Source organism: Methylobacterium sp. ARG-1, from assembly GCF_001262595.1.
GTDB classification, from domain to species: Bacteria; Pseudomonadota; Alphaproteobacteria; order Rhizobiales; family Beijerinckiaceae; genus Methylobacterium; species Methylobacterium brachiatum.
In genome coordinates, this window is the sequence record NZ_LHCD01000003.1 from 1 (window position 1) to 112,287 (window position 112,287).

The following is a 112,287-nucleotide window of genomic DNA, read 5'->3' on the forward strand; positions in this document are numbered from 1 at the left end:
CCGCCAGGATGCTCGATTGCGGCGGGTTGATCACCGCCGTGAAGTGCTTGATCCCGAACATGCCGAGATTCGACACCGAGGTCACGCCGCCCTGGTACTCCTCGGGCTTCAGCTTCTTGGCCCGGGCGCGGGCCGCGAAGTCCTTCATCTCCTTGGAGATGGTGGAGAGCGTCTTCTCGTCGGCCCGGCGGATCACCGGGGTGAACAGTCCACCGTCGATCGCCACCGCGACGCCGACCTCGGCCTGCTTGAAGCGCAGCACCCGGTCCTCGGCCCAGACTGCGTTGGCGGCGGGCACGCGGGTGAGCGCCAGACCCATCGCCTTGATGACGAAGTCGTTCACCGAGAGCTTGAAGGCCGGCTTGCCGTCCTTGTCCTTGCCCGCGGAGGCGTTGAGCGTCTCGCGCAGCTTCATCAGCGCGTCGAGCTCGCAATCCACCGTGAGGTAGAAGTGCGGGGCCACCTGCATCGCCTCGGTGAGGCGCTTGGCGATGGTCTTGCGCATGCCGTCGAGCGGCACCTCCTCGTAGGAATCCTTGGCGTAGAAGCCCCGAACCTGATCGAGGGTGAGGCCGGCCGGCCCGCCGCCGGCGGGCGCGGCCTTCGGCGCGGGGGCGGCCGCCTTGGGGGCCTCGGCGGCGGCCTGCGGCGCCGGTGCCTTGGTGCCGCCGGAGGCCTTGGCGGCCTGGACGTCCCGGGCGATGATCCGGCCGTGCGGGCCGCTGCCCTCTACGGCGGCGAGGTCGACGCCCTCCTGCTTGGCGATCCGGCGCGCGAGCGGCGAGGCGAACACCCGGCCGCCCGCACCGGCCTGCTGCTGCGGCGCGGTGCCGCCGGGCTGGGCGCCCTCCGGCGCCTCGTTCACCCGCTCGTAGGACATGTGGCCGCCGCCGGGCGTGGTGTTCTGGTCGGCCGGGGCCGGCGCCGTGGCAGCCGACGTCGCCTCGCCCTTGGCTTCCGGCGCAGCCTTGCCGCCACCGCCCGCGGCCTGGACGCTCGCCGGATCCTCGCCCTCCGCGGCGATCACCGCGATCAGGTCGTTGACCGGCACGTCCGCGGTCCCCTCGGGCACGACGATCTTGGCGAGCACGCCCTCGTCGATGGCCTCGACCTCCATGGTCGCCTTGTCAGTCTCGATCTCGGCGAGCACGTCGCCGGATTTCACGGCGTCGCCCTCCTTCTTCAGCCACTTGGCGAGGTTGCCCTTCTCCATGGTCGGCGAGAGGGCGGGCATGAGCACGTTGATCGGCATGGCATCAGGTCTCGGGCAAGGCCGGGGCGGCCGGATCGGCGAAGGGAAACAGGTCGTCGAGGGGGAACGGGACGGCGTCGAAGGGCGCCAGCGCTACGGTCTCGCCGCGCTGGACGGTGGCCAAGACCACCCAGCGCCCATCCGCGAGGGCGAAGCCTTCCAGAAAACCTTCGCCCGGATCGAGCAGCCAGAGATGGCCAATTCCCGCCTCGGCGTAGATGCGGCGCTTCGGACCTCGATCGAGCCGGGCTGTCGAGGGTGAGAGGATCTCGCAAACCCAGTCCGGCGCGGTCTCAAGAAAAGCGTCCTCAGGCATGGATGGCATTCGAGGACGGCGCCAACCGGCGAGGTCCGGCACGACCACATGAGTCCCGAGATGAAGCTCCGGTTCGACCATGAAGAGCCAGCCACCGGGACCGCCGCGTCCCTGGCGGAAGGGTGGACCCAGCACGGTGCTGAGATCCGATACCGCCAGTGCATGCTGTGGGCGTGGCCGCGGATGCGTCTCCAGCGTCCCATCGATGATCTCGGCCACGAGATGCTCCGGCACCGCCATGAGATCCGCGTAGGTCGCCGAACGGTGAGCAGCCACAGCCATGGTCTGCACCATCGCTAGTTGAGGCCGCCGGGGTCGAGCCCCTCGGCCTCCCAGCCGGCGCGGATGCGCTCGAACGCCTCCTCCTCCGACATGTCGGTCTCCAGCGCGTAGGCGCGGGCGGCCTGCCGGCCGAGGTCGATCAGCAGCCGGCCCCAGGTCGCGGGGTCGTCGAAGGAGCGACGCAGGGCGACGCTCACGGCACCGTCCACTACGGCCGCGCGCAGCACCTCGATGCCGCCCTGCTCGCGGGCGTCCGGTGGGATAGCGAGTTCGACGAAGTCCTGTTTAGGATCCTGGCTCATGGCGCGCCGGCTAGTTTCCGAACCCGGACGGGGCGGAGGGACGGGGCTGCGGGGCCGCCCGCGAATCCCGTCACTTGTAGCAGACGCTCTTGGCCGCCTCGACGACCTCGGCCACGTTCGGCAGGGCAAGCTTCTCGAGGTTCGCCGCGTAGGGCATCGGCACATCCTTGCCGGTGATGCGCAGGACCGGGGCGTCGAGATAGTCGAAGGCGTCGACCATCAGGCGGGCCACGATCTCGGCGCCGATGCCGGATTGCGGGAACCCCTCCTCCACGGTGATGCAGCGGCCGGTCTTCTTGACCGAGCGCACCACCGTCTCCGAATCCATCGGCCGGATCGTGCGCAGGTCGATCACCTCGGCCTCGATGCCCTCCTCGGCCAGGATCTGCGCGGCCTTGAGCGCGTAGGTCATGCCGATCGCGAAGGACACGATGGTCACGTCCTTGCCGGTGCGGTGGACCCGCGCCTTGCCGATCGGCAGCACGAAGTCGTCGAGCTGCGGCACCGGAAAGGACTGGCCGTAGAGGATCTCGTTCTCGAGGAAGATGATCGGGTTCGGGTCGCGGATCGCGGCCTTGAGCAGGCCCTTGGCGTCCGAGGCCGTGTAGGGGGCGATCACCTTCAGGCCCGGCACGTTCGAGTACCAGGCGGCGTAATCGTGGCTGTGCTGGGCGCCGACCCGGGCGGCGGCGCCGTTGGGGCCGCGGAACACGATCGGGCAGCCGAGCTGGCCGCCGGACATGTAGAGGGTCTTGGCCGCCGAGTTGATGATGTGGTCGATCGCCTGCATGGCGAAGTTGAAGGTCATGAACTCGACGATCGGCTTCAGGCCGGACAGCGCCGCACCGACGCCGATGCCGGCGAAGCCGTGCTCGGTGATCGGGGTGTCGACCACGCGCTTGGCGCCGAATTCCTGCAGCAGCCCCTGGGTGATCTTGTAGGCGCCCTGATACTCGGCGACCTCCTCGCCCATGACGAAGACGTCGCCGTCCCGGCGCATCTCCTCGGCCATGGCGTCGCGCAGGGCCTCGCGCACCGTGGTGGTCACCATCGGGGTGTTGGCCGGGAATTCCTCCATCACCGGCTCGTCGGCCTTGTTGGTGATGATCGCCGGCGCCGCGGGCGCCTCCGGGGCGTCGGAGCCGGTCTTCGCGGCCGGAGCCGGCTTCTCGGCCATGCCCTCGGCCTGCATGTCCGGGGTCGGGGCCGGGTGGCCGCCGGCGCCGTTGGGCTTCGGCTTGCCGCCGCTGGCCGCCGCCTCGGACACGTTCTCGCCCTCGCCGGCGATGATCGCGATCGGGGTGTTGACCGCGACGCCCTCGGTGCCCTCCTCGATCAGGATCTTGGCGAGCACGCCTTCGTCGATGGCCTCGACCTCCATGGTCGCCTTGTCGGTCTCGATTTCGGCCAGAACGTCGCCGGATTTGACCGGATCGCCCTCTTTCTTCAGCCACTTGGCGAGCTTGCCCTCCTCCATGGTCGGGGAGAGGGCGGGCATCAGGATGTCGGTCGCCATGCTCAGCTCTGCGGTCGTCTTTTCGGTAGGGGCGGCCAGGGGTTCGGGGACGCGCTAGGCGTGCGCATCCAGCAGGATGTCGGTCCAGAGCTCGGCGGGATCCGGCTCAGGATCGTTGGTGGCGAACTCGGCCGCCGCGTTCACGGTCTCGCGGACCTTGGCGTCGGTCGCCTTGATCTCCGCCTCCGGCACCCCGTGCAGCTCGAGCAGGCGCTTGCGCACCATCTCGATCGGGTCGTGCTCGTCGCGCATCTTCGAGACCTCGTCCTTGGTCCGGTACTTGGCTGGATCGGACATGGAGTGGCCGCGATAGCGGTAGGTCTGCATCTCGAGGATGTAGGGGCCCTGGCCGGAGCGGGCGTGCTCGACCGCCCGGGTCGCCGCCTCGCGCACGGTGCGGACATCCATGCCGTCGACCTGCTCGCCCGGGATGCCGAAGGAGAGGCCGCGCTTGGAGAAGTCGGTCTGCGCCGAGGCCCGGGCCACCGATGTGCCCATGGCGTAGCGGTTGTTCTCGATCACGTAGACGACCGGCAGCTTCCAGAGCGCGGCCATGTTGAAGCTCTCGTAGACCTGGCCCTGATTGGCCGCGCCGTCGCCCATATAGGTCAGGCTGACCTTGCCGTTCTCCCGGTAATGATCGGCGAAGGCGAGGCCGGTGCCCAGCGAGACTTGGGCGCCGACGATGCCATGACCGCCGAAGAACTGTTTCTCGCGGCTGAACATGTGCATGGAGCCGCCCTTGCCGCGGCTGTAGCCGCCCCGGCGGCCGGTCAGCTCGGCCATGACGCCCTTCGGGTCCATGCCGCAGGCCAGCATATGGCCGTGGTCGCGGTAGCCGGTGATGACCTGATCGCCCTCGATCGAGGCCATCTGCATGCCGATCACCACAGCTTCCTGGCCGATATAGAGGTGGCAGAAGCCGCCGATCAGACCCATGCCGTAGAGCTGGCCGGCCTTCTCCTCGAAACGCCGGATCAGCAGCATCTCGTGATAGGCGTGGAGGTCTTCCTCCCGGGTGAATTGCGGCATGTTCGGCGCGGGCTTGTGCGCCTCGACGGCCTGGGAGCTTCCAGCCTCCGGGCTCGCGACCTGCGGTTGCGAGGACGAAGCGTCCTTCGCAGGCTCCTTGGCGGCGTCCATCGGCGCTCTCCCCGTGATTCCACGCGACTGGAACGGGGTGTAGGACAGCACCGTTTGGAAAGCGAGGGTGGACGCTCTGACAGGTCGCCGCTCTTGTCAGAGGGGATCTCAAGCATCGTCCCGAAAGGGTGGCTGCCGGCTTTCGGGATGCGACGATGGTGATCTCAGGTCGCGGCCACGCCGCTCCCCCCGGTGACCTCAGGGCGTGATGATGACCACGTCGTTGGCATGCACGCGGCCGAGCACGATCCGGGCGCGCTCCTCGAGGAGGTCGCGGTCGATCTGGTCGCTCTTCAGCAGCGCGACCCGGTGCTCCCAGGTGGCGCGCTCCGCCCGAACGGCGGCGAGTTCCTGGGTGAGGCCGTAGGCGCGGATCTTGAGCACCTTCTTGGCTTCGAGGCCGCGATTGCCGCTCTCGGCCTGCCACACGAAGAAGCCGACCACGAGCGCCGACAGGGTCCAGAGACCCAGGGGCAAGAGGACCATTCTGACGCGGCGGCGGACGACCATGGCGGGAGCCTCGCGCGGAAAGGTTAACGGAGCTTTTCGGAGCTGGCGGATCGCGCCCGCCGGTCATGATTGTGGGCAGGCCGGACAGACGGAGCGAAACCGCGCAGATGGATATGACCGACCTGACACGCTGGATCGCCGAGCACGCCACCGCGACCGATGACCACGACACGATGCTTGCCCGGGTCTGCGAAGCCCTGTGCGACGCCGGCGTCCCGCTCTGGCGGGTCAGCGTCATGACGCCGGCCATCGATCCGCTCGTGCGCGGGGTCAGCCTGAACTGGCATCTCGGCCAGGGGCTCAGCTTCGTGCCCAACCCGCACGGCGCCGAGCAGGAGGCGGATTGGCTGCGCAGCCCGATCTTCGCGATGCTGGAGCGGGAGGAGGTTTTCGGGCGCTGGCGCCTCGACCGCCCCGGCCCGGAGACCGACTACCCGGTCCTGCACGACCTGCGCGCCGAGGGCGGGACCGAATATGCGGTGCATATCGTCGGCTTCGCGCCCGGCACCGCGTTGCGCGGCGTCGCGATCTCGTTCTGCACCCGGGCCCGGTCCGGCTTCTCCCGGACCGACCTCGCTGCGGTCGCCGCGGTCCTGCCGGTCCTCGGGCTCGCGGTGGCCAAGCTCGGGCTCGGGCACACCCTGCGCGAGGTCTCGGCGACCTATCTCGGGCGTTCCACCGCCGAGCGGATCCTCGACGGCCAGATCCGGCGCGGCCAGGGACGGGCCATCCCGGCCGCGATCCTGTTGACCGACCTGCGCGGCTTCACGGCCCTGTCCGACCAGGCCGACCCCTACGACATGGTCACCTGGCTCAATGAGCATTTCGACGCGCTGGGCGATCCCGTGGCGCGACACGGCGGCGAGATCCTGAAATTTTTGGGCGACGGCTTCCTGGCGATCTTCCCGGTGGCCGATGCCGGCACCCTGCCCTGCCCGGTCTGCAGCAGTGCCCTCGAGGCAGCCGCGGACGGGCTGGCGGCCAACGCTGCGCTCAATCGCCGGCGCCGCGAGGCGGGGCTGCCGGAGCTGCCCGCCGATTGCGTCGTGCATTTCGGCACGGTGGTCTACGGCAATGTCGGCACCGAGCGCCGCCTCGACTTCACGGTGATCGGGCGGGCGGTGAACGAGGCCAGCCGGATCGAGAGCCAGTGCGAGGCCCTCGGCCACACGCTGCTGGTCTCGGATTCCTTTGCCCAGCGATGCAGCCGGACGCTGGACCCGGTGGGCGTCATCGAACTGCGCGGCCTGGCGCGACCGCAGAAGGTCTGGACGCTGCCGACGGGGTAAGAGCTGGGGCAGGAGCGCCGGGATACCCACCCCGTCACTCCGGGGCGCCGGAGGCGAGCCCGGCATTCAGAAACGCACGTGGATCAAAGCTTTACGCAGTCGGCGGTTCCGGATTCCGGGCTCCGCTGCGCGGCCCCGGCATGACACGGCGATCTATTTGATCGCCGCACCGATCCAAGGATCGGTCTGAGGCGTCACGCGGACTCCGCTGACCGATCGTCTTCCTTGCGAGAGCAAACGGGGCTCAGCCCCGAGCCAGGTGCTTGATCGCCGAGGGGCCGGCGTAGAGCGCCTGCGGGCCGAGACCCTCCTCGATGCGGATCAGCTGGTTGTACTTGGCCAGTCTGTCGGAGCGGGCGAGGGAGCCGGTCTTGATCTGCCCGCAATTGGTGGCGACCGCGAGGTCTGCGATGGTCGAGTCCTCGGTCTCGCCGGAGCGGTGCGACATCACCGCGGTGTAGCCGGCGCGCTGGGCCATATCGACTGCCGCCAGGGTCTCGGTGAGCGAGCCGATCTGGTTGACCTTGATCAGGATCGAGTTGGCGGTGCGCTCGGCGATGCCGCGGGACAGCCGCTCGACGTTGGTGACGAACAGGTCGTCGCCCACGAGCTGGCACTGCGCACCAATCTTGTCGGTCAGGAGCTTCCAGCCGGCCCAATCGTCTTCGGACATGCCGTCCTCAATCGACAGGATCGGGTAGTTGGCCACCAGCTGCGCCAGGTAATCAACCTGGGCCTCGATCGACCGGTTCGTGCCCTCGCCCTCGTAGGCGTAGGCGCCGTCCTTGAAGAACTCGGTGGCGGCACAGTCGAGCGCCAGCGCGATGTCCTGGCCCGGCTTGAAGCCCGCGGCGCTGATCGCGTCCATCACGAAGTCGAGAGCGGCCTCGGCCGAGGGCAAATTCGGGGCGAAGCCGCCCTCGTCACCGACATTGGTGTTGTGGCCGGCCTTCTTCAGCTTGCCCTTGAGGGTGTGGAACACCTCCGAACCCATGCGCACGGCGTCGGCGAGCGAGTCCGCGCCCACCGGCATGATCATGAATTCCTGGAAGTCGATCGGGTTGTCGGCGTGCGCCCCGCCGTTGATGATGTTCATCATCGGCACCGGCAGGACCCGGCCCTGCACGCCGCCGACATAGCGGTAGAGCGGCAGGCCGGAGGCCTCGGCCGCCGCCTTGGCGACCGCCAGCGACACGCCCAGGATCGCGTTCGCTCCGAGGCGCGCCTTGTTGGGCGTGCCGTCGAGCTCGATCATCGCCTCGTCGACGGCGACCTGATCCTCGGCCTCCATGCCGCCGATCGCGTCGAGGATCTCGGTCTGCGCGGCCTCGACCGCCTTCAGCACGCCCTTGCCGAGGAAACGGCTCTGGTCGCCGTCGCGCAGCTCGACCGCCTCATGGGCACCCGTGGACGCTCCCGACGGGACCGCGGCGCGGCCGAATGAGCCGTCTTCCAGCAGGACATCGACCTCGACCGTGGGGTTGCCGCGGCTGTCGAGGATCTCGCGGGCGCTGATATTGGTGATCGCGGTCATGGAACGTCCTCTCGCGGGGCCGCTTGTCGGCGGCAGCCCCGATCCGGGGTGCGGCGCATCGCGGCGGCTTATCCGTCAAGCCGCGTTCGGCGGCAAGCACCGGCGTAGGTCGCGCCTGTGCACGTGTCGTGACAGTCCGAGCCTCAACCCTACCGTGCTCGCGTCCCGGAGGCCGGATGGCGGATCGGCGTCGCGGCCAGGGACCGGTTCAGCTTGCGCAACTGTGCGTCGTCGCGGGCGCAGAGGTCGTGGCGGGTCATGGCGTCGAGCATGCGCTGGGTCGCGTCGTCCCCGCTTGCCCGGGCCGGTACGGTCGCGACCGTGGCCAGGCCGATGAACACGACGGCGATGAGACGCATGATGTCGGGCCTCAGTCGGACGGTGCCGACGATCGCCCGATCCTGGCTGCGAACGATGAAGATTTGGTCGCGCCGGGGACGGGTGCGCTGCGCGGCGCGCGCCTTTATAGTGAGCGCATGACCGCATCTGAGACCCTGCAGCTCGGCCAGCCCACGGCGCTGCCCGATTCGCCTCACGAGGCGCGCCTCGACCGCGTGCCGAACCCCCATGCCGATACCGACTACGTGGCGCGCTTCACCGCGCCCGAGTTCACCTCGATCTGCCCGGTCACGGGCCAGCCGGATTTCGCGATTCTGGTGATCGACTACGTGCCCGGCGACTGGCTGGTGGAGTCGAAGTCGCTGAAGCTCTACCTCGGCGCTTTCCGCAATCACGGGGCGTTCCACGAGGATTGCACGGTGGCGATCGGCAAGCGGCTGCGCGACCTGCTGGAGCCGCGCTACCTGCGCATCGGTGGCTACTGGTACCCGCGCGGCGGCATCCCGATCGATGTGTTCTGGCAGACCGGCGAGCCGCCCAAGACCATCTGGCTGCCGGAGACCGGCGTCGCCCCCTATCGCGGGCGCTGAAGCGCACACAAAAAGGGCGACCGGCTCGCGCTGGTCGCCCTCTGATCCGGTGGGATCGCCGCCCTTAGTAGGGCGAGCCGTAGTAGCCATAGGCCGGAGCGCCGTAGCCGTAAGCCGGAGCGCCGTAGGCCGGGGCGTAGCCGTAACCGCCGCCGTAGCCACCGTTGTAGTAGTTGTTGGCCGCGCCGGCGGCGACTGCACCGGCGGCGAGGCCGGCGATGCCGAGACCGATGGCCGCACCGGTGCCGATGCCGCGACGGCCACCGCGATAGCCGTAGCCGTGACCATAGCCATGGCCGTAGCCGCCGTGGAAGCCGTACGGACGGGCTTCGGCGCCGGTCGTGGCAGCGACGCTGCCGAGAGCCAGAGCGGCGGCGGTGGCGATGATACCAATCTTGCGCATAATGTTCCTTCTCGATCCGCGATCGAACATGCCCATTAACGTGGCCGCTCGGCGGTCGGTTCCAAGTTTTCAGAACCGATTTCAGGGGGAGGTCGGCTGCCTGAACAGCGGTTCATCTGCACGGCCCGCGGTGGAGTCGGTTTCCAAGGGTCGGGTTTGTAGAATTGTCCGTCGCTGGTCTTGTGAATAGTTTCCGCACCGTTGCGGCATCCGCCCCCAGGGGCGCTGCGCATCGGGCGGGCTGGCGGGGCCGGACGGTCTTCCAGCGGGAATGACGCCGCGCGGCGCATCCCGTTCCAACCGGGACTGTGCTTAGGTGCCTGTGCGCCCCTGACCGGCGCCGGTCCGGAGAGCCCCGCCATGGATGCCCTGACGCTGATCCGCGAGACCTTCGCGCCGCTCCCGGGCAGGCGCCTCCTCGATATCGGCTGCGGGCCCGGAACCCTGGCGAAGCGGCTCGTCGCGGACGGCGCGGCGGTAACCGGCATCGATCCGGGCGTCGCGGCTCTGGAGACGGCCCGGTCCGCCGTGCCTGATGCGCTGTTCGAGGCCGCCTCGGCCGAAGCGCTGCCCTTTCCCGCGGCGCGCTTCGACGGGGCCGTGATGTTCAACGCCCTGCACCACATCCCGGACCCGGCCGCAGCGCTTGCCGAGGCGGCGCGGGTGCTGGCGCCGGGTGGCCTGCTGGTCGTGGTGGAGCCCCTGGCGGAGGGCAGCTTCTTCGACGCCCTGCGGCCGATCGAGGATGAGACCGCAGTCCGGGCCGCCGCGCAGGACGCCATCGCGGCGGCGCTCGCGGACGGCGCCTTCCTGTGCCGGCAGGACGTTACGGTGATGCGTCGCGAAAGCTTCGCCTCCCTCGACGCCTTCCTGGCGCGGGTCAGCGCAGTCGATCCGGCCCGCGCGGCGACAATCGAGGCGCGGCGCCCGGTGGTGGAGGCGGCGTTTCACGAGGCGGCCGAGCGCGAGGCCGACGGGCGCTACGCCCTGGTCCAGCCCCTGCGCATCCACGTCCTCCAGCCGGCCTGACGCCGGATCAGGCGTGGCGCTTCTTGGCGAGCCGGTCGAAGGCGATCAGCTCTTCGAGCAGCGCCGGCATGTCCCGCAGGGCCACCATGTTGGGGCCGTCCGAGGGGGCCCGGTCCGGATCGGGATGGGTCTCGATGAACACCCCGGCGACGCCGACCGCCACCGCGGCCCGGGCCAGCACGGCGACGAATTCCCGCTGGCCGCCGGAGCTGGCGCCCTGCCCGCCCGGCTGCTGCACGGAATGGGTGGCGTCGAACACCACCGGTGCGCCATGGGTCACCTGCGCCATGATCGGCAGACTGCGCAGGTCCGACACCAGGGTGTTGTAGCCGAAGGAGGCGCCGCGCTCGGTGACGATGACGTTCGGGTTGCCGGCCTCCGTCACCTTGGCGGCGACGTGCTTCATGTCCCACGGCGCCAGAAACTGACCCTTCTTGATGTTGACCGCCCGGCCGGTGGCGGCCGCGGCCAGGAGCAGGTCGGTCTGGCGGCACAGGAAGGCCGGGATCTGGAGCACGTCCACCGCATCGGCCGCCGGCGCGCATTGTTCGGCGGCGTGCACATCGGTGAGGACCGGCAGGCCCAAGCTCTCGCGGATCTCGGCGAAGACTGGCAAGGCGCCTTCGAGACCGATGCCCCGGGCCGCGCTGCCGGAGGTGCGGTTGGCCTTGTCGAACGAGGTCTTGAACACGAGGCCGATCCCGAGGCCCGCGGCCATCTCCTTGAGCGCGGCGGCGATCTCCAGGGCGTGGTTTCGCCCTTCGAGCTGGCACGGACCTGCGATTAGCGTCAGCGGCAGGTGGTTAGCGAAGCGCGCTGCGCCGACCTGAACGACGGGACCGGGTGTTTCGAGTGTCGACATGGGCTGCGCTCTACCCCGCGCGGCGGATTCGCGAAACCCCGGCCCGGGGCGCGACCCGGCAGACGGTGAGGTCCTCCCGGAGCCCGTCCATCCGCGGTCCGGTCTCGCACAGCATCAGCGCCCGACCGGTGCCGCCGCGCTGCGGCGCGTCGGCCAACAGGCTGTCCTGGTGGAGATTGAGCGCCAGCACCTCGGCGCCGGGGACGTCCGCCCCGGTGAGGGCTCGGGCGGCGAGCCCCACCAGGGTGAAGTAGGCACGCGGCGGCTCCCGGTCGCGAGAGGCGATCGTGATCCGGGCCGGCGTCCGGCAATCGAGGCTCATCCGCTCGGCATCCTGCGCGCGGAACACCGCGAACGGGCCTTCCCGCCCGGCGAGCGAGGCGCCCGTGATCCGGATCACCTTGGCCGCGAGGGCGTCGCAGGCATCCGCGGACCGGGCCGGCGCCGCGGCAAGGACCAGGGCACCGGCGAGGGCGGCCAGGATGGGGAGGCGCATCGGTGTGGGCTCCTGCGCGCCGGCCCAGAAGCCGGCGGGACGCTCCGAGAAATAGCGCGGGCGCGTGCCACCGCGAAGATCCGCTGGGCCGACGATTGGACAGGACGGCGTCGATGCCCGATTTGGGCGAGCGAACGCGCGCTCCTGCCGTCGCAGATCCAGGCAGCCCATGCTCCGATCCGTCCTCGCCTCCGCCCTGTTGGCCCTGATACTCCCCGGCGCCGCTCCGGCCGCGCCCGCCTACGGGCCCGAGCTCGAAGGGTTCGATTATCCGTTCCCGGTGGAGCGCTTCGCCTTCACGTCGCAACACCAGCCCGTGCAGATGGCCTATCTCGACGTCAGGCCCACGACGCCGAACGGGCGCACCGTCGTGCTGCTCCACGGCAAGAATTTCTGCGCGGCGACCTGGGAGAGCCAGATCTGGGCGCTTACCGGGGCCGGCTACCGGGTGATCGCCCCGGACCAGATCGGGTTCTGCAAGTCGAGCAAGCCGGCTGCCTACCAGTTCACGTTCCGCCAGCTCGCCGAGAACACCCGCGCCCTGCTGGACAAGCTGGGGATCGCGCGGCCGATTCTGGTCGGGCACTCCACCGGCGGCATGCTGGCCGCGCATTACGCCCTGCTCTACCCGAAGGATGTGGCCCAGCTGGTGCTGGTCAACCCGATCGGGCTGGAGGATTGGAGCGCCAAGGGCGTCCCCCCGACCTCGGTGGAGCAATGGTATCAGCGCGAGCTGAAGGTCTCGGCGGAGTCGATCCGCGCCTACGAGACCGTGACCTATTACGCCGGCCAGTGGGAGCCGCGCTACGAGCCCTGGGTGACAATGCTGGCCGGGCTCAACGCCGGCCCGGGCAAGGAGGCGGTCGCCTGGGACTCGGCGCTCCTCTACGACATGATCCTCACCCAGCCGGTGATCTACCGGCTGCCGCAGATCGCGGTGCCGACCCTGCTGATGATCGGCCAGAAGGACAACACGGCGATCGGCAAGGACCTCGCCCCGCCGGAGATGCGGCCCTCGCTCGGGAACTACCCGGAGCTGGGCAAGGCGGCCGCGAAGGCGATTCCCGGCGCCAAGCTCGTAGAGTTCCCGGCGCTCGGCCACGCGCCTCAGATGTCCGACCCCGAGGGATTCAACAAAGCGCTGATCGCGGGGATTTTGGCGCCGTGAATGGCGTCATCACGGCGGAAGATCGTGTTCTCTTCCGCGACGAAGAGGCTGCGTCGGGCTAGGGGTACCCGGTTTGTCGTCCCGGGGCCGCGCAGCGGAGCCCGGGATCCAGAAACGCAGATGCTGCAGAGTTTTGCGCCGTTGGCGGCTTGGGATTCCGGGCTCGCCTGCGGCGCCCCGGAATGACACGGTGCTCCATTCGGCAGCCGTTCTTGGAAAGACGGCCCACCGCGTGATCGCCCATCCCCGAGACGGGGAAGGGCGAGCAGGTCCTAGAAATACGACTTCAGCACGCCGCGGCGGCGGACGTCGAGGGTGGCGCAGTGGAACGAGCCGCCGAACGGGCCGTAGCTCAGGAACGGCGCTGGGATCGGGTCGAAGCCCCAATCCTTGAGGGCCTTGATCAGGGTCGGCTGGCTCTGGTCGACGACGATCTTCTTCTCGGTGATCGCCAGGACGTTGATCGAGGTCCAGGGCGAGCACATCGAGATCTTGCTCATGAAGCCCTCGACCGGGTCGGGGCGCGGGGCAATCAGCACGTCCCACTTCTTGAGCACGGCCGGCAGCTTCTCGACGTCGATGTAGTCCGGGTTCACCAGCACCTTGCCGGGGGCCAGCGGCATGAACGACGAGTCGATATGCATCGGCTGCGGGCAGCGGCTCTCGATCTCGTGGATGCGGAAGCCCGGGCCGAGGTGGCGGCGCAGCCACTCGATGCCCATCAGGTTGGTGACGTTCGAGCGGGTCACGAACAGGTCGCGGCCGCAGCGGACGAAGTCGGCGGCGTCGAAGACCGGCTCGAACTCGTTGACCGTGAACTGCATCGGCTCGCCGGCCTTCAGGTTCGGCACCCGGTAATCGTAGTTGTAGAGGTCGTCGGTGAGCTGCGGCCGTGGGGCCGAGGTCCAACGGGCGCCGGCGCGGAAATATTCCTTGAACAGCGACCGGTAGGCGTCGCCCTCGAAGTAGCGCGAGCGCCAGCACATCGGGCTCTCGATGATCTCGTCGCCGATGACCAGATACGGGTCGCGCGGGCAGGCGACGCAGAAGCCCCGGGAGGTCCAGCGCGGCGCCTTGAACTTGCGGGAGAAATCCACCGCGTCGGGGCGGCGGATCTTCACGCCCTCGCCGGCCAGGATCTTGATGAAGTTGTCGAGCTCCTGCTGCGCCAGCTTCTTCATGAACTTCGGATATTTCCAGCCGCTGGCGAAGCGGTAGAACGGCTGGGCCGCCCGCGGCAGGTTGAAGATCACCGTGAGATGGTGAGTCGGGATGGTGGCGCCGTCGAGGGATCCGACGATCACCTCCTCCAGCGGGTCCCACTCGTTCCAGGCCATGACCGGGGAGTGAGGCGCCGGCACACCTGGCGCCATTCCGCCCTGGGGACCGCCGGCATGCGTGTCGTCGCTCACGGCCTCGACGGCCGTGATCGGTGATTCGCGCTCCATGACGTGTGCCCCTTCTGCGACGTGCCGCGGTCTTCTGCGTAGGCGCCTTCGCCCCGCCACCGCTTTGGCTCTCGGTGTGTCAAACGGGTGATAGACACCGGTAATCCGTGCTGCAACGTGGCAGAAACGTTCTTGGTCGCCCGGACCTATTTCTGCCGCGACCGTGACCGATTTCCCGCATCAAGCCATTTGCGAGCTTGAAAGACCATTATGAAGCGCCTGACGACCTTGGCCTCGATCGCCGGTCTTTGCACAGTCGTCGGCCTGTTCATGTCTTCCGGCTTGGAGGACGTGTCGGCCGCCGTCATGAGCGCCGGCTGGGGCGCCGCCCTCGTGGTGGTCGCCCGCCTTGCGGCCGTCGCCTGGGCGGGGCTTGGCTGGCACGTGGTGTTCCCGGCGGGCGCGGCCCGGCTGGTCGACTGCGTCTCGCTGCGGTTCGTGCGTGAGGGAATCAACACGCTGCTGCCGGTGGCGACCGTGGGCGGCGACTTCGTCGGCGCACGGCTGATGTCCAAGCGCGGCGTTCCGGGCGCGATGGCCGGCGCCAGCATGTTCGTGGACCTGATGACGCAGGCGCTGACGCAGCTCCTGTTCACCGTCATCGGCCTCGGCCTGCTGGTCCTGATCGCCGGTGACGGCCCGATCGCCCGGACGGTGGCGGGCGGCCTGGCCGTAGCCGTGCCGGCGCTGGGCGCCTTCTATCTCATCCAGCGGCGGGCCGGGCACCGGATCATCCAGGGCCTGATGAGCCGCTTCGCCTCCGGCCGCGAGTGGCGCGCCTTCGGCGCCATCGATCAGCTCTACGACAGCCTGCGCCGGATGTACGGCAACCACGGACGCTTCGTCGCCGCGCTGGCGATCCACCTCGTGGGCTGGGTCATCGGCACCCTCGAAGTCTATGTCTGCCTGCATTTCATGGGCTACCCGGTCGATTTCGCCCAGGCCCTGGTGATCGAGAGCCTGGCTCAGGCGGTCCGCGGCGCCGCCTTCGCGGTGCCGGGCGCGCTCGGCGCCCAGGAGGGCGGCCTGATCGCCCTGTGCGGCCTGTTCAACATTCCCGCCGAGGCCGCCCTGGCCCTGTCGCTGGTCAAGCGCTTCGCCGATCTCGGGGTCGGCGTGCCGGGTCTTCTGCTCTGGCACCGGATCGAGGCCAAGCTCGCGGCCGATACCGTGGTAGAGACCGATCGCGAGCCGAACGTCGCCATCGGCCGCACGGCCAAGCTGGTGCCGCAGCCGGCGACGCTCGGCCCGTTCTACAGCTACGCCCCGCCCCGCATGGGTTCGCGGATCGGCGATGGCGAGGAGTTGAAGAAGTGCGCCTGACCCGTCGGCTCGCGGCCGCTGCCTTGCTGGCCGCCCCCCTCCTCGCTCCCGTCTCCGCCTGGGCCGCGGACGATCCCGCGGTGCAGACCGTGCGCGATCTCTACGCCGCCTTCACCGAAGCCCTGAAGGACGGCCCGAGCCCCCTGCCCGCTCGGGTCGCGGCCGTGGGGCCGGCGCTGGAGAAGGCGTTCGACTTCCCGGCCATGACCCGCGTCGCGGTCGGCTCGAAATGGTCGAGCTTTACCCCGGAGCAGCAGGCGGCGGTCACCGACGCGTTCAAGCGCAGCCTGACCGTCACCTACGCCAATCGCCTCGCCCGGGCGGCCGGCGGCAAGTTCGAGGTGACCCCGAAGGTCGAGGAGCGCGGCAGCCAGCGCGTCGTGCCCACCCGGGTCACCGCAGCCGATGGCGACGATTCCGCGGTCGATTTCGTGGTCAATGCCGACAACCGCATTCAGGACGTGCTGCTCAATGGCGACGTCAGCGAGATCGCCGCGCAGCGCAACGCGTTGTCCGCCCCGTTGAAGTTGGGCGGCGCCGACGCGGTGGTGAAGTTCCTCCGTCAGCGCGCCGACGGCATGCTCGCCGCAAAACCGACACCGTGACTACCGACGCCGTGCGTGCCGCCCTGATCGGGCCGCACGCGGCCATCGCCGCCTGAGGCGGCCGGACGACCGCACGGACCCGACCGGATGGATTTCACCGCCCTGGCGCTCACCGCATTGTCGTGGCTCTCGCTGCTCTGCCTCCTGCTGGCGGTGGCGGGCTGCCTCTATGCGCTGGCAGCCGCCTACCTGGCCGGCCGCTTCGCCGCCCGGCCCATGCCGGCGCTGGCAATGGACGCGCCCCGCCCGTCCGTGACGGTGCTCAAGCCGCTCTGCGGCCTGGAGCCCAACCTGTACGAGAATCTCGAGACCGTGCTGCGCCAGGATTATGCTGGCCCGGTCCAGGTGGTGTTCGGCGTCCAGAAGGCGACGGACCCGGCCATCGGCGTGGTCGAGCGGCTCAAGCAGGCCTATCCGGCCGCGCGCATCGACCTGGTGATCGACGGCCGGCAGCACGGCTCGAACCGTAAGGTCTCGAACCTGATCAACATGGCCGAGCGGATCGCCCACGACGTGATCGTTCTGGCCGACAGCGACATGGTGGTCCGGCCGGACTACCTCGAGCGGCTGGTCGCCGAGCTGTCGCAGGACGGCGTCTCCGGCGTCACCTGTTTGTATCACGGCGTTCCGGCCTTCCGGGGCCTCTACGACCAGCTCTCGGCGCTGGCGATCGACGTCCAGTTCCTGCCCAACGTGGTCATGGGCCTGAGCCTCGGGCTCGCCAAGCCGTGCTTCGGCTCGACCATCGCGTTCACCCGGGCGAACCTGGAGGCGGTGGGGGGCTTTCGCCGCTTCCGCAACGACCTGGCCGACGATTACGCGATCGGCGCGGCCCTGCGCGGCCTTGACGGCCGGGTGGTGATCCCGAGCTTCACCATAGGCCATACCAGCGTCGACACCGACCTCTCCGGCCTGTGGCGGCACGAGCTGCGCTGGAACCGCACGATCCGCAACGTCGACCCGGCCGGCTATGCCGGCTCAATCGTGACCCACGCCTTCCCGCTGGCCCTGGTGGGCGCGCTCCTGCCCGGCGCCGGCACCGGTGCGCTGGTGGTGGCGGGCTTGGCGCTCGCCGGCCGGATCGTCCTGTGCCGGCAGCTCGAGCGGGCCTTCGGCCTCGCCCCGCACCCCTACGGACTGTTGCCGATCCGCGACATCCTCTCCTTCCTGAACTTCTCCTGGGCCTTCGTGTCAGGGGCGGTGACATGGAAAGGTCATGATTATCACGTGGTTGCGGACGGTACTCTGATCCCGGACGCCGAACTCGGTCACGACGCCGGCGCGCCCACCCGCTGATCCCGGCTTTCGCTTCCTCACCCCTCCCCCGGCAACGCCCTGAGGCCTTGAACCCCATGCGCACGCTCTTCCTCCAGGCCCCCACCTTCGACGGTTTCGACGGCGGTGCCGGCTCCCGCTATCAGGCCAAGCGCGAGATCAAGTCGTTCTGGTACCCGACCTGGCTGGCCCAGCCGGCCGCCCTGGTGCCGAACTCGAAGCTGATCGACGCCCCCCCGCACAACATCAAGCTTCCCGAGATCGTGGCTCAGGCCAACGACTTCGACCTCGTCGTGCTCCACACCTCCGTGCCGTCGTTCAAGTCCGACGTGAAGACGATCGAGGCGCTCAAGGCCGCGAACCCGAAGCTGATCGCCGGCCTGATCGGCGCGAAGGTCGCGGTCGACGCCGCCGGTGCGATGGCTCAGGCCCCCGTGGTCGATTTCTGCGCCCGCAACGAGTTCGACTTCACCGTCAAGGAAGTCGCCGACGGCGTCCCGATGGCCCAGATCAAGGGCCTGTCCTATCGCGATGCGAACGGCGTCGTGGTCCATAACGAGGACCGCGAGATCATGACGGACATGGACCAGCTGCCCTTCGTCACCAGCGTCTACAAGCGCGACCTGGAGATGGAGAAGTATTTCATCGGCTACCTGAAGCACCCCTACATCTCGTTCTACTCCGGCCGGGGCTGCAAGAGCCGCTGCACCTTCTGCCTCTGGCCGCAGACGGTCGGCGGCCACACCTACCGCACTCGCTCGGTCGCCCACGTGATCGAGGAGATCAAGTACTGCCTGAAGGAGTTCCCGCAGACCAAGGAGTTCTTCTTCGACGACGACACCTTCACCGACAACCTGCCGCGCGCGGAGGAGATCGCTCGCGAGCTCGGCAAGCTCGGCGTCACCTGGTCGTGCAACGCCAAGGCGAACGTGCCGCGTGAGACCCTGAAGGTGCTCAAGGAGAACGGCCTGCGCCTGCTGCTGGTCGGCTACGAGTCCGGCAACCAGACCATCCTGCACAACATCAAGAAGGGCATGCGGGTCGAAGTCGCTGAGAAGTTCACCAAGGATTGCCACGAGCTGGGCATCGCCATCCACGGCACCTTCATCCTCGGCCTGCCGGGCGAGACCAAGGAGACGATCCAGGAGACGATCGCCTTCGCCAAGCGGATCAACCCGCACACGATCCAGGTTTCGCTGGCGGCCCCCTACCCGGGCACCTTCCTGTACAAGCAGGCGGTGGAGAACGGCTGGCTCGACATCGAGAACGCCGAGCTCGTCGACGAGAACGGCGTACAGGTCGCGCCGCTGCACTACCCGCACCTGTCGCACACCGAGATCTTCACCTCAGTGGAGGAGTTCTACAAGAAGTTCTACTTCCGGGCTCCGAAGATTGCCTCGATCGTCGGCGAGATGGTGCGGTCCCCCGATATGATGAAGCGCCGCCTGCGCGAGGGTGTCGAGTTCTACCGCTTCCTTAAGGAGCGTCAGGGCACCGCCAAGGCGGCGTGAAGTCAGGGGTCCGGGGCCCACGGCCCGGCGGGGCGTGCGGGGCAGAGCCCCGCCCCTTCTCCCAGGGCTCCGCCCTGGACCCGCGAGAGGGCACGCCCTCTCGACACCCGTTACGAGGTTTGCGTGAAGCGTCTGGTCGTCACCGCGGACGATTTCGGGCTCAGCCCCGAGGTCAACGAGGCCGTCGAGCAGGCTCACCGTGAGGGGATCCTTACCGCGGCGAGCCTGATGGTCTCGGCGCCTGCCGCCGCCGACGCGGTGGCCCGGGCGAGGCGGATGCCGTCCCTGCGGGTCGGGCTGCACCTCGTGCTCGTCGAAGCCTGGCCGACCCTGCCGGCCGCGCAGCTGCCCGACCTGACCGATGCCGACGGCCTGATGCGCGCCGATATGGCCCGGGTCGGCCTCGACCTCGCCCGCAAGCCCGCCGCCCGGCGCCAGCTTGCCGCCGAGATCACGGCGCAGTTCGAGGCCTACCGGGCGACCGGCCTGCCCCTTGACCACGTCAACGCCCACAAGCACTTCCACGTCCACCCGCTGATCGCCGGCGCGGTCCTGCGCATCGGCCGCGACTACGGCATCCGGGCGATCCGCGTCCCCCGGGAGCCCCGCCAGCTGCTCCGCCGGGCCGAGGCCAGTGCCCGACCCCGGCCGGCCCTCGACATCGCCCCCTGGGCGGCCCTGCTCGCCGTGCGCGCCCGTCAGGCCGGCCTGCTGATTCCCGACCGGACCCTCGGGCTCGCCTGGTCCGGCGCCATGACCCCGCTGCGCTTGGCGGCGCTCCTGGCGCAGCTTCCGGACGGCCTCACCGAGCTCTACACGCACCCGGCCACGGCCGGCGGCTTCCCCGGCGAGGCGCCCGGCTACCTCTACGCCGCCGAGCGCGACGCGTTGATTGCCCCCGCCTCCCGGGCGGCGGCGGATGCGTCGGGCGCGGTCAGAGGCGGGTTTTCGGATTTTTCGGGCTAGGGGCGTCCGAGGTTTTCGCCGCGAAGCGAGTCGCGAGAGGATGATCGCACAAGGCGTTGTCAACCGTAACGAGGCGTCGGCCTTCCACCAGGCACTGCGTCAGCAACATCCTGTCGAACGGGTCACGCGTCGGCGGCATCGGTTCGACGGCTGCGACGGCGTGCGAAGCCGTGATCGGCAGCATCCCAATCCCGACCGCCTCGAAGAACTCTGCCAACATCCCGAGCGGCATGCCGGGATCCAGTTTACCGAGACGCGCCTTGATTGCGATCTCCCAAAGGCTCGCGGCGCTGGCCGCAAGATCCATATCAGGCTGAGCAAGCGCCCGTGCGATCGACGGGCTCACTGCATCGAGCCGCTTCAGCGCGATGGCAAGAAGGATGTGGCTATCGAGGCAGCAGTCTCACGAGCCGGACGACGGCTGGATGAGGAAATCCTCGGCCAAGGGATCGTCGAAATCGTCCGCGATGAAGCCTGGATTGCGTGCAATGCCGTGGGCGCGCAAGAACGCCTCGCCAGCCTCGATGTCGAGCCCACGCCCCCGGCGATGGGGCACGAGGTCGAGCACCGGCTTACCGTTCCGCGTCACGACGATGGTCACGCCGCCTTCGACGCGCGCGGCGAGTTCCACCAGGGCCGTTGCAGCCTTCTCCAACGCGATCGTCGTCATGCAGCGAGGTTAGAGCGCGTCGCATTCGCTGGGAAGATGCTTGTTTAAACGTGGCGTCAGCGAACGCGCGCACGCGGTCCGGTGCTGCCAGCTTGGCCCTCTCCGCTTGACCGATCATAATGTCTGACTAAAGTCAGCTATTATGACGTTCGACTCCATCCTCCGCTTTCGCCGCTTCGCCCGCGCCGTCACCGCGGAGGTTGGCGCCCTCGACGATTCGTTCCTTGGCCGGGGCCGGCCCCTTGGGGCAGCCCGGGTGGTGAACGCGATCGGCGCCGGCCGCACGGACGTGGCCGAGATCCGCGCCTATCTGAGTCTCGATTCCGGCCTGATGAGCCGCCTGCTGCGCAGCCTCGAGGACGAGGGCCTGGTCACCACCGAGCCGCATCCCGACGACGCGCGCCGCCGGGTCGCGCGCCTGACGGAGGCGGGGCAGCGCGAGTTCTCAGCCTACGAAGGCCTGTCCGACGCGCGCGCCTCAGCCCTGCTGGAGCGCGCGCCGCGTGCCGAGGAACTCCTGCGCGCGATGGATCTGGTTGCCCTGACGCTCGGCCGCGACCGGATCACCATCGCGGAAGCTGACCCGCGCAGCGAGGCCGCCCGGTCCTGTCTGGAGGCGTATTATGCCGAATTGGCGCGCCGGCTGGAGACCGGGTTCGACGTCAAGCTGTCGTGCGATCCCGAGGCCGCGGCGATGGTCCGGCCGCGCGGGGCGTTCCTGCTCGCGATGGCGGACGGCCTGCCGGTGGGATGCGTCGGCCTGAAGGGCAGCGGCGGCCCGATCGCGGAGGTCAAGCGGCTCTGGATCGACCCCGCAGCCCGGGGCTTCGGCCTCGCCCGCCGGCTGATGCAGGCCGTCGAGACGGCAGCCCGCGAGCTCTCGGTCGCGGTGCTGTGCCTCGACACCAACAGCGCGCTGCCGGAAGCCCTGGCGCTCTACCGCAAGACCGGCTGGGTCGCGATCGATCGCTTCAACGACGACCCATACCCCGACCACTTCTTCGAGAAGACGCTCTGAGCGCTCCGGAGCCGGCCTACTTGGCCGGCACCGGATCCGACGGGGTGGTGCTCTTGCGCAGCGCGGCCGCGGCGGCCTTCTCCCCCTCCGGGCGGTCGTCGTCCGCCTGCGCGGGCGGCTCGCCCAGGGTCGCCGGCACCACGAAGAACGCCGCGATCAGGGTGAAGAACAGCGACAGCGCCAGCAACTTGCCCATGCTGGCCGTGCCCGGATGGCTCGATAGGACCAGAGAGCCGAAAGCGCTGCCGGTGGTCAGTGCCGAGAAGAAGATCGCTCGGGTCAGACTGGAAGCCAGCATGTCGGTCACGCCCGCCCGCCACGCGATCACGTAGTAGATGTGGAACGCGACGCCGACCGCCAGCATCAGCGGCAGGGCGATGATGTTGGCGAAGTTCAGCGGCATGTCGATCAGGCGCAGGGCCATCAGGGTCCACAGGGTCGCGATGACCAGCGGGCCCAGGGTCATCGCCACGTCCCAAGGCTTGCGCAGGGCCACCGACAGGATGACGAAGATCAGCACGAACGCCGTGATGGCCGCCTGCACAAAGGCGCCCAGGATCGTGTAGGTCGACCGCGTCGTGGCCACGGGGGCGCCGGTGGCGTGCGGGGCGACCTTCAGCACCTCGTCCGAGAAGGTGCGCAGCACCTCATCGTCGTTCGAATCACCCTTGGGATGGACCTCGATCCGCGCGCGTCCGTCCGCCGCGACCCAATCGGCCTTCAGCTGCGGCGGCAGGTTGTCCAGCGTGATCTTCTCCGGATGGAGCAGGTCACGCAAGCGCTGGAGCAGCGGCACGAGATCCTTGGTCAGGGCGACAGAGGCCGCCTCGCGCATCTGCACCGGGCCGCCGGCGAGCTTGTCGAGGGTGCCGGCGAGCTGCTTGGCATTCTGGGCGCCCGCGGCCTCCTTTCCGTCGCCCGCGACACCGTTCAGAGCCGCGGCGGCGTCCTTGAGCGCCTTGACGTTCTCGGCATCGGTCGGCGGCGGCGGCTTGCGACCGGGATTGAGCACCGGATCCAAGAGCTGCGCCGTGTCGGCGATCGCCGCGAGCTTCTTGTCCTGGTCCCGCGGCACGAAGGTGTCGATGCTGTTGACTGACGAGGTCACCGGCAGCGCCGCAAGGGTCTTCGACAGGGCCGGGACCGCGTCGACGTTGGGGGCCAGCACGTCGATCAGGTTCGGGCTGGTCTCGGGGTTCTTGATCAGGTCGAGATAAGTCGCGATCGATTCCGTCTTCGCGCTGCGCAGATGCATCGGGTTGGAATCGAAGGGCAGGTGCCAGAGCAGCGGCGCCCCGGCCAGGGTCACCACGCCGACCGCGATCAGGATCGGCTTGCGCTTGCGGATGATCCACGGGTCGACGCCGACCAGCCACGCGGTCTGCACCGCCTCCTTCTCGCCCTTGGGCTCGAACACCGCGATCAGCGCCGGCAGCAACGTCAGGGAGAACAGGTAGGCCACGACCATGCCGACGCCGGCGATCAGACCCAGCTCCGAGACGCCCCGGAAGGCGGTGGGCAGGAAGGCGAAGAAGCCGGCGACCAGCGATACGGCGGCCAGCGTCAGCGACCAGCCGACCCCGCGGGCGGCGGCCCGGATCGCGCTCTGGAGCGTCGGCTGCTCGTAGCGGTCCGCCCGGTAGCGCACCGAGAACTGGATGCCGAAATCGATTCCGAGCCCGACGAACAGGGCCGCGAAGGCCACCGAGATCGGGTTCAATTCCTTGACCATGATCAGGCCGAGGGCGGCGGTGACGATGAGGCCCGCAAAGGTGGTGATCAGCACCGCGCCGACGAGCTTGCCGGAGCGCAGCGCGAGCCACAGAAACAGGACGATCGCGCCGACGATGATGCTGTTATTGAGGGCCGCATCCTCCGAGAGCGTGGCGAATTCCTCGTCCGCCACCGCGACCGTGCCGGTCAGCCGCATGCGCAGGCCGTGCTCGGCGTCGATCTTGAGATCATGCGCGACGTTGCGGATCAGCTTGGTCGCCTGGTAGCCGGGCTCGAGGGCGTTGAAGTCCAGCACCGGCTGGATGATCACGAACTTCATCTTGTCCGTGACGCTGCTCTGGCCGTTGGCCAGCAGCTCCTGCCACGACATCCGCGCGGGCTTGCCCGCCAGCACCTTCTGCAGGGTGGCGTCGATCTGGCCCATGGGCTTGTCGAGGTCTTCGAGCTTAGCGTCGCCGGACTTCACGCCGCGCGCGCCGAGCGACAGCACCCGCATGACCCCGCGCAAGGACGGGTCGGCGGCCAGCGGCCCGAGCAGCCCCTGCTGCTGGGTCAGCTCCTCCAGCGTCTTGTCGAGCTGGGCCTGGGGCATCAGCAGCAGGCCGTTCCTGTCGAAGAACGGGCCGCCATCGGGCCGGTACACGGTCTCGATCAGATTCTTATGGGCGGTCAGCGCCTTGGCCAGGTTGGCGGCCGCCTCCTCGGTCTCCTCGGGCGTCTCGCCGTTGATGACCGCCACGATGGTGTTGCCGCGCTGCGGGAACGCCTTCTCGAAATTGATCTCGTCCTGGCGCCAGGGCTCCTTCGGGTCGATCAGCCGCTCGACATCGGTGTTGATGCGGAACAGATGCGCCGCGACTCCCAGGCTCGCGACCGTGATGAACGCCATCAGGGCGATCACGATCCACCGATACCGCACCGAGAACGCGACGAGACCTTCGATCACGAGCACCCTGCCTGTTCGCCCCGGACGCGCCCCATGCGCGACCGGCTATTCCCAACCGTCCCGGCCGGATCGGCGCGACCGGCCCTGCCGGATTCGAACGCCCACATGAAGGTCGCCGCGCGATCCGCGCGAGCGCCCTTCGCATTCGGGGGACGCCGCACCGCCCAATCTGGTCGCGCGACGCGCGGGTGCAAGCCGAGCCTGTCCCGGACGGGACGCTGCGCTGCCGCTCGCCGCGGGCCACCCCTTGCAACGCGGCCACAGGGCTCAGTAAAGAGGGCGTCCCCAGATTGCAACGCGATCGCCGCGGCGCGGTCCTTGCCTCGGCCGATGTGCGGTAGCGCACTGCAATCCTGATATGGGGACAAGAATCTTGGGATTACGGTCGCATTGCCGACGCAATGCACGTGCTGTCCTCAACCGTCAGGCGACCCGACCCGCCGATACCGCCGCGTGAAGCGCGTGTGGCTCGGTTGCGTCAGGAGCAGAATAAGTCGTTATGGCCTCGCCGAAACGGGGTCGTTTCAGATTAGTTCCAAGCTACATCGCTGGAATTCGAGTTTTTTTCGCGGTAAGCACCCCGACGCCTCCGGGGCCGACGCAGTAAGGAGCCGCAATCTTGGGTATCCCCCTCCGGTACGTCGCGAAGATCGGCGGCTACATCCTCAAGCAGCACCTCACGGGCCGCAAGCGCTACCCGCTGGTGATGATGATGGAACCCCTGTTCCGCTGCAATCTCGCCTGCGCCGGCTGCGGTAAGATCGATTACCCGGACGAGATTCTGAACAAGCGGCTTCCTGTCGCCGACGCACTCGAATCCGTGCGCGAGTGCGGCGCCCCCGTGGTGGTGATCGCCGGCGGCGAGCCGCTGCTGCACAAGGATCTGCCGCAGATCGTCCAGGGCATCATCGATCAGAAGAAGTTCGCGATCGTCTGCACGAACGCGCTTCTGCTCGAGAAAAAGATCAAGGATTACAAGCCGAGCCCGTACTTCACCTGGTCGATCCATCTGGATGGCGACAAGGAGATGCACGACCAGTCGGTGTGCCAGCGCGGCGTCTACGACAAGGCGGTCTCGGCCATCGCCAAGGCGAAGGAGATGGGCTTCCGGGTCACCATCAACTGCACCTTCTTCAACAATTCCTCGCCCGAGAAGATCGCCGACTTCTTCGACAGCGTGACCCGGATGGGCATCGACGGCATCACCGTCTCCCCCGGCTACGCCTACGAGCGCGCGCCCGACCAGAAGCACTTCCTGAACCGCAAGGCGACGAAGGAGCTGTTCCGCGGCGTGTTCCGGCACGGCAAGGAGAAGGGCCGCGAGAAGTGGACCTTCCAGCAGTCGGGCCTGTTCCTCGACTTCCTTGCCGGCAACCAGACCTACCATTGCACCCCCTGGGGCAACCCGACCCGCACCGTGTTCGGCTGGCAGAAGCCCTGCTACCTGCTCGGCGAGGGCTACGCGGCGACCTTCAAGGAGCTGATGGAAGAGACCGACTGGGACGCCTACGGCACCGGCAACTACGAGAAGTGCGCCGACTGCATGGTCCATTCGGGCTACGAGGCCTCCTCGGTGGTCGATTCGGTCCGCAAGCCGTGGAAGCCGCTGGTCCACGCGATCCGCGGCATCAAGACCGACGGCGCCATGGCGCCGGAGGTCAGCCTGGAGAACCAGCGCCCCGCCGAGTTCGTATTCTCGCGCAACGTCGCTCAGAAGCTCTCTGAGATCAAAGCGGCTGGCGTCGACACCAAGCAGGAAGCCCGCAAGCGCACGGCCGCCTGATTCCCACGCACAATCGCGTTCAAAAGGCCGCCGCGGGGTTCCGCGGCGGCCTTTGTCGTTCGTGCCGCGCGCAAGCGGAATGACCGGTCAAAGCAGACATACAGGTGTCATCCGAGTTTCCTCCCTGCGGCCAAGCTTGGGGCCGAGATGATGACAGGAGGAAGCACGTGGCGGCGCGCCAGCGGCGTGTGGGTCGGCGGCAACGCCCTGTTCCCGATCAGTTGCGCAACGGCGATCCCACCCTCGACCGGACGATCCTTTAGGGTAGCGGCGGTCTCGACCCGCCCGTCGACGGCCCCTGGCGGGCCGGCGCCGCATTGGGCGGCGGCGGCACGCTCAGCCGTCCGGGCGGGTTCCGGCAGGAGCACAGCGCCTTCACGGTCTCGGGCCATGCCGGGTATCACGAGCCCGACTTCTACGTGCAGGGCATCGTCGGCGGCGCCACCGATATCGCCCTCGACCGGATCACCCTCCCGGCCGCCTGCCGGCCGACCGCTGGCGCTCGGATTTCCGCCAGCGCCGTCTCGCTCGATCGCGAGGCGGGACGCCCGTTCCGGATCGGTGATTTCAGCCTGACGACGTTCGTCGGGCTCATCCATCCGGCCAGCCATGTCGACGGCTTCACGGAGACTGGTGCGGCCGGTAACAACGGCGTCTATCGCGGCCTCAACGTTTTCCAGACCGCCACCCCTCTCGGGGCCGAGCTGGCCTTCTACGGCTTCGGCGACGAGATCCCGTCGCTGGGGGTCGCCTACAACCTCGCCACGGGGCCGCCGAGCAGCACCGGCTTCGCCCGGCTCGCCAGCGTCCAGAACCCGCTGGCCAGGGCCTCGATCCCAGTGCCGTTCCTGCGCGACGACTTCGTGAGCATCGGGGCAGGCCTGCAGGGCAGCCTGACCGAGCAGCTCGGCTGGCGCGTCGACTCCCTCGCCTCGGTTGGGACACGCGCCGGTGTCGGCCACGGCGTCGCAGTGGGCCTGCGCTATCAGTCGTGAGCGGTGGGCGCAGCGGCGGTAATCGCGTTGCCCCGGCTGCGCCTCAGCCTGCCGCCCGGACTCGGCGTCCGACGAACAGCCATGGCAGCACGCAGGCTGCCGACAGGGCGATCGAGACCGCGTAGGCGGTGACCATGTCGGTCCGGCCGAGCAGCAGGTGAATGCAGACGTAGAAGGCCAGCACGCCGAACGCCCCCTGGGCGCTGCCGCGGACCACGTCGAGGGAGGCGCGCACGCCGTCCTGGAGGCGGGCGAAGGCGATGAGCGGCCAGGAGATGATCGGGATCGGCGCCAGCAGGCCGCTCAGGCCCGAGCCGAGATAGGGCGCGAGCGTCGAGACCAGCAGCACCAGCGCGGTCGCCGCAGCCAGGCGCGCCGGCATGTCCCACCGCGGCGGCCGCGGAGGACGGGCCGGCGCATCGGGCCCTGCCGCCCGCGGGCACAGCGCCACCACCAGCGCCATGATCGGCACGTTGATCGCGGTGGCGAGCCACAAGCCGGGCCGGATCAGCCCGTGCAGCACGAGGCCGCCGAGTACGAACGCCGACAGGGCGGCGCAGAGCGAGGCGACCGGCCCCAGCCGCGGGGCGCAGACCGCGTAGGCGAGGTAGCAGAGTGTCACCGCCCCGAGCCCCTCCACCGAGCCGATCGCGGCCTCGGCGGTGAAGCCTGCGCCCTGCTCGAGGGCGAGGTAGATCGAGATCGGCGCCGAGGTGAGCGGCAGGCCCGACAGCAACCCACCGACCAGGCTGCCCCAGCGGCGTGACGCCGCCGACACGGCCCACATCAGCGTCGGGGTGATGACGATCTTGGCGGCGATCAGGCTCATCGCGGGTTCCCGTCGCCCGCCCCGCTCACGCCGCGTCCGGCGGCTCCCCATCGTCCGGCACGGCCGGCGAGTTCAAGATATCCTCCAGCTCGTCCACGAGCCGGTCGATCTGATCCTCGGTGGCGAGCACCTTCAGGACCTCGCCGGATTCGGTCTCCACGGCCAGCTCGATATGCGGCCCAACCCGGGTCGTCAGGACCCGGGCCAGGATCTTGATGGCGCTCATGCGAATGTATCCTCCGAGGCGATGAGGCCGACCGCGACGGCCGGCCCGCAGGTCGAGATCCAGTCGGGCTCGCCGGCGACGCGCTCGCGCAGCAGGTCCACCAGCAGGCGGGCCGGACGCCCGAGCCGCTCGGCCAGGCGTGGTCCGAGGAACGCACCGGCGCCGCAGACGATCAGGGGGGCATCCGCCGGCAGGTCCGGCCGGGAGAGCAGCGTCGCGGCCGCATCGTGCAGCAGCCGCAGCTGCGCCTCGGCGAAATGCGCCGCCAGCAGCGCCCAGGCCTCGGGCGTGCCCTCCCCCCGGTCGCGCCCGACGATCCGGGCGAGCCGGGTCTCGCTCTCGGGGATGGACTTGCCCTTGCGGTCGCCGCTGGCCTGCTGGTCGGCGCCTTCGGGGAGCAGGCCGAGGATCCGGTACACGTCCGCCATATGGGCGAAGGTCTCGGTCATCAGCCGGGTGCGGCGGCCCGCGAACGGGGCATCGTGGGCGAGCGCGATCACCGGGGCGCGGACGATCCCGGTATAGACGAGTTCCCCCGTCTCCAGCCGCTCGGCGTCGCTGTAGCCGGCGGCGGCCGGGCGGCCGCCGACGACGGGGATCAGATCGGCGGTGGTGGAGCCGATATCCACGAGGAGCGCGTCCGGCGCGTGCCGGCCGGCCAAGGCCGCGGTGGCATGCCAATTGGCCGAGGCCACGTCGGCGAACAGGTTGGCCGCCGCCTCCGGGGCGACCAGGCCGGAGCGCCCGGCATAGATCCGCACGCGGCCGAACAGGTGCTTGTCCGCCCAGTTCGAGAGCGCCGCGACGCCCTCGCGCCGGTCGGCGAAGCAATCGGTCAGCTCCCCGGTCATGGTCACGGCGTGACGCGCCTCGCCGCGGGCCCAATCCGGCAAGGCCGCCAGGGAGCCGTCGAGGGCCGCGACGCCCTGCCAGAGCGGACACGGGACCTGGGACGCCGCGACCACCCGGCCCGCCTCGACCAGGGCGGCCTTGACGTGGACCCCGCCGAGGTCCCACCCGATCTGCTTTGCGACTGGCATGGGCATATGACCGCGACGCGCGCCTCAACGGATGATGGATTCGGGCATCCCGGCTTCGCGGTGATCCCGGTGCTCGACCTGCGCGGCGGCCGCGTGGTGCGGGCGCGCCGGGGCGAGCGCTCCTCCTATGCCCCGATCGAGACGCCCTTGGCAAAGGGCTCCGAACCCGCCGCCGTGGCACATGGGCTGCTCGATGCGTGGCCGGCCCGGACCCTCTACGTCGCCGATCTCGACGCGATCATCGACGGCGCCGCCCCGGATCTCGGCGCCCTGGGCGCCATCGCCCGGGCCTGCCCGGGGATCGGCCTGTGGGTGGATGCGGGCTTCGCCGCGTTCGAGGGCGTCGCGGCGTTCCTGGCCGCCGGCCTGGGACGGCCGGTGATCGGCAGCGAGAGCCAGTCGGATGCCGGGCTCGTGGCGCGCCTCGGTGATCGCGCCGTGCTGTCCCTCGACACCCGGGGGGCCGAGCGTCTCGGCCCGGCGGCGCTGCACGACGATCCTGCACTCTGGCCGCCCGACGTGATCGCGATGACCCTCGCCCGGGTCGGTGCCGGGGCCGGTCCCGATCTCGAAGCCCTCCAGGCCCTGCGGGCGCCGGGCCGCCGGGTCTACGCGGCCGGCGGCGTGCGCGGGCCGGACGATCTGCGGGCGTTGCGGGAGGCCGGGATCGCCGGAGCTCTGGTCGCCTCCGCGCTCCACGACGGCACCCTGCGGTACGGCGAGGCCGGGGACCTGGCCTGACGCTTCCGGGCGGCCCCCGAGGCTGCTAAACCGCCCCCAGACCCAGCCTTCAAGAGCCTGCAGACGATGGAAAAATTCACCACGCTGGAGGGCGTCGCGGCGCCCATGCGGATCATCAACGTCGACACCGACCGGATCATCCCGAAGCAGTACCTGAAGACGATCAAGCGCACCGGTCTGGGCAAGGGCCTGTTCGCCGAGATGCGCTACAAGGACGACGGCTCCGAGAATCCGGATTTCGTGCTCAACAAGCCGGCCTACCGGAACGCCAAGATCCTGGTCTGCGGCGACAATTTCGGCTGCGGCTCCTCCCGGGAGCACGCCCCCTGGGCGCTCGCCGATTTCGGCATCCGCTGCGTGATCTCCACGAGCTTCGCCGACATCTTCTTCAACAATTGCGCGAAGAACGGCATCCTGGCGATCATCGTCTCGCCGGAGGATCTGGAGAAACTCTTCGAAGACGCCGAGCGCGGCTCGAACGCGACCCTGTCGGTGGATCTGGAGGCCCAGACCATCAAGGGGCCGGACGGCGGCACCCTGCATTTCGACATCGACAGCGGCCGCAAGCACAGCCTGCTGAACGGCCTCGACGAGATCGGCCTCACCCTGGAGCGCGGCGCCGCGATCGACGCCTACGAGCAGAAGCTCGCCGCGCGGGAATGGGCCTGATCGGTCGGCTCCTGGAATGCTGGATCTACGCCCGATTGCAATGGGATCGGGTGCAGCCTTGAGGTCGTGATGAGCCCTCCAATCAGGCCGCCTTCAGGTCCGCCAGGAAGGTGGCGACGGCGTGGCTGAGGTCGTTCGAGGTCTGCGAGAGGCCCTGGGCTGCGCCCAGGATCTGGGACGCCGCCGAACCAGTCTCGCCGGCGGCGCGCTTGACCTCGACGATGTTGCCGGTCACCCGATCCGTCCCCGAGGCGGCCTGCCGGACGTTGCGGGTGCTCTCCTGGGTCGCCGCGCCCTGCTCCTCGATCGCGGCGGCGATCACCGGCGACCCGCCAGCCCGGACGGCCGATCATGCGCGACCTAACTGGTCCTTAACCCTCGTATTGCCTGATTCGAACACCATACAACGGACGTCGAACGGGAACGCCAGGATGCGGATTCACACCCTCGGATCGGGCGTCGCGCTCGGGTTCGGTCTGCTCGCAGGCCTGGCTTCGGTGCCCGCCCGCGCCGATTTCGATTCCTGCCTCGCCGGCCTCCAGGGTCAGGCGGCTTCGGCCGGTGTGTCGGCCCAGACCTTCCAGGCGGCCACCCGCGGCATCAGCTTCGACGACAAGGTGATCGAGCTCTCGCAGGCGCAGCCCGAGTTCAAGACACCGATCTGGGACTACATGGCGGCGCTCGTCGACGACGAGCGGGTCGAGGACGGGCGCGCGGCCATGCGGCAGCACGCATCCGCCCTGGCCCAGGCCGAATCGCGCTACGGGGTCGACCGCTACACGATCGCGGCGGTCTGGGGCGTCGAATCGAATTTCGGCAAGAACCTCGGCAAGATGCCGCTGGTGCAGTCGCTGGCGACGCTCGCCTGCTCGAACAACCGCCGCCGGGACTTCTTCCGCGGCGAGCTGATCGCGACCTTACGGATCATCGAGCGCGGCGACATCGCGCCGGAGCGGCTCACCGGCTCCTGGGCCGGCGCCTTCGGCCAGACCCAGTTCATGCCGACCACCTATCACCGGCTCGCGGTCGATGGCGACGGCGACGGCCGGCGCGACGTGGTCGATTCGGTCGCCGATGCGGTCGGCTCCACGGCGAACTTCCTGCGCGTTGCCAAGTGGCAGAACGGTCAGGTCTGGGGCTACGAGGTGAAGCTGCCCCGCGGCTTCAGCGTCGGCGCGGCCGGGCGCAAGAACAAGAAGCCGATCGCCCATTGGGCCTCCCTCGGCGTAACCCGGGTCGACGGCCGCCCGCTTTCGGGCGAGGGGCCGGCCGGCATCATCGCACCCGCCGGCATCGACGGGCCGGCCTTCCTGGTCACCAAGAACTTCGACGCGATCTATTCGTACAACGCGGCCGAATCCTACGGGCTCGCCATCGCGGTCCTGTCCGACCGCCTCCGCGGCAAGGCCGGCGTCCGGGCCGCCTGGCCCACCGACGATCCGCCCCTGTCGCGGGCCGAGCGGCGCGACCTCCAGACCCGGCTGGCCGCCCGCGGCTACGATGTCGGCGAGCCGGACGGCAAGGTCGGCCAGAAGACCCGTGACGCGATCAAGGATGTGGAGCGCAAGCTCGGCATGACGCCCACCGGCCGCCCCGGCGGCAAGGTTCTCGAGGCCCTGCGCGGAAGCTGAGCCCGATCCCGGTCGCTCAGGGGGGCTGGTCCGGCGGCGCAAATGGCCGCCGGGCGCAGCGATCGCGGGGCGCTGATCCCGATCACGCCTCCAGCTTGCGCCCGCCCACCCGGTCCGAGACTGGACTTCGGCGACCGCGATGGTCTCGTTGGGAGGCCGCCGCTTCTGCGCGACGGAGCATTAATCCGTCCCCGATCACGGATCTGCCATGCAATCAAGAGATGGATCGGCGGCGCTGTAGCAGAACTGTCTTATTCATCAATATGTGTATATGCAACATTTTTCGATGCCGTTAAAGGCGCGACGCACCACAATAGTATGAGACTCGGACTGTGGAGATCGACGGTGTGTAATATTGAATAAACGTAAAATACCGATACGTTTTTTCAGATTGAAATCTTGAGCTGCGTACGTTCATTGGGATATATTAGTTCCGACATGCGTTAAATTGAGATTAAAATGAATATCTCGCTCGCAAATTTGTCATTGTCGCACAAGCTTTCGCTTCAAACACTCCTGACATGTCTTATCATCGCGCTGATCGGCGGCGTGGGATTGAAACTATACGATCGCGAAATGCGCGACGAGCGCGTGCAATCGCTTCGGACCATCGTCGAGCTGGTGCAGTCGCGCGCCCAGGCCCTCGACGAACGGGTGAAGGCCGGCACCCTGACCAAGGATGCGGCCCTGTCCGAGCTGGCCGAGTCCACCATGACGATACGCTACAGCGGCGGGACGAACTACATCGCGATCTACACGATGGACGGCGTCGCCCTCGCGGCGATGAACCGCAAGGATATCGGCAAGAACCAGATGGACCTCGTCGTCAACGGCGTGCCGATCATCCGTGCGTTCATCGAGCGCCTGAGAGCGTCCGATACGGCGATGCTGGAATACGAATATCTCCGGCCCGGACGGGAGGGCGTCTTCCCGAAGATGTCCGTGGCGACCCGGTTCGCTCCCTGGGTCATCTTCATCGTCACCGGTGCCTATATCGACGACATCGCCGCGGCGTTCCGCTCGCTGGCCTTCACGGTGCTGGCCCTGCTGGTCGGTATCATCGGGGTCTCGGTGCTGGGCTCCCTGCTGATCGGGCGCAGCATCACCCGGCCGCTCGGGCGCCTGCACCGGCGGATGCGGACCCTCGCGGAGGGCGACATCGCGAGCCCGGTCTCCGATACGGAGCGGGGCGACGAGATCGGCCGGATGGCCGAGGCCGTGGAGGTGTTCCGTCAGGCCATGGTCGCCAAGCGCGAAATGGACGTGGCTGCGGCTCGGGATGCCGAGGCCAAGATCGAGCGGGCCCAGGCCCTCGACGCCCTGACCCGTCAGTTCGAGGGCAATGCCGGGACCCTGATGCAGGGCCTGACCTTGGCCGCCACGGAGATGCAGACCAGCGCCGCCACGATGGCGCAGAGTGCGGCGCGGACGAGCACCCGCTCGGCGCAGGTGGCCGAGGCCGCGCAGGAGACCTCGGCCAGCGTGCAGACCGTGGCTGCGGCGACCGAAGAGATGTCCACGACCATCCGGGAGATCTCCGGCCAGATGGCCCGCTCGTCGGCGATGATCGGGCAGGCCGCGACGGAGGCGCAGCACACCGACGCGATCGTGCGCGATCTCGCCGATGGCGCGGAGAAGATCGGCGCCGTCGCCAGCATGATCGCGGCGATCGCCAGCCAGACGAACCTGCTCGCGCTCAACGCCACGATCGAGGCGGCGCGGGCTGGCGAGGCCGGCCGCGGCTTCGCGGTGGTCGCCTCCGAGGTGAAGGAACTCGCCGGCCAGACCGCGCAGGCGACCGCGGAGATCGCGACCCGGGTCGGCGCGGTGCAGGCCTCGACACGGCAGGCCGTCGAGGCGATCCAGGAGATCGGCCGCACGGTCACCGAGGTCAACACGCTGGCCACCAGCGTCGCGGCCGCCATTGAGGAGCAGGAGGCGACGACCGGCGAGATCGTGCGCAGCGTTGCGCAGGCGGCCGACGGCACCAGCACGGTGACGGGCAACATCGCCGACGTTTCCACCGCCGCCCAGGAATCCGGGAAGGCGGCCGAGCAGGTTTTGGGCGCCGCCTCCGAGCTCTCGCAGAAATCCGGGCGGCTCTTTGCGGAGATCACCCACTTCCTCGACCGGGTCCGGGCCGCCTGAGCGGTGGGCCTAAAAAAAACCGGCCCGGCAGAGCCGGACCGGTTGAAACCTTCGGAAATCCCCCGGCTGCGTGCCGGGGGCGTCCCGCATCTTACTCGGCGGCGGCCGGCGCGGCGGCCGAAGCCTCCTTGGCGGCGTCCTTGGCCTTGTAGCGGTCGGTGCGCTCGACGATGCGGGCCGACTTCCCGCGACGGTCGCGCAGGTAGTACAGCTTGGCGCGACGCACCTTGCCGCGGCGGGCGACCTTGATCGAATCGATCATCGGCGAATGGACCGGGAAGACGCGCTCGACGCCCTCGCCGTAGGAGATCTTGCGAACCGTGAAGCTCTCGTTGAGGCCGCCACCCTGGCGACCGATGCAGACGCCTTCGTAGGCCTGGACGCGGGTGCGCTCGCCTTCCTTGACGCGGACGTTGACGATGAGCGTGTCGCCCGGCTCGAAATCGGGGATGGTCTTCGCGAGGCGCGCGACTTCCTCGCGCTCCAGCTGCTCGATGATGTTCATGGCATAGCTCCAGCCGTTGCGCCGTGCCGCCCCTCATGGGCAACCGGCACCAGGATTTCGGCGATCCTGTTGTGAGTTGGGCGGCTCTCTACAGGATCGCCGCCGGCTTGTCGATTGGGGATGCGCGGCGCCGCGTCAGGCGCGATCCGTCCGCAGCGAAGTGCGTGTCACCTCGGGCAGCACGCAGGCGGACAGGAAGGCCGCGAGATCGTCGGTGATGTGGTCGATATGCGGCTCGCGCACCGCCTCCTGCTCGAAGGCTTCGCGGTAGGGGTCGACGATCTTGGGCACCACCAGCACGGTGGCCATGCCGAGATCGTGCGGCACCGCGAGGTTGCGGGCGATGTCCTCGAACAGCACCGCCCGGGTTGGCTCGACCCCGTGGGCCTCGAGGAACCGCTCGTAGGTCGAGCGCTCGGGCTTGGGGACGAAATTGGCGGCTGCAATGTCGAACACGTCCTCGAAATGGTCGAGGATGCCGAGCTTGGCTGCGACGTTCTCGGCGTGCCGGCGCGAGCCGTTGGTCAGGATCAGCTTGCGGCCGGGCAGCCGCTCGATCGCGTCGCCGAGATTCCGGTCGAGCTTGATCGTCGAGTGGTCGATGTCGTGGGCGAAATCGAGGAAGTCGTGGGGATCGACCCCGTCCTCGGTCAGCAGCGCCGTCAGGGTCGTGCCGTAGCGGTGGTAGAAGTATTTCTGCAGGGCGCGGGCCGAGATCCCGTCGAGCCCGTAGAGCCGCATGACGTAGAGCGTGATGCGCTCGTCCACCTGCGGCCAGACCTGCGCGTCGCTCGGATACAGCGTGTTGTCGAGGTCGAACACCCAGGTGTCGACGTCGGAAAACCCCCGGGCGGCGGGAGTGGTGAACTGGGCTTTCTCCGGGTGGTGCACCGTGTCCCTTTGAAATCCTGATCCGGCGAGATTCTAGGGCCATGCCCGATCGCGTTGCAATCGGATGCGGTCCTCACCCCTCGGTGCGGCGCGGACCCAACCGTCGATCCGCGCGGGATCGACGGCCTGGGAATGGTCAGGCTCGCAGCGCAGGCTTGCGCCAGCCTGAACCTGGACAACGACAATGCGTGGGCGGGGCGGGCGTTTCCGCGTCCGATTGGCCCATCGCCGTCCGCTTCGTGGCGGCTCGGGCTCAGCCCCGCCGGATCAGCGTGCCGGCACCGTAATCGGTGAACAGCTCCAGCAGCACCGCGTGGTTGACCTTCCCGTCCAGGATCACCACCGCCTCCACGCCGCGCTCGATCGCGTACATGCAGGTCTCGATCTTGGGGATCATGCCGCCCGTGATGGTGCCGTCCGCGATCAGGCGCCGGCAATCCTCCACGGTCAGCTCGGGAATCAGCTTCTTGTTCTTGTCGAGCACGCCCGGGACGTCGGTGAGCAGCAGCAGGCGCTTGGCTCGCAGCGCGCCCGCGATGGCACCCGCGAAGGTGTCGGCGTTGACGTTGTAGGTCAGCCCGTCGGCCCCGTAGGCCACCGGGGCGAGGACCGGGATCAGCTCCGCCTTCAGCACCGCGTCGAGCACGCCGCGCTCGACATGGTCCGGCTCGCCGACGAGGCCGAGATCGATGGCCTGCTCGGTATGATTCTCGGGATCGATCACGGTCTTCATCGCCCGCTTGGCGCGGACCATGTTGCCGTCCTTGCCGCACAGGCCGATGGCCCGGCCGCCCTCGGCCGAGATCCAGCCGACGATCTGCTTGTTGATCGAGCCGGCCAGGACCATCTCGACCACCTCGACGGTGGCCTCGTCGGTGACCCGCAGGCCGCCGCGGAACTCGGACTGGATGCCGAGCCGGTCGAGCATCTTGCCGATCTGCGGGCCGCCGCCATGGACCACGATCGGCTTCACGCCGGATTGCTCCAAGAGGACGATGTCCTCGGCGAAATCCTCGGCCGCCGCGCGGTCGCCCATGGCGTGGCCGCCATACTTGATGACCACGATCTCCTGGTCGTAGCGCTGCATATGGGGCAGCGCCTGAGACAGGACTTCGGCGCGCACGTGCACGTTCGGCAATTCGGTCATCGCGGTCCTTCGCCGATCCTTTGAATGAGCCTCGGAGGGGGCTTGGGAGGGGGCTTGGCGGCGCCCGGCCTCGCCCGGCCGGCGGGCGCGCTTCTACAGGAACCCGCCCGCGCTGCGAAGCCGCGAACACATATGTTCGGGGCTCGCGGCGGCGACAAGCTCCGGTCGGCGTCAAGCCGGCTTCGGGTCCACTGTCAAAAAACAGTCGTGTTTCCGCGGTGTTGCATCGTCGTGACAGAAACGGGCGCTGCCGCGCGGCCCGGGTTGCATCGCCGCTGGTCCCGGATCATGCTGCATTGCAGCAAGCCGCGCGGCTTGCTGCCGGGAGGGCCGGATGCGGATTGCGATGATTGGGGCCGGATATGTCGGCCTGGTATCCGGGGCGTGCCTGGCCGATTTCGGCCACAGCGTGGTCTGCATCGACCGCGACCCGGACAAGATCGCCAGCCTGAACGCCGGCCGCATGCCGATCTACGAGCCCGGGCTCGACGCGCTGGTGGCCGAGAACGTCCGCCAGGGCCGGCTCGCCTTCGGGACGAGCCTGCGCGAGGCCGTCGCTGAAGCCGATGCGGTGTTCATCGCCGTGGGAACGCCCTCGCGCCGGGGCGACGGCTTCGCCGACCTCTCCTTCGTGTTCGATGCCGCCCGGGAGATCGCTGGGGCTCTGTCGGGCTTCACCGTGGTGGTGACCAAGTCGACGGTTCCGGTGGGCACCGGCGACGAGGTCGAGCGCATCATCCGTGAGATCCGGCCCGAGGCGGACGTCGCCGTGGCATCGAACCCCGAATTCCTGCGCGAGGGCGCGGCGATCTCCGACTTCAAGCGCCCCGACCGCATCGTGGTCGGCACCGAGGATGCCCGGGCCGAGGCGGTCATGCGCGAGGTCTACCGGCCGCTCTATCTCAACGCCGCGCCGATCGTGGTGACGAGCCGGCGCACCGCCGAGCTGACAAAATACGCCGCCAACGCGTTCCTGGCGGCCAAGATCACCTTCATCAACGAGATGGCGGACCTGTGCGAGGAGGTCGGTGCCGACGTCCAGCAGGTCGCCCGCGGCATCGGCCTCGACAACCGGATCGGCGGCAAGTTCCTGCATGCCGGGCCGGGCTACGGCGGCTCGTGCTTCCCCAAGGACACGCTGGCTCTGGTCAAGACCGCCCAGGATGCCGGCACGCCCCTGCGGCTGGTCGAGACCGTCGTGGCGGTCAACGACCAGCGCAAGCGCGCCATGGCCCGCAAGGTGATCAAGGCCTGCGGCGGCAGCGTCCGGGGCAAGACCGTGTCGCTGCTCGGCCTGACCTTCAAGCCCGACACCGACGACATGCGCGAGGCGCCGTCCCTGTCGATCGTGGCGGGCCTGCAGGATGCCGGCGCCAAGGTCCGCGCTTACGATCCGGAAGGGATGGAGCAGGCGCGCGCTCTGATGCCGGATGTGGATTATGCCGAGAACGCCTATGCCTGCGCAGAGGGGGCAGACGCGCTGGTGATCGTCACCGAGTGGAACGCCTTCCGGGCGCTCGACCTGGACCGGCTGCGCCAGATCATGGCCTCTGCCGGCCCTGCCCCGGTGCTGGTCGACCTGCGCAACATCTACGATCCCGGAACGGCCGAGCGCCACGGTTTCACCTATCGCGGCGTCGGACGATCCAAGGATAGCGCCAAGGATAAGGCCGGTCCGGACGCGTCTTAAGCGTCGGTCCGACGGCGGCGAGCCGTCGCATTGCGGCGCCTGTTCTGTAGGCTGCTGCAAAGATGTCTTTGGAAAACCCCGGCGGCACCGCTAGACGGGGCCCGCCTGCCGGCGCGCAACTGTGGCATTTCGATGGTCGCGTGACCGTCTCAACAGGCGGTGAAGCGATGCAAACTTGGCATTTCGGGCGTCGGCACTGGACTGCATTCTGATGAATACATGTCACAGGCCACCGCAATCTGCCCGAGCAGGGATGACGTTGCCTGGGGGCAGGTTGGACACCGCAATGGTGCCACAGTAAGGGGTGAGAGGGTACTCACTCGTCGCGAGCCGAGCCGACTTCCGATAACGAGCGTGTGCGAACCGAACGTGACACAACGTACAGATATTGCGATCGTCGGACGCGCATGCCGACTGCCCGGGGCCCCCAACGTCGACGGGCTGTGGCAACTCCTGTCCGAGGGCCGCTGCGCCGTCAGCAAAGTCCCGAGTGACCGCTTCTCCCTCGACCGGTTCGCGCATCCGCGCGCTCAGGAGCGCGGGAAGAGCTATACCTGGGCCGCCGGCATCATCGACGACATCTGGTCGTTCGACCCGGCCGTCTTCGGCATCTCGCCCCGCGAGGCTGAGCAGATGGATCCGCAGCAGCGGATGCTGCTGGAGCTGACCTGGGAAGCGCTCGAGGATGCGGGCCTGCGCCCGTCGAGCGTGGCCGGCAGCAATATCGGCGTATTCGTCGGCGCCTCCTCGCTCGATTACGGCAACCTGCGCATTCTCGACGCGGCCTCGGGCGATGCCTACGCGGCCACCGGCAACACGCTGTCGATCATCTCGAACCGCATCTCGTACATCTTCGACCTGAAGGGCCCGAGCTTCACGGTCGACACGGCCTGCTCGTCCTCGCTCGTCGCCTTCGACAACGCCGTACAGGCGATCCAGTCGGGCCGCGTGGACACCGCGGTCGTGGCCGGCGTCAACGTGCTGGCGAGCCCGTTCAACTTCATCTGCTTCTCAACCGCGCAGATGCTCTCGCGCACCGGCCTGTGCCAAGCGTTCTCGAAGAACGCCGACGGCTACGTGCGCTCGGAGGGCGGCGTGGTGTTCGTGCTGCAATCGGCCGAGGCCGCGCGGCGCAACGGCGCCACCGTGCGCGCCCGCATCGTGGCGTCGGGCATCAATTCCGACGGCCGCACCACCGGCATCTCGCTGCCGTCGGGCTACGCCCAGGGCGCCCTGCTGGAGCGCGTGTACCGCGACGCGGGCATCCGTCTCGACGATCTCGCCTTCATGGAGGCGCACGGCACCGGCACGCCGGTGGGCGATCCGATCGAGGCCTCGGCCATCGGGACCAAGCTCGGGCGCGGCCGCCAGGCGCCGCTGCCGATCGGCTCGATCAAGACCAATATCGGCCATACCGAGCCGGTCTCCGGCCTCGCCGGCCTGATGAAGGCGACGCTGGCGCTGGAGCACGACCTCGTGCCGCCGTCGCTGCACGCGGCCGAGCTCAATCCCGACATCCCGTTCGACGAGCTCAACCTGAGCGTCGTCCGCAAGGCTCTGCCGATCACCCGCGGTCCGCGCGAGCGCTATGCGGGCGTGAACTCCTTCGGCTTCGGCGGCACCAACGCGCACGTCGTGATCACCGACGGGAATTCGGGCGCGCAGGCGGAGGCCGACGCGCCGGCGCCGTCCGCTCAGGTTCTGCTGCTTTCGGCCCAGAGCCGCGCCGCCTTGAACGAGCTCGCCCTCGATTACGCCGATCGCCTCGAGGCCGAGCCCGACCGGGTCGCCACGGTGGCCGCCGCCGTGGCGCACCGCCGCGAGCGCATGCCCGCCCGCCTTGCGATCGCGCTGGACGGCAAGATCGACGTCGCCGCGGCTCTCCGCGCGGTCGGCGAGGGCGAGGACGCCCAGGACGCCTTCACCGGCACCGCGGTCGACCGCGCCGCCGAGGTGGCCTTCGTCTATTCCGGCAACGGCAGCCAGTGGGCCGGCATGGGCCGCGAGGCCTACGAGGAGAACCCGACCTTCCGGGCCGCCTTCGACCGGGTCGACACCCTGTTCCAGACCTATGCCGATTGGTCGCTGAAGCAGGCCCTCTACGCCGAGGATCTGGACGAGCGCCTGGCGCTCACCAGCGTCTCGCAGCCGCTGATCTTCGCCATCGAGAGCGCCTCGACAGCGGCCCTCAAGGCCAAGGGGCTGATCCCCTCCTACGTGCTCGGCCACAGCGTCGGCGAGATCGCCGCCGCCGAGGCCGCCGGCATCCTCAGCCTCGAAGATGCGGTCCGGGTCATCTACTACCGCAGCCACCACCAGGAGACGACGCACGGCCAGGGCACCATGGCGGTGCTGCTGATGCCGGCCGAGGAGGTCGAGTCCTTCCTCAAGGATTACCCGTCGCTGGACATCGCGGCCTACAACAGCCCCAAGGCCGTCACGGTCGCCGGGCCGGTGGCCGATATCGAGGCCGCCCTCAAGGCCCTGTCGCGCAAGCGCCGCCGCGGCCGTAAGCTCGACCTCGCCTACGCCTTCCACGGAAGGCTGATGGACCCGACCGAGAAGCCGCTGCTGCGCGACCTCGCCGGGCTGAAGGCCCGCGCCGGCACCACTGCGATGGTCTCCACCGTCACCGGCAGCGTGCTGGAGGGCGACAATTTCGGCGCCGGCTACTGGTGGCGCAACATCCGCGAGCCGGTGCGCTTCAGCGAAGCCGTGCAGGACGCCACGCGCCGCGGCGCCCGCGTGTTCGTCGAGGTCGGCCCGCGCGCCACCCTGATGTCCCATGTCGGCGATGCGGTCGAGCCGCTCGGCATCGAGACTGCCACGGTCGGCGTGATGCACCGCAAGGCGTCGGGCGGCGACCCGATCGCCAAGGCGGTCAGCGCCGCCTTGGTCCAGGGCGCGCAGGTCGACGAATCGCTGATCTTCGGTGACGCGCCCCGGGGTGATGTCCGCCTGCCCACCTATCCGTGGCAGCGGCGTCCGTTCCGCCTGGCCGACACCCCCGAGAGCGTCGGCGCCATGAGCGCCCGCCCCTATCACCCGCTGATCGGCTCGCGGACCACCTTCGACGGCCTGGAGTGGAACGGCTTCGTCGATCCGGCCACCCTGCCGGAGCTGGAGGATCACCGGGTCGACGGCCAGGTGATCATGCCCGGCGCCGGCTTCGTCGAGATGGCGCTGGCCTGCGTCCGCGAGGCGATGCGCCACGACGAGGTGGTGCTGGCCGATTTCGAGATCCTCTCGCCGATGGTCTTCGCCGAGGAGGCCCTGCGCGAGGTCGCGGTGCGCCTGTCCGGCACCGGCAACGGTATCCAGGTCCTCAGCCGCCCGCGCCTGACCCAGACCCCCTGGCAGCTCCACGCCCAGGCCAAGATCGTCGACGGCACGTTCACGGCCCCGAAGGCGCCCGACCTGGACGGGTTCGACTTCGACAGCGCCGGCGAGCAGGTGCTGAGTGGCGAGGCGCTCTACGCCCGGGCCCGCGCTTCCGGGCTTGGCTTCGGCCCGAGCTTCCAGCAGGTCGCCATGAGCGCCCGGCTGGATGACGCCACCATCGTCTCCGACCTGCTGCCGGCCGAGCCCGACACCCGCTTCGCCCTGGTCCCGCAGAGGCTCGACGCCTGCTTCCACGGGCTGATCCTGCTCTTCGCCGACCTGCTCGGCGAGAATGCCGGCAAGGCGTACATCCCGGTGCGCTTCGGCGAGGTGCGTCTGCTGCGCCCCGGCGCCGTGATCGCCCGCTCGATCATCCGGACGCGCCGCTGCAACGAGCGGTCGATCCTGGCCGACTTCACCCTGCTCGATGCCGACGGCGCGGTGGTCGCGACCATCCGCGAGGGCCGCTTCCAGGCCCTGCGCGCCAAGGGCGGCGGCGACCTCTCGGCCTTCGCGATCTCGCAGGTGCCGGAACTCGCCACCGAGCCGACCGCGATCCCGATGGAGCGCCGGCCGAGCGTGGCCGCGCGCCTGCGTCCGCTCACCGCCGAGGCGAAGGGGCCGGCCGACGCCGCCCTGTCGCCGGGGCACCTCCTGCTCGAAGGCTGGGCGACGTCGCTGGCCTACCGTCTCGCCTCCGGGCTGGCGGAAGGAGAGACCGTCTCGGTCACCGACCGGCGCGTGCCGGAGGCCCTGCGCCCCTGGCTTCTGAACGCCCTCTACGCCCTTGAGAGCAGCGGCCTGGCCGAACGTGCCGGCCCGAACTGGACCTTGGGCGACGGCTCGGCGCTGCCGGCGCCGGACGAGATCATGCGCTGGATCGCCGGCGACCATCCGGATCTCTCCGCCGAGCTGGTGCTGATCGCCGATGTCGGCGCCATGGTCGACCGGCTGCTCGCGGGTAAGCTGACCGAGGCCCCGGCCCTGCCGCAGGGGGCGATCGACGCTTTCGTGATGCGCTCGGCCACCGCGCGCCACACGGCCGACGTAGTCGCAGAGCTGATCGAGAAGAGCCGCGGCCAGCTCCCGAAGGAGCGCGCCCTGCGGGTCCTGCAGGTCGGTTTCGGCCCGCTCTCCGCCCAGGCCGCGGCCTTTGCCGCCGCCGCCGAGGCCCGTCTCACCGTGTTCGAGGCCGACCGCCGGCTCGCCGAGCGCGCCCGCCTGTCGCTCACCAACGGCGCCGCCGTGGTCGAGGCGGCCGACGAGCTCGCTCCCGGCAGCTTCGATCTGATCCTGGCGGCCGGCAGCCTACATCGCGGCGAGCGCGCCCTGCCGGGCCAGCTCGCCGGGGCGCTCGCCACCGGCGGCTTGCTGGTGGCCGTGGAGCCGGGCGCGTCCCTGTTCCGCGACCTCGTGTTCGGCCTCACCAACGGCTGGTTCGAGGAAGCCGTCGGCGGCATGCCGGTCGGGCGCCTCGAGGATATCGAGGGCTGGCAGCGCACGCTCAGCGCCCACGGTCTGGTCAAGGTTGCGGTCGAGAGGGCGGCGTCCGCCAACGGCGACGACCTGCTGCTGGTCGCCGAGGCTCCGGTTCGTCCGGGTCCCGCCCCGGCCCAGACCTTCGCCTTCGTGATCGGATCGGACGACGAGTTCGCGGCCGAGACCGCCTCCTCCCTGGCGACCCTCCTGGTCGCGGGTGGCGTGCATGTCTCGATCATCCTCGACTCCGAGACCTCGCTGATGGAGCTGGAGAAGGAGACCCCCGACACGGTGGTGTTCCTGGCCGGCGCCTTCACCCGCGGCGGCGAGGCGGCCGAGCGGCTGCGCGACCGCTGCCTCAGCCTGAAGCGCTGCGCCGAGCATCTCGGCGCCCGCCCGACCCGCCTCTGGGTCGTGGCGCCGGGTGCCACCCGTGATCGCGGCGGCCAGACCACCAACATCGAAGCCGGCGTGTGGGCCTTCTCCCGCACCCTGGCCAACGAAGCGCCGAACCTCGACGTGCGCCGGATCGACCTCTCGCCCGAGATGTCGTCGAAGCGTGCCTCCGAGCGCCTGCGCGACCTCATCCTCTCCGGCACGCCGGAGACCGAGATCGTGCTCGACGACGAGCGGACGCAGGTCGTGCGCTTCCATGCCGGCCGGCCGAAGCACCGGGACCCGGCGGATGCCGTCCCGGCCGAGGCCGCGCGCCTGGAGCGCAGCAACACCGGCGGCCTCAACGAGATGGTCTGGGGCCCGGCCGAGCGCCGCACCCCCGGCAAGGGCGAGATGGAGATCGCGGTCGAGGCCACCGGCCTCAACTTCCGCGACGTTCTTTGGGCGCTCTCGATGCTGCCCGAGGAGATCCTGGAGGACGGCTTCGCCGGTCCGCGGCTCGGCCTCGAATGCGCCGGCCGGGTCACGGCCGTCGGTCCGGGCGTGAAGGGCTTCAAGGTCGGCGACCCCGTCGTCGCCTTCGCCCAGTCAGGCTTCGCGACGCACATCGTGGTGCCCGAGCTGGTGGTCGCGCCGAGCCCTCAGTGCCTCGACCCGATGGCGGCGGCGACCGTGCCGGTGGCCTTCCTCACCGCCTATTACGGCCTCGTTTCCTGCGCCCGGATGCGGCGCGGCGAGTGGGTGCTGGTCCATGGCGGCGCGGGCGGCGTCGGCCTGGCCGCGCTGCAGATCGCCAAGCTGAAGGGCGCGCGGGTCATCGCCACCGCCGGTTCCCGCGAGAAGCGGGCGCTCGTGAAGGCGCTCGGTGCCGAGCACGTGCTCGATTCCCGCTCCCTCGCCTTCGTGGACGAGGTCCGGGCGATCACCGGCGACGGCGTCGACATCGTGCTGAACAGCCTGTTCGGCGAGGCGATGGAGCGCTCGCTCAACGCGCTGCGGCCGTTCGGCCGCTTCGTCGAGCTGGGCAAGCGCGACTACGTCGCCAACACCCATATCGGCCTGCGCCCGTTCCGGCGGAACCTCAGCTATTTCGGCGTCGATCTCGATCAGGTGATCCAGCACCAGGGCGACGACGGCGCGCGGATGTTCCGCGAGGTGATGGCGCTGTTCAACGACGGCGGCCTCAAGCCCCTGCCCTACCAGCCGTTCACGGCGGCCGAGACCTCGGACGCCTTCCGGCTGATGCAGCAATCCGGGCATATCGGGAAGATCGTGATCAGCCCGCCCAAGGCCGGCACGATCATCAAGGACACCCGCCGGCCATTCACGGTCTCGGAGAGCGGCGTCCACTTGGTCACCGGCGGCCTCGGCGGCTTCGGCCTGGAGGCGGCGCGCTGGCTCGTCGACAAGGGGGCCAAGCACCTCGTGCTCGCCGGCCGCAAGGGCGCGACCACCGACGAGGCCAAGGCGATCGTCGCCGAACTCACCGGGCGCGGCGTGAAGGTCGAGGCCAAGGCGGTCGACATCACCAGCCGCTCGGCGGTAGACCGGTTGCTGGCGGAGATCGAGCAGGGCGGCAAGAAGCTCGCCGGCGTGCTCCATGCCGCCGCGGTCCTGCAGGACGGCCTGATCGCCAACATCGACGCCGCGGCGCTCGACACGGTCATCGGTCCGAAGGTGATCGGCGCCCAGCACCTGGACGCCGCCACCCGGGACCGGAGCCTCGACTATTTCGTGATGTTCTCGTCGGCAACGACGTTCATCGGCAATCCCGGCCAGGGCTCCTACGTGGCCGCCAACGGCTTCATGGAAGGCTTGGCGCGCCAGCGCCGCCGCCGCGGCCTGCCCGCCCTGGCGGTCGCCTGGGGGGCGATCGGCGATGTCGGCATGCTCGCCCGCAACAAGGCGGTCATGGAAGGCCTCGCCGGCCGCGTCGGCGTAACCCCGATGGAGGCCCGTCGCTGCCTCGAACTGATGGCCGACGCCCTGGAGGGCCAGGGGACCTCGCCGGACGAGGCGGTGATCGCCATCGCGGCGATGCATTGGGGCAAGGCGCGCGAGCGGCTCGCGACCATGCGCTCCCCGAGCTACGCCGACCTCGGGTCGGACCAGCAGGTGGAGGCCGGCGGCGTCCAGGCGATCAATATCGGCGCGCTCCTCAAGGGGGGCGACGTCGACGCGGTCCGCAAGACCGTGTCCGACGCGATCGTCGAGGACATCGCCCGCATCCTGCGACTGCCCAAGGACGATATCAGCCGCGTGCGCCAGCTCTCCGAGATTGGCCTCGACTCGCTGATGGGCGTCGAGCTGGGTGCCAGCCTGCAGGAGCGCTTCGCCCTCGACGCGCCGCCCGCCGGCCTGTCGTCCGGCATGACGGTCAACGAGCTGTCGGAGTCCTTAATTCAGGCGGTTTCGGCCCCCATGGATGAGGCGGCCGGTGTCGCGATGAGCCTCGTCTCGAAGCATATTGGCGGTGAGATCGATGCGCAGATGATGGCGCCGCTCAGGGAACTTATCGAGCAGACCTCCAGCGAGATCAAAGAGACCAACTCATGACCGATACGGCACGGCCTGACGGCGGGCGCGCGGCGCTCGCCGGCTTCGTGACGAACCGCCTCGGGCGCGCGACCCCGCGCCCGGCCCCCGTCAAGGCGGCCTCCCCGGCCGGGAAATCGGCCGCGCAGAACTTCGAGAACCTGCCCGGCTACCGCGAGCTGCAGCTGCAGCGCCAGGCGGCGCAGCTGATCGGCCTGGGCAACCCGTTCTTCCGCGTCCACGACGCCAAGGCCGGCGCGACCACGCGGATCGACCAGAAGAGCTTCACCAACTTCTCGTCCTACGATTACCTCGGCCTGAACGGCCATCCGCGGGTGAGCAACGCGGCCCGGGAGGCGATCGAGGCCTACGGCACCTCGGCCTCGGCGAGCCGCGTGGTGGCGGGCGAGCGGCCGGGGCATATCAGCCTCGAGCAGGCGCTGGCCAAGCACTACCGGACCGAGGGCTGCATCGTCATGGTGAGCGGGCACGCCACCAACGTCACGACCATCGGCGCCCTGCTGGAAGCCGGCGACGTGATCTTCCACGACGCCCTGTCCCACAACAGCATCGTCACCGGCGCGCAGCTCTCGGGCGCCCAGCGGCGCTCCTTCGCGCATAACGATCTCGACGCCTTGGAGAGCCTGCTCCAGAACACCCGCCACGAGCACCGCCGGGCGCTGATCGTGGTCGAGGGGCTCTACAGCATGGACGGCGATGCGCCGGATCTGGCTGGCCTCGTCGCCCTCAAGAAGCGCTACGACGCTTGGCTGATGGTCGACGAGGCCCACGGCCTCGGCGTCACCGGCCGCACCGGCGCCGGCCTGTTCGAGCATTGCGGTGTCGACCCGAACGAGGTCGACATCTGGATGGGCACCCTGTCCAAGACACTCTCGACCTGCGGCGGCTACATCTGCGGGCCGATCGCGCTGATCGAGTATCTCAAGCACACGGCCGGCGGCTTCGTGTACAGCGTCGGCATGTCGCCGCCGCTCGCCGCCGCCGCCGAGGCGGCCCTGGCGGTGATGCATGCCGAGCCGGAGCGGGTCGAGCGCCTGCGCCAGAACGGCACCCTGTTCCTCGCCACCGCCAAGAAGCTCGGCCTCGATACCGGCTTCAGCCTCGGCCTGGCCGTGGTGCCGATCATCGTCGGCGACTCGCTCAAGGCCGTGACCCTGTCGGACCGGCTCTTCCGCCGCGGAATCAACGTCCAGCCGATCATCCACCCGGCGGTGCCGGAGCGGGCCTCACGGCTGCGCTTCTTCCTCACCTCCGAGCACACCGCCGACCAGATCCGCGACACCGTGAGCGCGGTGGCCGAGGAGATGGCGGCGATCGACAAGGGCGGCTCGCTGATCGAGCAGCTGCTGGCCAAGCGCGGCTGAGTTCTTTTCGGACTGCGCCGAGGTCTGGCGCGGTCCAGTGATCGAGAACGCAAACAGGGCGCGGATGGCATCCGCGCCCTGTTTGCGTTTCGGGATCTCGAAACCGCCGGCCCTGAGACCGGCGGGTCGTCCCGCCCTTACTTGGCGTAGGCGTAAGCCGTGGCGGCGGAGCTGAGCGGTCCGGTGACGCCGCTGAACGCCGTCAGCACCTTCGACACTTCGGTGAAGGGCGCGTTGGAGACGTAGACGAGGTCGCGGTTGCGCATGCGGAACGCCTGGGTGGTGAACAGGCTGTTGGGGTCGCGCATGTTGATCCGGTAGACCACCGGCACCAGCGGCGTGCCGGTCAGCTTGGTGTTCGGGTTCAGGCGGCGCACCACGCTGGCGGGCTCGAACCGGAAGATGAAGGTCCCGGCCGGGTCGGCGGCGAAGTCCGACAGGCCGCGTGCCTTGGCGAGCGCCTGGGCCAGCGTGATGCCGTCGGCCTGGAATGGCAGCTCGGTCGCCTGGCCGAGCGCGCCCACCGCCAGGAAGGTCTGCGGGTCGCGCACCAGGGTGAGCACGTCGTTGGGCCGCAGGTAGATGTTCTCCTTGGGGTTCGACACCACCGTGGTCAGCGGCACCGTGGCGGTGACCGGACCGCGCGACAGGCGCACGAAGGTCTCCGACACCGGCGAGCGGTTGCCGCCGGCGGCCGCGATCACGTCGAGGATGCGGTCGCCGTGGCCCGAGAGCGGCAGGCGGGCGCCGGCCGCGCCCTCGCCGGTGACGGTGACCGCCTGGGAGATCGGCCGCGTGACCGAGACCAGCACCTGCGGCTGGATGGCTTTGCCGGCGAGCTCGTTCTCGATCAGGCCCTGGACGTCCTGGGGCCGGCGCCCGGCGACCTTGATGCGCCCGGCATAGGGCACCGAGATCGCGCCGTCGCGGCCGACCGGCTGCTCGGGGATGAGGGCGGATTTGGATCCGGCGGAGAAGCGGTCGGCGACGAGCGGCCCGGAGAACAGGCCGCCGGAGCCGGCTTCCCAGACCGAGACCGAGACCATGTCGCCGATGCCGATCACCGGCTCGGTGGAGGGGCGGTGGTCGCCGAAGGAGGCGAGCAGGCTGTCGAGCGGGCGTCCGCGCAGGGCCTCGACCACGGCCGGGGTGACGTCGATGATCTCGTAGCGCGCGAGCACGCCGCCGTCGGCCGTCGCGACTTCCGCGCCCGCCTCGATCGCGCTCGCCGTCGGTCCCGCCGCGGGCAGATACGTGCAGCCGCCGATGGACCCGGCCGCAAGGGCGGCTGTCAGCGCAGTGAGCGCCGTCTTACGCAGCATCACAGAGACTTCTCCTCGCCGGCCTCCGCGCCATCGCTGGCTCGGACCGGGACATCCATGGTGACCGCCAAACGCTGCGATGGCTTTAACGGCCGCGTCAAACCTGCGGGCTCCTCGCGGAACCCGCGTCTCGGACAAGGTTGCTATCCGTTCGCAATGCGACACCAGCGTGGCACGGCCAAGCTCGGTGCGGTCAAGCTTAACCTTATCGCGTCCGTACCGGAATGTCTGCAAGTGTACGGGCCAGGGCCGAGCGCAGATCGCGCCCCAGGGCGTCGGCGGTGATGTCCAGGCGGCGCGGCGTGACCGGGGGAATGCCGAACCGGAACACCGCATAATCTGTCGCTTGATCGCCGAAGCCCGGCTTGCAGGTCGGCAACGACGGTGCGTGATCGCCGAACACGCAGAGGGTGATGGTCTGGCCGCGTTCGCGGGCCAGCGCGTCGAGCCCGGCCACGAGGTTCTCGACCATGCGCCCGGTATTGACGACGTGGTGGAGGTACTGCGCCTCCGGGGCGTCGAGTCCGGGCAGCCGCCCGGGCTTCCACGGCCCGTGATTCTCCATCGTGACGCAGAACAGGAACAGCGGCGTGCGCCGCGCCCGGACCTCGTCGAGCAGGCGCTCGCCCAGGGCCACGTCGCCGACATAGGGGCCGACCCGCGGCGCGGCCGTGAACGTCTCGCCCATCAACAGATCGGCAAAGCCGAAGGCCTGCATCACCTTCGCCCGGCGAAAGAAATCCCTGTGGAACGGGTGCAGGAACAGGGTCTCGTAGCCCCGGCTGCCCGCCAGTCGGGCGAGGCTGGTCGGCTCGTCGCCGCTGCGGGACGTGTAGGGATCATACCGGCCGAAGCCGAGGCTGTCGGAGGGCCGGCCGGTGAGCACAGCGTGCTCGCTGCGCATCGTGTAGGCGCCGTGCGCCGGAACCCGCAGCCGGCCGTATTGGATGGCGCGGGTGCGGAACAGCTCCATCGCCGGCAGTGCCGGGCCGCCGAGGCGCTCGGGATCGATGAACGACTCGAGCTGGATCACCACGACCACGTCGTCGCCCGGGCCGGAGGGCAGCGTCGGCACCGCCGGCACCGGAGCGCTGCCGGCCAGCGCCCGGGCCGTATAGCCGAGCAGGCTCGCCGGCAGGCCGACCCGCGCGACATCCGCCTCGAGGTCGGGCTCGGGGAACCAGCGCGCCATCAGCTTCGCCAGCGGCGGCCGGGACGCCGCGCGGAACAGCAGCCACAGCGCCAGGGGCAAGCCGAGCATCGCCGCGACGCGCGGGACCGGCGCGGCCGGCAGGACGCTCGGCTCGGTCCGGTACCAGATCACCGTCGCGATCAGGGTCAGGATCACGGGGATCGAGATGCGCGGATCCCAGACCGGCGGGATGTAATAGAGCTGCGGATGCCGCGGCACCTGCGGCAGCAGGACGAAATCGCTGAACAGGAGCGGCTCGCCGATCACCGAGCGCTTGGCCCGGCTGACGTAGATCAGCGCTACGACCGAGACCACGCAGGTCAGGGCCGCCAGCCAGGGCCGCCACGAAAAGGCGAACCAGAACAGCAGGATCAGCAGATAGCCCAGCAACCGCAGGGTGAGGTCGCGCGGGGCCAGGCTCGCCCGGGTGAGCGAATCGCCGACGAAGACCTCCAAGGTGAGGCAGATGGCGAGCGTCAGGCTGGCGGCGATGAGGAACGTCGTCACGATACGGGAACTCGGCGCGGGGCGTGCGTGCCAGGGGGCGCCACGGGATGCGGGCCGGCACGAAAAACGATGAGAAGGCAGGGCCTTCGGAGGATTTCCCGGAGCGCGGACGTCGAGCCCGTCACGTCGCCGCCGACGGCGACAGGAACGGCCTCTATCCTCCTGCTCGTGTGCGGAGATCCCGAGAAGCTGGATGCCACGATTGCGCCCCCGCCCTAGCGCGGCCCGACCTCGCGGCCGACGCCGCGGCGGTTGCGCAGCGCCCGCACGATCGGATTGAACAGGCCGTAGCGCACCCGCATGACGAGATGGGCGGTGCGGCCGATCGAGAGCGCGTTGCGCGGGGCGGCCTCCCGGGCGGCACTGAGCCGGTCGAGGAGCTGCTCGGGGCTGCACGGTTTCATCGCCACGGGATCGAGGTAGCGCGAATAGAGAATCATCGCGCCGGCCACCAACTCGTCCAGCGTCAGCCTGCGGCCGCGGTCGGCCCCCGGTGCGAGATCCTCCGACAGGCCCCAACCGGAGTAGAATGGCCGGCCATGGGCCGCCACGCTGAGCCCGCGGATCAGCGCCTCGAAGCCCGCGAGCGACGTCATGGTCTCGACGTGATGCACCCGGTCGAGCAGGTCGACGATGCTGATCCCCGCCACGATCCGGTCGGCCAGGGTGAGGGCCTCGGCCTCCGGGATGATGCCGGGCCGGAACCCCGCCTCGACATCGGGATGGGGCTTGTAGAGCAGGAAGGCGTCGGGGTTGCGCCGGCGGGCGGCCTCCAGCAGCGCCCGGTTCGAGCGGACCAGCGGCGAGCCGTGCTGCACCGAGGCATCGTCCTCGACCTGTCCCGGCACCAGCACGATCCGCCGACCGGCCGGCCAGTCGAGGGCGGCGGCGTCGAGGCCGACATTGTATTTGCTCAGGCGGCGCGCCACGACCTCCTCGCGCAGGCGCTTGGCCCGGCTCACCAGCTCGGGCGGGAAATCCGCCTCGGCCAGCAGGCGCTGCAAGCGGCTCTCCCGGCGCGGATCGTAGTAGATGCCCAGGTCGTCGACCACGATGGAGGCGCCGGGCTGCAGGCTGGCCCCGAGGCCCACCGAGCGCAGGAAGCCGTCCTCCACCCGGGCGAGCGGCAGTCCGGCCTGCCTGCAGGCCTCTTCCAGCTTGCCCGGCGCGCGGGTCGCCCAGGCGAGGATCCGGCCGTGATGACGCTTGCCCGCCTCGACCGCGGCCTCGGCCGTCATGGTGTGGATTGGGCGCCCGGCCGGTCCGGTGCCGAGCACGTCGAGGGCGGGCCGCTTCCAACGCGACATGCCGACATAGACGACGCGCCGGTCGTTCTCGGCGAACCGTGCCGCGAGCCAGGCAACGTGCTCGGAGCAGGCCTCGCGGCCGATCGGCTGGCGGGTCCAGGGATCGAAGTAGTGGATGCCGCCCTCCCCGCCGAACGGCGTGCCGTCGAGGCTGAGCCGCAGGGACGCGAACCCGGTCTCGGGCCGGTCGTACGGGCTCAGCAGCGGGCCCGGCGCGACGACGAGCCGGCGGCGGCCCCCGAGCGCGAGCAAATGGTCCGGCAGGCTCTTCGCCCCCCAGACGGCGCCGACCGCGCTCGGCCTTGCCCGGGCGAAGGCGAGACCCGTCGCAGCCTCGATCTCCACCCGCAGGCGGCGGATCGTCCGGCCGGTCGCGTAGAGCGACGGGGTCGGTTCAAGGGACATGATGGGGCGTCCAGCTCCGGTCGTCTCGATCGTTCGGGCCGCCTAGTAGCGCATTTTACCCGGCATGGGATGGCCGGCCGAATGGGGACAAGCGTGGCAGATCCATCAAAGCGTCACGGCGTGGAAAGGATTTGGACATATCGTCGCCGTGATTGCCCCCTCAATCCAGGCGGTGGCCGCGAAACTGCGACCGTTGCAGACGGGCCACGCCGGAGCGGAAACGCCGCCCTGCGACGCGGCCTCGGATTGCCGGGCCGCGACGCTGCGTGCCACCTCTGGTCATTCTTTCCGGTCCGGCTCCGTCCGACCGAGGGTCAAGGATAGAAGCGCCGCGGAATGCAAAAGACCGCCCCCGACGCCCTCCGCGACCGCCCTGCAACCTTTCTGTTCCTGCAGGGCATCGCCTCTCCGTTCTTCTCCGACCTCGGCAAGGCCCTGCGCGCGCGGGGCCACGAGGTGCGGCGCATCAATCTCTGCCCGGGTGACTGGCTGTTCTGGAACGGGAAGGCCGACAATTACCGCGGTCGCCGCGAGGCCTGGGGCACCTATCTCGAATCGTATCTCGACCGCGAAGCCGTCACCGACATCGTCCTGTTCGGCGATTGCCGGCCGTTCCATCGGGCGGCCCGGATGATCGCGGAGGTCCGGGGTCTGCGCGTTCACGTCTTCGAGGAAGGCTATATCCGGCCCAACTGGATCACCTGCGAACTCGGCGGGGTGAACGGCTTCTCGTCGCTGCCGCGCACGGCGGACGAAGTCCGCGCCCTGGCGCGGCGCCTGCCCCAGCCCGGCCGGGCGATGCCGTCCACCGGCGACATGGCCCGCCGCAGCGTCTGGGACGTGAGCTACAACGTCGCCAACATCGCGTTTCCCTATCTCTTCCCGCATTTCCGTAGCCACCGGCCGACCCATATCGCGGCCGAATACGCGGGCTGGATCAAGAAGTTCAGCCGCCGCTCCCATACCCGACGCGAGGCAGCGCGCTGCGACGAGATCTACCGCGCGGTCGGCTGCGACTACTTCCTGCTGCCGCTCCAGCTCGACAGCGACTACCAGATCCGGGTCCACTCGCCCTTCCTGGGCGTCGAAGGCTTCATGGACCGGGTGATCAAGTCCTTCGCGGACGCGTCCTCGGCGCCGACCCGGCTCCTGGTGAAGCTGCATCCTCTGGACAGCGGCCTGATCAACTGGCGCAAGTTCGCCCGCGCCTCGGCCCGGCGGCACGGCGTCAGCGACCGGCTCGACTTCATCGACGGCGGCGACCTGCCCTCCCTGATCAAGGGCGCCCGCGGCGTCGTCATCGTGAACTCCACGGTCGGCATGCTGTCCCTGGAGATGGGCCGCCCGACCCATGCGGTCGGGACCGCGATCTACAACATGGCCGGCCTGACCCATCAGGGCGACCTCGACAGCTTCTGGACGAACCCGACCGCGCCCGACATGGGCCTGATGGCCGATTTCCGGCGCGTCGTGCTGCACCGGACGCAGGTCAATGGCGGCTTCTTCTCCAAGGGGGCGATCGAGCGGGCGGTGGCCGGCTCGGTGCCGCGGATGGAATCCGCCCTGCCCGATTCGATGCTGGCCGCCGCGCGGACGATCCACGAGGGCCGCGAGGGCGACGGGCAACTCGCGCCCGTCTATTGAAGCGTAACAGGAAGCGTGCCGGTTTTCGCCGAGCGTTTCCGGGTCGAGCCGAGCCTTTAAGTCACCGGTGCGCGCTTCCCGGTCTTGATCTTTGCGTGCTGCACGGCGTAGCACCCGCGTCATGCCCCGCATTCTGATCACTGGCGCGTCGAGCGGTATCGGCGCTGCGCTCGCACGCCATTATGCGCGTGCCGACGTGAGCCTCATCCTCATCGGACGCAATGTCGACCGCCTGGAAGCCGTGGCCCGGGATTGCCGGGCGAGCGGCGCCACCGTCGAGGCGGTGCGCCTCGACACCCGGGACCGGGCCGCCGCGATCGACCTGATCCACAAAGCCGACGCGGCCCAGCCGCTGGACCTCGTCATCGCCAATGCCGCGGTGAACGGCGGCAACCAGAAGGGCGAGGTCGAGCCGGAGGCGACGGCGTTCGAGACCGCCGACATCAACTACACCGGCTCGCTCAACATCGTGCTGCCGACCCTGACCCTGATGCTCCAGCGCGGGCGCGGGCAGATCGTGCTGATGTCCTCGCTGGCCGCCTACGCGCCGCTTCAGGATGCGCCGGCCTATAGCGGCGCCAAGGCCGCCCTGGTCGCCCATGGCCTGGCCCTGCGCCAGAAGGTCGGGCCGCGCGGCGTGAAGGTCAACGTCGTGGCCCCGGGCTACGTGAAGACCCCGATGGGCGGCGAGTTGAAGGGCTGGCGCCCCCTGGAGATGAGCGCCGAGGAAGCGGCCCAGCACATCGTCAAGGGTATCGCGAAGGATCGTGACGTGGTCGCCTTCCCGTTCGTCCTCGCGGCCCTGGCCCGCACTGTGCTCCTCCTGCCCGAGAGCATCCGCCGGGCCGGGCTCTATGCCTTCCGGTTCCAGCGTCGGCCGCGCCGCTGATGGCTCGCGCCCGGATCGCCCTGTTCGTCCTGGAGGCGCTGCCCAATGCGCGGGTGGTGCGCCGGTTCGTGGCCGATCACCGGGCCGACATCGCCTTCGTCGGGCTCTCGAATGCGGAGCGGCCGTCGAGCGGCGGCCTGACCGGGCAGGTCCGTCGACACCTCGCGCGCTCCGGCGCCGGGATCCTGCCGTATCTCGCGGTGAATTTCGGGCTGCCGGACCTGCTGCGCCCGCTGGCGCCCCTGACCCAGGCGGTGGCCGGCAGCGGCGACGCGCCGGAAGCGACGCCGCTTAAGACCCTGTGCCGGCGCCTCGGTATCCCGACCCTGACGGTCGACGACGTCAACGGCCCCGAGGTCGCGCAAAGATTGCGCGAGACCGCCCCCGACCTGATCCTGACGTATCATTTCGACCAGATCCTGAAGGCTGAGACCATCGGGCTGGCGCGGCTGGGCGGCATCAACGGCCATCCCGGCCTGCTGCCGCGCCATCGCGGCCCGGTTCCGACGATCCATGCGCTCGCCGACGGGCCCGACAGCTTCGGCATGACCCTGCACCGGCTCGCCGCCACGATCGATACCGGGGCGATCCTCGCCCAGGAGGCTGTACCGCTCCCGGCCGAAACCACGGCCACGCGGGCGGCCGTGGCGCTCCACGCCCATGGGCGCGGCATGCTGGACCGGCTGCTCGACGCGATCGCCCGCACGGACCGGATGCCTGAAGGCCGGACCACGGAAATCCTGCCCTATTGCCCATTCCCGGACCGCACGCTGCTGGCCTCCCTGCGCCACAGGGGCCTGCGGCTCACCGACGGGCGGGACCTGCGCGAGGCGGTAAGCCTCTCGGGACGAGCCGCTTAACCGAGCGTTAAGGCCGTTGCGCAGAGGATCGTGCGCCCCCTCTCCGTGCCGCCCGAGCCAACTCGCATGCCGGATACCAGCCCCCTCAAGGCGGCCACGGACGCGCTGGCCTACGGCCGTCGGGTCCAGAGCGGCCGGATCCGGGCGATCTCCGAGAACATCGCGAACGCCGATTCGGCCCCGGCCGATCCGAGCGGGACGCCCTACGCCCGGAAGATCGCGGTGTTCCAGCCGGTCGACGTGGACAGGGCGCGCGAGCCGGTGGGCCGCATCGTGCGCGACAGCAGCGACTTCCGCCGGCGCTACGACCCGTCCAACGCGGCCGCCGACCGGCAGGGCTATGTCCGCCTGCCGAACGTCAACGTCGCTCTGGAATCGGCCGATCTGCAGCGCGTGATCCGGAACTACGAGCTGAATCTCAGTGCCGAGGCCTCGATCGACTCGGTCAGCCGGGCGACGCTCAACCTGCTCGGGTGAGCCGGGCGTTGCGCCTGCCGAAGCCGGCATAGATCGCCAGCCCGATCACCAGCCAGACCGCGAGCCGGATCCAGGTGTCGGCCGGCAGCGAGGCCATCAGGATCAGGCAGGACAGGATGCCGAGCACGGCCATCGGCGCCGCCGCCGGTACGCGGAACGGCCGGGGCCGATCGGGCTGCGTCCGGCGCAGGATCAGCACGAGGGCGCAGACCAGGCAGAATGCCAACAGCGTCCCGATGCTGACGAGCTCGCCCAGGATATCGATCGGCACCAGCCCGGCCACCGCCGCGGTGAACAGCCCGATCACCACCTGGCTCGTCACCGGGGCCCGCGTGGCCGGATCGACCCGGCAGAACAGGCGCGGCAGCAGCCCGTCCCGAGCCATGGCGAAGAAGATCCGGCCCTGGCCGTAGAGTGCCGTGAGCGCCGAGGTGGTCAGCCCGATGAGGGCGCCGAGCTTGATCACGATGGCGAGGCTGGGCAGCGCCAGGCGGTCGATCGCCTTGGCGATCGGGTCCGCGACGTCCAGCTCCTGATAGGGTACGAGGCCGGTCAGCACCGCCGCCACCGCCACGTACAGGATGGCGCTGATCGCGAGCGAGCCGATCAGCCCGATCGGCGCGTCGCGCTGGGGCGCCCGGCACTCGCCCGCCGCGGTCGCGACCGTCTCGAAGCCGATGAAGGCGAAGAACACCACCGCGGCCCCGCGGAACACGCCGCTCCATCCGTAGCTGCCGAACGCACCGGCATTGTCCGGCACGAACGGGTGCCACAGGGCCGGCTGCAGATGGACCACCCCGACGCCCACGAAGGCGAGGATGATCGCGACCTTGCAGGCCACCAGGAGCCCGTTGATCAGCGAGGCGTCCCGGGTCGAGCGCGTCAGCAGCGCGGTCAGCATCAGCACGATGCCGGCCGCCGGCAGGTTCACGAGGCCCCCGTCCCCCGGCGCGCCCGACAGCGCCGCCGGCAGCTTCAAGCCGAAATCCGCCGCGAGCGATTGCGCGTAGCCGGACCAGCCGACCGCGACAGCCGCAGCCGCCATGGCGAATTCGAGCACGAGGTCCCAACCGATGATCCAGGCCGGGAACAGGCCGAGGCACGCCCGCGTGTAGGTATAGGTCGAGCCGGCCTCGGGGATCATGGCGGCCAGTTCGGCGTAGCACAGGCCAACGAAGCCGCAGGCGATGCCGCCGATCAGGAAGGAGAGGCTGATCGCCGGACCGGCATATTGTGCCGCGGCGGTCCCGGTCAGGACGAAGACCCCTGCGCCGATCGTGGCGCCGAGCCCGATCGCCACGAGGCCCGGAGCGGTGAGGCTGCGGGCGAGGCCGGAATGCCCGGCCGTCGGGTTCTCGATCGGGCCTAGGGCGGTGTCGGGTATGTCGAGGCTCACGGTCTTCGGTCACCGGATGTGTCGGATGGGAACCCGGACAGCAAGTTCCGAGCCGGGCCTCACGCGGCGCGCACGGAAGCCAGGAAGCGCCCGACCTCGCTGCGCAGGTCCGCGAACTCTTTCGACAGGTCGGAGACCGAAGCAAGCACGCGGCCGGCCTCGGAGCCCGTGACCTGCACGTCGCCCGTCACATCCGTGAGCGTGGCGGTGATGGCGCTCGTGTCGGTGGCGGCTTCCGAGACGTTCCGCAGGATCTCCCGCGTGGCCACGCCCTGCTGCTCGACCGCCGCGGTCATCGCGGTGGCGAGGCCACTCATGTCGTGGATCCGAACGGTGATGCCGTCCACCGCCGCGGCCGCCTGCCCTGTGGAGCTCTGGATGCGGTTGACCTGCGCGGCGATCTCCTGCGTGGCCTGCGCCGTCTGATCCGCGAGTATCTTGACCTCGGCGGCGACCACCGCGAAGCCGCGGCCCGCCTCACCGGCCCGGGCCGCCTCGATCGTGGCGTTGAGGGCGAGCAGGTTGGTCTGGGCGGCGATCGACGAGATCAGCGCGACCACGTCGCCGATGCGTTCGGCCGCCGTGCGCAGCTCGGTGACGAGCGGCGTCGCCGCGGCGGCCTGGTCGGCCGCATCGCGGGCCATCCCGGCCGACACCTCGACCTGCCGGCCGATCTCGCCGATGGTCGAGCCCAGCTCCGCGGCCGCCGCCGCGGCGTTCCGGACCTTGCCGGCGGCACTGCCGGCGGCGGCCGTCACCGCGATGGACCGGTCCGCCGTGGCGGTCGCCGTCGAGGCCATGCCGGCCGCCGTCGCCTCGACGGCGTCGGCCGCCGTGGCGACGTGATCGAGGATGCTGCCGATCGTCTCCTCGAAGGTGCGGGCGAGCTGCGCGGTCCCGGACTTGCGCGCGGCCTCGAGCGCGGACCGGGTCGAGGCGGCCTCGCGCTCCAGCTCCATGGCCCGGGCGAGTTGCGCCTGCGCGTGCGCCTCGGACGAGGCGAGGGCCCGGAAGGAGTCCTCCACGGTCCGGCATACCCAGATCAGGATGCCGGTCTCGATCAGCACGATCACCGCGTGCAGGATCACGCGGCCGAGATCGCCCGTTCCGCCGGGAAAGATCAGGGCCGGCATCGCGAGGTCGAGGGCGAGGTGATGCACGGCCGTGGCCGCCGCCGCCGCCAGGATCACGCGCCAGTCGCACCAGCCGGCCAGCATCGCCAGGCAGGCGAAGAAGTACATGTGCAGGTCGATCTGCCAGGGATGACCGGCGAAAGCGACCAGCAGGAGCGCTGCCATGCCCACGAGGGCCACCCCGCTCACGATTCGGGTGGCTGCGCTCGCCGGGTCGCGCAACCACAGGACCGTCGTGACGCCCGCGAGGCAGATGGCGCCGACCACCGGCCCCAGAGCCGGAAAAGCCGACGTCAGCACGGCTTCGGCCGCGCCGATCAGCGCGACATGCGCCCAGAGAAGCGGGATCAGGAAGCGGCCGAACCGGCGCTGAAGGGTTTCGAGATGGTTCATCAGGGCAGATTCCCGGCCGTGTCCGCGGCGGCGTTCAACGAAGACGGTGAGGGTGCGGACGGTCCGCATCCCTCGGCGAGGCGACCATCGAGGACGAGACGGGCGCCCGCGGCGTAGAGACGGCGCGCGAAGCCCACCCGGTCCGAACGGGCCATCAGGACGTTGTCCGAGCCGCCGCGGTTCAGGACGCTCCCGCCCGCCTCCGCGATGATCCGGACGGCGTCGGGTGTGTCGGCGCCGGGCGGTGCGACAACCGCCACCACCTTCGATTGGGGCAGCGCCAAAACGGCCAGCGGCACCAGCAGGCTGGCCAGGCAGCCGAGCGCTCCGACCCCCCATTCGACCGCGGCGCGACGAGAGGGGCTTGATCGACCAAGGCGTGCAGGCATCACCGGAAAGGCGTAGGGTTCGGCATCGGGCGCAACCTTTCAGCGATCAAGTCTAAAGAAAGTGTTGCCCGGACATATAGGGCGCTGTCCTCTGCGACCAGTGGTGTCGATCGGCGATTTCTCCGCAATTTAGACATAAAATTGCTATCCGAAGACGCCGGATTTCGCATGAATTTTATATGATAGACCTAGGATTACTTTTCTTGATTCTTTAGAGTCGCGGCGTAAGCAATTACATCGGATTTAATATTTAGGTTTTGATTTTGGGATTCGATGCCTGGGTTTGTGCGGCGCAATGATCGCGTTGGTCTGGTGCGAAATCGCGACATCCCTTGTGTTCAAGGCGCGGTGATCTTCGCGGTCGGCGGCTTAGCCTCCACCATTCGCTTGTCGGTGCGGAAGAGTCTGGCCACCAGGCCCGAGAATCTCATGAAGGCGCGGCCCTGCGGGGTGATGACGTAGCCGTCGCCCGCCGGGGCGACGTTGCCCGAGGCGGTCTGCTCCGCCAGACGGCGCTCAATCTGGTGGAACGCGCCGAGATAGACCGACTCGAACACCGCCCGCGCCCGCTCGGCGCTGAAGCGCTCCTCGGGCCGGGCCGCCATCTGGCCGAGCAGGAACACGCTGATCGAGCGGTCGACCGTGACGGGGAAGATCACGAAGACGCTGAGGTTCAGGGCGAGCGACAGCACGCAGGCGCCGAGGGCGTCCCGGCGCCGCAGGCCCCAGGCGCGGCCGAGCCCGGCCAGGAGCACCGTCACCGCACCGGTCAGCAGGAAAGCGACGATCAGAAGGATCAAGCCGCGGTAGAACAGGATCGTCACGCCGGACCAGAGATCCGTCTGGAACAGCAGCACGAAACAGGCGAGCCCGATGAGCAGGGCGCCGGCATGCAGCACAGCCTGGGCCGTGAGCCAGCGCAGCGCCTGCCCCAGGCGCGCCTGGGTGGTCGGATTCATCGAGCCCCTCCGCCGAGATCGTCGACCGCCAGGATTCGGACGAGCGGCGCGGCATAGAGCGGTCGGCCGCGCCACACCCAGGAATCCGGGTTTGCCCAGGGGGCGTCCTGCGCGGTGACGACCAGCGCGTCGATGCCGGCGGCGGTGGCCCGGCGGCGCACTTCGTCCCCGTCGAGCGCATCGCGGAAGATTGGCTCGACCTGCGCGAGCCGGGCCGCGACGGCCGCCTGCGAGGCGCCGAACAGCCGCGCCTCCCGATCGGCCACCGCGACCGGCTGGCTTCCGTAGAGACCGAAATCGAACACGCGCGGCGCGCCGGGCGCGTGCTGCAGCACCAGGGTCCGAGCCAGATGCGCGCCGGCCCACGTATAGGCCGTCCGCAGGGCGCGATCGATGTCGGGGCGGGCGTTGAGAAAGGCGAAGCTCGGGACGCCGGAAACGGGATAGGCCCGCATCCCGGCGAAGCCATAGAGGGTCGTGGCGTAGCCGAGCAGGAGCAGCGCCGCGATCAAGCCGGGAAGACGGAGTCGTTCTCCTGCGGCCCGGATCAGGGCCGCCACGGTCCAGACCAGAGTTGCGACCTGCGCCAGTAGGACCACACGCCAGCCCAGGTCGTTGTAGAGGATCGCGGAGCGCAGGAAGCCGCCGATCAGCAGGGAGGTGGCCGCCACGATGGTCAGCAGCCGTCCGGCCTCTCGGGCGTGCGCCTCGCTCCGGGGCACCATCCGCCAGAACAGGAACGCACCTGCGGCGAAGACCCCGAAGGCCAGGTAGTAGTTGAGCGGCAGCAGGATCAGGCGGAGCAGGTTCAGGGCCCAGCTGTCCGCCATGCCCTCGATCGGGCCGAAGCTCCGGACTGCGAAGACGATCGCTTGCCCGGCCTCGCTCCGGCTAGCCAGGAGCCCGGACAGGTACGGCGCGGCCAGGAGGGCGGCGACGAGCCCGGACGCGACGAGCCGACCGGCCTCGCGCCAGCGGCGCTCGATCGTGAGCAGGGCAAGCCAGGTCCCGGCCGCCGCGACCGTGCCCAGGCAGACCCAGACCGACAGGCCCGCGCAGGCCGCGAACGCGGTGCCCGCCACGATCACCGTCGCGCCGGGCGCGCGACGTTGCCCGTCCGCGGCCTCGGCCAGGGCCAGGAGCCCCAGCCAGCCCGCGATGGCGCCGGCGACATGGTGCGGAACCCAGACCAGGGAGCCCGGCCAGTTCAGCACCTGCTCGTTCAGCCATTCCGGCATCGGGATCCAGAGCCCGGTCTCGATCCGGTTGCGGATGACCAGAAGGATGTCGAGCCCGCCCGCCGGGAGCAGCAGGAGGGTCGCCAGCCGTACCCGGCGCCGGGAGGTCTCGTGCGCCAGCCCGGTGGCGGCGAGCAGCCGGTCCAGCAGGCCGAGCAACCCGATCCCGGTCCAGAACGCCATCCCGGCGAAGGCGGTGCGTCCGTCGACCAGCGCCCCGCCGGCCCAGTCGACGAGCGCGCAGAGCGTGTAGAAGAAGTAGTAATAGCCGGCCCGTTCAGGGCGGGCGAAGAACGGGTCCAGGGGCGGCAGGCCCGCCTCGACGATCGTTCGGGTCAGGCTCGCATGCTTGACGAGGTCGATGACGGTCACCGGCTGGTAAAGGCCCGTTCCGGTATCGATGTCGATCAGCGCGTAGGCGACGATCCCAAGCCAGAGCAGCATCAGCGCCAGCGGACCTGCCGCGGCCGCGAGGTCGATCCGGCTCCGGACCGCCCGGACCGCCGGGGCCAGTCCCGCCAGCCCGAGCCCGGCATTCGCCAGCACGGCGACGGGGATGCCGGCAGCCTGGACCAGCAGGCTGTCGAGGATCGGCAGCAGGCCGAGGCCGAGCGTCGCGGCACAGAGCAGGCGGTCTGCGGTCCCGAGCGCGCGGAATCCCAGGATCCCGGTCAGGCTGCCTAGGGCGTAGCCCGGCAACAGGATGAGGGGGACGCCGAGCAGCGTCGCCACCAGGACGCCGCACGCGTCGGTGAGGCTCGCGTTCATCGCCGGACCACCCTTCGTGCGGGTTCCGGCTAGCACACGGACGTTAACCCTTCCGCGGCGCGGCCCTCCGGGCCCGGGGCTGGCGTATCCAGCGGTTTCGTGTATGGATCGCGCAGCCTCGGCCCGGGTTACCGGGCGGGGCTTGAGCCGCTTGGCGCTGTGACCGTGCTGGACGACATCCCGGCACCGGCCGAACGCCGAGCTCGAGCGCCCCGACCAGGGCGCCGCATCCGACCAGCACAACCCGAAAGGCATGCGATGTCGATCACGGCAGAGCGCAAGACCGCGCTCATCAAGGAACACCGCAAGGACGCCAAGGACACCGGGTCCCCCGAGGTCCAGGTCGCGATCCTCACCGAGCGGATCACCAACCTGACCGGCCACTTCAAGACCCACGGCAAGGACAACCATTCCCGCCGAGGCCTGCTGAAGATGGTCTCGCAGCGCCGCTCGCTGCTCGACTACGTGAAGCGCAAGGACGAGGCCCGCTACCGCGCCCTCATCGAGCGTCTCGGCATCCGCCGCTAACATCCACCACGCGCGGTTCCGAGCCCGGCTCGGGACCGCGTTCGACACTCTCGGGCTGCCGGAATGGGTCCGGCCGCCCGAAAAACGGGTCGCTTCGAGGCGCCAGCGCCGGGGCAGGATCGCGAGACACTTCATCGCGCGAAGTGTCCCGCCGTCTTGCCCCCGACGGCGCCGGGCCTGGCCCGCCGAAGGCAAGGAAGAGATAAGAATGTTCGACGTTCAACGCGAAGAGCTGATGTGGGGCGACCGCAAGCTCGTCCTCGAGACCGGCAAGGTCGCCCGCCAGGCTGACGGCGCGGTTCTGGCCACCTACGGCGAGACCTCGGTCCTCGCCACCGTGGTCGCCACCAAGGAGCCGAAGCCCGGCATCGACTTCCTGCCGCTCACCGTGAACTACCAGGAGCGCGCCTACGCCGCCGGCCGCATCCCGGGCGGCTACTTCAAGCGCGAGGGCCGTCCCTCCGAGAAGGAGACCCTGGTCTCCCGCCTGATCGATCGCCCGATCCGTCCGCTCTTCGTCAACGGCTGGCGCAACGACACCCAGGTCGTCGTCACCGTCCTGACCCACGACCTCGAGAACGATCCGGACATCGTGTCGATGGTCGCGGCCTCCGCCGCCCTCACCCTGTCGGGCGTGCCGTTCATGGGCCCGATCGGCGCAGCGCGCGTCGGCTACGTCAACGGCGGCTACAAGCTGAACCCGCTGGTCACCGAGACCAAGGAGGAGTCGAGCCTCGACCTCGTCGTCGCCGGCACCCAGGACGCGGTGCTGATGGTCGAGTCGGAGGCCAAGGAGCTCTCCGAGGACGTGATGCTCGGGGCCGTGATGTTCGGTCACAAGCACTTCCAGCCGGTCATCGAGGCGATCATCCGCCTGGCCGAGAAGGCCGCCAAGGAGCCGCGCGACTTCCAGGCTCCCGAGAACGCCGACGTCGAGAAGGCGGTCCTCGAGATCTGCGAGACCGAGCTGCGCGCCGCCTATACCAAGACGGTCAAGCAGGAGCGCTACGCCGCCGTCGACGCCGTGAAGGCGAAGGTGATGGAAGCCCTCTGCCCCGAGGGCGCCGAGAAGTACCCGGCTGAGAAGGTCAAGGCCGCCTTCAAGGAGGCGCAGTCGAAGGTCGTGCGCTGGAACGTGCTTGATACCGGCTCGCGTATCGACGGCCGCGACCTGAAGACGGTCCGCCCGATCGTCTCCGAGGTCGGCGTCCTGCCGCGTGCCCACGGCTCATCGCTGTTCACCCGCGGCGAGACCCAGGCCCTCGTGGTAGCCACCCTCGGCACCGGCGAGGACGAGCAGTTCATCGACTCGCTCGACGGCACCTACAAGGAGCGCTTCCTGCTCCACTACAACTTCCCTCCCTATTCGGTGGGTGAAACCGGCCGCATGGGCTCCCCGGGCCGTCGTGAGATCGGCCACGGCAAGCTCGCCTGGCGAGCGATCCGGCCGGTGCTGCCGCCGGCGCACGAGTTCCCCTACACGATCCGCGTCGTGTCGGAGATCACGGAGTCCAACGGCTCGTCCTCGATGGCTTCGGTCTGCGGCGGCTCGCTGTCGCTGATGGATGCCGGCGTGCCCCTGCGCCGTCCGGTGGCCGGCATCGCCATGGGCCTCATCCTCGAGGGTGAGCGCTTCGCGGTCCTGTCCGACATCCTCGGTGACGAGGATCACCTCGGCGACATGGACTTCAAGGTGGCCGGCACGGACGAGGGCGTGACCTCGCTCCAGATGGATATCAAGATCGCCGGCATCACCGAGGAGATCATGCGGGTCGCCCTCGACCAGGCGAAGGACGGGCGCGCCCACATCCTGAGCGAGATGTCCAAGGCGCTCACCGCCGCCCGTCCGGAGCTCGGCGAGTACGCGCCGCGCATCGAGACGATGCAGATCCCGACCGACAAGATCCGCGACGTGATCGGCACCGGTGGCAAGGTGATCCGCGAGATCGTCGAGAAGACCGGCGCCAAGATCAACATCGAGGATACCGGCATCGTGAAGATCGCCTCGGCCGACGGCAAGGCGATCAAGGCGGCCTATAACTGGATCCGCTCGATCGTCGCCGAGCCCGAGACCGGCATGATCTACGACGGCACGATCGTGAAGTGCATGGAGTTCGGCGCCTTCGTGAACTTCTTCGGCGCCAAGGACGGTCTCGTCCACATCTCGGAGCTCGCCGCCCAGCGGGTCGCCAAGGTGACGGACGTCGTCAAGGAAGGCGACAAGGTCAAGGTGAAGTTCCTCGGTCAGGACGACCGCGGCAAGATCCGCCTGTCCATGCGCGTCGTCGATCAGCAGACCGGCGAGGACATCACCGAGAAGGTGAAGGCCGAGCGCGATTCCACCCGCAGCGACCGGGACGGCGAGCCCCGCCGTGAGGACAATGGTGGCCGCCACCGCGGCGAGCGTCGCCGCGAATCCGCCAGCGAGTGATTTTTATGACTTTCCCGCGCGGGCTTCGGCCGGTGCGGGTTTGAAATGAAAGGCGCGGTCCTTCGGGGCCGCGCCTTTTTCATGCGCCGTAGAGCTTCGGCTTGCACCCGTTCGGCCGGTCTCAGTCGATTGCGACTGCGCAGCAAGGGACGTCATGCGAGTCGCCTGCGCATCCTGCACGCCTCCACCGTGCGGGACGGTTGGAACGCCCGCCCCGCGCCCGCGTTCGCACCGCGACTTCACAGCGGGAAAGCATTCATGGCCAACGAAATGATCCACGACATCTTCAGCGGGCAGCCGAACCTCACCACAACCGAGCGGGCGGTGTCCGTCGCTCTGGGGCTCGGGATCGCTGCCGCGGCGGCGCAGCCCCGGCCGAACAAGATCCTCAGCCTGCTGGCGCTGGTCGTCGGCGTCGGCCTGGCGGTGCGCGGCGCCACCGGCCATTGCGCCGTGAAGGCGGCAGCGGATCACCTCTGAGCGATCCGCCGCCTCGGCCGGCCATCAACCCAAAAAAAGGGGCGCCCCGCGGGGCGCCCCTTCGCGTTCCGGTTGCCTGGACCGGATCAGATGGTCGTGCGGCGACGGCCGGCGATCATGCCGTAGATGAAGAGCACCACGACAGCGCCCACGACCGCGCCGATGAATCCTGCGCCCTGATTGGGTCCGTACCAGCCGACGGCCTGGCCGATGAAGGTCGCCACGAAGGCGCCGACGATGCCCAGGATGGTCGTCAGGATGAAGCCCGACGGCTCATTCGGTCCGGGCATCAGGAACTTGGCGATGATTCCGGCGAGGAACCCGATGATGATGGTCCAGAGAATACCCATGACGAACCCCAAGGCATGACAAGCGATGCCGTGTGAACGCACGGTGGCCGGCCACGGTTGCTCGCAACTGCACAGGAAGGGGCGAATTTTCCTGCGGTTCCCGCGACGCGTCGGCGCGCGGCCCTTTACGGCCGCCCCGGTGCCACGGCAGATACCGGCTTTCATCGGCCGGAGACTGGAATGAGCATCGAACGGATTGAACCGGGATCGCGGATGTCGCAGGGCGCGATCCACGGCAACACCATCTACCTCGCCGGCCAGGTGGCGTCCGATCCGGTCGGAACCGGGGTCACGGCGCAGACCCAGAACATCCTGGAGCAGATCGACCGGCTGCTCGCCGGCGCGGGCAGCGACAAGGATCACATCCTGTCGGCCACCATCTATCTCGCCGATATCGGCCACTTCGCCGAGATGAACGCGGCCTGGGACGCCTGGGTGTCCAAGGAGCACCCCCCGGTGCGCGCCACCGTCGAGGCGCGGCTGTGCGATCCGCAATATCTGGTCGAGATCGTGATCGTCGCCGCGAGGCAGGCATGAGCGGGGCCGGGACGGGCCGGGTCGAACGATCGGTCCGGCGCCCCGTCCCGGGCCGGCGCCGGTCCGCGTCGCGCGCGGGCGCCGGCTTTTTGCTGCTGACGGGAATGCTGCTGGCCGCGCTCCTGAGCCTGGCTCCACCCGCTCGGGCCGCTGAGGAGCGGGTCGTCAACATCTACAACTGGTCGGACTATATCGACCCGAAGGTGATCGACGCCTTCACCCGGGAGACCGGGATCAAGGTCGTCTACGACACCTACGACAACAACGAGATCTTGGAGACCAAGCTGCTGGCCGGCCGATCCGGTTACGACATCGTCGTGCCCTCCGGCCCCTATCTGCAGCGGTTGATCCGGGCCGGCGCCTTCCTGCCGCTGGACAAAGCCAAGCTGAAGAACCTCGGCAACCTCTGGCCTGAGATTTCCAGTCGGCTCGCCGTGTACGACCCCGGGAACACCTACGCGGTCGACTACATGTGGGGCACGACCGGCATCGGCTACAACGTCGCCGCCGTCCGCGAGCGGCTGGGCGCCAATGCGACACTGAATTCCTGGACCGTGGTCCTCAATCCGGCTTCCGCGAACAAGCTCAAGGATTGCGGGATCATGATGCTCGACAGCCCCGAGGATCTGATCCCCAGCATGCTCCCGGTCTTCGGCGCGAAGGCCGATTCCAAGCGCTGGGACGACCTGACCCTCGTGACCGACGCCCTCTTTAAGGTGCGCGGCAGCGTGCGGAAATTCCACGCTTCGGAATACATCCAGGCGCTGGCCAACGGCGATATCTGCGTGGCGGTCGGCTATTCGGGCGACGTGATGCAGGCCAAACGTCGCGCCGAAGAGGCCAAGAACGGGATCGAGATCGCCTATGTGGTGCCCAAAGAGGGCGCACTCATGTGGTTCGACACCTTCGCGATCCCGAAGGATGCGGCTCATCCCGCCGAGGCCCTGGCCTTCATCGACTACATGCTGCGGCCCCAGGTGGCGGCGGCCAACACCAACTTCGTGGCCTATGCCAGCGGCAACCTCGCGGCGAAGAAGTTCGTAAAGCCCGAGATCCTGAGCAATCCCGGCATCTACCCGGACGAGGCGACGATGCAGCGCCTGTCGATCAACACGGCCTGGGACGACCGGACCCAGCGCTACGTCACCCGGCTCTGGACCCGGGTCCGCACCGGGCGGTGAGCGTGGAAGGCCCGGCGCAGGTTGCTGCGCCGGGCCCCATCCGTGCGGATCAGTTCTTGAGGTCTTCCGGCACCTTGCCGCCGTTCTCAGCGAGCTTCTTCATCACCTGCTTGTGCAGCCAGATGTTCATCGAAGCCGAGTCTTCCTTGTCGCCGGTATAGTGCAGCTCGTCGGCGAGCTGCTTGCGCGACGCCAGGCCGGAATCCAGGCCGACCAGCTTCATCAGGTCGACGATGGAATGGCGCCAATCGAGCTTCTGCGGGGTCTTCTCGGCGAGGCTGGTGAGCACGGCCTCGACGTCCACGGCCTCGCCGCTACCGCCCGCGCTGCCGGGGGGCGAGGCCGGGCTCGAGCCGGCCGAGCCGCTCGAGGAACCCGAGGTGGACGAGGGCGCGGCGTCCGCGGTGCCGCCGCCGAACGGGTGGAGGATCTTGCCGACGATGCTGCCGAGGAGGCTCATAGGTCCGCTCCGATAATCAAGGCCCGGCCTGCGCGCCGGGCGGGCTGTCAACCGGTTGTCGGCCTGGGCGTTCCGCGATACGCGCTCCGGCGTGTCAAAACCTAGCCGCGGGCGCCGTACAGCGCGATTCCCAGCAGGGACAGGCCGAGCACAAGACAGATCCCGCTCCAACGTTCGAGGACGGCCACGCGCGCGGGGGCGCGCAGCGAAAGACCCGCCAGACCGACACCGCAGATTAAACAGCTCACGCTCAGCACGATAACCAGCACGGTCCTTACGATCCGAAATCGACGGAGTCAGCCATATTCTGATTTCGCCGATGTGTGATATCGAAGACCACGTAGCCAGCGAGAAATTCACAAGCCTTTCACTGGAGAGAGACGATTAAATGAACCCCGTTCGGCATCTGGATTTGCGTGTTCGGGATGAAATCAATCTTTCCGCGTCCGATCCGGACGCTGTGTCGCTCAGTTATTCAGATTTAACCCGCGCGGCATCGCACGTTCGATGAATGGAGCCCGGTACGGTTGCGGCCGGCCGCGACGGGCGGAGCCGGGCCAGCCGGCCTCCGAAGCGGACCGGCAAACAGCGCTCAGCCGGCGCGCGACAGGGCGGCGATGAGAGCTGCCCGCTCCTCCGCGAGCGAGCCGCGGGGCACCGGACGACCGGCACGGTCGTACCAGTAGCGCGCATTGCCGGAATCGCCCTCGATCCGATGCAGATGGGCGTGCACCCAGGCGGCGTCCGGCCCCGAAGCGTCCTGGACCAGGGCATGCGCCCGTGCCCAGGTGGCGTCCGCGGCTTCGGTCGCGTTCCTGGCCAGCCACCACAGGGCGGCGAGCGAGGCGGGCCAGGCGTGTGGCGGCGCGCTCCCGGTCAGCGTCGCCGCGAAATCGGACGGCAGGTTCTCGGTCATCGCGCCTTCTCCCTGAACCGCGACGGGTCAGCGTCCAGCCGCGCGCTCCGGCTGCCAGCGGCTGCGGCGCTGGCGGGCGGACCACGCGTAGCGGGCATCGCCGTCGAGCCGGTCGAGATGGTCCGAGAGCCTGTTGCGTTCAAGCCAGGCCAGCGCCGCTTCCAGTTCGGGCAGGGTCATGGTCGCCCGGCCCTTGCCGAGCACGCGCTTGAGCACGGCGTTGTAGCGATGCGCGAGGTTACCGCCCCGAGGCACCCGCAGCGACGCCTCGTCCTCCACGGCCTGGCTCGCCACCGCCACGGCGAGCCGCTGCCGCAGGGTCCGCTCGGTGACCGAGGGCGGCTCCGGCGCCGGCGCCACGGGGGCGGGCTCGGTGAGCCGCGGGCGCAGCAGGGCGTAGCGCAGGCCGATCGCGTTGCTCTCCAGCGGCGTGATCCCGCCGGGATCCTCGTCGCGCCACGGAGTCCGCTCCGGGACGATGGCGCTCGCCGGCCGCTCGCGCTTGGGCCGCACGCTGCTGCCCTGCTCGGTCTCCAGTTCCAGGCGGAACCGGGCGAAGAGCGGGTCGTCCGGATGGAAGATCAGCGCCTGCTGGTTGTCGTAGGGCCCGGCATGCGGATCGACCCGGGTGGCCCGGGCGAGCATCTGCTCGAGCCAGGGGCGGGAGCGGATATGCGTGAGGGCCGCCACCACCGCGACCTCGGGGGCATCGAGCCCCTCATAGGCCATCGCCACCGTCACCAGCACCGCCGGCTCCGCGGTCAGGCGGAACGCCGCGAGGGCTGCGTGAGCATCGCCCTGGCCCGAGGTCGCCAGGCGGACGTCGCGCTCGCCCTGCCCGGCCGGCATCCAGCTCCGCAGGGTCGTCAGATAGGCACGTGCGCTCGCCTGATCCGGGGCCACCACGAGGAGCTTGCCGAGACCCCGTGCCATCTTGCCGGGCGGCAGGCCGAGTTCGGACCGGCGCCGGGCGCGCAGGCGCTTCGTCGCGAAGAAGGATTCGCTCAGGAGATCCCGGGCGAAGCCGGTACGCAGGGCCGTGAACAGGGCCGGCCGGGTCGTGACCCGGACCGATCCGGCGCCCAGCCGGTGTGGCCCGACCCGGGGGCTGTCGCCGGCGATCCGGCCACCTTCGAGCCAGCTCGCCTCGCCGTCGATCGCCCCGAACGTGACCGGCAGCACCGCCCGCTCGGCCAGGGCCTGCGACCGGGAGTAGCCGATCACCGCCAGCCCCGGCGCCTCGAGGTCGATCTCCGGGCCACGGCCGAGCGCCGCCGGCTTGTAGGGCAGGCCGAGGATGCGTCGGCCGTCGGCCCGCTCCAGGGTGCCGGACAGGAACAGGCCGATCTCGGCCGCCTCCATCACCGGCAGCATCGCCCGGGACCACGCCCCCGCCTCGGCCTCCTCGTCGGCGGAGGCCTCGTCCGCCCCCGGACGCCCCGGGACCGGCAGGTGGTGGACCTCGTCGACGACCAGTAGGGTCCGGTGCGCCCGCGCCTCGGCGAGATGCAGCGCCGGGGCGGCCGCTACCGCCTGATAGGTGGTGACGTAGCCGGCGAGACCCCGGGCCGGATCACGCTCGTTGTCGGCGGCGCGCACGCTCAGCGCATGGCCGAAAGCCGCGCGCCAGAGCGGATCGGCGAAGGCTTCCTCAGCCTGCAGGCGCAGGGAATCCCGCGGCACCACCCAGACCACGCGATCGACCCGGCCCGCCGCGATCAGCGTGTGCGCCGCGATCACCGGCAGCAGCGACTTGCCGCCGCCCGGTGTCACCGCGGCCAGGATCTTCCGGACATGCGCCGCCTGCCCGCTCGCCATGGCCGCCACGAGGGCCATCAACGTACGCTGGTGGGACCGCAGGGACGGGGCGGGACGGGTCACTGGCCGGCGAAGCAGGGCGACATGCCCGCACCGTGGCCGATCCCGATTCCTTTGTGAATCCCCCGCACCACCACGGTGTTCGTGTTTCTTTCGCGAAATCGGCGTGATTCGTTCGAATGCGGCGGTGCGATTGCCGCGTGATGCGCATCGAAAGGCCGCCTTCAGAAGGTCGCGCCTGCGGATCGCTGCACGAGAAGCGTTGACACCCGGCCGGCCCCTCACCATAAGGGCGCCGCGGGTGAAAAACCTGCCTTGGGGGAATGTCCCGAGCGGCAAAGGGGGCGGACTGTAAATCCGCTGCGTAAGCTTCGTAGGTTCGAGTCCTACTTCCCCCACCAAGTTTCCTGACCGATCCCGTCAGCCCTGCCCGATCAGCCTTGCTTCGCCAGGGCCGCCTCGATGCGCGCGGCGGCGGCCGCCGAAAATCCCTTCCCGGCCAATCCCTGCCCCGCGGCGGCCTGCCCGGTGAGACTGCGCCGTTTGCCCTCCGGCAGATGCGTCTTGCGCAGCGCGTGCGCGTCGCGGTGGCTGGCATGGGTGATCGCGATGGCCAGCGCGTCGGCGGCGTCTGCGACCCGGAACTCGGCCTTGGGCAGCAGAAAGCGGACCATCGCCTGGATCTGCACCTTCTCGGCGTGACCGGAACCCGCCACGGTCTTCTTGATCAGGTTGGCGGCGTACTCGAACACCGGCAGCCCGGCGTTGGCCGGCACCACGAGCGCCATGGCCCGGGCGTGGCCGAGCTTGAGCGTCGCCTGGGCGTCTTTATTGACGAAGGTCTCCTCCACGGCGACCTCGTCGGGCTTCTGCGCCTCGACGATGCGACCGATCCCCTCGAACAGCTCGCGCAGGCGGAGCGCCAGCGGCAAGTCGCCATCCGAGGTGACGACGCCGCAATCGCCGTAGGTCAGCTTGCTGCCCTGCGCGGTGATAAGGCCCCAGCCGGTGCGGCGGAGCCCCGGGTCGATCCCCAGGATGCGGACGATGCTGCTCATGACGCTCCAGGGTTATGCTCGGGCCGCGTTGCGGTCCGGAGGCCGGCTGCCCTCGACGGCCGGGCCGAGCGTGCCGTACGTATCGTGAACGCCCGGTTTCACCAAGGGACCGGAATCTGGGGACCCGACTATGCCCGCGACACCGCCGATCAGCCGCTTCCCGGTCCCGAAGCTGTCCGAGATGCCCGACGACCTGCGCGCCCGCATCGCCCTGGTGCAGGAGAAGGCGGGCTTCGTGCCCAACATCTTCCTGGCGCTGGCGCACCGCCCGGACGAGTTCCGCGCCTTCATGGCCTATCACGACGCGCTGATGGACCGGCCCGGCGGCCTCACCAAAGCCGAGCGCGAGATGATCGTGGTCGCCACCAGCGCGGCCAACAATTGCCTCTACTGCGTGGTCGCCCATGGCGCGATCCTGCGGGTCCGGGCCAAGAACCCGCTTCTGGCCGACCAAGTCGCCGTCGCCTACGCCAAGGCGGACATCACCCCGCGCCAGCGCGCGATGCTGGCCTTCGCACTGAAGGTGGCGAAGGAAGCCCATACCGTCGAGGCCGAGGATCACGCGGTGCTCGCGGGCCACGGTTTCAGCCCGGACGACGTCTGGGACATCACCGCGATCACCGCCCTGTTCGCTCTCTCGAACCGCCTGGCCAGCGTCGCCGAGCTGCGGCCGAACGACGAGTTCTACCCGCTCGGGCGGTGAAGCCGCCTCATCCGCGCCGCCCGAGCAGGATGATCGCCGTCCCGGCCAGACATACCAAACTGCCGGCGAGGTCCCACCGGTCGGGCCGCTGCCCCTCGGCGAGCCACAGCCACAGGATCGAGGCGGCGACGTAGACCCCGCCATAGGCCGCGAAGGCGCGCCCCGCCGCCGGGCTGTCCACCAGGGTCAGCAGGCCGGCGAACGCCACCAGGGAGGCGAGGCCCGGAAGCGCCCACCAGGCCGACCGACCGAGCCGGAGCCAAGCCCAGAACGCGAAGCATCCGGCGATCTCCGCGATCGCGGCACCGGCATAGGCGAGGAGCGTCATCGCGCGAGCTTGGCACGCGGATCGGCGCCGGGCGAGCCACGGAAGATAAACCAGTTGAATATGCATCCTGGGAAGATCTGCCCCGGAAGTGCAAGATGCTCCTGCGCGCAAGATCGGCTAAGACCGATCCCGATCGCCTCCGCGTGCTTCCCGGGCCCCGCTGCCCGATCCAACGCCCCCGGCCATGTCAGACTCGATCGAGACCGCTCGCCTCCAGGTCCTCCGCAGCTACGGCATCCTCGATACGCCGCGCGAGCCGGCCTTCGACGACATCGTCACGCTGGCGACACAGATCTGCGCGGTGCCGGTGGGGCTCGTCAGCCTCGTCGCAGCCGACCGGCAATGGTTCAAGGCCCGGCGCGGCTTCCCCTCCTGCGAGACGCCCTTGAGCCAGTCGGTCTGCGCCCACGCGCTGGGCTCCGCGGACGGGCTGTTGGTGATCCCCGACCTGACGGCCGACCCGCGCACCTGCGAGAACACCCTGGTGACCGCGCCACCGCACATCCGGTTCTATGCTGGCGCCGTGCTCCGGACCGAGGACGGCGTGGCGATCGGGACCCTGTGCGTGATCGACATGGCGCCTCGGCCCGATGGCCTGAAGCCGGACCAGGCGTTTGCCCTCCGGGCGCTGGCGCAGCAGGTGATGGCGCAGCTCGAGCTGCGCCGGGCGGTCCGGGAGCGGGAGGCGGCCCTGACGGCCGAGCGCCAGGCGCGCGACGCTCTGGCGATCTCCGAGGAGCGCTACCGGCTCTCGTCGCGGGCGACCACGGACCTGATCTGGGACTGGAACCCGCAGACCGGCCGGATCCACTGGGACGAGGGCCTGTCCGCGCTCTACGGGTACCGGCCGGCTGAGATCGAGCCGAGCACCGACTGGTGGTACGACCACATCCACCCGGAGGATGGCGACCGCGTCCGCCGCAGCGTCCGCGCCGCCATCGCGGACGCGTCGCTCCGCTGGAGCGAACGGTACCGCTTCCGGCGGGCGGACGGGACCTACGCCACGGTGCTCAACCGCGCCATCATCGTCCGCACCGCCGACGGCACCGCCACCCGGATGACCGGCGTGATGCTCGACGCGACCCAGCAGGCCGAGGCCGACGCGCATCGGGAGATGCTCAGCCAGGAACTCAGCCACCGGCTGAAGAACACCTTGGCGATGGTCCAGGCGATCGCCTCGCAGACCCTGCGCGACGCGCCCGACGTCGCCTCCGCCCGCGACGCCCTGCTGCAGCGCCTGCTGGCGCTGGGCAAGGCGCACGACATCCTGCTCGCCGGCAATGCCGAGCGGGCCCGCATGGAGGCGGTGATCCGGGGCGCCCTGGCGCTCCACGACAATGCCCGACCCGGCCGGCTGCAAGTCGAGGGGCCGGCTCTCGATATCGGGCCGAAGGCGGCCCTCGCCCTGGCGCTGATGATCCACGAGCTGGCGACCAACGCGGCCAAGTTCGGCGCCCTGTCGGCTGCGGCGGGGCATGTCGGCGTCACCTGGGAGATCGAGGCCCTGGCCGACGGCCCGCAGCTCCGGCTGAGCTGGGCGGAATCCGGCGGTCCCTCGGTGGTCCCGCCCTCGCGCAAGGGGTTCGGCACCCGCCTGATCGAGCGCGCCTTCGCGGGCACCGTGGCCGGGGCGGTCGCCCTGGATTACCGGGAGACCGGGCTGCACTGCGTCCTCACCGCGCCGCTGGCCGGGTTCCAGGGCAAGGACGGGATCCTGAACTGAGAGGCGGCTCCCCCCTGGCCGTTAAGCCCAAGACAACGAAAAAGCGGTCGAGTGGAGCCATGAGCGCGCACGAGACGGCCGACGACCTGATCCTGATTCCGGGTGATTCGCGCCTGCGCGAAGCGGTCTATGCCTGGGCCGACGGCTTGGCGCGGGAGCGGCGTATGTCGCCCAACACCGTCGAGGCCTACAGCCGCGATGTGCGCCAGTTTCTGGTCCACCTCGCGTCGCGCCTGGGCACGCCGACCATCCCGATGCTGGTGGCCCTGAAGGTGCGCGACATCCGCGCCTTCATGGCCGCGCGCCGGGCCGAGGAAGTGTCCGGGCGCTCGCTGATGCGGATGCTGGCGGGATTGCGTTCGTTCGGGCGCTTCCTGGAGCGCGAGGGCTACGGCAGCGTCTCGGCGCTCGGCGGCGTGCGGGCGCCCAAGGTTCCGCGGCGTCTGCCCCGGCCGCTGCCGGTCGCCGCCGCGGTGGCGCTCACCGACACGGCCATCCGGGCCGGCGAGGAGCGCGAGCCCTGGGTGCTCGCTCGGGATGCCGCGGTCCTGGCCCTGCTCTACGGCGCCGGCCTGCGCATCTCCGAGGCCCTGGGCCTGACCCGCCGCGACGCGCCGCTTCCGGGCAGCGATCAGGTGACGGTGCTGGGCAAGGGCGGCAAGCAGCGGATGGTCCCGATCCTGCCGGTGGTCGCGCAGGCGGTGGCCGATTACGTGGCCGCCTGCCCGCTGCCGCTGCCGCCGGAGGGGCCGCTCTTCGTCGGTGCCCGCGGCGGCGCGCTCTCGCCACGCATCATCCAGTACACCGTGGCCCGCGCCCGCGGCGCCCTCGGCCTGCCCGAGAGCGCGACCCCGCATGCCCTGCGCCATTCCTTTGCGACGCATCTGCTCGCCCGCCAGGGCGAGCTGCGCGCGATCCAGGAACTGCTCGGCCATGCCTCCCTGTCGACGACGCAGCTCTACACCCAGGTCGATGCCGCCCGGCTCATGAGCGTTTATACGGCGGCGCATCCCCGGGCCGGCCGCTGATCTCGACTGGCCTATAGCAGTGATAAGGGCGGCTAATACGCGATTGTTGCGCTGAATATGTGTCGACGCGTCTTATCGAGCGCACGTTTAAGGGCTTCGTCATGATCCGCGTTCATTCTCCTGATCGGGGAATTGGATCTGTCGGGGCGGTGCCATGGAGCTTGATGAGGCCAGGTCGCCCGCCCGTGTCGTGATCGCGGATTGCGATGCCGGGCGACGCGCCGCCCTCAAGGCTATCGTCCAACGCTTCGACCCAAAGGCCGTGATCGCCGAGGCGACATCGGGCCAGGCGCTGTGCGACAACCTTCTCCGGCAACGCCCCAGTCTCGCCTTCGTCGGGCTGCAGCTCGAAGACCTGAGCGGACCTGAGGCGGTCGCGGTGGCGCGCCGGGCGGGGGCCGAGCCGCCCTGCCTCGTTCTGGTCGCCACCCGCGTGCTGGCGCATTGGCAGGAGATCGCTCAGAGCCTCGGCGCCTACGAGGTGCTGAAGACGCCGCTCAATCCGAGCCACATCGAGCAGCTCCTCCATGCCGATGCCCGCCGCCGGACCCCGACCCGGGCTCTGCTCGCCTGCTCGTCGGCTGCCGGGCGGACCGCGATCAGCCGGGTGGTGGCGCGCAGCGGCTTCGCGATCGAGCTCGAGGAGACCGATTGCGGCCGCCACGCCCTCAAGCAGCTGAAGCTCGGTGCCTACGACTTCGCGTTCATCGATGTGAAGCTCGGCGGCATCGACGGGATGGAGCTCGCCTGCCAGCTCCAGCCGCTCGGCCTGGCAACCCGGATCACCCTGCTGACCACCGCCGAGCTGGAGCCGATCGCCCAGGCCGGGCGCTATTTCGGGGTGGATGCCGTTCTGCGGATGCCGTTCTACCCCCGCGACATCGACCTGGCACTGCACAATGCCCTGGGGCTGCGTCGGCCATATCTTCTGAACGCGCTCACCGCTTCGCCGGCGCCGAGCGCGCTCCTGCGGATCGCCGACCTGCCGAACGCCCGGCGCAAGATCGCCTGATCCCGCGCCGGGTCTTACCGATCAGACGTGGATGGCGCGCTTGGACACGGCGAGCGCCGCTTCCTTGACCGCCTCGGTCAGGGTCGGGTGCGCGTGGCAGGTGCGGGCGATGTCCTCGGAGGAGGCCCCGAACTCCATCGCCACCGCGACCTCGGCGATCAGGTTGCCGGCATCCGCCCCGACGATGTGCACGCCGAGCACCCGGTCGGTCTGGGCATCGGCCAGCACCTTCACGAAGCCGTCCGTGGTGCCGTTCGCTTTGGCGCGGCCGTTGGCCGTGAACGGGAACTTGCCGGCATTGTAGGCGATGCCGTCCTTGGTCAGCTCCTCCTCGGTCTTGCCGACGGAAGCCACCTCCGGGAAGGTGTAGACCACGTTCGGGATCACCCCGTAATTGACGTGGCCGGACTGCCCGGCCAGCATCTCGGCGATCGCGACGCCCTCGTCCTCGGCCTTGTGGGCGAGCATCGGCCCGGCGATCACGTCGCCGATCGCGTAGATGCCGGTGACGTTGGTCGCGTAGTGCGAATCCGTGAGGATCCGGCCCTTGTCGTCGCGCTGCACGCCGACCGTGTCGAGGCCGAGCCCCTCGGTGTAGGGCACCCGGCCGATCGCCACGAGGACCACATCCGCCTGCAGGATCTCCGCCTCGCCGCCCGCGGCCGGCTCCACGGTGACGTTCGCGCCCTTCTTGCCGACCTCGACGCCGGTCACCTTGGTGGACAGCTTGAACTGGATGCCCTGCTTGGTCAGGATCCGCTGGAACTGCTTGCCGACCTCGCCGTCCATGCCGGGCAGAATCCGGTCGAGATATTCCACGACGGTGACCTCGGCGCCGAGCCGGCGCCAGACCGAGCCGAGCTCCAGCCCGATCACGCCGGCGCCGATCACCAGGAGCTTCTTCGGCACCCGGTCGAGCTCGAGGGCGCCCGTGGAGGAGACCACCACCTTCTCGTCGATGGTGACGCCCGGCAGGCGCGTCACGTCCGACCCGGTGGCGATGACGATGCTCTTGGTCTCGAGCATCTGGTTGCCGCCATCCTCGGACACGACCTCAACCCGGCCGGCTCCCGCGATCTTGCCGGTGCCGTGGAAGGTGTCGACCTTGTTCTTCTTGAGCAGGAACTCGACACCCTTGGTGTTGCCGGCCACACCCTCGGCCTTGAAGCTCATCATCTTCTTGAGGTCGAGCTTCACGCCGCTGACCTCGATGCCGAGATCGGCGAAGTGCTTGTTCGCCTCCTCGAAGGCCTCGGACGCGTGAAGCAGCGCCTTCGACGGGATGCAGCCGACATTGAGGCAGGTGCCGCCGTGGGTCGCACGCTTCTCGACGACGGCGGTCCGCAGGCCGAGCTGTGCCGCGCGGATCGCGCAGACATAGCCGCCGGGGCCGGTGCCGATGACGACGAGATCGTAGGACATGGGAGTTCGCTTCCGGTCGGTCATGCCGCCTGGGGCGGTCGGAGAGAAGGGAGATGGACAGGTTGGGCTCAGCGGCCGCCGCCGACGTCGAGGATGGCGCCCGTGGTGTAGGACGCCTCCTCCGAGATCAGCCACGCGATCGGCGCGGCGACCTCTTCGGCGGTGCCGGCGCGGCCCATCGGGACGCCGGGCCCGAGGCGCTCGACCCGGTCGGGCTCGCCGCCGCTGGCATGAATGTCGGTGGCGATGATGCCGGGCGCCACCGCGTTGACGCGGATGCCCTCCGCGGCGACCTCGCGGGCGAGCCCGATGGTCAGCGTATCGATCGCGCCCTTCGAGGCGGCGTAATCGACGAACTGGCCGGGGCCGCCGAGGCGGGCGGCCACCGAGGACAGGTTGACGATGGCGCCCCCTGCCCCGCCGCGCTTGGTCGACATGCGCCGCACCGCCTCCCGGGCGCACAGGAAGCTGCCGACGACGTTGGTGTTCATCATCCGCTGGAGCCGGGCCGCGCTCATGTCAGCCACGTCCGACTTCATGTCGACCACGCCGGCGTTGTTGACGAGCGCGGCGAGCCGGCCGAGCCCGTCGGCCACCTGGAACAGGGCGAGTACGTCGGCTTCGACGCCGACATCGCTGCGCACCGCCAGCGCCTTGCCGCCCTTGGCAGTGATCGCATCCACCACCGCCTGGGCCGCGGCCGAGTCGGAGACGTAGCTCAGGCAGACCGCGTAGCCGCGCTCTGCCAAGAGCAGCGACACCGCCCGCCCGATGCCGCGGCTGCCGCCGGTGACGATGGCGACGCTTGATCCGTTCATGGGTTCACTCATGCGGCTGCAGCCTGGGCCGATTCATATCGGCTCGCGAGATCCTCGACGATCTGGGTCTCGATCCGGATCCGCGTCGCGTCGGGGCAGAAATCGATCTCATGGCCGACGGCTTCAAGATTCCAGCCAAAGGTCCGGCCACCTTCACCGACAGCCACCGTCCGGAAATAGGCTCCGTCCTTCAGCGGCGCGAAGATGGCGCCTTCGGCAATTAGGTCCGACAAGTCGAGGATACCGGCGATGCCGTCGTCGAACGTGACACGGAGCGTCGGATACTGAAGGGGCCCCACGGAGGCGATCCGATGCGTCTTCATTCGATTATTCCCCCGCTGTAGCGACCGGCCCGGATTTCTCGCCACACATAGGAAACCTGTTCGCGATTGGCAGCCAGCCACGTGCGGATGGCCTCGAGTTTCGCACGCGGCAAAGCCCCGCTGAGGACTTCGCCCGTGACGATCGAAAGCTTCGCCTCCTGGCCTGCGAAGAATGCGTGCAGATGCGGCGGAAGGTGATCGTAGAGATGGATCGTAATCCGAACGCCTTCGACGATGGCGATGGTGGGCATCAATCAGCGAATCTTTCCGATCGATGCCGATATCTTTCCGCCGCCCTATCGATCACAGATCCAGCACGAGCCGGGCCGGATCCTCCAGGGCCTCCTTGACCCGCACCAGGAAGGTCACGGCCTCCTTACCGTCGACGATCCGGTGATCGTATGACAGCGCGAGGTACATCATCGGCCGCGCCTCGATCTTGCCGGCCCGGACCACCGGGCGCTCCTCGATGCGATGCATGCCAAGGATGCCCGATTGCGGGGCGTTGAGGATCGGGGTCGACATCAGCGAGCCGTAGATGCCGCCGTTGGTGATCGTGAAGGTGCCGCCCTGCATGTCCTCAATGGACAGCTTGCCGTCGCGGGCCTTCTTGCCGAAGCCGGCGATGGTCTTCTCGATGCCGGCGATGGACAGGTCGTCGGCGTCGCGCACCACCGGTACGACCAGGCCCTTATCGGTGCCGACCGCAATGCCGATGTGGTAGTAGTTCTTGTAGACGAGATCCTGCCCGTCGATCTCGGCATTGACCGCCGGCACGTCCTTGAGAGCGCCGATCACCGCCTTGGTGAAGAAGCCCATGAAGCCGAGCTTCGTACCGTGCTTCTTCTCGAAGATGTCCTTGTATTGGCTGCGCAGGGCCATAACAGCCGACATGTCGACGTCGTTGAACGTCGTCAGCATCGCGGCGGTATCCTGCGCGTCCTTGAGGCGGCGTGCGATGGTCTGGCGCAGCTTCGTCATGCGCACGCGCTCCTCGCGCGCGGCATCGTCCGGCGCCGAGGGCGCGCGGGGCAGGGTCGGGCGAGCCTCCTTGGCGGGGGCGGCGGCCGGGGCCGGGCCCTTCGCGATCGCGCCAAGCATGTCGCCCTTGGTGACGCGGCCGTCCTTGCCGGAGCCGTTGATGCCGGACGGGTCGAGACCGCTCTCCCGGGCGAGCTTGGCCACCGCCGGGCCGTTATCGCCGCTAGGGCGCTGCTGGGTCGCGGGGGCGCCCGCATCGCCGTGGTTGCCGTAGCCGGCGGAGGATTCCTGGGCCGGCGCCTCTGCCTTGGCGGACGGAGCGGCCTTGGGCGCCTCGCTGCGGCTCTCGGACTTGGTCTCGGCGGCCTCCTTCGGGGCCTCCTTCGCGGCGGCCTTCTTGCCGCCAGCCGAAGCGCCGGCCTCGACGATCGAGCCGAGCAGCGCGCCGGGCTCGACGGTCTCGCCGTCCTTGGCCAGGATCTCGCCGAGCTGGCCGGCCGCCGGGGCGTTGACCTCCAGGGTAACCTTGTCGGTCTCGAGCTCGACGATCGGCTCGTCGGCCGCGACCGTGTCGCCGGGCTTCTTGAACCAGCGGCCGATGGTGGCCTCGGTCACGGATTCGCCGAGCGTCGGGACGAGGATGTCGGTAGCCATGGTCTTTCGCACTTCCGGATCGGTTGGGCCGTGCCGGACGGCCTGGAGATTGAGGGCGGCGGCCCGAGCGGGTCGCCGCCAGGTCTCGAAAACTCAGCGGGTCCCAGAGATCAGACCGCGAGCGCCTCGTTGAGGAACGCCTGGAGCTGGGCCTGGTGCTTCGACATCTGGCCCACGGCCGTGGATGCGGAGGCCGGGCGGCCGACATAGCGGGCGCGCTTCACTGCGGATCCCGCTTGGCCGAGCACCCATTCGAGATAGGGCTCGACGAAGGACCAGGCGCCCATGTTCTTGGGCTCCTCCTGGCACCAGATGACGTCGGCGTTGCGGAACCGGCCCATCTCGGTGGCGAGCGCCTTGAGCGGGAACGGGTAGAGCTGCTCGACGCGCATCAGGTAGATGTCGTTGAGCCCGCGCTTCTCCCGCTCCTCCAGCAGGTCGTAATAGACCTTGCCGGAGCACAGCACGACGCGGCGGATCTTGTCGTCGCGCACGAGCTTGTTGGGGGCGCCCTCCTCCTCGGCATCGTCCCACAGGACGCGGTGGAAGGTGGACCCCTCGGCCAGGGCGTCGAGCGTCGAGACTGCCCGCTTGTGGCGCAGCAGCGATTTCGGCGTCATCAACACCAGCGGCTTGCGGAAGTCCCGCTTCAGCTGCCGGCGCAGGATGTGGAAGTAGTTCGCCGGGGTGGTGACGTTGGCCACCTGCATGTTGTCCTCGGCGCAGGCCTGGAGGTAGCGCTCCAGGCGGGCGGAGGAATGCTCGGGACCCTGGCCCTCGTAGCCGTGCGGCAGCAGCAGCACCAGGCCGGACATGCGCAGCCACTTGCGCTCGCCGCTCGCGATGAACTGGTCGATTACCACCTGGGCGCCATTGGCGAAGTCGCCGAACTGGGCTTCCCAGAGGACAAGGGCGTTCGGCTCGGCCAGGGAGTAGCCGTACTCGAAGCCGAGCACCGCCTCCTCGGAGAGCATCGAGTTGACGATCTCGATCGAGGCCTGGCCCTCGCGGATGGCGTTGAGCGGCGTGAAGCGCTGCTCATTCTCCTGGTCGATCACCACCGCGTGGCGCTGCGAGAAGGTGCCGCGCTCCACATCCTGGCCGGAGAGCCGGACCCGGTTGCCGTCGAGCAGGGTCGCCCCGAAGGCCAGGGCCTCGGCGGTCGCCCAGTCGATCCCGGCGCCGGTCTCGACTGCCTTGGCGCGGTTGTCCATGAACCGCTGGATCGTGCGGTGCAGGTGGAAGCCGGGGGGCGCCTGGGTGATCTTGCGGCCGATCTCCTGCAGGGTCTCGGCCGGCACCGCGGTACGGCCGCGGCGCGGATCGTCGACATCCTCGTGCACCGCCTTGAAGCCGGCCCAGCGGCCGTCCAGCCAGTCGGCCTTGTTGGCCTTGTAGTTGGTGGCGACGTCGAGTTCGCTGTCGAGCATCTGGCGGAACTCGGCCTTGCGGGCGTCCAGCGCCTGCTGGTCGAGGGTGCCGTTCTCGACGAGCTTGCGCCCGTAGGTCTCCAGCACCGACGGGTGCTTGCGGATCCGCTGGTACATCTTCGGCTGGGTGAAGGCCGGCTCGTCGCCCTCGTTGTGGCCGAAGCGGCGGTAGCACAGCATGTCGATCACGACCGGCTTGCCGAACTTCTGCCGGTACTCGACCGCCACCTTGGCCGCGAAGGTCACGGCCTCCGGATCGTCGCCGTTGCAGTGGAAGATCGGCGCCTCGACCATCTTGGCCACGTCCGACGGATAGGGCGAGGAGCGCGAGAAGCGCGGATCGGTGGTGAAGCCGATCTGATTGTTGATGATGAAGTGCACCGAGCCGCCGGTGCGGTGGCCCTTCAGCCCCGACAGGCCGAAGCACTCCGCGACCACGCCCTGGCCCGCGAAGGCGGCGTCGCCGTGGATCAGCAGCGGCAGCACGGCGGCGCGCTGGATGTGCGGCTTGGCCCACTGGTCCTGCTTGGCCCGGACCTTACCGAGCACCACCGGATCGACGATCTCGAGGTGGGACGGGTTGGCGGTGAGCGAGAGGTGGACGTTGTTGCCGTCGAAGGCGCGGTCCGAGGACGCGCCCAGGTGATACTTCACGTCGCCCGAGCCCTCGACCTCGGCCGGCGAGGCGGAGCCGCCCTTGAATTCGTGGAAGACAGCCCGGAACGGCTTGGCCATCACGTTGGTGAGCACGTTGAGCCGGCCGCGATGGGCCATGCCGAGCACGATCTCGCGCACGCCGAGCGCGCCGCCGCGCTTGATGATCTGCTCGAGAGCCGGGATCATCGCCTCGCTGCCGTCGAGGCCGAAGCGCTTGGTGCCGGTATACTTAAGATCCAGAAACTTCTCGAATCCCTCGGCCTCGATCAGCTTGTTCAGGATGGCGCGCCGGCCCTCGGGCGTGAAGGAGATCTCCTTGTCCTTGCCCTCGATGCGCTCCTGGATCCACGCCTTCTCGGCCGGATCGGAGATGTGCATGAACTCGACGCCGAGGGTCTGGCAGTAGGTCCGCTCCAAGATGTCGACGATCTCGCGGATCGTCGCGAATTGAAGCCCGAGCACGTTGTCGAGGAAGATCGGGCGGTCCCAATCGGATTCCTCGGTGAAGCCGTAATGCTGCGGGTGCAGCTCCTCGTGGTCGCCGCGCGGGGCCAGGCCCAGCGGGTCGAGCTTGGCGTGCAGATGGCCGCGCATGCGGTAGGAGCGGATCAGCATGATCGCCCGGACCGAGTCCTTGGTCGCCTGCTCCACCGACACGCCGGTGGTGGCGGCGACGCTGTCGACCGGCTTGCCGGGCTTGGCCTCCTTGGCGTCCCGGGCGACGATCCTGTCGCCGACCGCCTTCTCGAGGGCGCCCCAATTGCCATCGAGCGCCGAGACCAGCTCGCCGTTCAGCGGCACCGGCCAGTTGGGCTTCTCCCAGGACGCGCCCGCGGCGTTCTTCTCGACCAGGGTCTCGTCCTCGCCGAGCCCCTTGAAGAAGGTCTGCCATTCCGGATCGACCGAGGCTGGGTTGCGGGCGTAGGCCGCCTGCAATTCCTCGATGTAGGCGGCGTTGGCGCCGTAGAGGAACGAGGTTTCGAGAAGCGCTTCGTTCACGTCCTGGCGTGCCATGGTCCGTTCATCCTGTCGCGCGGGCAGGCTGGCTGCCCTTACGGCGACCCGCTCGCGGGGCGGATCGCCCTGAAAGTGATCCGGGGCGGCAGACCGCCCCGTCCCGTCGATATGGGGGTCGCGACCCTGCGCGGGCCGCGACGCAGGCGCACGCCTCAGCCCTTGAGGACGTCGACGAGCGTCGAGCCGAGCCGGGCCGGCGACGGCGACACGCGGATGCCCGCGGCCTCCATGGCGGCGATCTTGTCCTCGGCGCCGCCCTTGCCGCCCGAGATGATCGCGCCGGCATGGCCCATGCGGCGGCCCGGAGGCGCCGTGCGGCCGGCGATGAACCCGACCATCGGCTTCTTGCGCCCGCGCTTGGCCTCGTCCTTCAGGAACTGGGCGGCCTCCTCCTCGGCCGAGCCGCCGATCTCCCCGATCATCACGATCGACTCGGTCTTCGGGTCGGCCAGGAACAGCTCCAGCACGTCGATGAACTCGGTGCCCTTCACCGGGTCGCCGCCGATGCCCACGGCCGTGGTCTGGCCCAGGCCGGCATTGGTGGTCTGGAACACCGCCTCGTAGGTCAGCGTGCCCGAGCGCGACACGATCCCGACCGAGCCCTGGCGGAAGATGTTGGCCGGCATGATGCCGATCTTCGACTGGCCGGCGGTGACGATGCCGGGGCAGTTCGGGCCGACGAGGCGCGACTTCGAGCCGGTCAGCGCCCGCTTGACCTTGACCATGTCGAGCACCGGAATGCCCTCGGTGATGCACACGATCAGCGGGATCTCCGCGGCGATCGCCTCGCAGATCGCGTCGGCGGCGCCGGGCGGCGGCACGTAGACCACCGAGGCGTCGGCGCCGGTGGCCTCGCGGGCCTCCGCCACCGTGTCGAAGACCGGGAGGCCGAGATGGGTCGAGCCGCCTTTGCCGGGGCTCGTGCCGCCGACCATCTTGGTCCCGTACGCGATGGCCTGCTCGGAGTGGAAGGTCCCGTTCTTGCCGGTAAAGCCCTGGCAGATGACCTTGGTGTTCGCGTCGATCATCACCGACATGATCAGGCTCCCTTCACGGCGGCGACGATCTTCTGGGCGGCGTCGTCGAGGTCGTCCGCCGGGATCACGTTGAGGCCGGAGCCCCGGATGATGTCCTTGCCCTCTTCGACGTTGGTGCCTTCGAGGCGCACGACCAGCGGCACCTGCAGGCCCACCGCCTTGACGGCGGCGATGACGCCGCGGGCGATGACGTCGCACTTCATGATCCCGCCGAAGATGTTGACGAGGATCCCCTTCACCTGCGGATCGGCGGTGATGATCTTGAACGCCGCCGTGACCTTCTCCTCAGAAGCGCCGCCGCCGACATCGAGGAAGTTGGCCGGGCTCTCGCCGTAGAGCTTGATGATGTCGAGCGTCGCCATGGCCAGGCCGGCGCCGTTGACCATGCAGCCGATCGTGCCGTCGAGCGCGATGTAGGCGAGGTCGTACTTGGACGCCTCGATCTCCTTGGCGTCCTCCTCGGTCTCGTCCCGCAGCGCGACGATGTCGGCGTGCTTGTAGAGCGCGTTCGAGTCGAACGAGATCTTGGCGTCGAGGCACTTGAGATGGCCGTCGGCGGTGAGCACCAGCGGATTGATCTCGAGCATGCTCATGTCCTTGGACACGAACGCGGTGTAGAGCTTCTCCGTCAGCGCCGCCGCTTCCTTGGCCTGGGCGCCGGTGAGCCCGAGGGCCTTGGCGACCGCGCGGCCGTGGTGGGGCATCACCCCCGTGGCGGGATCGACCGGGATCGTGTGGATCTTCTCGGGCGTGTCGTGAGCGACCGCCTCGATATCCATGCCACCCTCGGTGGAGACCACGAAGGCGACGCCGCCGGTGGCGCGGTCGACCAGCATCGAGAGGTAGAATTCCTCGGCGATCTGGGCGCCTTCCTCGATGTAGAGGCGGTTGACCTGCTTGCCGGCCGGACCGGTCTGGATCGTCACCAGGGTCTGGCCGAGCATCTCGCTCGCGTACTGCTTCACCTCGTCGATGGACTTGGTGACCCGCACGCCGCCCTTTGCGCCCTGGGGGGCGTCCTTGAAGGTCCCCTTGCCGCGGCCGCCCGCGTGGATCTGGCTCTTCACGACCCAGACCGGGCCGCCGAGTTCCTTGGCGGCGGCCTCGGCCTCCGACGGGTCGAAGATCGCCACGCCGCGGGAGATCGGCAGGCCGAACTCCTTCAACACGGCCTTGGCCTGGTATTCATGGATGTTCATCGGGGCCTCTTGATGAGGAGCGAGAAGCAAGGAGCGGAGAGCGACGCGACGAGCCGCCTGTGGGGACCGTGACCGGCCCCCGCCTCGGCTGCAACCGTGCCGCTCCGGGCCGTATCTTAGGCGAGGTTGCTGTCGACGCCCTTGCAGGCTTCGATCAGGCCGGTCACCGAGGCGACGGACTTGTCGAACATCGCCTTCTCGGCCGGGTCGAACGTGACTTCGAGGACGCGCTCCACGCCGCCGGCGCCGATGACGATCGGCACGCCGATGAACATGCCCTTCACGCCGTACTGGCCGTCCAGATAGGCGGCGCAGGGCAGGACCCGCTTCTTGTCGCGCAGGTAACTCTCGGCCATCGCGATGGCGGAGGCGGCGGGCGCGTAGAAGGCCGAGCCGGTCTTGAGCAGGTTGACGATCTCGCCGCCGCCCTTGCGGGTGCGCTCGACCATGGCGTCGAGCTTTTCCTGGGTGGTCCAGCCGAGCTTGACCAGATCGGGGAGCGGCACGCCGGCCACCGTCGAGTAGCGCACCAGCGGGACCATATCGTCGCCGTGGCCGCCGAGCACGAAGGCAGTGACGTCCTCGACCGAGACCTTGAACTCGTCGGCCAGGAAGTGGCGGAAGCGGGCCGAGTCGAGCACGCCGGCCATACCGACGATCTTGTTGGTGGGCAGGCCCGAGAACTTCTGCAGGGCCCAGACCATCGCGTCGAGCGGGTTGGTGATGCAGATCACGAAGGCGTCCGGGGCGTAGCTCTTGATGCCCTCGCCCACCGCCTGCATGACCTTGAGGTTGATGCCGATCAGGTCGTCGCGGCTCATGCCGGGCTTGCGCGGCACGCCGGCGGTGACGATCACAACGTCGGCGCCCTTGATGGCGGAATAATCGCTCGCGCCCGCATAGGTCGCGTCGAAGCCCTCGACCGGGGCGGCCTCGGCGATGTCGAGCGCCTTGCCCTGCGGCACGCCGTCGACGATGTCGAACAGCACCACGTCGCCGAGATCCTTCAGGCCAGCCAGGAGGGCCAGGGTGCCGCCGATCTGGCCGGCACCGATGAGCGCGATCTTGTTGCGAGCCATGTCGGATCAACCTCCGCTGCGTGTCGTCTTCGGTGGGATCGGCGAGGCGTCGGGACCGTCCGTTGGCCGGGCCCGACGCGGGATTCGCCGCTCTGGAATCTGCGCGGCTGTGTGACCGAAAAGCCTCGGCGCTTCAACCCGATGGCCGGTTGCAGCCGGGGTGGTTCGGCTCGCGCCAGCGCTCGCGCGAGGGAGTGCATGGCGATGAAACGTCAATGACGTGAGGGTTTTAGGGGCGCTGCACTCTGGCTTGGCCAACCCGGAAAGCCGGGATGACACATCCGAAAGCTTGTCATTTCGCCGATTTCGGTCCGGTTCCACCCTGTGGATCGCGCCCCGATCGGAGGGGCTGAAACGCGAAAGGCCCGGACGCGATGTCCGGGCCTTGGAATGCGGTAGCAGACGTTGAGCCGCGCGCTTGCGGCGTCAGAGAATCCCGGAGCGGAGGACCCGCTGGATCGCGTGGATGACCGCGCCGAACCGGGCCTCGATCAGGTCGCGCGGGACTTCCGCATCGTGCTGGATCGCCAGCGGATGGGTGAAGCGATAGCTCGCATCGAAGATGTAGGCGATCGCCCGCTCTCGGTCCCGGGCGGAGAAGATCCCCGAGGTGATGCCTTCTTCGACCACGCGCTCCACCAGGCTGCGCAGGCGCACCCGGTGCCGCCGGGCGATGGGCCGGGCCGAGACCGTGGCGTCCAGATGGACGGCGAACAGGTTGGGCTCGTCGAACAAGGCGTCGCGCTGAACCGTCGCGAGGGCGGTGAGCAGCCGCTCGATCTTGTCGTCGGCCGGGTCCGGCGCGTCGGCGATGCCGGCCAGTCGCGCCTCGACCTCGCGCAGCCAGCGTCCGGCCACCGCGTCGAGGAGCGCGTCCTTCGATGGGAAATAGCGGTAGACGTTGGCATGCGTCATCCCGGCTTCCGCCGCGACGGCGACCACCGTCACGCGCTTGGGTCCGAGTCGGGACAGGTGCTCGGTGGCGATACCGAGCAACCGTACATCGGCTGCGACCGGCGCGCGGGGACGCGACGGGGCCGCCCCTTCGCCGGTGTCGCGAAGCGCGTCACTGGCATTCGTGTCTGTTGTAGAAATCTTGGACTTTGCGCTGAGCGCCTCTTCCTTAGCCCCGTCGGATTCTGGCTTAAGGAACGGAAGCGGAAGGCGGGAGGTGGACAGGTGGTAGGGCGAGACGGACCCCCATCATACCGGCGGAAGCGTCCCGGCGCTTCGCGTTGACGTTACGGCTTCCCCCCGGGAGCCCGTTGACCGAGCGGATTGGACCGCTTGCACAGGGTATGTGTCAGTTCGGCTTGAGAACGCAACAAAATTTTCTTGGTTATCACCGGTCCTAGAAGCGGTCCTTCCACGCACGCAGCGCAACAAACACCGCTTCCGGATCTGTGCCGGGCGCAAGATCCACTGACTTAGCCAGCGTCGGTAGGCTCGCACGCAGGAACGGATTGGTCGCGCGCTCATCGCCCATTGTCGAGGGAATCAGAAAACGACCTTCGGCCTTGGCCCGCTCGGCCTCGGCCTTGCGCGCCAACAGATCGCGGTTGTCGGGTTCCGCCGCCAGGGCGAAGCGGGCATTGGACAGGACGTAATCGTGGCCGCTGAACACCCGCGTTGCGTCGGGCAGGTGTTCGAACCGCCGCAGGGAGCGCCACAGGGTCTCGGGCGGGCTCTCCATCACCCGGCCGCAACCGAGGGTGAACAGCGTGTCCCCCGAACAGACCAGGCCGGCCTCCTCGAACCAGTAGGTGACGTGATCGGCGCAGTGGCCGGGGGTTTCCCAGACCTGGGCCGTGAGCCCGCCGACCTGCACGGTGTCGCCCTCGCCGACCGTCATATCCACGTCCGGGACCGCGTTGCCGGCTTTGGCCGGCGCGACCACTCGGGCCCCGGTGGCACGCTTCACCGCCGAAATGCCCTCGACGTGATCGCCGTGCCGATGGGTGACCAGGATGTCGGTCAGGCGCCAGCCGGTCTCACCCAGCGCCTTCAGGACCGGGCCGGCCTCGGGCACGTCGATCGCCGCGCAGGCGCCGCTGACGGGATCGTGAATCAAGACCCCGATATTGTCGCTGCGGCACAGGAAGGTTCGGATCTCGGTCTCGGCAGCCATTGGAGTCCCTCGTCAGGAGGCGCGAAGATTCGCAAGGCGCGGCGAAGCGCGAAATCTGCTGCCGTGAACCGGCGGCGATCAAGCCCGGTTCCACCGCCGGAACATCCCGAGATGCTTGCCGCGGGCATCGCGGCCCACCATTGAGTGAGGATCGTCGTCCCGGCCTCATTCTCCCGTTCCTCCATGCGTCTCGACGTCAACGGCCTGCGGGCCTTCTACGCCAGCCCCCTGGGGGCCGAGACGCACCGCGTCGTCGCCCGCGCCCTCCACGGGTTTCTGGGTTCCGTCTCGGGTCTGCGCGTCCTCGGGATCGGCTACGCGACGCCGTATCTCGGGCCGATCCACTGCATCGCCGAGCGGACCCTGGCCTTCATGCCGGCGACGCAAGGGGTGGTGAACTGGCCGGGCTCCGGCCGTTCCTGCACGGCGCTGGCCGACCCGACCATGATGCCGCTGCCCGAGGCCGCCATCGACCGGGTCGTGCTGGTCCACGCGCTGGAATCGGTCGAGAGCCCGACGGAGCTGCTGCAGGAGGTCTGGCGCACGCTGACCCCGGGGGGCCGGATGATCCTCGTCGTGCCCAACCGGCGCGGGGTCTGGGCCCGACGCGAGGCGACACCCTTCGGCCACGGCCAGCCCTACAGCCGGTCGCAGCTCGGCCGGCTGATGCGCGACACCCTGTTCTCGCCCGAGGGCTGGGCCGAGACCCTGTACATGCCGCCGGTGCGCTCGCGGCTGATGCTGCGCACGGGACCGGCCTGGGAGCGGCTCGGCTCCGGACTGGCGCTGCCCTTTGCCGGCCTGCACGTGGTCGACGCGACCAAGCAGCTCTACCGCCCGGTGGCGGTCCAGCAGGTCCGCCGCGCCCGCCGCCTGTCGCCGGCCCGGGTGCTGGTGCCGGCGCCCTCCCCGGGCTGACCGGCTCAAGAGGCTGGCCGTTACGGGCCGCTTGGTCTAGGCGGCGGCCCTCATGAGCATCGATTTCACAATCCAGCAGTTCCTGCTCGCCCTCTCGGGCCTGATCGCGATCGTGAACCCGATCGGCGGGGCCTTCATCTTCGCCCAGGTGACCAGCGCCTACAGTCATGCCGAGCGGGTGCTGCTGTCGCGCAAGATCGGGGTCTACGCCGCCCTGGTGATGCTCGGCGCCCTCTGGGCCGGCACGCCGATCCTCAACTTCTTCGGCGTGACCCTGGCGGCCCTGCGGATCGCCGGGGGGCTGGTGGTGATGTCCTCGGCCTGGAACCAGCTCAACCGACCCGAGGCGCGCGAGGCGCGCAAGCAGGCGGAGGCGTCGGGCTCGAAGGATCGCGGTGCCACGACGCTGATCGAGACCGGCGGGGATCCGGCGCCGGCGCCGCTCGCCGAGATCGCGTTCTTCCCCCTGACCCTGCCGTTCACCACCGGGCCCGGCACCATCGCGGTGGCGATCACCCTGGGGTCGAACCGGCCGGCCGCCTACGCGGACCGGTTCGGCTTCTATATCGGCGTCACCCTGGCGGCCCTGGTCGTGGCGCTCGCGGTCGCGCTCATCTACGCCTCGGCCGACCGGGTCGTGGCGCTGATCGGCCCGGCCCGGGCCCGGGTGACCGGGCGCCTGTTCGCCTTCCTGCTGCTCTGCGTCGGGACCCAGATCCTGATCACCGGGCTGACCGACGTGTTCGCACCGCTGGTCGCGGCGCGCTGAGCGCCCGTCAGATCACCGGCAGCGTCTCGAAGCCGCCGAACAGGGCCGCGTGGCCGGCGTAGTAGAGGAAGAGGAACAGCGCCAGGGCGGCCCCGTACCAGGCCGGGGCCAGCACCACGTGCCGGGCGCGGACCGCCATCCGGACGTCGTCGGCGGCGATGCCGATCAGCACCACGATGATCCCGGAATGGCCGATCGCATCGACCTTGCCGAACTCGAACACCGCCGAGACGAAGATCGCGGCCAGGATGATCGCCGCGCAACGCCGGACCAGCGGGGTCCAGATCAGCGCGAAGGCCAGGGTGAACTCGATGACGCCGGCGGCCTGCATGAACAGCTCGGGGGTCGCGCCGAGCGTCATCTGCGGCTTGGCGGCGAGCAGCGGATCGGTCCATTGCGGGTAGGCCCACTTCTCGATCGACGCCCACATCAGCGTGATCGCGGCGGTCCAGCGGACGATGTCGAGCGGACGAAGGCCGAAGGGCGCGAGGTCGAGGCCGCGGCAGATCAGGTAGACGGCCACGCCGAGGAAGATCGGGTAGTCGGCGAGGTGGAAGACGCCGTACTGCGCCGTGGCGAAGCTGAACAGGAACACGATGCCCAGGCCTGTGAGCGGCATGGTGCGGCGCCAGATCAGGCAGCCGGCGAGCGCCAGCTGGAACCACGGGATCCAGGCGACATCAGTCTTCAGCTCGGGGGTCAGGATGATGCCGCCGAGTTCCCAGAGTGAGACGAAGAAGAAGCCCAGCGTGGCCCGCACCAGCAGCTCGGTGTCGGTGCGGATCCGGGCGGTCACGCGGTCGAGGGCGTTGAGCAGCGCGCCGCCCAGCGGCGTTCCCTCGGCCAGGCACCCGAACATCAGGCAGACCAGGGCGAGCACGGTCAGCCCCTCGAAATTCGCGCACAGCACCTGTTCGAGGCCCTGCGGCTGCCCGGCGACATCGTAGGCGCAAAACCACTTCACATGGGCCTGCGCCTCGCTCGTGGCCGCGAGGCTCGCCGCTCCCGCGGTGGCGAGGGCGTATCCGGTGGAGGTGCGCTTATTCTTGAATGCTGACATCGGAGCCTCGCCGGTGCCTGCCGACACCGTGGTTACCGGGCTATTTAGATAGCCTCTTCAGCTCTTCGCCAATAGTTTGTTAATGAATATGAGTGGAAGGTTAACGCTGTGAATTGCGCGTGCAACCTAGGCGATGGCCGGTTGCACCGCGGCAGGGATCCGGATCCAGGCCCGGACAGCCGCCCACCGATCCCCGCTCCGTTCAGCAGCGTTCCAGGGGCATGTCTCCGGACGTCGGCGCTGTCGCATCGGCGACCCTCCCGTTTCTAAGCGGCTGTGGCCGCGCTGCCGTGTGATTTGAGATGGAGTCTGTTTGTTTTCGGCGCATATTTGTTGATTTAATTTGCAAATGGCGGTTCTGTACTTATAGAAGGAAGCTGTTTCGGAAGAATTAGTCTGGAAAGTTGCGAAAATTGCGCGGAAATTATTCTTCGATTTTGGCTTTATAACTGAGGATAAGCTGTCAACATCGGAACTTATAGGCTTGCCTTGCGCCGAGAGCTGGGCGAACTCTCTGTCCTGCGCGACGCCGCCCGGGCTGCGATCGGGCGCGGCCCCGCCGCGGTACCGGGCCGGCAATGGAGTGCAAGGCGTGAAGTGGGCAACTATTCCCGGTCCCGACCTGGTCGGCTCGATGCCACGGTTGGGCGTCAGGCAGCCGTGGCACGCGGCTTCCGCTTCAGCGCCCGGGTACAACCGGGGACCGGCTGCTTGAGAGCGTCCGGCCTCCTGACGCGCACGGGCGGCGCCGGCCCGCGGTCGGCGCCGATATCCGGCCCATCCGCCACCGGGCCGGGCCCGGATCGACGACACGAACTCTGACACCTCCGCAGGACCGTCTTCACGCGCCGCAGCCACGCCCGCGCGAACGCAGCCCTGCGCCATTCACACCAAGGAGATTTCTATGACCGACGCCACGCAGCTCAAGGTTCCGGCCTGGTACACCCCGTCCGAACTCCAGGACATCCAGCAGGATCTCCTCGGCTCGGGGAATTCGAAGGTCCTGATCCTGTGCCTCGGCGGCAAGGGCGGCGTCGGCAAGACGACCATCGCCCTGCAAATCGCCGATCTCTGCGCCGAGGTCGGCCCCGTCCTGGCGGTCGACACCGATCCGGCCAACCGGCACTTCCACACGGCGCTGATGCGCGAGACCGAGCCGGGCAGCCAGAACTTCGTTCCGCGCCGCCCGGGCGTCTCCTGCTTCCGGCAGCGCCTGCGCGCGGAGGATTCCACCGGCCGCGTCGACCCGACCCTGGTGCAGGACCTGATCGAGCGCGTATCCGACGCTGCCGAGCGCTTCGTCGTGGTCGATTTCCCGGCGGGCGACACCGAGACGACCCGGCGCAGCACCGAGATCATCGTCGAGAGCTGCCGCGAGGATAAGATCCGCCTCTGCGTGGTCGTAGCCGCCGGCGCCGTCGATCCCACCGCCCTGGACGTGCTCCGAGAGCTCCGGCCGCTGCTGCTCGAATGCGACCGGGCGATCCTGGCCAAGAACACCGCCCAGGCGACCAACTTCGATTACCTGGAAGCCTCCGACGTGTTCCGTCAGCTGAAGGCGCAGCCGAACTTCCGCACCATCGAGATCGAGCGGATCGGCGAGCGCCTGATCGAGGCCCTGCGGATCCAGCACATAACCTGGCTGGAGCTTGCAACCACCGCGCCGATGCGCCTGCGCGTCGAGGGACGGCGCCTGCGGCGCAACTTCCACACGGCCTGGCGCGAGGCCTTCCGTCCGTGAACAACCTCGAGCGGTTCTACCGGACGGTTCACGGCCGGGAACTCCTGCCTTGGGAGCGGCAGCTCGCCGTGCGCGTCGCGGCCGCTCTCAACACCACCACGGACGACGATTTCGTCGTCCACCTTCTGCTGCTGTACAACGCCACCCACGTCATCAGCGAGATGCACAACGAGCTGGTTGCCGCGAGAGACGCCCTCTCTCAAGGCAACCGGGAGCTCGTCCACGACCTGTCCATCGAGGTTCGGCGCAACACCCGGACGATCTACGTGCTGCTCGGCGTGGTGGTGGCGAGCGTCCTCGGCAGCGTCTGGATCCTTCTCAGCCTGGCGAGCCTGTCCCACCAATACACGGTCGGCGAGGCCCGGTTCGCCGCCGCGCTCGAAGCATGCGAGCGACGCGTGACCGGTGCGCCCCAGCAAGGGCTCGCCCGCTGACGAGCGCGGTTGGGATAGAGCGGGGCCCTTCGCACAACGCCCGTTCGGCTGCCCGTCCGCCGATGCGGCGGGTGTTGTGTGAGCGGCTCGGGAAACGCGTTGAAGCGGCTTTCCCATCCGCGCCCTCATGCTCCTCATGCTGAGGTGCCCTGCGATCGAAGATCGCCAGACCTCGAAGGGGCCTCCCGGGATCGCGTGGCCAGCTGGAGGGCTCCTGCAAGGCTCGCTTCGCTCCCACCTGAGCATGAGGGTGCGATCGGGATACCCCTCTGGCTTGGGCAGGCCACCCGGCATTTTGCGCAGCCAAGCAGCTCAATGGTGCGTGACATTCGCGGATTGAGTGTCCCTGGGTCATCCCTGCGCGCGATGCCCGTCCCGGTCGACCGGGCCGCCGTTACGGCGCCGGGACCGCGGTGGTGAACGAGGCCGTCGTCAGGTCGCGGCTCCGTTCCGTCGCGAGGGTTCCCAGGAACGCCAGCAGGTCGGCCCGCTCCGTTGCGCTGAGATGGAGCGGCTTGATGGCCCGGGATCGGCTCGGGCGGTCGATGCCGCCGCGGTTGTAGAGATCGATCACCGCCTCCAGGGTCGGGGCCGAGCCGTCGTGCATGTAGGGCGCCCGGCGGCCGATCTCCCGGAGTGTCGGGGTCTTGAAGGCGTAGCGCAGGGCGACCGACGTCGGCTTGAACCGGCCGCGACCGATGTCGGTCCCGGTGCCGACGCCGATATCGTGGAACGAATTGTCGGTGAACGACCAGCCGGAATGGCAGCTCGCGCAGTCGGCCCGGCCGTTGAACAGGTCGAACCCGCGCTTGGCCGCCGCGCCGATGGCCGCCTCATCGCCGGCGATCCAGCGGTCGAACGGGGTCGTCCCGGCGACGATCAGGCGCTCGAAGGTCGCCAGCGCCGCTTCCAGCCGCTCACGGGTGATCGCGGGATCGTCGAACGCGCTGGCGAAGGCGGAGGCGTAGCGCGCATCGGCGCTGAGCCGGGCCAGCGCGTCAGCCATCGGCAGGTTCATGTTGGATGGCGAGGTCATCGGCATCGCGGCGACGGATTCGAGGGACGGGAACTTCCCGTCCCAGCCCATCGGGCCGTCCTGCCAGGCGACGTTGATCAGCGTCGGCGTGCGCAGGTCCATTTCGCCCTGCATGCGCGTCGCGGCGCGGGCGCGCCCGTCACCCCAGCCGAGGTCCGGGAGGTGGCAGGTGGCGCAGGTCCGGGTGCCGTCGCCGGACAGGATCGGGTCGAAGAACAGCCGTCGGCCCAGCTCGGCCTTGGCGGCCGAGTAGGGATTCTCGCTGGGGAACGGGATCTCGGCGGGCGGACGATAGGCCTCGCGCCAGCCGGCCCGGCGCGGATCGGCATCGCTGCCGAGCCCTGCCGCCACGCCGACCAATCCGAGGAGCACCGCGATCCCGGCGCCGACCTTCCAAGCCATCACCGACCTCACCGGCGAGCACTAGACCGGTATTCGTTGATGAGCGATGAATCCGGCGAGGAAGATCTGCGTTCACGAACGTATTGTCGGGTGCAGAGTGACGCACCCCAGGCATTTTCGTCGGCTCAATCTCTGGACCGGCCCGTCACTCGATCCGGATGGAGACGCTGTCACTCGCGCCCGTTGCATCGAAAACCGAGATTCGCGCGAATCCGGCCCCGCCCGGGACCCACTCGGCCCGGCGCCGGGGCGTCTGTGCCACGGGCTGGCCGTCGACCAGCCAGGTCAGCGGCGGAACCCCGCCGAGCGCCTTCAGGGCGAGACCTTGGCCCGCTGCGTCGCGATCGTCCCCGCGCTCGCCCGCGAGGCCCAGATCGATCCGCGCGCCGTCCGGGGGATAGGCGATCTTGAGCGCCGGGCCCTGCATTTCCGCCCCGTCGCGATGCAGGCGCCGCAGCGGCGGCGGCAGGCCGCCGGCCTCGGCGACGCTCAGCACGTTGCGGGGCTGCGGGATCGGCTCGGGCTCGATCCCGAGCCGCGCGAAGGCGTCGAACAGGATCGGGGCCGCGGCCACCCGGCCGACGAGGCCCGGCACCGCGGCACCGTCCGGCCGGCCGATCCAGGCCACCACGGTGACGTGCCGGTCGAAGCCGGCCGCCCAGGCGTCGCGGTAGCCGAAGGAGGTGCCGGTCTTGTAGGCGATGCGGTTCGTCAGCGCGTTCTCCGGCGGCGGCGTTCCGCGCAGGATGTCGGCGACGTACCAGGCCGCCACCGGCTCGGTCACCCGGTGCTCCGGGCCGGTCCCGGCGGCGTCTCCGGCCCGGCGCTGGATGTCCGGCACCGACCCGCCGCGGGCCAGTCCCGCATAGAGCCGCGCGAGGTCGGTGAGCGTGATGCCGAGGCCGCCGAGCGCCACCGGCAGGCCCGGCGCCGCCTCGCGCGGGAGCTGGATCCCGGCGCCGGCCGCGCGCAGCCGGGCGATGAAGCGCGCCGGCCCGACCGCCTCCATCAGCGCCACCGCGGGCACGTTGAGCGAGAGCTGCAGGGCGCGCCGGGCTGTGACCGTCCCCTGGAAGGTCAGGTCGAAATTCTCCGGCGCGTAGTTCGCCGAGAACCGGGCCGGGCGGTCCTCCAGCAGCGTCTCGGGATGGGCGAGGCCGTTCTCGAAGGCCAGCGCGTAGACGAAGGGCTTCAGGGCCGAGCCCGGCGAGCGCACGGCCAGGGTCATGTCGATCGCCCCGCGCCGGCTCGGGTCCAGGTAGCCGGCGCTGCCGACCTGGGCGAGGACGCGGCCATCGCGGTTGTCGAGCACCACGATCGCCGCGGAGAGGGCCGGTCCGGCCGCGGCGGCGCGCTCGGCCGCGAGCGTCTCCAGCCGCGCCTGCAACCGCCCGTCGATGGCGAGGCGGATCACCGGCGTCCCGGGCTCGGCCGCCACCGCCGCCTCGGCGGCGTGGGCTGCCAGCATCGGGAACGGCTGTCGCGCGGTCGGCACCGGCTCCGCCTTGGCGGCGGCGGCCTCGGCGGCGCTGACGAGGCCCCGGCTCGCAGCGAGGTCGAGCACCCGGTCGCGGGCGGCTCGGGCGCGGTCCGGGAACCGGTCGGGCCGGCGGGTCTCGGGGGATTGCGGCAGGGCGACCAGCAGGGCGGCCTGCGCCGTCGTCAGCCGCACCGGCTCACGCCCGAAATAGGCGAGGCTCGCCGCCCGCACGCCTTCGAGAGGGCCGCCATAGGGGGCGAGCGCCAGGTAGAAGTCGAGCATGGCCGCCTTGCCGAGCTGCCGCTCCAGCGCGACTGCCCGCACCACCTGCCGGAGCTTGGCCTCCAGCGAGCGCCCGTGGCGCGGCTCGACCAGGCGGGCGACCTGCATCGACAGTGTCGAGCCCCCCGATAGGATCCGCCCGTGCCCCAGCCATTGCGCTGCGGCCCGCAGGATCGCCGCCGGGTCGACGCCCGGATGGGATTCGAAGCGCCGGTCCTCGTAGGCGAGCAGCATCGCCCGGTAGCGCGGATCGACGGTCGCGGCGGTGACTGGCAGCCGCCAGCGGCCATCCGCGGTGGCGAAGGGGCGCAGTAGCGTGTCGGATCGGTCGAGCACCACGGTGGAGCGCGCCGAGGCCGCCGCGAGGTCGAGGGGCGGCAGCGCCGCGGCGTAGCGCCAGACCATCCCGGCGCCGGCCGCCAGGAGCCCCAGCACGAGCGCCGCGATCGCCAGGCTCACCTTCGCGGCGCGGTGCAGGCTGCGCCGGGGCGATGCGGCGGGGCTCGGATCAGGCCCGCGGTCCGGCACGCATGCTCCTGGTTCCGAGTCCGCCAGCGCACACAGATTCACCGATCTGGCGGCGCCGGCAAGTCCCGGAAGGACGGCTCAGCCGAGGCTGACGCCGCGCAAATCCGGGAAGGCCGGACGTACCGCCTGTCCCACCCGGATCGGGAACAGCACGATGTTGGACGCGGGAGCGGCGGGCTCGGTCTCGAGGATCTGCGGCGCGGCCTTGTGGGCCTTGCCGGGCTTCGTCCAGCGCGCGATCCGCTTGAAATAGGCCCGCCGGGTCAGCCAGATCGGAAATCGCCTGCCCTTGTGCATGTTCAACCCCTCGTCGACACGCGTTTGAATCGCGAAATCCAGTCCACGAATCTCGATCACTGGGGAATGATCGAATCATGACTGTATTCGTGATTCGAGGGCATCGGGCCTGCGCCCGCATCCCCCGTTTGGGTGATGCGGGCCGGCTGGGTGGGACAGGTGGTCAGGCGGCGGCAATTTCCTTGGCCCGTTCCTGGGCCAGCTTGACGACGGAGACCTGATCGACCTTGCCGGAGCCGAGCATCGGGATCGCGTCGAGCACCACCACCTCGGCGGGGATCGCCACGTCGGAGGCGCCGCGCCCCTTGGCGAAGCTCTGGAAGGCCGCGCGGGTCGCCCCCTTCTCCTGCGTGAACAGCACCAGCCGCTCGCCCTTGCGCGGATCCGGCACGGCGGCGACGGCGCTCGGCTGGTTCGGCCAGAGCTCGGCGGCGAGCGCCTCGATGCTGGCGAGCGACACCATCTCGCCGGCGATCTTGGCGAAGCGCTTGGCCCGGCCCTTGATCGTCACGAAACCCATGGCGTCGATCGCGACGATGTCGCCGGTGTCGTGCCAGCCGTCCGGCGGGGGCTCCAGCACGCCTGGCTTCTCCGCCCGCAGGTAGCCCAGCATGATGTTGGGCCCCCGCAACGCGAGGCGGCCGCCCTCGTCGATACCGGGCACCGGCTCCAGGCGGGTCTCGATCCCGGGCAGGATCCGCCCGACCGTTCCGAAGCGGTTGAACATCGGCGTGTTCAGCGCGACCACGGGCCCGCACTCGGTGACGCCGTAGCCCTCAAGGATCCGCAGCCCGAACTTCTCGCCCCAGGTCTTGCGGGTGGATTCCTTCACCGCCTCGGCGCCGGCCACGACGTAGCGGAGCGAGCGCAGGTCGTAGGAATGCGCGGCCCGGGCGTAGCCGGACAGGAACGTGTCGGTGCCGAACAGGACCGTGCTGTTCGAGCCGTAGATCAGCTCCGGGACGATCCGGTAATGCAGCGGCGACGGGTAGAGATAGACCGGCACGCCCGAGACCAGCGGCAGGACCAGCCCGGCGGTCAGCCCGAAGGCGTGGAACACCGGCAGGACGTTGAACACCTTGTCGGTCGGGCCGAAATCGATCCGGGCGGCGACCTGGGCCACGTTGGCGAGCATGCAGCGGTTGGCCAGCACCACGCCCTTGGGCGTGCCCTCGCTGCCCGAGGTGAACAGGATTGCGGCCGGGTCCTCGCCCAGGCGCTTCACCAGGGGTTTCCGGCCCGCGAGCAGCGCCCGGATCTTGTCCGGCGTCGTGACGGTCGCGCGCAGGTCTTCCAGGTAGACCAGCTCGACCGTCCCCTTGATCGCCTCGATGAGAGTTCCGAGCCGTCCCTTCTCGATGAAGGCCCGGGAGGTCAGGATCTTGTCGACCTGTGCCGCCCGGCAGGCGGAGAGGACGTTGGCCGCCCCGGCGGAGAAGTTGATCATCGCGGGCACCCGGCCCGCGGAGGCCAGGGCGAACAGGGTCACGGCCGCGCCGTTGGCGTTGGGGAGCATCACGCCGATCCGGCCGCCCTCGGGGGCGAGGGGCATCAGCTTGCGGCCGAGCACGTTCGCACCGGTCACCAGCCGGCTGTAGGTCAGGCGGCCGGTGACCGGATCCTCGACCGCTGTGCGGCGCCAGCCGTGGCGTTCCCCGGCATCGATCAGCGCCGCCATCAGGCCGCGGTTCGTGTCGGCGGTCCGGAACAGCAGGTCCGACATGATGCCGTAGAGCGCCGCCCCGGCGGCCTGCCGACGGGCCTTACCGCGCAGCGCCGGATCCACGGTGAGGCGGACCGGCGGCAGCACCGTCACGGTCACCTTCGGCCACCAGCGGCGGCGCACCTGCGAGCGGGACAGGCGGGAGAACGCGGTGCGCTCCAGCCCGTCGATCTTCACGGGCACCACCATGGCCCCCGACTTGTCGGCGATCAGCCCGGCGCCGTCATAGACCTTCATGAGGCTGCCGGTGACCGTGAGACGGCCTTCGGGGAAGATGATCAGCGTTTCGCCGCTCTTGACCGCGTTGATCAGCGTCCGCGTGGCGAGCGGCCGGGTCGGATCGAGCGGCATCGCCTTGGTGACCCGCAGGAACGGCCGGACCCACCAGCGCTGCGCGATGCCGCTGTCGACGGCGAAGACCGGCTCCTGATCGAGCAGCGACAGGGCCAGCGGCGCGTCGAGGAACGAGACGTGGTTCAGCGCCAGGATGCAGTTCGGTCCGGCCGCCGCGACGTTGTCGAGCCCGCGCACCTCCAGCCGGTAGAAGGCCCGGAACAGGATCGACAGCGCGTCGCGGAACGGGCTGGTCGGCAGGGTCGCGAATACGAGGACGCCGACGACCAGGTTCAGCACCGCCACCAATGCGAGAAGGCTGGCGATCGACAGGTCCATGGCCTGCAGGGCCGCGAGCGCGAGGGTGCCGGCGACCATGAAGGCCGCGGTGACGACGTTGACCGCGCCGATGATGCGGGCGCGCATCGCCTTCTCGGTCCAGGCCTGCACGGCCGCGAAGGAGGGCACGATGTAGAGCCCGCCCGACACGGCGAGGCCGAGGAAGCCGATGGCGGTGCGCAGCCCGTCGGCGCTTCGTAGGAAGTCCAGCGGACCGATCGCCTCCGCGGGCGGCGGCGGCATGGATCCGATCGTCCAGGCGAGGTCGAGGCCGAACAGGCCCATCAGCACCGCCCCGACGGGCGTCGGCAGCAGCACGATCCGGCCGCTGGCGAGCCACGAGGCCAGCCCCGACCCCACGGCGATGCCGATGGAGAACAGCGCCAGCAGCACGGTGATCACCGTCTCGGTGCCGTTGAAGGCGTCGCGCACCAGAACCGGCAGGAGCGACAGCACCACCACGCCGACCAGCCAGAACCAGCTCACGGTCAGCGAACCGCGCCACAGGCGCGTGTCGGCCCAGAGATCGCGCAGCAGCGAAACGGTCGAGCGCGCCACGTTGCGGTCGACGTGCAAGTCCGGCGCCCCCTCCCCGGTCGGCGGGATCATCCGGGCCGAGAGCCAGCACAGAACCGCGAAGCCCATCACCAGGGCGCCGAACACCAGGCCGGAGCCGCCCATTGCCGAGGCCGCGCCGGCCGCGATCGTGCCGAGCAGGATCGCCAGGAAGGTCGCTGCCTCGACCAGCGCGTTGCCGGCGGGCAGCTCCTCGCGGCGCAGGTGATCCGGCAGGATGCCGTACTTGATCGGGCCGAACAGCGCCGCGATCGTCCCGAACAGGCCGAGCGCCACGAACAGCACCGGCACAGAATGCAGCAGGAAGCCCAGCACCGCGGTGCCGGCGGCGAAGATCTCGGCGAATTTGAGCCGCCGGGCCATCAGCGCCTTGTCGTAGCGGTCGGCCCATTGCCCGCCCAGGCCCGACAGGATGAAGAATGGCCCGATGAACACCGCGCTCGCCAGGGTGACGAGCACGCCCGCATGCGCATATGCCTGCCCACCGATCCCGAACAGGATCAGGAATCCCAGCGCGTTCTTCAGGAAGTTGTCGTTGAACGCCGAGAAGAACTGGCACCAGAACAGAGGCGCGAAGCGCCGGGCACTCATCAGGGAACGGAACATGGCGATCTCTCGGTTCCGAACCTGACTGGCCCAGCCGATGCGTCGAGGTCAAATCGGACCTGCGTCGGGCGGCGGCTGCGCGGTCGCAATGAACAGGTTTGCGCTTCATCCCGAAGACGGTGAGGGCGGCTCCGCGATATTCCCTCGGCCTCTGTCATGCGCTGTGTTGCAGTCCGTGCTTCTTTCCCGACGGCCGCCAAGATCGATAGGTAGCACGCGGTGCGATCGAAAAAACGTGGCTGCCCCTCGCCGAGCGTTCAGCACACACCGTCATTGCGAGCGCAGCGAAGCAACCCAGGGCAGCGCGCCATCCGCGACAGTGGCGCATCACTGGGTTGCTTCGCTGCGCTCGCAATGACGGTTCGGCGACTGCCAATTCAGTCGGCGGACGTCCCGATCCGTCTTTTGGCCTAAGGTGCTGCGCAACTGACGGGAGAGATCGCGCTGCCGGTTCGGAAGATTCCGTCGAGGCCTCCGCTTCGCTCCGTTGGTTCTGGATGCGGGCGAGATTGTGATAGCCGGGACCGAACCGCTTCGCGTGCACGAACATGCTTCGATCGGTTGGGGCCAATCAGGCGTGGACGCGCGCCGTCCCTCAAACCTTCCGGACTGCGCGCTCCTGACCGCCGGCCATCCGGCCGATCTGGCGCTCGACGGCGTCCCGCAGGGATGCGCCGAGGTCGTAGGACCAGGCGATGTAGGCCGCGATCGTCGCGCTCGCGACCATTACGGCGCTGGCCGCGCAGAGCGGCACCGCCAGCAGCAGGGTCAGGACCAGACCGACCGACATGCGCTCGCCGAGCGACGCTTGCGGCCAGGGATCGATCGGCAGGGACAAACGTCGTCCGTATCGCATGGCTGCGATCCTCGATGTCCGTGGCGCTTGAACTGTGCGCGACTACCGAGAACCAACAGCGCTTATCGCCGGATGTTGCGCCAAGGGTACCGAAAAGACCGGCGGCCGTGACGTTCCGGCACGGTGGTGCGGCGCAACCGGGGGCGGCCACGTCCGTTGCCGCAGCGATTCGTCAACGATCGGGTGAGGACAGGATGGCGCGGGTTGCAGTCGTTACCGGAGGGACCGCCGGAATCGGGCTCGCGACCGCGCATCGCCTCGCCGCCGGCGGCTGGTCTGTCGCCGTCGTGGCGCGCGATCCCGGGCGGCTCGCCGCCGCCGAGCGGGCTCTTGCCGCCTACGGCCAGCCGGTCCTGGCGATCGCGGCCGACGTCGCCGACCCGCAGGCCGTGGACGCCGCCGCCGCCCGGATCGAGGCCGAGCTCGGACCGATCCGCGCCTGGGTGAACAACGCCATGTCGACCGTGGTGAGCCCGGCCGACGAGATCACCCCGGACGAGTATCGGCGGGTGACCGAGACCACCTATCTCAGCCAGGTCTACGGCACCCTGGCGGCGCTGCGCTATATGAAGCGGCGCAACCGCGGGGCAATCATTCAGGTCTCCTCCGGCCTCGCGATCCGGGCGGCGCCGCTCCAGGCGCCCTATTGCGCGGCCAAGTTCGCCGTCTCCGGCTTCACCGACGCCCTGCGCTGCGAGCTGCTCCACGACGACGTCGCCGTCAGCCTCAGCGTGGTCTATCTGCCGGCGGTCAATACCCCGCAGTTCAACTGGGCGCGCAACCACACCGGTCATCGTCAATACGCCCCGGACCCGGTCTTCGACCCGCGGCTCTGCGCCGATGCGATCGTCTACGCCGTCGAGCATCCGCGCCGGGAGGTCTGGGTCGGGCGCTCGTCGATGATGATGGCTGCCGCACAGGCACTCGCCCCCGCGCTGGCCGACCGCAAGGCCGCCTCGATGTGGTCCGCCCAGCTGTCCGACACGACGATCCCCGACATGGACGGCAACCTCTACGATTCCGTGCCCGGCGAGGTCGGCATCGATGGGCGTTTCACCGACCGGATGAAGTCCACGCGGGGCGAGTTCGTCACGAGCCGCACCCGGGACACGGTGGTCGGCGGGCTCGCCGGGCTGGCACTGCTGGGGCTCGCCGCCGCGGCCGTGGCGGCCACCCGGCCCCGGCGGGCTGCGCTACCGGACCGGACCCGCTAGACACGTCCAGGTTTCAAAAGGTCTGAGACCTTTTGCGGGTCCAGGGCGGAGCCCTGGTCTTTCGGGGTTCCACCTCCAAACCCCGCCGGAGGGCTGGACCCTTTGGAAACCCGGGGCCATGCGCCAGGAGAGGTTCGAGACGATGCCCGGCTATCTGCCCTTCGCGGGCGCCCTGAAGCTGCCCGCCTATACCTGCGACAATTGCGGGTTCTGGCAGCGCCATTTCGAGGCGCCCCCGTCCTGCCCGATGTGCCTCGATGCTCGGCACGTGGTGCCCCAGGACGGTTGGCGGTTTCGCACCGCCCGTGAGGCGCAGGACGCCTTTCCGTGTCACTGGCAGGAGCTGGAACCCGGTGTCTGGCGGTTCTGGAACGAGCCGGTCTCCGGCATCGGCCCCTCCGCCTATCTGATCCAGACCGAGACCGGGAATATGGGGTTCGAGGGCTGCCCGGTCTTCAGCGAGGCCGCCCTCGACCAGATCGAGATGCTCGGCGGCATGCAGGTGCTCTCGGCCTCGCACCCGCATTCCTACGGCGCGTTGGTCCAGCTCCAGGATCGGTTCGACCCGGAATTGTGCCTGCCCGCGGCCGACTTCATCTGGAGCGCCGCCCTGCAGGTCAGCTGGCCCTACGACGACGTCCTGGAGCCCCTGCCCGGCCTGGAGCTGCACCGCACCGCCGGCCATTTCGACGGTCATGCCGTCCTGTTCGACCGCGCGCGCAAGATTTGCTTCTGCGGCGACGCACTGAAGTTCGAGCTGGACCCCGCCGACCCGCGCCGGGCCCGGACGATCTCGGCGCACAAGGCGTTCGTCCGGGGCGTGCCGCTCACGCCGAAGGAACTCGAACGCTACCGCCAGGTCTTCGCCCAATTCGAGTTTTCTCAGACCTGGACGCCGTTCGAAGCGGCGAAGAATTGCGGACAGCGCGAAGTGCTGGCGCTCCTCGACGCGCTTCTCGCCAGCCGCCCGCACGCCGCCCCGGTGCCCCTCGACAGCCTCCCGGCTCAGTCTGGGTAGAGCGGATCGTTCTCGAGCCGGATCGGCTGGCCGTGCGGCGTCGCCGCGGCGGCGCGCAGGAACGCCTCGGTGCGCGCAGCGACGCTCTCGGAGGCCGTAACTCCACGCTCTGCCAGCAGTTTTTCCAACGCGGCGAGCCAGGCAGCGTAATCGGCGGCCCGCTCCGGCCCGTCCGTCGGCCGGATCTCGCGCCCGAGACGATCGGCCCATTCCGTCCAGGTGAACAGGCCGGCCTCCTGCAGGGAGACCACCAGGGCGAAGACCTGGGCCCCCCAGGGGGCGGCGAAGGCCTTGGGCGACGGCGTGTTCATGCCGGCTCCAGATAGGGTTCGAAGGCCGCCACCGTGACGATCCCGCTCGGGTCGCCGCTCGCGCCCCACAATTCCTGAGCGGTGAAGCTGACGGTGTATAACCAGGTTGGGTTCTCGCCCGCCTTGTACGCATTGGTATCGGGGTACACGAACGCGCCCTCGACGCGTTCGACCCGGCCTCGGCGCCCGCGCGCGTAGCGCGGCAGGCGGGTATGCCCGGTGGGATGGGCGTTCCGGGCTAGAACAATGTCGCCGATCGCGAAACGGGCGGGAGCGACCGGCTCGCGGCTGCTCGGGAAGCCGGCGCGGAACTGGGCCTCCAGGCCGTCCCGGGCGAGCACCCGCGCCACCGGCCTGGCCGGCTCGGACGCCCGACCCGCCGCGATCTCGTCGGGCGTCGCGAGGCCCGTGGCGGCGACCTGCCTCTCCAGGGCTGTCAGCCAGATCTCGTAGTAGCTCGACGCCAGATATTGCGCCGGCGGCAGCGACTCGCGGGTGGCGCGGCTGCCGTCGAGATTCCAGGCGCCGGTGAAGCCCATCGCCATTGCCATCGCGAAGACGCGGCGTTCCCAATCGGCGTGGAAGATCGGCTCGTCCGGCTCCGGCACCACGGGCCCGAACCCGTGCGCGCCGCCGAGGTCCTGGGCTCCGTTCATACCGGCATCTCCGGCGGGTTCGGCGGGACCGTTCCGGGCAGGCCGGTGCCGATCATCGCGTCGCGGGTGACGAGGGCGGCCAGAGCCTCCTCGGAAAACCCCGCGGTGTTCGCGGGACGCATCGGCAGGACCATGTAGCGGGTCTCGGCGGTGGAATCCCACACGGTGATCCGGGTGGTCTCCGGGATGGTGACTCCGAACTCGGCCAGGACGCCGCGGGGGTCAATCACCGCCCGGGCGCGGTAGGGCGGCGCCTTGTACCAGACCGGCGGCAGGCCGAGCACCGGCCAGGGGTAGCAGGAGCAGAGCGTGCATACGACGAGGTTGTGGGTCTCGGGGGTGTTGGCCACCACCACCATGTGCTCGCCGCCCCGGCCGCCGATGCCGAGTTCGGCGATCGCCGGGGTCGCGTCGGCGAGGAGCCGCGCCCGGTAATCGGGGTCGACCCAGGCTCGGGCCACGACCCGGGCGCCGGCATGCGGCCCGACCTTCGTCTCGTAGAGTTCGACCAGGGCGTCCAGAGCCGCCGGGTCGATATAGCCCTTCTCGGTCAGCAGGGATTCGAGCGCGCGGACCCGCGCCTCGACGGGCGAGAGATCGCTGCCATGGGGATGGTCGTGTGCATGGTCGTGCGCGTGGTCGTGGCTCATCCCGCTCTCCTCACGAACCGTATTCTGCACCGATGCGGGATTGGGTGCCACACCCAGGGGTCGAACACCATTCATTGCCGCTGCGCCATCCTGCGTAAATTTCCCGATATTACCGGGAGCGTTTGGCAATGGTTCAGGATTGCTGAGATACCCGGTTAGAGGCATTCCAGATAGCAAGACAGGGGCCTCAGGGAACGCGCATGATCGATGATGGATCGAACCCGCCGGCCGGCCCCACGCCAGAGAACGCCGCGCCCCGCTACGCCACGATCCTCGGTCAGCACCTCGCCCTGCCGATCCGCGACTATTTCCAGATCGTCGAGCAGGAGCCGCTCCCGGCCCAGCTCGCCGGCCTCGTGGAGCGGTTCGAGGCCGCCGTAGCGGCGCACGGCCAAGTCGTGGCGTTCGACTTCCGCAGCGACATCATCAAGGCGCTTCCGGCCTTGCGCACCTTCGCGCTGTCCCTGGTCGGCGATGTCAGCCGGGCCGACGACCTCGTGCAGGAGACCTTCGTGAAGGCCTGGGCCAACCAAGCGCGGTTCCGGCCCGGGACGAACTTCACCGCCTGGCTGTTCACGATCCTGCGTAACCAGTTCTACTCGGAGTTGCGCAAGAACCGGCGCGAGGTCGAGGACGTGGACGGCACCCATGCCAGCCAGATGACCAGCCTGTCCGACCAGGAGGATGCCAGCACGCTCAAGGTCGTGTGGAAGCAGCTCGGGACGCTCCCGGCCGCGCAGCGGCAGGCGCTGCTGCTGGTCGGCGCCGAGGGCCATACCTACGAGGAGGCGGCGACCAAGCTCGGCTGCCAGGTCGGCACCGTGAAGAGCCGAGTCAGCCGGGCGCGCTCTTCCCTCCTCGATACGCTGGGCGTGGTGGTGGCGGGGCAGATTCCGGCGCCGTGAGACGACGCCCTCGCGCGCTTGTCGAACTCCTCAGTGCCGCCCCAGCGTCCCTGCGGGCCGCGGTGCGTACGCGCGCAATGCCTCCACTACGAAGATGACGGTCACGCGCCGCCTGCTATGACATATGCAGTTCCGCCCTTGGAATCGCACATGTCCCAGTCGACTCAAGAGAGCGGCGCCCCGGCGGCGTGGTACGTGATCTACCCCAAAACTTTCGTGTTGGGCCTGTTTCTCTCTTGCTTGGGCTGTGTCGCGGCGGTCTAGTCGTCGGGTTTGATCTCCGACAGCACGGCGCAGATGACCGGTGTTCTATACTGCGTAATTTTCTATTTGTATTTATGATTTGTCCATGACGCTTTCCGATTCCTCTGGATCTTCAAGGCGCTCGGCGCCTGCGTTGCCGGGGTTTGGACCCTATTCAACGCATAGCCGCTGATGCGCGCATGTGAGCCGGGTATCGGCATCGCCGCGATGGGATGATGCCGGAGGCGATCGCTCTGTTCATGGCGCGCCCGCGCAGAGGCCGTATCGCTCGTCCTCCACGCCCGGTCGATCGCAAGACCCTGAAACCGAAGTCGAGTCGGTCCTGCTTCGGTCGGTCTGGCCGCTGCGCGGAACCATCGCGCCGCCCCCGTTGTGTCGGGGCTGCCGGCTCAGATCCGTCGTTCGCCCACCCCGGCGCGGCTCTGCCGGACGCGGTACACCGCGACCATCGCGGCGGCCGCGACGCCGGCGAGGATCAGCGAGGGCCGGATGCCGGTCCGCGCGGAGGCTCGGCTCAGAGCGACTTCCAGCGCCCCGGCCGTGTTGACCGCACGCGGCACGACCTGCGTGTGAAGATAATGCTCGGGGGCTGACGGCCCGGAGGGCTTGTGCAGCATGTAATCGCGGCCGATGACCATGTTAACCTTTGTTGCTGATGTATGTTGGGTGCGAATAAATTTCCGGGTCCGGGAATTCTTTTAGGAAACACCGGTCGATGGCAGGTGTTTCCCTGCCTTAGAGGTCCGGAGTTCACCTGTTGGAAAAGCCTACCTTCAAGCCGTACCGTCTGCCCTCCGGCGGATGGGGCTCGGCCTTCTCCGTCGGCAACATTCTGCGGCGTGAGGGCGTGCTGGCGAGCGTTCCGGTCGCGCTGACACGCCACAACAAGGTCGACGGCTACCAGTGCAACAGCTGCGCCTGGGTGAAGCCGGCGAGCCCCCTGCCCTTCGAGTTCTGCGAGAACGGGGTCAAGGCGGTGGCCTGGGAGCTGACGGCGCATCGCTGCACGCCGGACTTCTTCGCCAAGCACACGGTGACCGAACTCCTGGGCTGGGACGATTACCATCTCGAGCAGCCCGGCCGCCTGACCCACCCGCTCCGCTACGACGCGGCCAGCGACAAATACGTGCCGGTCTCGTGGGGCCATGCGATTGAGGAGATCGCCCGCGAGCTGCGCGCCGTCGAGGACCGCAAGAAGGGTACGGTGTTCTACAGCTCCGGCCGCCTGTCGAACGAGGGGAGCTACCTCTACGGGCTGTTCGCCCGGCTCTACGGCAACAACAACCTGCCCGACTCGTCCAACATGTGCCACGAGACCACCTCGGTGGCGCTGCCGGCCAGCATCGGCCAGGGCATCGGCACGGTGGCGCTGGACGATTTCGGCAAGGCCGACTGCCTCCTGTTCTTCGGCCAGAACCCCGGCAGCAACGCGCCGCGCATGCTGCACCCGCTGCAGGAGGCGAGCCAGCGCGGCGTGCCGATCATCACCTACAACCCCCTGCGCGAGCGCGGGCTCGAGCGCTTCCTGAACCCGCAATCCCCCACCGAGATGCTGACCGGCAAGGAGACGCGGATCAGCTCACAGTACCACCAGGTCAAGGCGGGCGGCGACCTCGCGGCGCTCGCCGGCATCTGCAAGGCGGTTCTGGCGCTCCACGACGCGTCGCTCGCGGCGGGCGGCGAGCCGGTTCTGGATGAGGCCTTCATCCAGGAACACACCCACGGCTTTGACACGTTCCTCGCCTGGCTGGGGACTCAAGAGTGGGACGAGCTCGAGCGCCGCTCGGGGCTGCACCGCGCAGATATGGAATCCACCGCCAAGGTCTACAGCGTCTCGAAGGCGGTGATCGCCGTCTACGGCATGGGGCTGACCCAGCACCAAGCCGGCGTCGAGACGGTCCAGATGCTCGTGAACCTGCTGCTGATGCGCGGCAATATGGGCCGTGGCGGCGCCGGCATCTGCCCGGTCCGGGGCCATTCGAACGTCCAGGGTCAGCGCACGGTCGGGATCACCGAGAAGCCCGAGCTGTTCCCGCTCGACCGGCTCGGCGCGCAGTTCGGCTTCGAGCCGCCACGCGAGGCCGGCTACAACACGGTCGAGGCCTGCGAGGCGGTCCTCAAGGACGAGGTCCGCGCCTTCTTCATGCTGGGTGGCAATTTCGTCCGGGCAATCCCCGATCACGGCCAGATGGAGCCGGCCTGGCGCCGGATCCGCCTGACCGTCAACGTCATCACCAAGCTCAACCGCAGCGCGCTCCTGCCTGGGGAGATCAGCTACATCCTGCCGGTGATCGGCCGCCTGGAGATCGATGAAACCCAGGCGGGTCCGCAGGTGCTGTCGATGGAGGACACCTCGGCCTGCGTGCACGGCAATCGCGGCCTGCGCAAACCCGCCTCGCCTCACCTGATCAGCGAGATCCGGCTGATCTGCGAGCTCGCCCACAAGGTGCTCGATCCCAACCCGCGGGTGCGGTGGGACGCGTACAAGCAGGATTATGCCGAGATCCGGAAGGAGATCGGCCATACGCTGCCGGATTCGTTCTGGGACTACGAGCGGCGCATGTGGGAGCCGGGCGGCTTCCAGCGCGACATGCCGGTCAAGCGCCGCGAATGGTGCACCGATACGGGCCGCGCCAACTTCGTCACGCCGAACGCGCTCGACGAGGATGCCGACATGCCGGCGATCGGGCACGACGTGCTGCGCCTCATGACCCTGCGCAGCAACGACCAGTTCAACACCACTGTCTACGGCTACGACGACCGGTTCCGGGGCATCAACAACACCCGTAAGGTGGTGCTGATGAACCGGTCGGACATCGACAGGCTCGGGCTCAAGATCGGCCAGGCGGTGACGCTCAAGACCGTCGCGCATGACGGCATCGATCGCCAACTCGCCGGTTTGCTGGTCGTGGCCTACGACATCCCGATCGGCTGCATCGGCGGCTATTACCCGGAATGCAACGTCCTGATGCCGATTTGGCATTACGCCACCGGCAGCAAGACGCCGGCGGCCAAGATGATCCCGGTCACGATCCATGCGGAGAGCGACCGTGTGCTCGCGCCGCAGCTGGAATACGCCGCCGGCTGAACCCCCGACGCGTCAGACCGGCGGGCGGCGCCGATGCCAGTCGGTCGTCCGCTGGTAGGCTTGGCCGATCCGCAGGGCCATCGCCTCGTCGTAGCCTCGGCAGGTGATCTGCAGCGACAGGGGCAGCCCGGCGGATGTGAACCCGTTGGGCAGCGCCAGGGCGCAGAGGTCGAGGAGGTTGCCGAAACGGGTGAACCGCGACGGCAGATGCGCCTCGTCGACCTCGGTGAGCGCCACGGCGGCGCATTCCGTCGTCGGCGTCAGCAGGGCGTCGATCCCCTCCAGGGCGGCGGCATAGGCGACCTTCATGGCGGCGCGGCGCTGGAGCGTGCCGAGATAGTCTTGGGCCGAGACTTTCGCGCCGGCGAGGATCCGGGCCCGCACGGCGTCGCCCAGCTGCGCGGCCGGGTCCTCGGCGAGCGCGCCGTTGACGAAATAGGCCTCGGCGTTGGTGATCCCGCTCATCGCCACGCAGTCGCTGAACCGGAACGGCAGGGCGACGTCGACGATCTCGGCGCCCTGCTGGGCCAGGAGGTCGAGGGCCGCGTCGTAGGCCGCCAGCATGTCGGCGGCGACGCCCTCACGCTCGGCGTCCGGCATCCGCCCGAGCCGCAGGCCGCGCACGC

At 69.3% G+C, this 112,287-nt stretch carries 98 protein-coding genes, 1 tRNA gene and 1 pseudogene (1 of these 100 only partly in view); 41 read left to right on the forward strand and 59 right to left on the reverse strand.

Annotated elements, in window-relative coordinates; genetic code table 11:
- The 6 genes from AKJ13_RS03755 to AKJ13_RS03780 all read right to left on the reverse strand — a co-directional run.
- Window positions 1–1,252, reverse strand: a 1,252-nt coding sequence (locus AKJ13_RS03755; protein ID WP_050732164.1) for a pyruvate dehydrogenase complex dihydrolipoamide acetyltransferase, incomplete at its 3' end; no start/stop codon positions are given.
- Window positions 1,253–1,256: 4 nt separating this feature from the next.
- Window positions 1,257–1,850, reverse strand: coding sequence for a Uma2 family endonuclease (locus tag AKJ13_RS03760; RefSeq protein ID WP_050732484.1), 594 nt, complete (start codon window positions 1,848–1,850; stop codon window positions 1,257–1,259).
- A 14-nt stretch (window positions 1,851–1,864) separates the two neighbouring features.
- Complete coding sequence (locus AKJ13_RS03765) at window positions 1,865–2,152, reverse strand: DUF5076 domain-containing protein (protein WP_050732165.1); 288 nt, start codon at window positions 2,150–2,152, stop codon at window positions 1,865–1,867.
- A 70-nt stretch (window positions 2,153–2,222) separates the two neighbouring features.
- Window positions 2,223–3,668 (reverse strand): pyruvate dehydrogenase complex E1 component subunit beta, encoded by a 1,446-nt coding sequence (locus AKJ13_RS03770; protein ID WP_050732166.1) that lies wholly within the window; start codon window positions 3,666–3,668, stop codon window positions 2,223–2,225.
- A 54-nt stretch (window positions 3,669–3,722) separates the two neighbouring features.
- The gene (gene pdhA, locus AKJ13_RS03775; RefSeq protein ID WP_244471519.1) at window positions 3,723–4,700 is read right to left on the reverse strand and encodes a pyruvate dehydrogenase (acetyl-transferring) E1 component subunit alpha; all 978 of its coding nucleotides are present in this window, start codon (window positions 4,698–4,700) and stop codon (window positions 3,723–3,725) included.
- A gap of 309 nt (window positions 4,701–5,009) precedes the next feature.
- Window positions 5,010–5,321, reverse strand: coding sequence for a septum formation initiator family protein (locus AKJ13_RS03780; RefSeq protein WP_007566199.1), 312 nt, complete (start codon window positions 5,319–5,321; stop codon window positions 5,010–5,012).
- Window positions 5,322–5,428: 107 nt separating this feature from the next.
- Between AKJ13_RS03780 and AKJ13_RS03785 the strand changes: the two genes are divergently transcribed.
- Entirely contained in the window at window positions 5,429–6,610 is a 1,182-nt protein-coding gene (locus AKJ13_RS03785) for an adenylate/guanylate cyclase domain-containing protein (RefSeq protein WP_050732168.1), read from the forward strand.
- Window positions 6,611–6,854: 244 nt separating this feature from the next.
- Here the strand turns inward: AKJ13_RS03785 and eno are convergent, their stop codons facing one another.
- Together eno and AKJ13_RS03795 are read right to left on the reverse strand one after the other, a co-directional pair.
- A complete protein-coding gene (gene eno / locus AKJ13_RS03790; protein WP_007566202.1) occupies window positions 6,855–8,144 on the reverse strand; it encodes a phosphopyruvate hydratase in 1,290 nt (429 codons plus the stop codon).
- 149 nt (window positions 8,145–8,293) lie between these two features.
- A complete protein-coding gene (locus AKJ13_RS03795; protein ID WP_050732169.1) occupies window positions 8,294–8,503 on the reverse strand; it encodes a hypothetical protein in 210 nt (69 codons plus the stop codon).
- Window positions 8,504–8,620: 117 nt separating this feature from the next.
- On the opposite strand from AKJ13_RS03795, the gene queF reads away from it, so the two are divergent.
- Complete coding sequence (gene queF, locus AKJ13_RS03800; protein ID WP_050732170.1) at window positions 8,621–9,073, forward strand: preQ(1) synthase; 453 nt, start codon at window positions 8,621–8,623, stop codon at window positions 9,071–9,073.
- Between the two features lie 64 nt (window positions 9,074–9,137).
- Here the strand turns inward: queF and AKJ13_RS03805 are convergent, their stop codons facing one another.
- Window positions 9,138–9,476, reverse strand: a complete 339-nt coding sequence (locus AKJ13_RS03805) for a hypothetical protein (RefSeq protein ID WP_050732171.1) — start codon at window positions 9,474–9,476, stop codon at window positions 9,138–9,140.
- 360 nt (window positions 9,477–9,836) lie between these two features.
- On the opposite strand from AKJ13_RS03805, the gene AKJ13_RS03810 reads away from it, so the two are divergent.
- Window positions 9,837–10,505, forward strand: coding sequence for a class I SAM-dependent methyltransferase (locus AKJ13_RS03810; RefSeq protein WP_050732172.1), 669 nt, complete (start codon window positions 9,837–9,839; stop codon window positions 10,503–10,505).
- Window positions 10,506–10,512: 7 nt separating this feature from the next.
- Here AKJ13_RS03810 and kdsA read toward each other — a convergent pair whose 3' ends face one another.
- A complete protein-coding gene (gene kdsA, locus AKJ13_RS03815) occupies window positions 10,513–11,367 on the reverse strand; it encodes a 3-deoxy-8-phosphooctulonate synthase (RefSeq protein ID WP_050732173.1) in 855 nt (284 codons plus the stop codon).
- Window positions 11,368–11,377: 10 nt separating this feature from the next.
- Window positions 11,378–11,863 (reverse strand): hypothetical protein, encoded by a 486-nt coding sequence (locus AKJ13_RS03820; RefSeq protein ID WP_050732174.1) that lies wholly within the window; start codon window positions 11,861–11,863, stop codon window positions 11,378–11,380.
- Between the two features lie 169 nt (window positions 11,864–12,032).
- On the opposite strand from AKJ13_RS03820, the gene AKJ13_RS03825 reads away from it, so the two are divergent.
- Window positions 12,033–13,031, forward strand: a complete 999-nt coding sequence (locus tag AKJ13_RS03825) for an alpha/beta hydrolase (RefSeq protein WP_050732175.1) — start codon at window positions 12,033–12,035, stop codon at window positions 13,029–13,031.
- 272 nt (window positions 13,032–13,303) lie between these two features.
- On the opposite strand, the gene AKJ13_RS03830 is transcribed toward AKJ13_RS03825, so the two are convergent.
- The gene (locus tag AKJ13_RS03830; protein ID WP_007566217.1) at window positions 13,304–14,479 is read right to left on the reverse strand and encodes a hypothetical protein; all 1,176 of its coding nucleotides are present in this window, start codon (window positions 14,477–14,479) and stop codon (window positions 13,304–13,306) included.
- Between the two features lie 210 nt (window positions 14,480–14,689).
- On the opposite strand from AKJ13_RS03830, the gene AKJ13_RS03835 reads away from it, so the two are divergent.
- From AKJ13_RS03835 to hpnK, 5 genes are all read left to right on the forward strand, one after another.
- Window positions 14,690–15,802 carry a flippase-like domain-containing protein gene (locus AKJ13_RS03835; RefSeq protein WP_050732176.1) on the forward strand — a complete coding sequence of 371 codons (1,113 nt, stop codon included), beginning with the start codon at window positions 14,690–14,692 and terminating at the stop codon, window positions 15,800–15,802.
- Window positions 15,793–16,407 (forward strand): ABC transporter substrate-binding protein, encoded by a 615-nt coding sequence (locus AKJ13_RS03840; protein ID WP_050732177.1) that lies wholly within the window; start codon window positions 15,793–15,795, stop codon window positions 16,405–16,407. The genes AKJ13_RS03835 and AKJ13_RS03840 overlap by 10 nt, the downstream gene beginning before the upstream one ends.
- 87 nt (window positions 16,408–16,494) lie before the next feature.
- On the forward strand, window positions 16,495–17,703 hold the full coding sequence (gene hpnI / locus AKJ13_RS03845) for a bacteriohopanetetrol glucosamine biosynthesis glycosyltransferase HpnI (protein ID WP_050732178.1): 1,209 nt from the start codon (window positions 16,495–16,497) through the stop codon (window positions 17,701–17,703).
- 56 nt (window positions 17,704–17,759) lie between these two features.
- Window positions 17,760–19,193: a hopanoid biosynthesis associated radical SAM protein HpnJ gene (gene hpnJ / locus AKJ13_RS03850; protein WP_050732179.1), complete on the forward strand. Its 1,434-nt coding sequence runs from the start codon at window positions 17,760–17,762 to the stop codon at window positions 19,191–19,193.
- 123 nt (window positions 19,194–19,316) lie between these two features.
- Window positions 19,317–20,159, forward strand: coding sequence for a hopanoid biosynthesis-associated protein HpnK (gene hpnK, locus AKJ13_RS03855; protein ID WP_050732180.1), 843 nt, complete (start codon window positions 19,317–19,319; stop codon window positions 20,157–20,159).
- Here the strand turns inward: hpnK and AKJ13_RS03860 are convergent.
- Both AKJ13_RS03860 and AKJ13_RS03865 read right to left on the reverse strand, forming a co-directional pair.
- A pseudogene (locus tag AKJ13_RS03860) lies at window positions 20,128–20,544 on the reverse strand (type II toxin-antitoxin system VapC family toxin); the annotation flags it as partial. The gene hpnK and the pseudogene AKJ13_RS03860 sit on opposite strands and share 32 nt — an antisense overlap.
- Before the next feature lie 18 nt (window positions 20,545–20,562).
- Window positions 20,563–20,829: a prevent-host-death protein gene (locus AKJ13_RS03865; RefSeq protein WP_050732182.1), complete on the reverse strand. Its 267-nt coding sequence runs from the start codon at window positions 20,827–20,829 to the stop codon at window positions 20,563–20,565.
- A 142-nt stretch (window positions 20,830–20,971) separates the two neighbouring features.
- Here AKJ13_RS03865 and AKJ13_RS03870 point away from each other — a divergent pair, with 142 nt between their 5' ends.
- Window positions 20,972–21,847 (forward strand): helix-turn-helix domain-containing GNAT family N-acetyltransferase, encoded by an 876-nt coding sequence (locus AKJ13_RS03870; protein WP_050732183.1) that lies wholly within the window; start codon window positions 20,972–20,974, stop codon window positions 21,845–21,847.
- Window positions 21,848–21,863: 16 nt separating this feature from the next.
- Here the strand turns inward: AKJ13_RS03870 and AKJ13_RS03875 are convergent, their stop codons facing one another.
- Window positions 21,864–24,527: an MMPL family transporter gene (locus AKJ13_RS03875; protein WP_050732485.1), complete on the reverse strand. Its 2,664-nt coding sequence runs from the start codon at window positions 24,525–24,527 to the stop codon at window positions 21,864–21,866.
- A gap of 619 nt (window positions 24,528–25,146) precedes the next feature.
- Here AKJ13_RS03875 and hpnH point away from each other — a divergent pair.
- Both hpnH and AKJ13_RS03885 read left to right on the forward strand, forming a co-directional pair.
- Window positions 25,147–26,310: an adenosyl-hopene transferase HpnH gene (hpnH, locus tag AKJ13_RS03880; RefSeq protein WP_007566232.1), complete on the forward strand. Its 1,164-nt coding sequence runs from the start codon at window positions 25,147–25,149 to the stop codon at window positions 26,308–26,310.
- A gap of 317 nt (window positions 26,311–26,627) precedes the next feature.
- A complete protein-coding gene (locus tag AKJ13_RS03885) occupies window positions 26,628–27,305 on the forward strand; it encodes an autotransporter outer membrane beta-barrel domain-containing protein (protein ID WP_050732184.1) in 678 nt (225 codons plus the stop codon).
- A 43-nt stretch (window positions 27,306–27,348) separates the two neighbouring features.
- Here the strand turns inward: AKJ13_RS03885 and AKJ13_RS03890 are convergent, their stop codons facing one another.
- From AKJ13_RS03890 to AKJ13_RS03900, 3 genes are read right to left on the reverse strand one after another with little or no spacing between them, the layout of a single operon-like run.
- Complete coding sequence (locus tag AKJ13_RS03890; RefSeq protein ID WP_050732185.1) at window positions 27,349–28,134, reverse strand: hypothetical protein; 786 nt, start codon at window positions 28,132–28,134, stop codon at window positions 27,349–27,351.
- A 25-nt stretch (window positions 28,135–28,159) separates the two neighbouring features.
- Window positions 28,160–28,360 carry a hypothetical protein gene (locus tag AKJ13_RS03895; RefSeq protein ID WP_007566240.1) on the reverse strand — a complete coding sequence of 67 codons (201 nt, stop codon included), beginning with the start codon at window positions 28,358–28,360 and terminating at the stop codon, window positions 28,160–28,162.
- Window positions 28,357–29,400, reverse strand: coding sequence for a hydantoinase/oxoprolinase family protein (locus tag AKJ13_RS03900; protein ID WP_144426179.1), 1,044 nt, complete (start codon window positions 29,398–29,400; stop codon window positions 28,357–28,359). The genes AKJ13_RS03895 and AKJ13_RS03900 overlap by 4 nt, the downstream gene beginning before the upstream one ends.
- Window positions 29,401–29,406: 6 nt before the next feature.
- Between AKJ13_RS03900 and AKJ13_RS03905 the strand changes: the two genes are divergently transcribed.
- Window positions 29,407–30,141: a HisA/HisF-related TIM barrel protein gene (locus AKJ13_RS03905; protein WP_050732187.1), complete on the forward strand. Its 735-nt coding sequence runs from the start codon at window positions 29,407–29,409 to the stop codon at window positions 30,139–30,141.
- Between the two features lie 66 nt (window positions 30,142–30,207).
- A complete protein-coding gene (gene leuD, locus AKJ13_RS03910; RefSeq protein WP_050732188.1) occupies window positions 30,208–30,810 on the forward strand; it encodes a 3-isopropylmalate dehydratase small subunit in 603 nt (200 codons plus the stop codon).
- A gap of 82 nt (window positions 30,811–30,892) precedes the next feature.
- Here the strand turns inward: leuD and AKJ13_RS03915 are convergent, their stop codons facing one another.
- Window positions 30,893–31,132 carry a hypothetical protein gene (locus AKJ13_RS03915; protein ID WP_050732189.1) on the reverse strand — a complete coding sequence of 80 codons (240 nt, stop codon included), beginning with the start codon at window positions 31,130–31,132 and terminating at the stop codon, window positions 30,893–30,895.
- Between the two features lie 109 nt (window positions 31,133–31,241).
- Between AKJ13_RS03915 and AKJ13_RS03920 the strand changes: the two genes are divergently transcribed.
- Together AKJ13_RS03920 and AKJ13_RS03925 are read left to right on the forward strand one after the other, a co-directional pair.
- Window positions 31,242–32,441 carry a lytic murein transglycosylase gene (locus tag AKJ13_RS03920; RefSeq protein ID WP_050732190.1) on the forward strand — a complete coding sequence of 400 codons (1,200 nt, stop codon included), beginning with the start codon at window positions 31,242–31,244 and terminating at the stop codon, window positions 32,439–32,441.
- A 576-nt stretch (window positions 32,442–33,017) separates the two neighbouring features.
- A complete protein-coding gene (locus AKJ13_RS03925; RefSeq protein ID WP_244471506.1) occupies window positions 33,018–34,589 on the forward strand; it encodes a methyl-accepting chemotaxis protein in 1,572 nt (523 codons plus the stop codon).
- A 91-nt stretch (window positions 34,590–34,680) separates the two neighbouring features.
- Here the strand turns inward: AKJ13_RS03925 and rplS are convergent, their stop codons facing one another.
- The 3 genes from rplS to argB form a co-directional block, all read right to left on the reverse strand.
- Window positions 34,681–35,094, reverse strand: a complete 414-nt coding sequence (gene rplS, locus AKJ13_RS03930; RefSeq protein ID WP_007566254.1) for a 50S ribosomal protein L19 — start codon at window positions 35,092–35,094, stop codon at window positions 34,681–34,683.
- A 135-nt stretch (window positions 35,095–35,229) separates the two neighbouring features.
- Window positions 35,230–35,985, reverse strand: a complete 756-nt coding sequence (locus AKJ13_RS03935) for a pyrimidine 5'-nucleotidase (RefSeq protein ID WP_050732192.1) — start codon at window positions 35,983–35,985, stop codon at window positions 35,230–35,232.
- A gap of 253 nt (window positions 35,986–36,238) precedes the next feature.
- A complete protein-coding gene (argB, locus tag AKJ13_RS03940) occupies window positions 36,239–37,132 on the reverse strand; it encodes an acetylglutamate kinase (RefSeq protein ID WP_007566258.1) in 894 nt (297 codons plus the stop codon).
- A gap of 334 nt (window positions 37,133–37,466) precedes the next feature.
- Here argB and AKJ13_RS03945 point away from each other — a divergent pair, with 334 nt between their 5' ends.
- From AKJ13_RS03945 to AKJ13_RS03955, 3 genes are all read left to right on the forward strand, one after another.
- A complete protein-coding gene (locus tag AKJ13_RS03945) occupies window positions 37,467–38,822 on the forward strand; it encodes a UDP-glucose/GDP-mannose dehydrogenase family protein (protein WP_050732193.1) in 1,356 nt (451 codons plus the stop codon).
- Between the two features lie 369 nt (window positions 38,823–39,191).
- Window positions 39,192–46,634 (forward strand): type I polyketide synthase, encoded by a 7,443-nt coding sequence (locus AKJ13_RS03950; RefSeq protein ID WP_200905582.1) that lies wholly within the window; start codon window positions 39,192–39,194, stop codon window positions 46,632–46,634.
- The gene (locus tag AKJ13_RS03955) at window positions 46,631–47,998 is read left to right on the forward strand and encodes an aminotransferase class I/II-fold pyridoxal phosphate-dependent enzyme (RefSeq protein WP_050732195.1); all 1,368 of its coding nucleotides are present in this window, start codon (window positions 46,631–46,633) and stop codon (window positions 47,996–47,998) included. Before AKJ13_RS03950 ends, AKJ13_RS03955 begins: the two co-directional genes overlap by 4 nt.
- A gap of 137 nt (window positions 47,999–48,135) precedes the next feature.
- Here AKJ13_RS03955 and AKJ13_RS03960 read toward each other — a convergent pair whose 3' ends face one another.
- From AKJ13_RS03960 to AKJ13_RS03970, 3 genes are all read right to left on the reverse strand, one after another.
- Window positions 48,136–49,320 (reverse strand): polysaccharide biosynthesis/export family protein, encoded by a 1,185-nt coding sequence (locus AKJ13_RS03960; protein ID WP_050732196.1) that lies wholly within the window; start codon window positions 49,318–49,320, stop codon window positions 48,136–48,138.
- A 205-nt stretch (window positions 49,321–49,525) separates the two neighbouring features.
- Window positions 49,526–51,019 (reverse strand): LTA synthase family protein, encoded by a 1,494-nt coding sequence (locus tag AKJ13_RS03965; protein ID WP_050732197.1) that lies wholly within the window; start codon window positions 51,017–51,019, stop codon window positions 49,526–49,528.
- Between the two features lie 215 nt (window positions 51,020–51,234).
- Window positions 51,235–52,731: a capsular biosynthesis protein gene (locus AKJ13_RS03970; RefSeq protein ID WP_050732198.1), complete on the reverse strand. Its 1,497-nt coding sequence runs from the start codon at window positions 52,729–52,731 to the stop codon at window positions 51,235–51,237.
- Window positions 52,732–53,067: 336 nt separating this feature from the next.
- Here AKJ13_RS03970 and AKJ13_RS03975 point away from each other — a divergent pair, with 336 nt between their 5' ends.
- The 4 genes from AKJ13_RS03975 (at window position 53,068) to AKJ13_RS03990 (ending at window position 56,601) form a co-directional block, all read left to right on the forward strand.
- On the forward strand, window positions 53,068–54,375 hold the full coding sequence (locus AKJ13_RS03975; protein ID WP_050732199.1) for a capsular biosynthesis protein: 1,308 nt from the start codon (window positions 53,068–53,070) through the stop codon (window positions 54,373–54,375).
- Between the two features lie 121 nt (window positions 54,376–54,496).
- Window positions 54,497–55,264 carry an SDR family NAD(P)-dependent oxidoreductase gene (locus tag AKJ13_RS03980; RefSeq protein ID WP_050732200.1) on the forward strand — a complete coding sequence of 256 codons (768 nt, stop codon included), beginning with the start codon at window positions 54,497–54,499 and terminating at the stop codon, window positions 55,262–55,264.
- Window positions 55,264–56,124: a formyltransferase family protein gene (locus AKJ13_RS03985; protein WP_050732201.1), complete on the forward strand. Its 861-nt coding sequence runs from the start codon at window positions 55,264–55,266 to the stop codon at window positions 56,122–56,124. Before AKJ13_RS03980 ends, AKJ13_RS03985 begins: the two co-directional genes overlap by 1 nt.
- Window positions 56,125–56,190: 66 nt before the next feature.
- Window positions 56,191–56,601 (forward strand): flagellar biosynthesis protein FlgC, encoded by a 411-nt coding sequence (locus tag AKJ13_RS03990; protein WP_050732202.1) that lies wholly within the window; start codon window positions 56,191–56,193, stop codon window positions 56,599–56,601.
- Here AKJ13_RS03990 and AKJ13_RS03995 read toward each other — a convergent pair.
- The 5 genes from AKJ13_RS03995 to AKJ13_RS04015 all read right to left on the reverse strand — a co-directional run bounded on the left by AKJ13_RS03995 (window position 56,585) and on the right by AKJ13_RS04015 (window position 62,877).
- Window positions 56,585–57,985: an amino acid permease gene (locus AKJ13_RS03995; RefSeq protein WP_050732486.1), complete on the reverse strand. Its 1,401-nt coding sequence runs from the start codon at window positions 57,983–57,985 to the stop codon at window positions 56,585–56,587. The two genes, AKJ13_RS03990 and AKJ13_RS03995, sit on opposite strands and share 17 nt — an antisense overlap.
- Before the next feature lie 71 nt (window positions 57,986–58,056).
- A complete protein-coding gene (locus AKJ13_RS04000) occupies window positions 58,057–59,523 on the reverse strand; it encodes a methyl-accepting chemotaxis protein (RefSeq protein WP_050732203.1) in 1,467 nt (488 codons plus the stop codon).
- A complete protein-coding gene (locus AKJ13_RS04005) occupies window positions 59,523–59,912 on the reverse strand; it encodes a hypothetical protein (RefSeq protein WP_144426180.1) in 390 nt (129 codons plus the stop codon). The genes AKJ13_RS04000 and AKJ13_RS04005 overlap by 1 nt, the downstream gene beginning before the upstream one ends.
- Window positions 59,913–60,250: 338 nt before the next feature.
- Window positions 60,251–60,871, reverse strand: coding sequence for a hypothetical protein (locus AKJ13_RS04010; RefSeq protein ID WP_050732205.1), 621 nt, complete (start codon window positions 60,869–60,871; stop codon window positions 60,251–60,253).
- A complete protein-coding gene (locus AKJ13_RS04015) occupies window positions 60,868–62,877 on the reverse strand; it encodes a hypothetical protein (RefSeq protein ID WP_050732206.1) in 2,010 nt (669 codons plus the stop codon). The genes AKJ13_RS04010 and AKJ13_RS04015 overlap by 4 nt, the downstream gene beginning before the upstream one ends.
- Window positions 62,878–63,135: 258 nt before the next feature.
- On the opposite strand from AKJ13_RS04015, the gene rpsO reads away from it, so the two are divergent.
- The 3 genes from rpsO to AKJ13_RS04030 all read left to right on the forward strand — a co-directional run bounded on the left by rpsO (window position 63,136) and on the right by AKJ13_RS04030 (window position 66,316).
- Window positions 63,136–63,405 carry a 30S ribosomal protein S15 gene (rpsO, locus tag AKJ13_RS04020; protein ID WP_007560136.1) on the forward strand — a complete coding sequence of 90 codons (270 nt, stop codon included), beginning with the start codon at window positions 63,136–63,138 and terminating at the stop codon, window positions 63,403–63,405.
- A 208-nt stretch (window positions 63,406–63,613) separates the two neighbouring features.
- Window positions 63,614–65,836 carry a polyribonucleotide nucleotidyltransferase gene (gene pnp / locus AKJ13_RS04025; protein ID WP_050732207.1) on the forward strand — a complete coding sequence of 741 codons (2,223 nt, stop codon included), beginning with the start codon at window positions 63,614–63,616 and terminating at the stop codon, window positions 65,834–65,836.
- 258 nt (window positions 65,837–66,094) lie between these two features.
- Window positions 66,095–66,316 carry a YgaP-like transmembrane domain gene (locus AKJ13_RS04030; protein WP_007560132.1) on the forward strand — a complete coding sequence of 74 codons (222 nt, stop codon included), beginning with the start codon at window positions 66,095–66,097 and terminating at the stop codon, window positions 66,314–66,316.
- Between the two features lie 86 nt (window positions 66,317–66,402).
- On the opposite strand, the gene AKJ13_RS04035 is transcribed toward AKJ13_RS04030, so the two are convergent.
- Window positions 66,403–66,666 (reverse strand): GlsB/YeaQ/YmgE family stress response membrane protein, encoded by a 264-nt coding sequence (locus AKJ13_RS04035; RefSeq protein WP_007560130.1) that lies wholly within the window; start codon window positions 66,664–66,666, stop codon window positions 66,403–66,405.
- 180 nt (window positions 66,667–66,846) lie between these two features.
- Here AKJ13_RS04035 and AKJ13_RS04040 point away from each other — a divergent pair, with 180 nt between their 5' ends.
- Together AKJ13_RS04040 and AKJ13_RS04045 are read left to right on the forward strand one after the other, a co-directional pair.
- Window positions 66,847–67,203: a RidA family protein gene (locus AKJ13_RS04040; RefSeq protein ID WP_050732208.1), complete on the forward strand. Its 357-nt coding sequence runs from the start codon at window positions 66,847–66,849 to the stop codon at window positions 67,201–67,203.
- 104 nt (window positions 67,204–67,307) lie between these two features.
- On the forward strand, window positions 67,308–68,384 hold the full coding sequence (locus AKJ13_RS04045; RefSeq protein WP_050732487.1) for a polyamine ABC transporter substrate-binding protein: 1,077 nt from the start codon (window positions 67,308–67,310) through the stop codon (window positions 68,382–68,384).
- 49 nt (window positions 68,385–68,433) lie between these two features.
- Here AKJ13_RS04045 and AKJ13_RS04050 read toward each other — a convergent pair whose 3' ends face one another.
- The 4 genes from AKJ13_RS04050 to AKJ13_RS04060 form a co-directional block, all read right to left on the reverse strand.
- Window positions 68,434–68,844 carry a DUF3597 domain-containing protein gene (locus AKJ13_RS04050; RefSeq protein WP_050732209.1) on the reverse strand — a complete coding sequence of 137 codons (411 nt, stop codon included), beginning with the start codon at window positions 68,842–68,844 and terminating at the stop codon, window positions 68,434–68,436.
- A 101-nt stretch (window positions 68,845–68,945) separates the two neighbouring features.
- Window positions 68,946–69,113: a hypothetical protein gene (locus tag AKJ13_RS31840; protein ID WP_160320593.1), complete on the reverse strand. Its 168-nt coding sequence runs from the start codon at window positions 69,111–69,113 to the stop codon at window positions 68,946–68,948.
- Between the two features lie 323 nt (window positions 69,114–69,436).
- Window positions 69,437–69,760 carry a hypothetical protein gene (locus AKJ13_RS04055; protein WP_050732210.1) on the reverse strand — a complete coding sequence of 108 codons (324 nt, stop codon included), beginning with the start codon at window positions 69,758–69,760 and terminating at the stop codon, window positions 69,437–69,439.
- Window positions 69,761–69,787: 27 nt separating this feature from the next.
- Complete coding sequence (locus AKJ13_RS04060) at window positions 69,788–71,641, reverse strand: DEAD/DEAH box helicase family protein (protein WP_082316852.1); 1,854 nt, start codon at window positions 71,639–71,641, stop codon at window positions 69,788–69,790.
- 254 nt (window positions 71,642–71,895) lie between these two features.
- On the opposite strand from AKJ13_RS04060, the gene AKJ13_RS04065 reads away from it, so the two are divergent.
- Window positions 71,896–71,979, forward strand: a tRNA-Tyr gene (locus tag AKJ13_RS04065).
- A gap of 33 nt (window positions 71,980–72,012) precedes the next feature.
- Here AKJ13_RS04065 and ruvC read toward each other — a convergent pair.
- Window positions 72,013–72,636 carry a crossover junction endodeoxyribonuclease RuvC gene (ruvC, locus tag AKJ13_RS04070; protein WP_050732212.1) on the reverse strand — a complete coding sequence of 208 codons (624 nt, stop codon included), beginning with the start codon at window positions 72,634–72,636 and terminating at the stop codon, window positions 72,013–72,015.
- Between the two features lie 130 nt (window positions 72,637–72,766).
- Between ruvC and AKJ13_RS04075 the strand changes: the two genes are divergently transcribed.
- Complete coding sequence (locus tag AKJ13_RS04075) at window positions 72,767–73,339, forward strand: peroxidase-related enzyme (protein WP_050732213.1); 573 nt, start codon at window positions 72,767–72,769, stop codon at window positions 73,337–73,339.
- Between the two features lie 7 nt (window positions 73,340–73,346).
- Here the strand turns inward: AKJ13_RS04075 and AKJ13_RS04080 are convergent, their stop codons facing one another.
- Window positions 73,347–73,667, reverse strand: coding sequence for a YnfA family protein (locus AKJ13_RS04080; RefSeq protein WP_050732214.1), 321 nt, complete (start codon window positions 73,665–73,667; stop codon window positions 73,347–73,349).
- Between the two features lie 184 nt (window positions 73,668–73,851).
- On the opposite strand from AKJ13_RS04080, the gene AKJ13_RS04085 reads away from it, so the two are divergent.
- The 3 genes from AKJ13_RS04085 to AKJ13_RS04095 all read left to right on the forward strand — a co-directional run bounded on the left by AKJ13_RS04085 (window position 73,852) and on the right by AKJ13_RS04095 (window position 77,430).
- Window positions 73,852–75,390: a PAS domain-containing protein gene (locus tag AKJ13_RS04085; RefSeq protein WP_050732215.1), complete on the forward strand. Its 1,539-nt coding sequence runs from the start codon at window positions 73,852–73,854 to the stop codon at window positions 75,388–75,390.
- A 59-nt stretch (window positions 75,391–75,449) separates the two neighbouring features.
- Window positions 75,450–76,418, forward strand: a complete 969-nt coding sequence (locus tag AKJ13_RS04090) for a tyrosine recombinase XerC (protein WP_050732216.1) — start codon at window positions 75,450–75,452, stop codon at window positions 76,416–76,418.
- Window positions 76,419–76,572: 154 nt separating this feature from the next.
- The gene (locus AKJ13_RS04095) at window positions 76,573–77,430 is read left to right on the forward strand and encodes a response regulator (protein WP_050732217.1); all 858 of its coding nucleotides are present in this window, start codon (window positions 76,573–76,575) and stop codon (window positions 77,428–77,430) included.
- Between the two features lie 21 nt (window positions 77,431–77,451).
- On the opposite strand, the gene lpdA is transcribed toward AKJ13_RS04095, so the two are convergent.
- The 11 genes from lpdA to gloB all read right to left on the reverse strand — a co-directional run bounded on the left by lpdA (window position 77,452) and on the right by gloB (window position 90,175).
- The gene (gene lpdA / locus AKJ13_RS04100) at window positions 77,452–78,852 is read right to left on the reverse strand and encodes a dihydrolipoyl dehydrogenase (RefSeq protein ID WP_050732218.1); all 1,401 of its coding nucleotides are present in this window, start codon (window positions 78,850–78,852) and stop codon (window positions 77,452–77,454) included.
- Window positions 78,853–78,920: 68 nt separating this feature from the next.
- Window positions 78,921–79,670, reverse strand: a complete 750-nt coding sequence (locus AKJ13_RS04105; RefSeq protein WP_050732219.1) for an SDR family oxidoreductase — start codon at window positions 79,668–79,670, stop codon at window positions 78,921–78,923.
- A gap of 8 nt (window positions 79,671–79,678) precedes the next feature.
- On the reverse strand, window positions 79,679–79,993 hold the full coding sequence (locus tag AKJ13_RS04110; RefSeq protein WP_050732220.1) for a DUF2442 domain-containing protein: 315 nt from the start codon (window positions 79,991–79,993) through the stop codon (window positions 79,679–79,681).
- The gene (locus AKJ13_RS04115; RefSeq protein ID WP_050732221.1) at window positions 79,990–80,244 is read right to left on the reverse strand and encodes a DUF4160 domain-containing protein; all 255 of its coding nucleotides are present in this window, start codon (window positions 80,242–80,244) and stop codon (window positions 79,990–79,992) included. Before AKJ13_RS04115 ends, AKJ13_RS04110 begins: the two co-directional genes overlap by 4 nt.
- Window positions 80,245–80,296: 52 nt before the next feature.
- Window positions 80,297–81,628, reverse strand: a complete 1,332-nt coding sequence (odhB, locus tag AKJ13_RS04120) for a 2-oxoglutarate dehydrogenase complex dihydrolipoyllysine-residue succinyltransferase (RefSeq protein ID WP_050732222.1) — start codon at window positions 81,626–81,628, stop codon at window positions 80,297–80,299.
- A 110-nt stretch (window positions 81,629–81,738) separates the two neighbouring features.
- The gene (locus AKJ13_RS04125; RefSeq protein ID WP_007560102.1) at window positions 81,739–84,729 is read right to left on the reverse strand and encodes a 2-oxoglutarate dehydrogenase E1 component; all 2,991 of its coding nucleotides are present in this window, start codon (window positions 84,727–84,729) and stop codon (window positions 81,739–81,741) included.
- Between the two features lie 155 nt (window positions 84,730–84,884).
- Entirely contained in the window at window positions 84,885–85,769 is an 885-nt protein-coding gene (gene sucD, locus AKJ13_RS04130; protein WP_050732223.1) for a succinate--CoA ligase subunit alpha, read from the reverse strand.
- Window positions 85,770–85,771: 2 nt separating this feature from the next.
- Complete coding sequence (gene sucC, locus AKJ13_RS04135; protein ID WP_050732224.1) at window positions 85,772–86,968, reverse strand: ADP-forming succinate--CoA ligase subunit beta; 1,197 nt, start codon at window positions 86,966–86,968, stop codon at window positions 85,772–85,774.
- A 116-nt stretch (window positions 86,969–87,084) separates the two neighbouring features.
- Window positions 87,085–88,047, reverse strand: a complete 963-nt coding sequence (gene mdh, locus AKJ13_RS04140; RefSeq protein WP_050732225.1) for a malate dehydrogenase — start codon at window positions 88,045–88,047, stop codon at window positions 87,085–87,087.
- A 426-nt stretch (window positions 88,048–88,473) separates the two neighbouring features.
- Entirely contained in the window at window positions 88,474–89,043 is a 570-nt protein-coding gene (locus AKJ13_RS04145; RefSeq protein WP_007560094.1) for a TetR family transcriptional regulator, read from the reverse strand.
- 355 nt (window positions 89,044–89,398) lie between these two features.
- A complete protein-coding gene (gene gloB / locus AKJ13_RS04150) occupies window positions 89,399–90,175 on the reverse strand; it encodes a hydroxyacylglutathione hydrolase (protein ID WP_050732226.1) in 777 nt (258 codons plus the stop codon).
- Between the two features lie 183 nt (window positions 90,176–90,358).
- On the opposite strand from gloB, the gene AKJ13_RS04155 reads away from it, so the two are divergent.
- Both AKJ13_RS04155 and AKJ13_RS04160 read left to right on the forward strand, forming a co-directional pair.
- Window positions 90,359–91,093: a methyltransferase domain-containing protein gene (locus tag AKJ13_RS04155; protein WP_007560090.1), complete on the forward strand. Its 735-nt coding sequence runs from the start codon at window positions 90,359–90,361 to the stop codon at window positions 91,091–91,093.
- Window positions 91,094–91,145: 52 nt separating this feature from the next.
- Window positions 91,146–91,862: a MarC family protein gene (locus AKJ13_RS04160; protein WP_007560087.1), complete on the forward strand. Its 717-nt coding sequence runs from the start codon at window positions 91,146–91,148 to the stop codon at window positions 91,860–91,862.
- 7 nt (window positions 91,863–91,869) lie between these two features.
- Here AKJ13_RS04160 and AKJ13_RS04165 read toward each other — a convergent pair whose 3' ends face one another.
- Window positions 91,870–92,922, reverse strand: a complete 1,053-nt coding sequence (locus AKJ13_RS04165) for a hypothetical protein (protein ID WP_200905583.1) — start codon at window positions 92,920–92,922, stop codon at window positions 91,870–91,872.
- A 904-nt stretch (window positions 92,923–93,826) separates the two neighbouring features.
- Between AKJ13_RS04165 and AKJ13_RS04170 the strand changes: the two genes are divergently transcribed.
- Entirely contained in the window at window positions 93,827–94,663 is an 837-nt protein-coding gene (locus AKJ13_RS04170) for an ArsA-related P-loop ATPase (RefSeq protein ID WP_050732227.1), read from the forward strand.
- Entirely contained in the window at window positions 94,660–95,097 is a 438-nt protein-coding gene (locus tag AKJ13_RS04175; protein ID WP_050732228.1) for a hypothetical protein, read from the forward strand. The genes AKJ13_RS04170 and AKJ13_RS04175 overlap by 4 nt, the downstream gene beginning before the upstream one ends.
- Window positions 95,098–95,491: 394 nt before the next feature.
- Here the strand turns inward: AKJ13_RS04175 and AKJ13_RS04180 are convergent, their stop codons facing one another.
- From AKJ13_RS04180 to AKJ13_RS04200, 5 genes are all read right to left on the reverse strand, one after another.
- A complete protein-coding gene (locus AKJ13_RS04180; protein ID WP_050732229.1) occupies window positions 95,492–96,535 on the reverse strand; it encodes a cytochrome c peroxidase in 1,044 nt (347 codons plus the stop codon).
- A gap of 145 nt (window positions 96,536–96,680) precedes the next feature.
- The gene (gene pbpC, locus AKJ13_RS04185) at window positions 96,681–98,702 is read right to left on the reverse strand and encodes a penicillin-binding protein 1C (RefSeq protein ID WP_244471520.1); all 2,022 of its coding nucleotides are present in this window, start codon (window positions 98,700–98,702) and stop codon (window positions 96,681–96,683) included.
- A gap of 201 nt (window positions 98,703–98,903) precedes the next feature.
- A complete protein-coding gene (locus tag AKJ13_RS04190) occupies window positions 98,904–99,122 on the reverse strand; it encodes a hypothetical protein (RefSeq protein ID WP_050732489.1) in 219 nt (72 codons plus the stop codon).
- Between the two features lie 163 nt (window positions 99,123–99,285).
- Window positions 99,286–102,699: an acyl-[ACP]--phospholipid O-acyltransferase gene (locus tag AKJ13_RS04195; RefSeq protein WP_050732231.1), complete on the reverse strand. Its 3,414-nt coding sequence runs from the start codon at window positions 102,697–102,699 to the stop codon at window positions 99,286–99,288.
- A gap of 595 nt (window positions 102,700–103,294) precedes the next feature.
- Window positions 103,295–103,537: a hypothetical protein gene (locus AKJ13_RS04200; protein ID WP_244471507.1), complete on the reverse strand. Its 243-nt coding sequence runs from the start codon at window positions 103,535–103,537 to the stop codon at window positions 103,295–103,297.
- 212 nt (window positions 103,538–103,749) lie between these two features.
- Between AKJ13_RS04200 and AKJ13_RS04205 the strand changes: the two genes are divergently transcribed.
- Together AKJ13_RS04205 and AKJ13_RS04210 are read left to right on the forward strand one after the other, a co-directional pair.
- Window positions 103,750–104,769, forward strand: a complete 1,020-nt coding sequence (locus AKJ13_RS04205) for an SDR family oxidoreductase (protein ID WP_050732233.1) — start codon at window positions 103,750–103,752, stop codon at window positions 104,767–104,769.
- Between the two features lie 142 nt (window positions 104,770–104,911).
- Complete coding sequence (locus AKJ13_RS04210) at window positions 104,912–105,787, forward strand: MBL fold metallo-hydrolase (protein ID WP_050732490.1); 876 nt, start codon at window positions 104,912–104,914, stop codon at window positions 105,785–105,787.
- Here AKJ13_RS04210 and AKJ13_RS04215 read toward each other — a convergent pair.
- The 3 genes from AKJ13_RS04215 to nthA are packed head-to-tail and all read right to left on the reverse strand — an operon-like array spanning window position 105,775 to window position 107,404.
- Window positions 105,775–106,098: a nitrile hydratase accessory protein gene (locus AKJ13_RS04215; protein WP_050732234.1), complete on the reverse strand. Its 324-nt coding sequence runs from the start codon at window positions 106,096–106,098 to the stop codon at window positions 105,775–105,777. The two genes, AKJ13_RS04210 and AKJ13_RS04215, sit on opposite strands and share 13 nt — an antisense overlap.
- Window positions 106,095–106,754, reverse strand: coding sequence for a nitrile hydratase subunit beta (gene nthB, locus AKJ13_RS04220; RefSeq protein ID WP_050732235.1), 660 nt, complete (start codon window positions 106,752–106,754; stop codon window positions 106,095–106,097). The genes AKJ13_RS04215 and nthB overlap by 4 nt, the downstream gene beginning before the upstream one ends.
- Entirely contained in the window at window positions 106,751–107,404 is a 654-nt protein-coding gene (gene nthA, locus AKJ13_RS04225) for a nitrile hydratase subunit alpha (RefSeq protein ID WP_050732236.1), read from the reverse strand. The genes nthB and nthA overlap by 4 nt, the downstream gene beginning before the upstream one ends.
- A gap of 200 nt (window positions 107,405–107,604) precedes the next feature.
- Between nthA and AKJ13_RS04230 the strand changes: the two genes are divergently transcribed.
- Window positions 107,605–108,309, forward strand: coding sequence for a sigma-70 family RNA polymerase sigma factor (locus tag AKJ13_RS04230; RefSeq protein WP_050732237.1), 705 nt, complete (start codon window positions 107,605–107,607; stop codon window positions 108,307–108,309).
- A gap of 653 nt (window positions 108,310–108,962) precedes the next feature.
- Here the strand turns inward: AKJ13_RS04230 and AKJ13_RS04235 are convergent.
- Window positions 108,963–109,211: a hypothetical protein gene (locus AKJ13_RS04235; protein ID WP_050732238.1), complete on the reverse strand. Its 249-nt coding sequence runs from the start codon at window positions 109,209–109,211 to the stop codon at window positions 108,963–108,965.
- 119 nt (window positions 109,212–109,330) lie between these two features.
- On the opposite strand from AKJ13_RS04235, the gene AKJ13_RS04240 reads away from it, so the two are divergent.
- On the forward strand, window positions 109,331–111,661 hold the full coding sequence (locus AKJ13_RS04240; RefSeq protein ID WP_050732239.1) for an FdhF/YdeP family oxidoreductase: 2,331 nt from the start codon (window positions 109,331–109,333) through the stop codon (window positions 111,659–111,661).
- A gap of 12 nt (window positions 111,662–111,673) precedes the next feature.
- Here the strand turns inward: AKJ13_RS04240 and AKJ13_RS04245 are convergent, their stop codons facing one another.
- Window positions 111,674–112,287: the end of an amidase gene (locus AKJ13_RS04245; RefSeq protein WP_050732240.1), read on the reverse strand. Its footprint extends 778 nt past the window's final position; 614 of the gene's 1,392 nt are visible here — the last part of the coding sequence; its start codon lies off the right edge, out of view; it ends in the stop codon at window positions 111,674–111,676.

What these genes read in the sequence shown, in the direction of transcription:
- mdh (WP_050732225.1), bottom strand. Translation starts at nt 88,047, where the DNA reads ATGGCTCGCAACAAGATCGCGCTCATCGGTGCCGGCCAGATCGGCGGC.
- AKJ13_RS04015 (WP_050732206.1), bottom strand. Translation starts at nt 62,877, where the DNA reads ATGAACGCGAGCCTCACCGACGCGTGCGGCGTCCTGGTGGCGACGCTG.
- AKJ13_RS04000 (WP_050732203.1), bottom strand. Translation starts at nt 59,523, where the DNA reads ATGAACCATCTCGAAACCCTTCAGCGCCGGTTCGGCCGCTTCCTGATC.
- queF (WP_050732170.1), top strand. Translation starts at nt 8,621, where the DNA reads ATGACCGCATCTGAGACCCTGCAGCTCGGCCAGCCCACGGCGCTGCCC.
- AKJ13_RS04160 (WP_007560087.1), top strand. Translation starts at nt 91,146, where the DNA reads ATGAGCATCGATTTCACAATCCAGCAGTTCCTGCTCGCCCTCTCGGGC.
- AKJ13_RS03825 (WP_050732175.1), top strand. Translation starts at nt 12,033, where the DNA reads ATGCTCCGATCCGTCCTCGCCTCCGCCCTGTTGGCCCTGATACTCCCC.
- AKJ13_RS04075 (WP_050732213.1), top strand. Translation starts at nt 72,767, where the DNA reads ATGCCCGCGACACCGCCGATCAGCCGCTTCCCGGTCCCGAAGCTGTCC.
- AKJ13_RS04165 (WP_200905583.1), bottom strand. Translation starts at nt 92,922, where the DNA reads ATGTCAGCATTCAAGAATAAGCGCACCTCCACCGGATACGCCCTCGCC.
- AKJ13_RS04215 (WP_050732234.1), bottom strand. Translation starts at nt 106,098, where the DNA reads ATGAACACGCCGTCGCCCAAGGCCTTCGCCGCCCCCTGGGGGGCCCAG.
- AKJ13_RS03920 (WP_050732190.1), top strand. Translation starts at nt 31,242, where the DNA reads ATGCGGATTCACACCCTCGGATCGGGCGTCGCGCTCGGGTTCGGTCTG.
- AKJ13_RS04055 (WP_050732210.1), bottom strand. Translation starts at nt 69,760, where the DNA reads ATGACCGAGAACCTGCCGTCCGATTTCGCGGCGACGCTGACCGGGAGC.
- AKJ13_RS04030 (WP_007560132.1), top strand. Translation starts at nt 66,095, where the DNA reads ATGGCCAACGAAATGATCCACGACATCTTCAGCGGGCAGCCGAACCTC.
- gloB (WP_050732226.1), bottom strand. Translation starts at nt 90,175, where the DNA reads ATGGCTGCCGAGACCGAGATCCGAACCTTCCTGTGCCGCAGCGACAAT.
- rpsO (WP_007560136.1), top strand. Translation starts at nt 63,136, where the DNA reads ATGTCGATCACGGCAGAGCGCAAGACCGCGCTCATCAAGGAACACCGC.
- nthA (WP_050732236.1), bottom strand. Translation starts at nt 107,404, where the DNA reads ATGAGCCACGACCACGCGCACGACCATGCACACGACCATCCCCATGGC.
- AKJ13_RS04110 (WP_050732220.1), bottom strand. Translation starts at nt 79,993, where the DNA reads ATGAAGACGCATCGGATCGCCTCCGTGGGGCCCCTTCAGTATCCGACG.
- AKJ13_RS04085 (WP_050732215.1), top strand. Translation starts at nt 73,852, where the DNA reads ATGTCAGACTCGATCGAGACCGCTCGCCTCCAGGTCCTCCGCAGCTAC.
- eno (WP_007566202.1), bottom strand. Translation starts at nt 8,144, where the DNA reads ATGACCGCGATCACCAATATCAGCGCCCGCGAGATCCTCGACAGCCGC.
- hpnI (WP_050732178.1), top strand. Translation starts at nt 16,495, where the DNA reads ATGGATTTCACCGCCCTGGCGCTCACCGCATTGTCGTGGCTCTCGCTG.
- AKJ13_RS04210 (WP_050732490.1), top strand. Translation starts at nt 104,912, where the DNA reads ATGCCCGGCTATCTGCCCTTCGCGGGCGCCCTGAAGCTGCCCGCCTAT.
- AKJ13_RS04035 (WP_007560130.1), bottom strand. Translation starts at nt 66,666, where the DNA reads ATGGGTATTCTCTGGACCATCATCATCGGGTTCCTCGCCGGAATCATC.
- AKJ13_RS04195 (WP_050732231.1), bottom strand. Translation starts at nt 102,699, where the DNA reads ATGTTCCGTTCCCTGATGAGTGCCCGGCGCTTCGCGCCTCTGTTCTGG.
- AKJ13_RS04045 (WP_050732487.1), top strand. Translation starts at nt 67,308, where the DNA reads ATGCTGCTGGCCGCGCTCCTGAGCCTGGCTCCACCCGCTCGGGCCGCT.
- AKJ13_RS03925 (WP_244471506.1), top strand. Translation starts at nt 33,018, where the DNA reads ATGCGCGACGAGCGCGTGCAATCGCTTCGGACCATCGTCGAGCTGGTG.
- AKJ13_RS03990 (WP_050732202.1), top strand. Translation starts at nt 56,191, where the DNA reads ATGCCGGATACCAGCCCCCTCAAGGCGGCCACGGACGCGCTGGCCTAC.
- AKJ13_RS04125 (WP_007560102.1), bottom strand. Translation starts at nt 84,729, where the DNA reads ATGGCACGCCAGGACGTGAACGAAGCGCTTCTCGAAACCTCGTTCCTC.
- AKJ13_RS03960 (WP_050732196.1), bottom strand. Translation starts at nt 49,320, where the DNA reads ATGCTGCGTAAGACGGCGCTCACTGCGCTGACAGCCGCCCTTGCGGCC.
- AKJ13_RS03795 (WP_050732169.1), bottom strand. Translation starts at nt 8,503, where the DNA reads ATGCGTCTCATCGCCGTCGTGTTCATCGGCCTGGCCACGGTCGCGACC.
- AKJ13_RS04230 (WP_050732237.1), top strand. Translation starts at nt 107,605, where the DNA reads ATGATCGATGATGGATCGAACCCGCCGGCCGGCCCCACGCCAGAGAAC.
- AKJ13_RS04090 (WP_050732216.1), top strand. Translation starts at nt 75,450, where the DNA reads ATGAGCGCGCACGAGACGGCCGACGACCTGATCCTGATTCCGGGTGAT.
- rplS (WP_007566254.1), bottom strand. Translation starts at nt 35,094, where the DNA reads ATGAACATCATCGAGCAGCTGGAGCGCGAGGAAGTCGCGCGCCTCGCG.
- sucC (WP_050732224.1), bottom strand. Translation starts at nt 86,968, where the DNA reads ATGAACATCCATGAATACCAGGCCAAGGCCGTGTTGAAGGAGTTCGGC.
- odhB (WP_050732222.1), bottom strand. Translation starts at nt 81,628, where the DNA reads ATGGCTACCGACATCCTCGTCCCGACGCTCGGCGAATCCGTGACCGAG.
- AKJ13_RS03905 (WP_050732187.1), top strand. Translation starts at nt 29,407, where the DNA reads ATGACCGCGACGCGCGCCTCAACGGATGATGGATTCGGGCATCCCGGC.
- leuD (WP_050732188.1), top strand. Translation starts at nt 30,208, where the DNA reads ATGGAAAAATTCACCACGCTGGAGGGCGTCGCGGCGCCCATGCGGATC.
- AKJ13_RS03820 (WP_050732174.1), bottom strand. Translation starts at nt 11,863, where the DNA reads ATGCGCCTCCCCATCCTGGCCGCCCTCGCCGGTGCCCTGGTCCTTGCC.
- AKJ13_RS04050 (WP_050732209.1), bottom strand. Translation starts at nt 68,844, where the DNA reads ATGAGCCTCCTCGGCAGCATCGTCGGCAAGATCCTCCACCCGTTCGGC.
- AKJ13_RS03835 (WP_050732176.1), top strand. Translation starts at nt 14,690, where the DNA reads ATGAAGCGCCTGACGACCTTGGCCTCGATCGCCGGTCTTTGCACAGTC.
- AKJ13_RS03805 (WP_050732171.1), bottom strand. Translation starts at nt 9,476, where the DNA reads ATGCGCAAGATTGGTATCATCGCCACCGCCGCCGCTCTGGCTCTCGGC.
- nthB (WP_050732235.1), bottom strand. Translation starts at nt 106,754, where the DNA reads ATGAACGGAGCCCAGGACCTCGGCGGCGCGCACGGGTTCGGGCCCGTG.
- argB (WP_007566258.1), bottom strand. Translation starts at nt 37,132, where the DNA reads ATGACCGAATTGCCGAACGTGCACGTGCGCGCCGAAGTCCTGTCTCAG.
- AKJ13_RS04180 (WP_050732229.1), bottom strand. Translation starts at nt 96,535, where the DNA reads ATGGCTTGGAAGGTCGGCGCCGGGATCGCGGTGCTCCTCGGATTGGTC.
- AKJ13_RS04235 (WP_050732238.1), bottom strand. Translation starts at nt 109,211, where the DNA reads ATGGTCATCGGCCGCGATTACATGCTGCACAAGCCCTCCGGGCCGTCA.
- AKJ13_RS03865 (WP_050732182.1), bottom strand. Translation starts at nt 20,829, where the DNA reads ATGACGACGATCGCGTTGGAGAAGGCTGCAACGGCCCTGGTGGAACTC.
- lpdA (WP_050732218.1), bottom strand. Translation starts at nt 78,852, where the DNA reads ATGTCCTACGATCTCGTCGTCATCGGCACCGGCCCCGGCGGCTATGTC.
- kdsA (WP_050732173.1), bottom strand. Translation starts at nt 11,367, where the DNA reads ATGTCGACACTCGAAACACCCGGTCCCGTCGTTCAGGTCGGCGCAGCG.
- ruvC (WP_050732212.1), bottom strand. Translation starts at nt 72,636, where the DNA reads ATGAGCAGCATCGTCCGCATCCTGGGGATCGACCCGGGGCTCCGCCGC.
- AKJ13_RS04105 (WP_050732219.1), bottom strand. Translation starts at nt 79,670, where the DNA reads ATGAACGGATCAAGCGTCGCCATCGTCACCGGCGGCAGCCGCGGCATC.
- AKJ13_RS04115 (WP_050732221.1), bottom strand. Translation starts at nt 80,244, where the DNA reads ATGCCCACCATCGCCATCGTCGAAGGCGTTCGGATTACGATCCATCTC.
- AKJ13_RS03900 (WP_144426179.1), bottom strand. Translation starts at nt 29,400, where the DNA reads ATGCCAGTCGCAAAGCAGATCGGGTGGGACCTCGGCGGGGTCCACGTC.
- AKJ13_RS04040 (WP_050732208.1), top strand. Translation starts at nt 66,847, where the DNA reads ATGAGCATCGAACGGATTGAACCGGGATCGCGGATGTCGCAGGGCGCG.
- hpnJ (WP_050732179.1), top strand. Translation starts at nt 17,760, where the DNA reads ATGCGCACGCTCTTCCTCCAGGCCCCCACCTTCGACGGTTTCGACGGC.
- pnp (WP_050732207.1), top strand. Translation starts at nt 63,614, where the DNA reads ATGTTCGACGTTCAACGCGAAGAGCTGATGTGGGGCGACCGCAAGCTC.
- AKJ13_RS03980 (WP_050732200.1), top strand. Translation starts at nt 54,497, where the DNA reads ATGCCCCGCATTCTGATCACTGGCGCGTCGAGCGGTATCGGCGCTGCG.
- AKJ13_RS04005 (WP_144426180.1), bottom strand. Translation starts at nt 59,912, where the DNA reads ATGCCTGCACGCCTTGGTCGATCAAGCCCCTCTCGTCGCGCCGCGGTC.
- AKJ13_RS03765 (WP_050732165.1), bottom strand. Translation starts at nt 2,152, where the DNA reads ATGAGCCAGGATCCTAAACAGGACTTCGTCGAACTCGCTATCCCACCG.
- AKJ13_RS03810 (WP_050732172.1), top strand. Translation starts at nt 9,837, where the DNA reads ATGGATGCCCTGACGCTGATCCGCGAGACCTTCGCGCCGCTCCCGGGC.
- AKJ13_RS03975 (WP_050732199.1), top strand. Translation starts at nt 53,068, where the DNA reads ATGCAAAAGACCGCCCCCGACGCCCTCCGCGACCGCCCTGCAACCTTT.
- AKJ13_RS03955 (WP_050732195.1), top strand. Translation starts at nt 46,631, where the DNA reads ATGACCGATACGGCACGGCCTGACGGCGGGCGCGCGGCGCTCGCCGGC.
- AKJ13_RS04155 (WP_007560090.1), top strand. Translation starts at nt 90,359, where the DNA reads ATGCGTCTCGACGTCAACGGCCTGCGGGCCTTCTACGCCAGCCCCCTG.
- AKJ13_RS04170 (WP_050732227.1), top strand. Translation starts at nt 93,827, where the DNA reads ATGACCGACGCCACGCAGCTCAAGGTTCCGGCCTGGTACACCCCGTCC.
- AKJ13_RS03985 (WP_050732201.1), top strand. Translation starts at nt 55,264, where the DNA reads ATGGCTCGCGCCCGGATCGCCCTGTTCGTCCTGGAGGCGCTGCCCAAT.
- pbpC (WP_244471520.1), bottom strand. Translation starts at nt 98,702, where the DNA reads ATGGTCTGGCGCTACGCCGCGGCGCTGCCGCCCCTCGACCTCGCGGCG.
- AKJ13_RS03890 (WP_050732185.1), bottom strand. Translation starts at nt 28,134, where the DNA reads ATGAGCCTGATCGCCGCCAAGATCGTCATCACCCCGACGCTGATGTGG.
- sucD (WP_050732223.1), bottom strand. Translation starts at nt 85,769, where the DNA reads ATGTCGGTGATGATCGACGCGAACACCAAGGTCATCTGCCAGGGCTTT.
- AKJ13_RS03895 (WP_007566240.1), bottom strand. Translation starts at nt 28,360, where the DNA reads ATGAGCGCCATCAAGATCCTGGCCCGGGTCCTGACGACCCGGGTTGGG.
- AKJ13_RS03780 (WP_007566199.1), bottom strand. Translation starts at nt 5,321, where the DNA reads ATGGTCGTCCGCCGCCGCGTCAGAATGGTCCTCTTGCCCCTGGGTCTC.
- AKJ13_RS04095 (WP_050732217.1), top strand. Translation starts at nt 76,573, where the DNA reads ATGGAGCTTGATGAGGCCAGGTCGCCCGCCCGTGTCGTGATCGCGGAT.
- AKJ13_RS03870 (WP_050732183.1), top strand. Translation starts at nt 20,972, where the DNA reads ATGACGTTCGACTCCATCCTCCGCTTTCGCCGCTTCGCCCGCGCCGTC.
- AKJ13_RS03760 (WP_050732484.1), bottom strand. Translation starts at nt 1,850, where the DNA reads ATGGCTGTGGCTGCTCACCGTTCGGCGACCTACGCGGATCTCATGGCG.
- AKJ13_RS03770 (WP_050732166.1), bottom strand. Translation starts at nt 3,668, where the DNA reads ATGGCGACCGACATCCTGATGCCCGCCCTCTCCCCGACCATGGAGGAG.
- AKJ13_RS03970 (WP_050732198.1), bottom strand. Translation starts at nt 52,731, where the DNA reads ATGTCCCTTGAACCGACCCCGTCGCTCTACGCGACCGGCCGGACGATC.
- AKJ13_RS03945 (WP_050732193.1), top strand. Translation starts at nt 37,467, where the DNA reads ATGCGGATTGCGATGATTGGGGCCGGATATGTCGGCCTGGTATCCGGG.
- AKJ13_RS04080 (WP_050732214.1), bottom strand. Translation starts at nt 73,667, where the DNA reads ATGACGCTCCTCGCCTATGCCGGTGCCGCGATCGCGGAGATCGCCGGA.
- AKJ13_RS04190 (WP_050732489.1), bottom strand. Translation starts at nt 99,122, where the DNA reads ATGCACAAGGGCAGGCGATTTCCGATCTGGCTGACCCGGCGGGCCTAT.
- AKJ13_RS03785 (WP_050732168.1), top strand. Translation starts at nt 5,429, where the DNA reads ATGGATATGACCGACCTGACACGCTGGATCGCCGAGCACGCCACCGCG.
- AKJ13_RS04205 (WP_050732233.1), top strand. Translation starts at nt 103,750, where the DNA reads ATGGCGCGGGTTGCAGTCGTTACCGGAGGGACCGCCGGAATCGGGCTC.
- AKJ13_RS03830 (WP_007566217.1), bottom strand. Translation starts at nt 14,479, where the DNA reads ATGGAGCGCGAATCACCGATCACGGCCGTCGAGGCCGTGAGCGACGAC.
- AKJ13_RS04010 (WP_050732205.1), bottom strand. Translation starts at nt 60,871, where the DNA reads ATGAATCCGACCACCCAGGCGCGCCTGGGGCAGGCGCTGCGCTGGCTC.
- pdhA (WP_244471519.1), bottom strand. Translation starts at nt 4,700, where the DNA reads ATGCCGCAATTCACCCGGGAGGAAGACCTCCACGCCTATCACGAGATG.